Origin of the sequence: Streptomyces sp. NBC_01525 (genome assembly GCF_045040405.1) — a bacterium.
Classification (GTDB): Bacteria; Actinomycetota; Actinomycetes; order Streptomycetales; family Streptomycetaceae; genus Streptomyces; species Streptomyces benahoarensis.
Genome location: NZ_CP109397.1, coordinates 3,847,462 through 3,961,250, shown reverse-complemented (window position 1 = coordinate 3,961,250; position 113,789 = coordinate 3,847,462). Strand labels below are relative to the sequence as shown.

Annotated in this window: 107 protein-coding genes and 1 pseudogene (1 of these 108 running past the window's edge); 33 read left to right on the top strand and 75 right to left on the bottom strand. The window is 72.3% G+C overall.

Annotation, left to right across the window (positions count from 1 at the left end):
- Positions 1-1,209 carry the 3' portion of a protein kinase domain-containing protein gene (locus OG422_RS17840; protein ID WP_405743679.1) on the top strand. The gene continues 1,224 nt to the left of window position 1, outside the view, so only the last 1,209 of its 2,433 coding nucleotides appear in the window; the start codon falls outside the window, past its left edge; the stop codon is at positions 1,207-1,209.
- 24 nt (positions 1,210-1,233) lie between these two features.
- Here the strand turns inward: OG422_RS17840 and OG422_RS17835 are convergent, their stop codons facing one another.
- The 8 genes from OG422_RS17835 to OG422_RS17800 all read right to left on the bottom strand — a co-directional run bounded on the left by OG422_RS17835 (position 1,234) and on the right by OG422_RS17800 (position 8,610).
- Entirely contained in the window at positions 1,234-1,419 is a 186-nt protein-coding gene (locus OG422_RS17835) for a DUF397 domain-containing protein (RefSeq protein WP_143943321.1), read from the bottom strand.
- 779 nt (positions 1,420-2,198) lie between these two features.
- Entirely contained in the window at positions 2,199-3,026 is an 828-nt protein-coding gene (locus OG422_RS17830) for a hypothetical protein (protein WP_405743678.1), read from the bottom strand.
- A 66-nt stretch (positions 3,027-3,092) separates the two neighbouring features.
- Positions 3,093-3,599, bottom strand: coding sequence for a SigE family RNA polymerase sigma factor (locus tag OG422_RS17825; protein WP_405743677.1), 507 nt, complete (start codon positions 3,597-3,599; stop codon positions 3,093-3,095).
- Between the two features lie 306 nt (positions 3,600-3,905).
- Positions 3,906-5,207 carry a two-component system sensor histidine kinase CseC gene (gene cseC / locus OG422_RS17820; RefSeq protein ID WP_405743676.1) on the bottom strand — a complete coding sequence of 434 codons (1,302 nt, stop codon included), beginning with the start codon at positions 5,205-5,207 and terminating at the stop codon, positions 3,906-3,908.
- A gap of 8 nt (positions 5,208-5,215) precedes the next feature.
- Positions 5,216-5,929: a two-component system response regulator CseB gene (gene cseB / locus OG422_RS17815; RefSeq protein WP_143943326.1), complete on the bottom strand. Its 714-nt coding sequence runs from the start codon at positions 5,927-5,929 to the stop codon at positions 5,216-5,218.
- 9 nt (positions 5,930-5,938) lie between these two features.
- Positions 5,939-6,610, bottom strand: coding sequence for a hypothetical protein (locus OG422_RS17810; RefSeq protein WP_405743675.1), 672 nt, complete (start codon positions 6,608-6,610; stop codon positions 5,939-5,941).
- A gap of 55 nt (positions 6,611-6,665) precedes the next feature.
- Entirely contained in the window at positions 6,666-7,223 is a 558-nt protein-coding gene (locus OG422_RS17805; protein WP_143943328.1) for a SigE family RNA polymerase sigma factor, read from the bottom strand.
- A gap of 424 nt (positions 7,224-7,647) precedes the next feature.
- Complete coding sequence (locus tag OG422_RS17800; protein WP_405743674.1) at positions 7,648-8,610, bottom strand: A/G-specific adenine glycosylase; 963 nt, start codon at positions 8,608-8,610, stop codon at positions 7,648-7,650.
- A 282-nt stretch (positions 8,611-8,892) separates the two neighbouring features.
- Between OG422_RS17800 and OG422_RS17795 the strand changes: the two genes are divergently transcribed.
- Entirely contained in the window at positions 8,893-9,525 is a 633-nt protein-coding gene (locus OG422_RS17795; RefSeq protein WP_405743673.1) for a pyridoxamine 5'-phosphate oxidase, read from the top strand.
- 23 nt (positions 9,526-9,548) lie between these two features.
- Here OG422_RS17795 and OG422_RS17790 read toward each other — a convergent pair whose 3' ends face one another.
- Positions 9,549-10,157: a phosphatase PAP2 family protein gene (locus OG422_RS17790; protein WP_405743672.1), complete on the bottom strand. Its 609-nt coding sequence runs from the start codon at positions 10,155-10,157 to the stop codon at positions 9,549-9,551.
- A 245-nt stretch (positions 10,158-10,402) separates the two neighbouring features.
- On the opposite strand from OG422_RS17790, the gene OG422_RS17785 reads away from it, so the two are divergent.
- Positions 10,403-11,203 carry a hypothetical protein gene (locus tag OG422_RS17785; protein ID WP_405743671.1) on the top strand — a complete coding sequence of 267 codons (801 nt, stop codon included), beginning with the start codon at positions 10,403-10,405 and terminating at the stop codon, positions 11,201-11,203.
- A 167-nt stretch (positions 11,204-11,370) separates the two neighbouring features.
- Complete coding sequence (locus OG422_RS17780; protein WP_405743670.1) at positions 11,371-12,360, top strand: NAD-dependent epimerase/dehydratase family protein; 990 nt, start codon at positions 11,371-11,373, stop codon at positions 12,358-12,360.
- A gap of 72 nt (positions 12,361-12,432) precedes the next feature.
- Here the strand turns inward: OG422_RS17780 and OG422_RS17775 are convergent, their stop codons facing one another.
- Entirely contained in the window at positions 12,433-12,669 is a 237-nt protein-coding gene (locus OG422_RS17775; protein ID WP_143940606.1) for a hypothetical protein, read from the bottom strand.
- Entirely contained in the window at positions 12,666-12,872 is a 207-nt protein-coding gene (locus OG422_RS17770) for a hypothetical protein (protein ID WP_143940607.1), read from the bottom strand. Before OG422_RS17770 ends, OG422_RS17775 begins: the two co-directional genes overlap by 4 nt.
- A 168-nt stretch (positions 12,873-13,040) precedes the next feature.
- Here OG422_RS17770 and OG422_RS17765 point away from each other — a divergent pair, with 168 nt between their 5' ends.
- From OG422_RS17765 to OG422_RS17755, 3 genes are read left to right on the top strand one after another with little or no spacing between them, the layout of a single operon-like run.
- Positions 13,041-13,895 carry a helix-turn-helix domain-containing protein gene (locus tag OG422_RS17765; RefSeq protein ID WP_405743669.1) on the top strand — a complete coding sequence of 285 codons (855 nt, stop codon included), beginning with the start codon at positions 13,041-13,043 and terminating at the stop codon, positions 13,893-13,895.
- Positions 13,871-14,167: a DUF397 domain-containing protein gene (locus OG422_RS17760; RefSeq protein ID WP_405743668.1), complete on the top strand. Its 297-nt coding sequence runs from the start codon at positions 13,871-13,873 to the stop codon at positions 14,165-14,167. Before OG422_RS17765 ends, OG422_RS17760 begins: the two co-directional genes overlap by 25 nt.
- A complete protein-coding gene (locus OG422_RS17755) occupies positions 14,164-14,697 on the top strand; it encodes a hypothetical protein (protein ID WP_405743667.1) in 534 nt (177 codons plus the stop codon). The genes OG422_RS17760 and OG422_RS17755 overlap by 4 nt, the downstream gene beginning before the upstream one ends.
- Before the next feature lie 215 nt (positions 14,698-14,912).
- Here the strand turns inward: OG422_RS17755 and OG422_RS17750 are convergent, their stop codons facing one another.
- On the bottom strand, positions 14,913-15,137 hold the full coding sequence (locus tag OG422_RS17750; protein ID WP_251076482.1) for a hypothetical protein: 225 nt from the start codon (positions 15,135-15,137) through the stop codon (positions 14,913-14,915).
- Between OG422_RS17750 and OG422_RS17745 the strand changes: the two genes are divergently transcribed.
- On the top strand, positions 15,039-15,485 hold the full coding sequence (locus OG422_RS17745; RefSeq protein ID WP_405747853.1) for a GNAT family N-acetyltransferase: 447 nt from the start codon (positions 15,039-15,041) through the stop codon (positions 15,483-15,485). The two genes, OG422_RS17750 and OG422_RS17745, sit on opposite strands and share 99 nt — an antisense overlap.
- A 272-nt stretch (positions 15,486-15,757) precedes the next feature.
- The gene (locus OG422_RS17740; RefSeq protein ID WP_405743666.1) at positions 15,758-16,495 is read left to right on the top strand and encodes a VOC family protein; all 738 of its coding nucleotides are present in this window, start codon (positions 15,758-15,760) and stop codon (positions 16,493-16,495) included.
- A 114-nt stretch (positions 16,496-16,609) separates the two neighbouring features.
- On the opposite strand, the gene ilvD is transcribed toward OG422_RS17740, so the two are convergent.
- The 3 genes from ilvD to OG422_RS17725 form a co-directional block, all read right to left on the bottom strand.
- Entirely contained in the window at positions 16,610-18,448 is a 1,839-nt protein-coding gene (gene ilvD, locus OG422_RS17735) for a dihydroxy-acid dehydratase (RefSeq protein ID WP_405743665.1), read from the bottom strand.
- 239 nt (positions 18,449-18,687) lie between these two features.
- On the bottom strand, positions 18,688-19,488 hold the full coding sequence (locus OG422_RS17730; protein WP_405747851.1) for a sugar phosphate isomerase/epimerase family protein: 801 nt from the start codon (positions 19,486-19,488) through the stop codon (positions 18,688-18,690).
- Between the two features lie 38 nt (positions 19,489-19,526).
- Positions 19,527-20,459: a Ppx/GppA family phosphatase gene (locus OG422_RS17725; RefSeq protein WP_405743664.1), complete on the bottom strand. Its 933-nt coding sequence runs from the start codon at positions 20,457-20,459 to the stop codon at positions 19,527-19,529.
- Between the two features lie 137 nt (positions 20,460-20,596).
- Between OG422_RS17725 and OG422_RS17720 the strand changes: the two genes are divergently transcribed.
- Positions 20,597-21,487, top strand: coding sequence for a hypothetical protein (locus tag OG422_RS17720; RefSeq protein ID WP_405743663.1), 891 nt, complete (start codon positions 20,597-20,599; stop codon positions 21,485-21,487).
- Between the two features lie 97 nt (positions 21,488-21,584).
- Here the strand turns inward: OG422_RS17720 and OG422_RS17715 are convergent, their stop codons facing one another.
- Complete coding sequence (locus OG422_RS17715) at positions 21,585-22,541, bottom strand: SDR family NAD(P)-dependent oxidoreductase (protein WP_405743662.1); 957 nt, start codon at positions 22,539-22,541, stop codon at positions 21,585-21,587.
- Positions 22,542-23,038: 497 nt separating this feature from the next.
- Positions 23,039-24,865: a sigma-70 family RNA polymerase sigma factor gene (locus OG422_RS17710; RefSeq protein WP_405743661.1), complete on the bottom strand. Its 1,827-nt coding sequence runs from the start codon at positions 24,863-24,865 to the stop codon at positions 23,039-23,041.
- Positions 24,866-25,176: 311 nt separating this feature from the next.
- On the opposite strand from OG422_RS17710, the gene radA reads away from it, so the two are divergent.
- Both radA and disA read left to right on the top strand, forming a co-directional pair.
- Positions 25,177-26,589, top strand: a complete 1,413-nt coding sequence (radA, locus tag OG422_RS17705) for a DNA repair protein RadA (RefSeq protein WP_143940617.1) — start codon at positions 25,177-25,179, stop codon at positions 26,587-26,589.
- 131 nt (positions 26,590-26,720) lie between these two features.
- A complete protein-coding gene (disA, locus tag OG422_RS17700; protein ID WP_030288727.1) occupies positions 26,721-27,845 on the top strand; it encodes a DNA integrity scanning diadenylate cyclase DisA in 1,125 nt (374 codons plus the stop codon).
- A gap of 169 nt (positions 27,846-28,014) precedes the next feature.
- Here disA and OG422_RS17695 read toward each other — a convergent pair whose 3' ends face one another.
- Positions 28,015-28,698, bottom strand: a complete 684-nt coding sequence (locus tag OG422_RS17695) for a DUF4232 domain-containing protein (protein ID WP_143940618.1) — start codon at positions 28,696-28,698, stop codon at positions 28,015-28,017.
- 208 nt (positions 28,699-28,906) lie between these two features.
- Between OG422_RS17695 and OG422_RS17690 the strand changes: the two genes are divergently transcribed.
- Positions 28,907-30,538, top strand: coding sequence for a helix-turn-helix domain-containing protein (locus OG422_RS17690; protein WP_405743660.1), 1,632 nt, complete (start codon positions 28,907-28,909; stop codon positions 30,536-30,538).
- Between the two features lie 169 nt (positions 30,539-30,707).
- Here OG422_RS17690 and OG422_RS17685 read toward each other — a convergent pair whose 3' ends face one another.
- Positions 30,708-32,309 (bottom strand): MDR family MFS transporter, encoded by a 1,602-nt coding sequence (locus tag OG422_RS17685; protein ID WP_405743659.1) that lies wholly within the window; start codon positions 32,307-32,309, stop codon positions 30,708-30,710.
- A 178-nt stretch (positions 32,310-32,487) separates the two neighbouring features.
- Here OG422_RS17685 and OG422_RS17680 point away from each other — a divergent pair, with 178 nt between their 5' ends.
- Positions 32,488-33,102: a TetR/AcrR family transcriptional regulator gene (locus tag OG422_RS17680; protein WP_405743658.1), complete on the top strand. Its 615-nt coding sequence runs from the start codon at positions 32,488-32,490 to the stop codon at positions 33,100-33,102.
- Here the strand turns inward: OG422_RS17680 and OG422_RS17675 are convergent.
- The gene (locus tag OG422_RS17675) at positions 33,084-33,722 is read right to left on the bottom strand and encodes a M23 family metallopeptidase (RefSeq protein WP_143940621.1); all 639 of its coding nucleotides are present in this window, start codon (positions 33,720-33,722) and stop codon (positions 33,084-33,086) included. The two genes, OG422_RS17680 and OG422_RS17675, sit on opposite strands and share 19 nt — an antisense overlap.
- 849 nt (positions 33,723-34,571) lie before the next feature.
- Between OG422_RS17675 and OG422_RS17670 the strand changes: the two genes are divergently transcribed.
- Positions 34,572-37,814, top strand: a complete 3,243-nt coding sequence (locus OG422_RS17670) for an NACHT domain-containing protein (protein WP_405743657.1) — start codon at positions 34,572-34,574, stop codon at positions 37,812-37,814.
- A gap of 116 nt (positions 37,815-37,930) precedes the next feature.
- On the opposite strand, the gene OG422_RS17665 is transcribed toward OG422_RS17670, so the two are convergent.
- Positions 37,931-40,459, bottom strand: coding sequence for an ATP-dependent Clp protease ATP-binding subunit (locus tag OG422_RS17665; RefSeq protein WP_143940623.1), 2,529 nt, complete (start codon positions 40,457-40,459; stop codon positions 37,931-37,933).
- Between the two features lie 503 nt (positions 40,460-40,962).
- Between OG422_RS17665 and OG422_RS17660 the strand changes: the two are divergent.
- A pseudogene (locus tag OG422_RS17660) lies at positions 40,963-41,704 on the top strand (SCO3374 family protein).
- Here OG422_RS17660 and OG422_RS17655 read toward each other — a convergent pair.
- The 10 genes from OG422_RS17655 to OG422_RS17610 all read right to left on the bottom strand — a co-directional run bounded on the left by OG422_RS17655 (position 41,635) and on the right by OG422_RS17610 (position 50,543).
- Positions 41,635-41,970 carry an Lsr2 family protein gene (locus tag OG422_RS17655; RefSeq protein ID WP_030289381.1) on the bottom strand — a complete coding sequence of 112 codons (336 nt, stop codon included), beginning with the start codon at positions 41,968-41,970 and terminating at the stop codon, positions 41,635-41,637. The pseudogene OG422_RS17660 and the gene OG422_RS17655 overlap by 70 nt on opposite strands.
- Positions 41,971-42,127: 157 nt before the next feature.
- Positions 42,128-42,646 (bottom strand): amino-acid N-acetyltransferase, encoded by a 519-nt coding sequence (locus tag OG422_RS17650; RefSeq protein ID WP_143940625.1) that lies wholly within the window; start codon positions 42,644-42,646, stop codon positions 42,128-42,130.
- Positions 42,647-42,676: 30 nt separating this feature from the next.
- A complete protein-coding gene (locus tag OG422_RS17645) occupies positions 42,677-43,270 on the bottom strand; it encodes a BlaI/MecI/CopY family transcriptional regulator (RefSeq protein WP_405743656.1) in 594 nt (197 codons plus the stop codon).
- A gap of 136 nt (positions 43,271-43,406) precedes the next feature.
- Positions 43,407-43,586, bottom strand: a complete 180-nt coding sequence (locus tag OG422_RS17640; protein WP_143940627.1) for a hypothetical protein — start codon at positions 43,584-43,586, stop codon at positions 43,407-43,409.
- A 45-nt stretch (positions 43,587-43,631) separates the two neighbouring features.
- Entirely contained in the window at positions 43,632-44,282 is a 651-nt protein-coding gene (locus tag OG422_RS17635; protein WP_405743655.1) for a hypothetical protein, read from the bottom strand.
- A 192-nt stretch (positions 44,283-44,474) separates the two neighbouring features.
- Positions 44,475-45,272, bottom strand: coding sequence for a type III pantothenate kinase (locus OG422_RS17630; protein ID WP_143944771.1), 798 nt, complete (start codon positions 45,270-45,272; stop codon positions 44,475-44,477).
- Between the two features lie 5 nt (positions 45,273-45,277).
- Complete coding sequence (gene nadC, locus OG422_RS17625) at positions 45,278-46,345, bottom strand: carboxylating nicotinate-nucleotide diphosphorylase (protein ID WP_405743654.1); 1,068 nt, start codon at positions 46,343-46,345, stop codon at positions 45,278-45,280.
- Positions 46,346-46,399: 54 nt separating this feature from the next.
- Entirely contained in the window at positions 46,400-48,262 is a 1,863-nt protein-coding gene (locus OG422_RS17620; protein WP_405743653.1) for an L-aspartate oxidase, read from the bottom strand.
- A complete protein-coding gene (panC, locus tag OG422_RS17615) occupies positions 48,262-49,449 on the bottom strand; it encodes a pantoate--beta-alanine ligase (protein ID WP_405743652.1) in 1,188 nt (395 codons plus the stop codon). The genes OG422_RS17620 and panC overlap by 1 nt, the downstream gene beginning before the upstream one ends.
- On the bottom strand, positions 49,446-50,543 hold the full coding sequence (locus tag OG422_RS17610) for a Rossmann-like and DUF2520 domain-containing protein (RefSeq protein WP_405743651.1): 1,098 nt from the start codon (positions 50,541-50,543) through the stop codon (positions 49,446-49,448). Before OG422_RS17610 ends, panC begins: the two co-directional genes overlap by 4 nt.
- Positions 50,544-50,911: 368 nt before the next feature.
- Here OG422_RS17610 and OG422_RS17605 point away from each other — a divergent pair, with 368 nt between their 5' ends.
- Together OG422_RS17605 and OG422_RS17600 are read left to right on the top strand one after the other, a co-directional pair.
- Positions 50,912-52,138, top strand: coding sequence for a threonine aldolase family protein (locus OG422_RS17605; RefSeq protein WP_405743650.1), 1,227 nt, complete (start codon positions 50,912-50,914; stop codon positions 52,136-52,138).
- Between the two features lie 265 nt (positions 52,139-52,403).
- Positions 52,404-52,703 (top strand): hypothetical protein, encoded by a 300-nt coding sequence (locus tag OG422_RS17600; RefSeq protein ID WP_405743649.1) that lies wholly within the window; start codon positions 52,404-52,406, stop codon positions 52,701-52,703.
- A gap of 123 nt (positions 52,704-52,826) precedes the next feature.
- Here OG422_RS17600 and OG422_RS17595 read toward each other — a convergent pair whose 3' ends face one another.
- On the bottom strand, positions 52,827-53,165 hold the full coding sequence (locus OG422_RS17595; protein ID WP_405743648.1) for a hypothetical protein: 339 nt from the start codon (positions 53,163-53,165) through the stop codon (positions 52,827-52,829).
- A gap of 99 nt (positions 53,166-53,264) precedes the next feature.
- Between OG422_RS17595 and OG422_RS17590 the strand changes: the two genes are divergently transcribed.
- Entirely contained in the window at positions 53,265-54,368 is a 1,104-nt protein-coding gene (locus OG422_RS17590; protein ID WP_143944497.1) for a DUF5937 family protein, read from the top strand.
- A 90-nt stretch (positions 54,369-54,458) separates the two neighbouring features.
- Here the strand turns inward: OG422_RS17590 and OG422_RS17585 are convergent, their stop codons facing one another.
- From OG422_RS17585 to OG422_RS17575, 3 genes are all read right to left on the bottom strand, one after another.
- The gene (locus OG422_RS17585; protein WP_405743647.1) at positions 54,459-55,166 is read right to left on the bottom strand and encodes a glycoside hydrolase family 75 protein; all 708 of its coding nucleotides are present in this window, start codon (positions 55,164-55,166) and stop codon (positions 54,459-54,461) included.
- A gap of 327 nt (positions 55,167-55,493) precedes the next feature.
- A complete protein-coding gene (locus tag OG422_RS17580) occupies positions 55,494-56,183 on the bottom strand; it encodes a response regulator transcription factor (protein ID WP_143945294.1) in 690 nt (229 codons plus the stop codon).
- A gap of 330 nt (positions 56,184-56,513) precedes the next feature.
- Positions 56,514-57,713, bottom strand: coding sequence for a sensor histidine kinase (locus OG422_RS17575; protein WP_405743646.1), 1,200 nt, complete (start codon positions 57,711-57,713; stop codon positions 56,514-56,516).
- A 263-nt stretch (positions 57,714-57,976) separates the two neighbouring features.
- On the opposite strand from OG422_RS17575, the gene OG422_RS17570 reads away from it, so the two are divergent.
- Both OG422_RS17570 and OG422_RS17565 read left to right on the top strand, forming a co-directional pair.
- Complete coding sequence (locus tag OG422_RS17570; RefSeq protein ID WP_405743645.1) at positions 57,977-59,023, top strand: SAM-dependent methyltransferase; 1,047 nt, start codon at positions 57,977-57,979, stop codon at positions 59,021-59,023.
- 85 nt (positions 59,024-59,108) lie between these two features.
- Entirely contained in the window at positions 59,109-60,251 is a 1,143-nt protein-coding gene (locus tag OG422_RS17565) for an NADH-quinone oxidoreductase subunit D (protein WP_143941035.1), read from the top strand.
- A 90-nt stretch (positions 60,252-60,341) separates the two neighbouring features.
- Here the strand turns inward: OG422_RS17565 and OG422_RS17560 are convergent, their stop codons facing one another.
- From OG422_RS17560 to OG422_RS17545, 4 genes are all read right to left on the bottom strand, one after another.
- A complete protein-coding gene (locus tag OG422_RS17560) occupies positions 60,342-61,742 on the bottom strand; it encodes a hypothetical protein (protein ID WP_405743644.1) in 1,401 nt (466 codons plus the stop codon).
- A 64-nt stretch (positions 61,743-61,806) separates the two neighbouring features.
- Entirely contained in the window at positions 61,807-62,775 is a 969-nt protein-coding gene (locus tag OG422_RS17555) for an ABC transporter substrate-binding protein (protein WP_405743643.1), read from the bottom strand.
- Positions 62,776-62,868: 93 nt separating this feature from the next.
- Positions 62,869-63,618 (bottom strand): ABC transporter permease, encoded by a 750-nt coding sequence (locus tag OG422_RS17550; RefSeq protein ID WP_405743642.1) that lies wholly within the window; start codon positions 63,616-63,618, stop codon positions 62,869-62,871.
- Between the two features lie 2 nt (positions 63,619-63,620).
- Positions 63,621-64,433, bottom strand: a complete 813-nt coding sequence (locus OG422_RS17545) for an ABC transporter permease (protein WP_405743641.1) — start codon at positions 64,431-64,433, stop codon at positions 63,621-63,623.
- A gap of 155 nt (positions 64,434-64,588) precedes the next feature.
- Here OG422_RS17545 and OG422_RS17540 point away from each other — a divergent pair, with 155 nt between their 5' ends.
- Positions 64,589-65,752, top strand: coding sequence for an ABC transporter ATP-binding protein (locus OG422_RS17540; RefSeq protein ID WP_143941030.1), 1,164 nt, complete (start codon positions 64,589-64,591; stop codon positions 65,750-65,752).
- Positions 65,753-65,855: 103 nt separating this feature from the next.
- Here OG422_RS17540 and OG422_RS17535 read toward each other — a convergent pair whose 3' ends face one another.
- From OG422_RS17535 to OG422_RS17510, 6 genes are all read right to left on the bottom strand, one after another.
- The gene (locus OG422_RS17535; RefSeq protein WP_143941029.1) at positions 65,856-66,344 is read right to left on the bottom strand and encodes a DUF3180 domain-containing protein; all 489 of its coding nucleotides are present in this window, start codon (positions 66,342-66,344) and stop codon (positions 65,856-65,858) included.
- Between the two features lie 186 nt (positions 66,345-66,530).
- Positions 66,531-67,127 (bottom strand): 2-amino-4-hydroxy-6-hydroxymethyldihydropteridine diphosphokinase, encoded by a 597-nt coding sequence (gene folK / locus OG422_RS17530; protein WP_143941028.1) that lies wholly within the window; start codon positions 67,125-67,127, stop codon positions 66,531-66,533.
- The gene (gene folB / locus OG422_RS17525) at positions 67,124-67,483 is read right to left on the bottom strand and encodes a dihydroneopterin aldolase (protein WP_143941027.1); all 360 of its coding nucleotides are present in this window, start codon (positions 67,481-67,483) and stop codon (positions 67,124-67,126) included. The genes folK and folB overlap by 4 nt, the downstream gene beginning before the upstream one ends.
- A 375-nt stretch (positions 67,484-67,858) precedes the next feature.
- On the bottom strand, positions 67,859-68,335 hold the full coding sequence (locus tag OG422_RS17520) for a nuclear transport factor 2 family protein (protein ID WP_143941040.1): 477 nt from the start codon (positions 68,333-68,335) through the stop codon (positions 67,859-67,861).
- 5 nt (positions 68,336-68,340) lie between these two features.
- A complete protein-coding gene (folP, locus tag OG422_RS17515) occupies positions 68,341-69,231 on the bottom strand; it encodes a dihydropteroate synthase (RefSeq protein WP_143941026.1) in 891 nt (296 codons plus the stop codon).
- A 98-nt stretch (positions 69,232-69,329) separates the two neighbouring features.
- On the bottom strand, positions 69,330-71,177 hold the full coding sequence (locus OG422_RS17510; RefSeq protein ID WP_405743640.1) for a phosphatidylglycerol lysyltransferase domain-containing protein: 1,848 nt from the start codon (positions 71,175-71,177) through the stop codon (positions 69,330-69,332).
- Positions 71,178-71,316: 139 nt separating this feature from the next.
- Between OG422_RS17510 and OG422_RS17505 the strand changes: the two genes are divergently transcribed.
- Positions 71,317-72,432 carry an alpha/beta hydrolase gene (locus tag OG422_RS17505; protein WP_405743639.1) on the top strand — a complete coding sequence of 372 codons (1,116 nt, stop codon included), beginning with the start codon at positions 71,317-71,319 and terminating at the stop codon, positions 72,430-72,432.
- A 78-nt stretch (positions 72,433-72,510) separates the two neighbouring features.
- Here OG422_RS17505 and folE read toward each other — a convergent pair whose 3' ends face one another.
- The 6 genes from folE to dacB form a co-directional block, all read right to left on the bottom strand.
- The gene (gene folE, locus OG422_RS17500; protein ID WP_143941023.1) at positions 72,511-73,116 is read right to left on the bottom strand and encodes a GTP cyclohydrolase I FolE; all 606 of its coding nucleotides are present in this window, start codon (positions 73,114-73,116) and stop codon (positions 72,511-72,513) included.
- A gap of 107 nt (positions 73,117-73,223) precedes the next feature.
- Positions 73,224-75,233, bottom strand: coding sequence for an ATP-dependent zinc metalloprotease FtsH (ftsH, locus tag OG422_RS17495; RefSeq protein WP_143941022.1), 2,010 nt, complete (start codon positions 75,231-75,233; stop codon positions 73,224-73,226).
- A 289-nt stretch (positions 75,234-75,522) separates the two neighbouring features.
- Positions 75,523-76,062, bottom strand: a complete 540-nt coding sequence (hpt, locus tag OG422_RS17490; protein ID WP_143941039.1) for a hypoxanthine phosphoribosyltransferase — start codon at positions 76,060-76,062, stop codon at positions 75,523-75,525.
- 87 nt (positions 76,063-76,149) lie between these two features.
- On the bottom strand, positions 76,150-77,157 hold the full coding sequence (gene tilS, locus OG422_RS17485; RefSeq protein WP_143941021.1) for a tRNA lysidine(34) synthetase TilS: 1,008 nt from the start codon (positions 77,155-77,157) through the stop codon (positions 76,150-76,152).
- A gap of 192 nt (positions 77,158-77,349) precedes the next feature.
- Positions 77,350-78,501 (bottom strand): zinc-dependent metalloprotease, encoded by a 1,152-nt coding sequence (locus OG422_RS17480; protein WP_143941020.1) that lies wholly within the window; start codon positions 78,499-78,501, stop codon positions 77,350-77,352.
- 65 nt (positions 78,502-78,566) lie between these two features.
- Complete coding sequence (gene dacB, locus OG422_RS17475) at positions 78,567-80,309, bottom strand: D-alanyl-D-alanine carboxypeptidase/D-alanyl-D-alanine-endopeptidase (protein ID WP_405743638.1); 1,743 nt, start codon at positions 80,307-80,309, stop codon at positions 78,567-78,569.
- An 86-nt stretch (positions 80,310-80,395) separates the two neighbouring features.
- On the opposite strand from dacB, the gene OG422_RS17470 reads away from it, so the two are divergent.
- Positions 80,396-80,890 carry an inorganic diphosphatase gene (locus OG422_RS17470; protein ID WP_003968257.1) on the top strand — a complete coding sequence of 165 codons (495 nt, stop codon included), beginning with the start codon at positions 80,396-80,398 and terminating at the stop codon, positions 80,888-80,890.
- A gap of 127 nt (positions 80,891-81,017) precedes the next feature.
- On the opposite strand, the gene OG422_RS17465 is transcribed toward OG422_RS17470, so the two are convergent.
- Positions 81,018-82,772, bottom strand: coding sequence for a threonine/serine exporter ThrE family protein (locus tag OG422_RS17465; protein WP_143941018.1), 1,755 nt, complete (start codon positions 82,770-82,772; stop codon positions 81,018-81,020).
- 365 nt (positions 82,773-83,137) lie between these two features.
- The gene (locus OG422_RS17460; protein WP_405743637.1) at positions 83,138-83,842 is read right to left on the bottom strand and encodes a DedA family protein; all 705 of its coding nucleotides are present in this window, start codon (positions 83,840-83,842) and stop codon (positions 83,138-83,140) included.
- 313 nt (positions 83,843-84,155) lie between these two features.
- Between OG422_RS17460 and OG422_RS17455 the strand changes: the two genes are divergently transcribed.
- The 3 genes from OG422_RS17455 (at position 84,156) to OG422_RS17445 (ending at position 87,045) form a co-directional block, all read left to right on the top strand.
- Positions 84,156-84,524, top strand: a complete 369-nt coding sequence (locus OG422_RS17455) for a YbjQ family protein (protein ID WP_030288486.1) — start codon at positions 84,156-84,158, stop codon at positions 84,522-84,524.
- Between the two features lie 204 nt (positions 84,525-84,728).
- Positions 84,729-85,463, top strand: coding sequence for a leucine efflux protein LeuE (gene leuE / locus OG422_RS17450; protein WP_405743636.1), 735 nt, complete (start codon positions 84,729-84,731; stop codon positions 85,461-85,463).
- A 187-nt stretch (positions 85,464-85,650) separates the two neighbouring features.
- Positions 85,651-87,045 carry a glutamate decarboxylase gene (locus tag OG422_RS17445; RefSeq protein WP_405743635.1) on the top strand — a complete coding sequence of 465 codons (1,395 nt, stop codon included), beginning with the start codon at positions 85,651-85,653 and terminating at the stop codon, positions 87,043-87,045.
- Positions 87,046-87,112: 67 nt separating this feature from the next.
- On the opposite strand, the gene OG422_RS17440 is transcribed toward OG422_RS17445, so the two are convergent.
- The 3 genes from OG422_RS17440 to OG422_RS17430 all read right to left on the bottom strand — a co-directional run bounded on the left by OG422_RS17440 (position 87,113) and on the right by OG422_RS17430 (position 90,301).
- Complete coding sequence (locus OG422_RS17440; RefSeq protein ID WP_405743634.1) at positions 87,113-87,754, bottom strand: PadR family transcriptional regulator; 642 nt, start codon at positions 87,752-87,754, stop codon at positions 87,113-87,115.
- Between the two features lie 141 nt (positions 87,755-87,895).
- Positions 87,896-89,353, bottom strand: coding sequence for an aldehyde dehydrogenase family protein (locus tag OG422_RS17435; protein ID WP_143944081.1), 1,458 nt, complete (start codon positions 89,351-89,353; stop codon positions 87,896-87,898).
- An 84-nt stretch (positions 89,354-89,437) separates the two neighbouring features.
- Positions 89,438-90,301 carry a helix-turn-helix domain-containing protein gene (locus tag OG422_RS17430; protein ID WP_405743633.1) on the bottom strand — a complete coding sequence of 288 codons (864 nt, stop codon included), beginning with the start codon at positions 90,299-90,301 and terminating at the stop codon, positions 89,438-89,440.
- Between the two features lie 313 nt (positions 90,302-90,614).
- Here OG422_RS17430 and OG422_RS17425 point away from each other — a divergent pair, with 313 nt between their 5' ends.
- Positions 90,615-91,097, top strand: coding sequence for an ATP-binding protein (locus OG422_RS17425; protein ID WP_405743632.1), 483 nt, complete (start codon positions 90,615-90,617; stop codon positions 91,095-91,097).
- Positions 91,098-91,355: 258 nt separating this feature from the next.
- Here the strand turns inward: OG422_RS17425 and OG422_RS17420 are convergent, their stop codons facing one another.
- Entirely contained in the window at positions 91,356-91,595 is a 240-nt protein-coding gene (locus OG422_RS17420) for a DUF397 domain-containing protein (protein WP_143944084.1), read from the bottom strand.
- A 329-nt stretch (positions 91,596-91,924) separates the two neighbouring features.
- On the opposite strand from OG422_RS17420, the gene OG422_RS17415 reads away from it, so the two are divergent.
- Both OG422_RS17415 and tatA read left to right on the top strand, forming a co-directional pair.
- The gene (locus OG422_RS17415) at positions 91,925-92,068 is read left to right on the top strand and encodes a hypothetical protein (RefSeq protein WP_185994194.1); all 144 of its coding nucleotides are present in this window, start codon (positions 91,925-91,927) and stop codon (positions 92,066-92,068) included.
- Positions 92,069-92,177: 109 nt separating this feature from the next.
- Positions 92,178-92,399: a Sec-independent protein translocase subunit TatA gene (gene tatA / locus OG422_RS17410; RefSeq protein WP_143944902.1), complete on the top strand. Its 222-nt coding sequence runs from the start codon at positions 92,178-92,180 to the stop codon at positions 92,397-92,399.
- Between the two features lie 77 nt (positions 92,400-92,476).
- Here tatA and OG422_RS17405 read toward each other — a convergent pair whose 3' ends face one another.
- From OG422_RS17405 to OG422_RS17375, 7 genes are all read right to left on the bottom strand, one after another.
- Positions 92,477-93,322 (bottom strand): nitrilase-related carbon-nitrogen hydrolase, encoded by an 846-nt coding sequence (locus tag OG422_RS17405; RefSeq protein WP_143944901.1) that lies wholly within the window; start codon positions 93,320-93,322, stop codon positions 92,477-92,479.
- A gap of 611 nt (positions 93,323-93,933) precedes the next feature.
- Positions 93,934-94,341 carry a rodlin gene (locus OG422_RS17400; protein WP_405743631.1) on the bottom strand — a complete coding sequence of 136 codons (408 nt, stop codon included), beginning with the start codon at positions 94,339-94,341 and terminating at the stop codon, positions 93,934-93,936.
- Between the two features lie 649 nt (positions 94,342-94,990).
- Positions 94,991-95,401: a rodlin gene (locus tag OG422_RS17395; RefSeq protein ID WP_405743630.1), complete on the bottom strand. Its 411-nt coding sequence runs from the start codon at positions 95,399-95,401 to the stop codon at positions 94,991-94,993.
- A gap of 229 nt (positions 95,402-95,630) precedes the next feature.
- Entirely contained in the window at positions 95,631-95,822 is a 192-nt protein-coding gene (locus OG422_RS17390) for a hypothetical protein (RefSeq protein WP_405743629.1), read from the bottom strand.
- Positions 95,823-96,193: 371 nt separating this feature from the next.
- Positions 96,194-96,427, bottom strand: a complete 234-nt coding sequence (locus OG422_RS17385) for a chaplin (RefSeq protein WP_405743628.1) — start codon at positions 96,425-96,427, stop codon at positions 96,194-96,196.
- Between the two features lie 367 nt (positions 96,428-96,794).
- On the bottom strand, positions 96,795-97,205 hold the full coding sequence (locus OG422_RS17380; RefSeq protein ID WP_405743627.1) for a rodlin: 411 nt from the start codon (positions 97,203-97,205) through the stop codon (positions 96,795-96,797).
- Positions 97,206-97,453: 248 nt separating this feature from the next.
- Positions 97,454-97,702 (bottom strand): chaplin, encoded by a 249-nt coding sequence (locus tag OG422_RS17375; protein ID WP_143944192.1) that lies wholly within the window; start codon positions 97,700-97,702, stop codon positions 97,454-97,456.
- Positions 97,703-98,015: 313 nt separating this feature from the next.
- Here OG422_RS17375 and OG422_RS17370 point away from each other — a divergent pair, with 313 nt between their 5' ends.
- Positions 98,016-99,704 carry a bifunctional 3'-5' exonuclease/DNA polymerase gene (locus tag OG422_RS17370; protein ID WP_405743626.1) on the top strand — a complete coding sequence of 563 codons (1,689 nt, stop codon included), beginning with the start codon at positions 98,016-98,018 and terminating at the stop codon, positions 99,702-99,704.
- A gap of 264 nt (positions 99,705-99,968) precedes the next feature.
- Positions 99,969-101,117, top strand: coding sequence for a DeoR/GlpR family DNA-binding transcription regulator (locus OG422_RS17365; protein WP_405743625.1), 1,149 nt, complete (start codon positions 99,969-99,971; stop codon positions 101,115-101,117).
- Positions 101,118-101,183: 66 nt separating this feature from the next.
- On the opposite strand, the gene OG422_RS17360 is transcribed toward OG422_RS17365, so the two are convergent.
- The 11 genes from OG422_RS17360 to OG422_RS17310 all read right to left on the bottom strand — a co-directional run bounded on the left by OG422_RS17360 (position 101,184) and on the right by OG422_RS17310 (position 112,685).
- Positions 101,184-102,365: an acyltransferase family protein gene (locus OG422_RS17360; RefSeq protein ID WP_405743624.1), complete on the bottom strand. Its 1,182-nt coding sequence runs from the start codon at positions 102,363-102,365 to the stop codon at positions 101,184-101,186.
- Between the two features lie 212 nt (positions 102,366-102,577).
- Positions 102,578-103,498: a glycerophosphodiester phosphodiesterase gene (locus tag OG422_RS17355; protein ID WP_405743623.1), complete on the bottom strand. Its 921-nt coding sequence runs from the start codon at positions 103,496-103,498 to the stop codon at positions 102,578-102,580.
- A gap of 316 nt (positions 103,499-103,814) precedes the next feature.
- The gene (locus OG422_RS17350; RefSeq protein WP_405743622.1) at positions 103,815-105,104 is read right to left on the bottom strand and encodes a carboxylesterase family protein; all 1,290 of its coding nucleotides are present in this window, start codon (positions 105,102-105,104) and stop codon (positions 103,815-103,817) included.
- A 248-nt stretch (positions 105,105-105,352) separates the two neighbouring features.
- On the bottom strand, positions 105,353-106,348 hold the full coding sequence (locus tag OG422_RS17345; RefSeq protein WP_405747848.1) for an amidohydrolase family protein: 996 nt from the start codon (positions 106,346-106,348) through the stop codon (positions 105,353-105,355).
- A 71-nt stretch (positions 106,349-106,419) separates the two neighbouring features.
- Positions 106,420-106,953 carry a 3-hydroxyanthranilate 3,4-dioxygenase gene (locus OG422_RS17340; RefSeq protein ID WP_405743621.1) on the bottom strand — a complete coding sequence of 178 codons (534 nt, stop codon included), beginning with the start codon at positions 106,951-106,953 and terminating at the stop codon, positions 106,420-106,422.
- A 68-nt stretch (positions 106,954-107,021) separates the two neighbouring features.
- Positions 107,022-107,447, bottom strand: coding sequence for a RidA family protein (locus OG422_RS17335; RefSeq protein ID WP_405743620.1), 426 nt, complete (start codon positions 107,445-107,447; stop codon positions 107,022-107,024).
- Entirely contained in the window at positions 107,440-108,261 is an 822-nt protein-coding gene (locus OG422_RS17330) for a 2-keto-4-pentenoate hydratase (RefSeq protein ID WP_405743619.1), read from the bottom strand. Before OG422_RS17330 ends, OG422_RS17335 begins: the two co-directional genes overlap by 8 nt.
- Positions 108,258-109,304 (bottom strand): 4-hydroxy-2-oxovalerate aldolase, encoded by a 1,047-nt coding sequence (gene dmpG / locus OG422_RS17325; RefSeq protein ID WP_405743618.1) that lies wholly within the window; start codon positions 109,302-109,304, stop codon positions 108,258-108,260. The genes OG422_RS17330 and dmpG overlap by 4 nt, the downstream gene beginning before the upstream one ends.
- A complete protein-coding gene (locus OG422_RS17320) occupies positions 109,301-110,260 on the bottom strand; it encodes an acetaldehyde dehydrogenase (acetylating) (RefSeq protein WP_405743617.1) in 960 nt (319 codons plus the stop codon). The genes dmpG and OG422_RS17320 overlap by 4 nt, the downstream gene beginning before the upstream one ends.
- Positions 110,257-111,168 (bottom strand): 2-keto-4-pentenoate hydratase, encoded by a 912-nt coding sequence (locus OG422_RS17315; RefSeq protein WP_405747846.1) that lies wholly within the window; start codon positions 111,166-111,168, stop codon positions 110,257-110,259. The genes OG422_RS17320 and OG422_RS17315 overlap by 4 nt, the downstream gene beginning before the upstream one ends.
- 38 nt (positions 111,169-111,206) lie before the next feature.
- A complete protein-coding gene (locus OG422_RS17310) occupies positions 111,207-112,685 on the bottom strand; it encodes a 2-hydroxymuconic semialdehyde dehydrogenase (protein ID WP_143944680.1) in 1,479 nt (492 codons plus the stop codon).
- Between the two features lie 85 nt (positions 112,686-112,770).
- Between OG422_RS17310 and OG422_RS17305 the strand changes: the two genes are divergently transcribed.
- Complete coding sequence (locus tag OG422_RS17305) at positions 112,771-113,703, top strand: LysR substrate-binding domain-containing protein (RefSeq protein WP_405743616.1); 933 nt, start codon at positions 112,771-112,773, stop codon at positions 113,701-113,703.
- Positions 113,704-113,789: the final 86 nt, after the last annotated feature.

Sequence of the window (113,789 nt, the reverse complement as noted above, 5' to 3'; positions counted from 1 at the left end):
CTCCTCCTCTGGACCGCCGCCGCCCTCGTCACCGTGCTGACCGGCGGTTTCGTCATCACCCAGGCCGTCCCCAGCAACGAAGCGCCGCGCCGTCCCGCCCCCGTCCCCACCGCCGCGTTCCACCCCTGGCGCACCACGCTCCTCCCCCGGCCCGCCGGGCACGAGGCCGAGATGCCTGCCTGTACGGCGGGGAGCGGTGGCGCCCGGGGCGGTGCCGTCTTCTGCGCGCAGCGTGGGGTGGCCGCCGCCCGTCTCGACCCGGCGACCGGCGAGGTGGTGTGGCGCCGCGCCGTGCCGCCGCCCGGGAAGACCGACACCGCGCCGCCCGCGCCGCAGCTCTCCGGCGGTCTCCTCTACGTCACCTCCGCCGACCGCACCCGGCTGAGCGCCCTCGACCCGTCCGCCGACGGCCGGGGCCGCACCCGTTGGTCCACCGGCCTCACCGCGTACCAGGGCGGCGCGGCCGTCACCGGGAACACGGTCCTGCTGACCGCCGCCGACGGCACGGTCACCGCCCTCGACAGCGCCACCCACCGCACCCGCTGGCACCACGCGTTCCCCGGGCACGCGCTCCCGGCGTTCCGGACGTACGGGGCCGACGCCCGCACCGCGTACGCCGCCGAGGCCACCCCCGACGGCACCGCCACCCAGCTCACCGCGATCGACCCGGCGAGCGGCGACGTCCGCTGGCACACCCGGCTCCCCGGCACGCTGACGGTCGCCGGCGCGGGCGCCTCCGGCGCGCTCTATCTCACCGCCACCGAGCCGAAGTCCGCGTTCCGCACCACCGCCGTCGTCCGGTACGACCCGCACACCCGGCGCAGCCACCGCCTGCCGCTCGCCGCCCCGCTGGATGGCGTCCTCGCGACGGTGCGCGGTGAGACGGCGTATCTGCTGGCCGAGGGCGGCGCCCTCCAAGCCGTCGGGGAGCGGAAATGGGACGTGGAGACCTCCGTCGCACGCGGCTCCGTGCCCATCGTGACGGGCGACGACCGCCTGTACTTCTCCTCCGCCGACGGCCGTCTCCTCGCCCTCGACGCCCGCACCGGCGACCTGACCGGCCAGACCCCGCCCCGCCTGAAGGCCACCCGGCACAACGGTTTCCTGGAGACCCTGCCCGCCCCCGTCCCGTCCCGCGACCGGATCTACGGGGCGTCCCCGGACGGCACGGTCTTCGCGGCGACGACGAAGGACCCGGCCACCTGGTGACCGGGTCCTTCGGAAGCACGTGCCTTACAGCGCAGCGCCCTTGACCGCCGAGACGAACGCGGACCACCCGGCGGCCGGAAACACGAGCGCGGGCCCGTGCAGGTCCTTGCTGTCGCGAACGGGGACGTTGCCGGGGAGGTCGGTGGCGGCCTCGACACGGTTGCCTCGGAGGAATGGGTCTCTACAGGTAGCGCAAGGGAAGTTGCGCAATGGGCGGGACCGCGGAGAACCGAAAAAAGCGGCAAGGAACGAGCAAAAGTGACTGCTATTGTCGCGAGTTCGCCGCTTTAGGATCGATACGAGGAATGCGCATGCGTGTGCCCACTTCACCAGGAGACCAGCAGCCCGACGGCAGACCCGACGGGGCCGAGCCCGGCCCCCGGGCCGAGCGCGACCCCTGGGCCGCGCCGCCGCCCGGGTCGGAGCCGGTCGAGCGGGTGCCGTACCCGGTGGCGACTCCGTGGGGCGCGCCCCACCCGCGTAACGGCATGGGCGTCAGCGCGCTGGCTCAAGGTCACCCTCAGCGGTGCCCCGGCGAGCGCTTCCAGCACCGGTGTGGCGCTCCCCGGCGGCCCGGTGTACCTCGATGACACCGTCGCCAACAGCTACTGGGTGAACAACCCGCGGATCGTCTACACCTGGTAACCGCGCCCGGGCCTTTCGGATACTGGACGGCGACGGCAGGAGAGACCATGGCATCCACTGTCCCGAGTCCCTACTCCAGCGCCGTCCACTGGCCCGTAGGGGAAGCGACCCTGACGGCCCTCAGTGACGGGTTCTTCGCCGCCGATCTGACGACCGTCCTCCCCCGCTTCGACACCAGGGAGGCGGCGCGCCTCCAGAGGGCGGCGCACCGGCCGGAGTGCGCCGCCCTCACCCACACCATGTATCTGCTCCGGGGACCGGGACACGGTCCCGCCCTGGTCGACGCGGGCATGGGGCACGGCTGGGGCCCCACCGTGGGGCATCTGCCGCACGCGCTGGCCGGGTCAGCCGACGGCACCGAGGATCGGCGCCCAGGTGGGACCGGTGAGTGCGGCCACCGCCTGCTTCTGGGAGAGCGGGGGAGCGTCGCGGGTCGGCTTCGGCCTGTTTCCGCTGCCGAAGTCGCCGGCGGTGTTCCACTGCACCATCTGAAGCTGGGCGCCGGTCGACTTCAGGGTCACCGTCGTCGTCCAGCGGTGAGCGAGGGCGGAGCCGGGGACGGGGTCGGCACCGATCGGCTGCCTTTCCGCGATCTTCTCCGACATCACCAGGGCTCCGCCGGGAAGCGTGGCGCTGCTCGGCAGCTCGCTCAGCTCGCAGGTGTCGCCGGCCTCAGCACGCCCGGCCGTATTGTCGCAGTTCAGCCCCTCGCCGTCCCTGAGCGGCAGCTTGAGCCGCAGGGCCGAGACACCGACGTTGGCGGTGCCGTGCCCGTCGTTGACGTCCACTCCGCCCTTGGCGACCCACCCCTTGGACGGATTCGAGGGGTCGTTGCTCTGTCCGTCCTCCCGGCCGAACCTGCTCCCGGGGAACGTCTTCTTCACGGCGTCGATCATCTGGGTGCCGCTGATCGCGGAACGGGGCATCGCCAGCGCCACCGCTTCCATGTCGGATCCTGCGGAGCGAGCCCCGGCGAGCACACCGGGGAGCACCAGGCCGGCTGCGGCGATCGCGGCGCAGGCGCCGACCCCGGCGAGGGCGCCGGCGCTGCGCCGACGCCGACTGCGGCTCCGCCCGCGCTCGACGGCTCCGCTCGTGAGCGTGGTGAGATCGGGTTCGAGGGAGTCGGTCGTACGGTCCAGGGCGTGTGCGAGGTCTGCTTCGAACGGCATGCCGGCGTCACCTTTTCTGTCGCTGATCAGGGTTTTGCGGTGGGTTCGCTCTGTGTGCACCGGTGTTCAGTGCGGAACCAGGTCGGACAGGCTGTCGCCGAGCAACGCGCGCACCCTGTTGAGTGCCCGGGTGCCCTGGGAGCGGACCGCGCTGCTGCTCAGCTTGAGCATCTGGGCGGTCTCCTCGATGCTGCGGTCCTCCCAGTAGCGCAGCAGCAGCACCGCCCGGTCTCGGGGCGGCAGTTGGCCGAGCGCGTCCAGCAGGGTGAGCCGCAGTGCGGCGTCCGGGCCGGCCGCCGCACTGTCGGGCAGGTTGCCGATGGGGCGCTCGCCGGTGCTGCGCCGACGCCGCAGGGTGAGGGAGGTGCGGACCAGAACCGTCTGGGCGTAGGCCGCCGGGCTGTCCGCTCTGGCCACCCGCTTCCAGTGCACGTACACCCGGCTGAGGGTTTCCTGAACCAGGTCCTCGGCAAGATGTGTGTCGCCGGCCGCGAGGACGTACGCCGAGCGGTACAGCGCCTTCGCCCTCGCGGCCACGAACTCCAGGTACTGATCCTCCTGTGCTGATTTCACTCGGCCCCCGCCTGTTCTCTTGTTCCGTGATCCCCTCGCATACCCCTCTTGACTACGTGAGACGGGAGGATGTCGCGCGGCAGGAGCACCTTCTTTTCCACCGCTGCCGCGTCAGCAGTGTTCGCGGGGGCGGGGTCTCCCCGTAAGGGACGCCAGGCGCGTAAGGGACGCCAGGCCCGTAGGGGACGCCAGACCCGTAGGGGACGCCAGACCCGTAAGGGCGCCAGACCCGTAGGGGACAGCGCCCCCGTAGAAAGAACGCACCCCGTAAGGGACGGACTCCGGACGCTCAGCGCCCCCGCCCGCTCACCGCTCCGGCAGATGAATGACCGGGAAGCTGCCGGTGGCCGTGGGGGCGTTCTCCGGGAGCCAGAGGATGGCGACGGCGCCGGTCGAGCCGTCGCCGAGTTCGTCGGCGTTGCGGAAGGTGAGGCGGGCACCGAGGACCCGGGCCTGACCTGCGGCGATGGTCAGGCCCAGGCCGTGGCCGCGACCGGCGCGGTCGCTGCTGCCGGTGCGGAAACGGCTCGGGCCCTCCTTCAGCAGCGCCTCCGGGAAGCCCTTGCCGTGGTCGCGGACGCGCAGGATACGGCCCTCGACGGTGACGTCGATGGGCGGTGTGCCGTGCCGGACGGCGTTGGCGATGAGGTTGCCGAGGATCCGTTCCAGGCGGCGCGGATCGGTGGTGGCCTCCGCGTCCCGGACGATCTCGACCCGTACGTCCGCGTTGAGGGCCCGCACGCGGCGGCCGACGAACTCGCCGAGCGCCACGTCCTGAAGCTCGGCGCGCTCCGCGTAGCCGTCGAGGCGCGCCACCTCCAGCACGTCCTCGACAAGGGTGCGCAGCACCTGCGCCCGGTCGCGTACCAGCTCCGAGGGGCGGCCCGGGGGCAGCAGTTCGGCGGCGGTGAGCAGGCCGGTGACGGGGGTGCGCAGTTCGTGGGCGATGTCGGCGGTGACCCGGCGTTCCGCCTCGATGCGCTGCTGGAGCGCGTCGTTCATCGCGTCGACCGCCCAGGCCAGATCGTCCGTCTCGTCCCGGATGCGGCCGCCGACCGCGTCGCGGATCCGGACGGAGGTGTCGCCGTCGGCGAGCTTCCCGGCGGCGGCCGCGGCCTTCCGCAGCCGCCGCGAGAGGCGGCCGCCGACCAGGACGCCCAGCGCGCAGCCGCCGACGACGACGGCGGTCGAGCCGAGGACCAGCGCCTGGTCGAGGTCGTCGAGGACCTTGAAGCGGTCGTAGTAGCGGTTGTGCATCGACAGGACCCGGCCGTCGCCGAGCGGGGAGGCGGCCCACACCTCGGGGGCGGCCTCGCCGTGGTCCTGGAGGTAGGTGGCGCGGGTGTTGGTGAGGACTTCCTTGCGCAGCTCCGCGGGGAGCGCCGGGTCGTCGACCTTGGCGCTGAACAGCAGCCGGCCGGTCGACTCGTAGATCCGCTGGGTGGAGTTCAGCCGCTCGATCTGGACGTCACGGCTGTTGTCGAGCATCGAGGCGCGCGCCGCGTTGTGCACGACGAGGCTCAGCGCCACCGCCACCAGCGCGCCGACCAGCGCGATGGCGGCGCTGAGCTTCCATCGCAGCCCCGTCCGCAGGGGGAGCCTCAACACCTGGCGCGTCAGCCTCTCAGCTTGTAGCCGAAGCCGCGGACCGTCTCGATGCGGTCCTGTCCGATCTTGCCGCGCAGCCGCTGGACGTGGACGTCGACGACGCGGGTGTCGCCGCCCCAGCCGTAGTCCCACACCCGCTCCAGCAGGCGGTCGCGGGTCAGGACGGTGCCAGGGGCGTCGGAGAACTCCAGCAGCAGGCGCATCTCGGTCGGCGTCAGCGCGACCGGCGCGCCGCCCTTGCGGACCTCCATGCCCTCGGTGTCGACCTCCAGGTCCCCGAAGCGGAGTATCGCCTCGGCGGGCGCGGCGTCGCCGGACGCGTGGGCTCCGTTGCGGGCGTCCGGGCCGCTGGCGTGGCCGAAGCGGCGCAGCACGGCGCGGATCCGGGCGACGAGGACGGCGCCGTCGAACGGCTTGGTGACGTAGTCGTCGGCGCCCGCCTCCAGGCCGAGGACCACGTCGATGGAGTCGGCGCGCGCCGACAGCATGATCACGGGGACGGTGGACTCGTCCCGGATGCGGCGGCAGAGGCTGACGCCGTCCAGGCCCGGCACCATCACGTCGAGGAGCGCGATGTCGGGCCGGTCGGCGCGGAACGCCTCAAGACCGGCGAGCCCGTCGGGCATCGCGGTGACCACGAACCCGTCGCGTTCCAGGGCAAGTTGGGTGGCCTCGCGGATGACGTCGTCGTCCTCGACGAAGAGCACATGGGTGTCGGCCATGCCGTTGTCTCAACCCTCCGATGTGTCGTCGTCATCGGGCCCGGGGCCGTCGACGGTGGTCTTGCTGTAGTCCGTGTGGTACCGGTCCAGCTCCGCGAAGCGGTTGTGGGACCAGCGGTAGGTGGTCACGTCCTCACCGGACGGGCAGCACACCTTGTCGCCGGTGCCGTAGGTCTGCTTGGAGACCTCCAGGTCCCCCTTGTCGACCCCGGCGGAGACGGACGGCTGCTCATCGCTGAACACGTTGTCATACCCGCTGCCGCCCGCGGCGCTCCTGCGGTAGACGTAGGCGCCGATCCCGATGGAATCCGCGCAGGTCATGACGTTGACGATGACGTCGGGGGCCTTGTTGCCGGTAAGTGAGGCGTACGTCACCTCGATCGGGTACGCGTCCGCGACGCAGGGCTTGGCGAGGGTCCGCTTCACCTCGCCGCTGACCTTCGGGTCGCCCTTCAGCAGCGCCACCGCGTCGATCTTCCTCAGGGACGCGCCGGTGGTGGGCGAGGGGTCGTCGGAGGGGGCGTGCCCGGGGGCCGGGGCGGTGGTGGTCGGCGTGCCCTCGCTGCGGACGCCCTCGCTGCCGGGGTGGCAGCCGGCGAGCAGCAGACCGAGCGCGGCCACCCCCGCCGTGGCCGCGCCGCCTGTGGTCAACCCGCCCGTGGTCAACCTGTTCCTGGTCAATCCGCTCCTGCTCACCGCGCTGTTCGCACAGTCGCCGTTCCTGATGCCGTACCGCTCAGGCCGCGCACCGCTCCCGCTCCCGCTCCGCCTCGCCGCGCTCCAGCATGCGCGCGTCGATGTCACGGTCGGCCAGCTCCTGGCGGAGGCGGGCCAGTGCCCGGTGCAGCGTGCTCTTGACGGTACCCGTCGACATGCCGAGCGCGGCAGCCGTCTCCTCGGTGCTCATCTGCTCCCAGTGTCGCAGCACGACGACGCTGCGCTGCTTGGGCGCCAGAACCCCGAGGATGTCCATCAGGAGGGCGCGGTCGGCGCGCTGCTCGGTGCCGTCGTCGACGCTCGCGTCGGGCAGCTGCTCGGTCGGCACCTCTTCCAGCTTCCGCGCCCGCCACCACTCGGTACGGGTGTTGATCATGACGCGGCGGAGGTAGGCGTCGGCCAGCGACTTGTCGGCGATGCCGTCCCAGCGGCCGTACGTGCGCACCAGCGCCGTCTGGAGGAGGTCCTGGGCGTCCACGGGGTCCGGCACCAGCCGCCGGGCGCTCCTCAGCAGCGCGTCCTGCCGCGTCCGTACGTACTCCTCGAAGTCCAGTACCTTGCCGCCGCTGGTCGCCATTCCGACGCCTCCGCTCCGCTTTTGCGAGTCCCCACGTTGAACGTGCCGGTGGTCATCTCCGGCACGAGGAGGACGCTACGGAGGGGGTGTTGCGGCGCAATGCGCGTCGGCCCCACAGGCAGTGCACGGAAATCCGTCGGTTGTGTAACAGCGGCCCGGGGGTCCTCCCAGGGACGGACGACGGGTCCGAAATGCGTCATCCTCCGGACGGACGGGGGCCACCAAAGGTACGGGCGCCCGGATACGGGGCGGTCGGATACGGGGTGGGCGGCCCGGGGTGCGTGGGGCGCGGGCTCAGGGGCGGTGCCTCCGGGGGCGGTGTGCGGCGAGCCGTCCCGGGTACGGCAGCGGGCCGCCCCCGGGTACGCCGGAGGGACGCGCCCCGAGGACGCGTCCCTCCATGAGTGGCCGGTTCAGGTGGCCGTCAGGTGCGCGGCAGGCGGTAGCGGCCGCCGGGCAGCGGTTCGACCAGGCCGTCGGAGACCAGGCCGTCCAGCGCGCGGGCCCGCTGCACCGGCTCGTTCCACACCGTGTCCAGCGCCGCCTGCGGCACCGGCGCCAGCGCCTCGCGCAGCACGGCGAGGAGCTTGCCGCGGACCTGCCGGTCGGTGCCCGCGTACGTCTGGGTGCGGCGGGCCGGGCCTTCGTGGGGCGGGGATCCGGCCAGCTTCCAGGCGCACCGGGCGGCGATCGGGCAGCGCCCGCACTCCGGGCCGCGCGCCGTGCACACCAGCGCGCCCAGCTCCATCGTGGCCGCCGCCCACTTCGCGGCGATCCGCTCATCGTCCGGCAGCAGCGCCCGCGCCAGCTTCCGCTCGGCGGCGGTGGTGGCGTTCGGCGGGAACTGGCGGCCGGTCACCGCGCGGGCGAAGACCCGCCGCACGTTCGTGTCCAGCACCGCGTGCCGCTGCCCGTACGCGAAGGAGGCGACGGCGGCGGCGGTGTACTCGCCGACACCGGGCAGCGCCAGCAGCTGGCCGTGCTCGCGCGGGACGTCCCCTCCGTGGCGTTCCTGTATGGCCAGCGCCGCGGCGTGCAGGCGCAGGGCCCGGCGCGGGTAGCCGAGGCGGCCCCAGGCGCGGACCGCCTCGCCCGGCGCCTCGGCGGCCAGGTCGGCGGGGCGCGGCCAGCGGGCCAGCCACTGTTCGTAGACCGGCAGCACGCGGCTGACCGGCGTCTGCTGAAGCATGAACTCGCTGACCATCACGCCCCAGGCGCCCGCCTCGGGGCGGCGCCAGGGCAGGTCGCGGGCGTGTGCGTCGAACCAGTCGGTGACGGGACCGTGGAGCTGGGACCCGTCGGACCCCTCCGCGGCCGGTACGGCGGCGGAGGGCAGAGAGGCGGCGGAGGGCGGGACCGTGGGGGTGGTGGCGGGGATGGAAGTCATGGCCCGACGATCCTGGCACGGGCGCACCCGCCCAGGAGACGCGCCGGGCCCGCACCACCGCACGCCCACCCGCAAGCGGGAGGCTCGGTACGTACGGGTGGCGGCTTACCGGGGGTAGGGGGTGCCGTCCGGCCGGGGGCCCGGGGGCCTTGGGCGGGCACGGGTGCGGCTCCCCCGGGGCGCCCCGCCCGCGTAGGCCCCGCCCGGGGCGGCAGAGTGGAGGGAGGCGCGGGCGGCGAGCCACCGCCCGGCCGTGCGGCACCAGGACAGGAGACGGCGACGATGACCACGTACGAGGCGGACAGGCCCGAGAACGAGGCACCCGGCGCGCCCGGCGCACCCAGGGACGAGGCACCCGGCGCCCCCAGGGACAGCAGCCCCGGCGCCCCCGGGGACAGCACCCCCGGCGGCGCGGGTCCCGGGCCGGGCGGGGACTGTCCAGCCGGGATCCGGCAGGCGCTGGCCGCCCATACGACGCTGACCCTGGCGTACACGGACGACGACGGGCCGCAGGCGTGCGCGGTGCTCTACGCGCCGGGCGGCGACGCGTCCGCGCCCCTGCTGTACTTCGTCACCGCGCATTCCACCCGGCACGGGCGGGCGCTGGCCCGGCCCGGTGCCCGGGTGGCGTTCACGGCGCAGCGCGACGGTCAGGAGTGGAGCGGGCTCACCGGGCTCCAGGGGCGCGGCGGGTGCCGGGAGCTGACCGGCGCCGCGCGGGCGGGGGGCTGGGCCGCGTACACCGGCCGGTTCCCGTTCGTCGCCGGGGACGAACGGCTGCGCGCGGCCCTGGAGCGGACCGCACTGTGGGAGCTGCGCCCGGACTGGCTGCGGCTGATCGACAACGGCCGGGGCTTCGGCCACAAACAGGAGTGGCGGCCCCAGGACCTCTGGCCCTGCGCCGCCACTCGGTGATCCCCCGTTCCCCGTTCCGCCGGTCAGCCGGCCGCGTGCGACCCCCGTCGCGCCTCGACCAGCGGCTTCAGCGGCCCCGTACGCAGCTTGATCACCAACGTGGTCATCGGACCGGCCAGCACCCGGAAGCAGATCGCCGCGACCACGGCGCCGACGAGCAGCCCGACGGCGACGTCGTGCGGGTAGTGCACGCCGACGAAGACCCGGGAGAAGCCGGTCAGCAGCGCCACCGGCACCGCGAGCCAGGCCGCCGCGCGCCAGGCGATGAAGATCCCGACGGCGAGGGAGGCGGCGATCACCGAGTGGTTGCTCGGGAAGGACCAGTCCCCCTGGGGCGGACAGGTGGCGATCGACGCGGCGGCGTGCGCCACCGCCCGGCACGGCCGCTGCTCCTGGACGAAGCTCTTGAGGATCTCGCTCAGGAGGTAGGCGACGGCCGTGCCCACCGGCACCAGCACGGCCAGGGCGACCGCGCGCGGTGCGAGGCGCCGCGCCCGCCACCAGCCGAGGACGGCCACCGCCATCAGAAGCAGAATCCCGCCTTCGGTACCGGCGTCGGCGAAGGAATGGACCCACCCAGGGGTGCCGTGCGCGAAGTCGGTGACATCGCGGTAGAGGTCGGTGCTGTTCATGAGGGCAGACGGTACGTAATGCCGGGGCCTCGGCGCACCTGGCGTACGGATCCGGGGCCGCCCGGGGCCCTGCGGAGGTACGGGCGGGCCGCCCCCGGCCCCCCTCCCGCCCCCTCCGAACCGATCACGGGAAGAGTTCCCGAACCGATCACGGGAAAAGCCGCCGTACCGATCATGGGAAAAGTTGCCGTTTCGTGCGGCGGGTAAGGGGCGGTGCCGGTGGTGATCTCTCGTAGAGTTTCCGCGTGGGATCTCTGCGCAATCCGATCGGGCCGCTCCCCTCCTCCATCTACTGGCGGCGGAGAGCCGTTGCGCTGGGCATTTTCGCGCTGCTCGCCCTCCTCGTGCTGTGGGTCCTCAACTGGGGCGACGGCAGCAGCCGCACCAACACCGAGGGCAAGGGCGCCGCGGGCCACGGCCCGGCCGACGCCATCACCCCGGGACCGTCCTCCACCGGCCCCGCCATCAGCCAAAAGCCGGGCGGCCGGGACGAGTCGGGCGGCGGCGGCTCAGGGTCGGGCTCCGAGGGATCCAAGGGCTCCGGCGACGCGGACTCCAAGGGATCCGGGGGCTCCGAGGGCTCCGGCAAGGGCCCGATCGGTACGGGCACCGGCGGCGCGCCCGTCGCGGCCGGTTCCGACCTGCCGAACTGCACCGGCGACGGCGCGGAGTTGACGCTGCGCAGCGTCAAGGACTCCTACCGCCCCGGTACGAAGCCCGAGTTCGAACTGACCGTCAAGAACACCGGCGGCGCCGACTGCAAGGTCGACCTCGGCGCGAAGGCCGCGGTGCTGACCATCACCGATCCCTCCGCCGACGACCCGGTCTGGGCCTCCGACGACTGCCCCAACGGCTCCGCCGCCGCCCTCATGAAGATCCCCGCGCACTCCACCGTCACCCGCACCGTCACCTGGGACCGCCGGGCGGGCGGCCCCGGGTGCGCCACCCCGAGCGCCGCCTCCGTACCCCCCGGCACGTACCGCGTCGAGGCCGCCGTCCCGGGCCTGTCCGCGGTCCACACGGAGTTCACGCTCGCCAAGGACTGAGGCCGGGACGAGGACGGAGGCCGGGCCACGGCCCGACGCCCTCCCGGCCGGACACCCTCCCGGCCGGACCGCCTCGGACCAGCATCTTCCGCTTGTTCCGCCCACAGAGGATCTGCTCAGAGCATGCGGCCCTGGCGGGGCGGGGCCGTGCGGGGCACAGTCTCCGCATGAAGCTGCTGATGCTGGGCGGAACGGAGTTCGTCGGCCGGTCGGTCGTCGAAGAGGCGCTGGCCCGGGGCTGGCAGGTGACGGTCTTTCATCGCGGGAACTCCGCGCCGCCTCCGGGTGTGGAGGTGCGGATCGGCGACCGGAGCGCCCCGGGCGGGCTCGCCGCCCTGGAGGACGGCACCTGGGACGCCGTCGTCGACACCTGGAAGGGCGCACCGGCCGCCGCCCGGGACGCCGCGCGGCTGCTGTCCGGCCGCGTCGGGCGCCATGTCTACGTCTCCTCCCGGTCGGTGCACCCGGTCCCGTCCGCCGCCGGACTCGACGAGAACGGCCCGGTGGTCGACGCCTCCCCCGACGACACCACCGCCGACGACTACGCACGGGCCAAGCGCGGCGCCGAGCTGGCGATCCAGGAAGCGTTCGGTGACCGCGCGGTACTGGCCCGCGCCGGGCTGGTCCTCGGCCCGTACGAGAACGTCGGGCGGCTGCCGTGGTGGCTGGGCCGCCTCGCCCGGGGCGGGCCGGTCCTCGCCCCCGGGCCGCGCGACCTGCCGCTCCAGTACATCGACGCCCGCGACCTCGCCCGCTGGTCGCTGGACGCGCTGCACGACGGGATACCCGGCGGCGCGTACAACCTGGTCAGCCCGACCGGCCACGCCACCATGGGCGAACTCCTCGACGCCTGTATACGGGTGACCGGCGCGGACGCCGAGTTGCGCTGGGCCGACCCGGAGGCGGTGACCGCCGCCGGGATCGAGCCGTGGACGGAGCTGCCGGTCTGGCTGCCGCCGGGCGAACTGCACGACACGCTGCACCGCGGCGACGTGACAAAGGCGCTGGCCACCGGCTTGCGGTGCCGTCCGGTGGCGGAGACGGTCGCCGACACCTGGGAGTGGCTGCGGTCGATCGGCGGCGCCGTCCCGGCGTACCCGGGGCGGCCCGCGCCGGGCCTGTCACCGGAGAAGGAGGCGGCCTTCTGGGCGGCGTGACGAGCAGCCACACCTGAGCACGGCGGGCCCGGGGCCTGGGCCCGTACGCCAAAGCCCCGGACCCACCCGCCTTCAGTGCCCCGCCCCGTCGTGGCAGGCGCAGGCACACACCTCGCGCCGCACCCCGGGCACGTCGCCCGGCTCCACCCGCTCCTTGTCGCACCACGGATGCCGTCCGACATGGCAGGCGGGCGAGAGATACGGCTTCGGGACGTACGGCCGTACGGTGCCCGCGCCGCCGCGCCGGACGACGCTCACGAGGTACGGCCGGACGGTGCTCATCACGTAGAGGTCGCGTTGCCCGCTCATCCGGCCGCCCCGCGCAGGACGGCGGTCAGCCGCCGTGCGGTGTCGAGGTTGCAGCGCCCCAACTCGATCAGGACGAGCGGGAGCGCGCTGCCGTACGACAACGGGTCGACGCCCAGCGACGGCAGGCCCACGCCCGCCGCCCTGAGCGCCCCGTCCAGCGCGCCGCACACGGCTTCGGCATCCTCGATCTGTTCCGTCCCCATGGATCACTCCTGTGATTTCGGTGTTCGAATGCCGGGACGCGCCACATCAACTACCGTGCGTATTCCGGGTGTTAAGAGAATGCACCCGCGTTGGAGCCCCCTTTCCGCATGTCGGAGTCCCTTCGGTCGCTCCAGAACAAATTTCCACATCTTCTTCGGGAGGTCGTTATGCCGCCCAGGCGCGCGGTCACAGGTCGAAGTCAGGAGCCACGTCAACGTTTTGCGGAAGAGCTGCGATTGCTGCGGCAGCAGAAAGGGGTGAGTCTTCGGGAACTGGGTGAAGCTCTGGGCTGGGATCCGTCCCTCTTCGGAAAAATGGAAGGGGGACAGACAATCGGCAGCCCCGAAGTTGTGGAAGCACTGGAGGTCTACTACGGAACGCCACCGGGCCTGCTGATCGCCATGTGGGAGATGGCGCTCGGCTCCTCGACGCAGTTCCGCGAGCAGTACCGGCGGTACATGACGGTGGAGGCCGAGGCCACGGGGATTCAGTGGTACTCGCCCAGCGTGATCCCGGGGCTTCTTCAGACGCGGGCGTACGCGCGGCGACTGCTGATGCTGGGCAGTCTGGCTCAAGGCGGCGCAGTGGAGCAGCAGGCCGATGCTCGGATGGACCGTCGCGAGGTGCTGTCCGGCAGTTTGGCGCCCCACTTCCGCGCGGTCATCGACGAGGCCGTGCTGCGGCGCCGCCTGCTGGACGACACGGAGTGGCGGGAGCAGCTGGCCCACCTCCTGGACATGGCTGAGCAGGACAACGTCGCCATTCAGGTGCTGCCGTTCGCCGCCGGTCCGTGCGAGTTGATAAACACGGACACCGCGCTCCTCCGGCTGCCGGAGGGCCGCACGGTGGCCTGGGTCGAGACCGGATTCGACGGGCAACTGGTGACCGACAACGGAGGAGTTGAGCGTCTGCAGTTCAGTTACGATCGGCTGCGCGACCACGCTCTTTCCCCGCGCGAGTCCGTCGAGTTCATTCAGCGTCTTCTGGAGGAAATCCCATGTCCGTCCACCGAGTCGAACTGAGCGCACTCCAGTGGCGTAAGTCCAGCTACAGCAACCAGGAGGGCGGGAACTGCATCGAGGTGTCGGACGACCTCCTCACCACCGTCAGCTGGCGTAAGTCGAGCTACAGCAACCAGGAGGGCGGCGCCTGCATCGAGGTCTCCGACGACCTCGCCGCGCTCGTCCCCGTCCGGGACAGCAAGGCTCCCGCTGGTCCGGCGCTCGTCTTCGGGGCGCCGGTGTGGGCCTCGTTCGTCGGGGCCGTGAAGAGCGGGACGCTGTCCGGGCGTTGAGGATCGGGCACGGAAGCGGGCGGCGGCGCGGCGGGCCGATCGCGGCCACGGCGGTGATCGTCGTGGCCGCCGTCTGGTGGCTGGCGTGGTCGTCCGCCGGGGCGGCGCCGCCCCGGGAGAGCCGGACGGCGGCGCTCGCCACCGCGGAACAGCAGGTCCGGACGGTGGCCGCCGACGCCCGTATCGGTATCAGCGGGCGGTACAACCCGGGCGCGTCCTACGAGCGGTGCGACCGGCGCGGCGTCCGGGCGCCCGCCGACAGCCCGTACACCCTGACGTACACCGCGTACGCGGACCTGCCCGACCGGTTCCACATCGCCGCACTGCGACGGCTGCGGGCGGCGCTGGAACGGCGCCACGACGTCGAGGTCACCGCGTACGAGGAACGGCCGCAGGTCCAGGAGGCCCAACTCGACGCCGTCGACCGGCCGCACCGCACCCACCTCGCCGTCGCCTCCGCCAAACCGCCGCACACGGTCCGGCTGGCCGTCGCCACGGAATGCTTCCGGCCACCGGAGGACGGGCGGTAACGGGACCGTGCCCCGGCCGTCCTCAGCCCTCGCCCGCCAGATGGGCGACCACGCGCGGCCTCGCCCACTCCATCACCCCGCACCACAAGTGAGTTGGTGGTGGCCGGGGCGGAATCTCCCGGGCCTCGCGCGACGACCGTGGCTACGGTGGCCCGATGACGGAATTCCACATACTGGACGAACACGCCGCCTGACAGCAGGACTTCGAGCGGCGGCTACGGGACGCGTACCTCGCCGCCGGTCTCGACCCGGAAGCGGCGGCGGCCCGGATCGGCAGCATCCGGGAGCGGGAGAAGGCCGCGGAGTGGACCGCCGCGGAGGTCATCCACGACGGGGCGCGGATCGGGTACGTCGCGAGGGGCATCACCGACGACCACGGCGCGCCCGCGGGCCGCATCGGCGACCTCTGGATCGACGCGGACCACGCCGATCAGGGGCATGAACAAGCCACCCTCGCCTGGGCCGAGGCATGGTGCGCCGCACGCGGCGTCACCTACGGCTTCAGCCTCCACGTCGACCCCGAGCACCGCGGCAAGAGGTACGGCCACGGCGCGATGGCGGCGGGCGAACGGGCCACGCGCGCCGCCGGGGACACGGCCCTGATGTTCACGGTGTGGGGCGGCAATGAGGTGGCGATGAATCTCTACGACAGCGCGGGATACCGGATTCTGGAAACCAACCGGTCGCGGCCTGGCGCCGACCGACTTCCCGGCCGAGCCCCCTCGGGAATCCCGTTGAACCTCCGCCGAATTTCCCGAAGTTGCGCCGCATTTACGGAGGGAACGTGACACCGTGGAGGGGTCGGTGCACCCCTTCCGAATTTCCGGAACGGATTCCCCGCCCCATTCGATCGAAATACTCAACGCCTTTCAAGATCACGTCGCTTGCGGGCCACCCGGGCGGCGGGCCGCCGATGCGGTGTGAACACTCCGTGGTGCAGCTCGACTTCAGCCGGCTGCGGCACGGCCATTCCCGCGGAGCAGGTCCCGATCAACACGAGCGGGAATCGAACATCGAGAATCCGTGCCCGATCCGCAGCTCAAGACCTAGGGTGTGCCGCATGACGCTGCAACTTGTTCAGTTGAACTTCAAGGCCCGGGACGACTCGGCGCTCGGCCAGTTCTGGGCGGAGGCGCTCGGCTGGGGTGTTTCCAGCGAAGGGCCCGGCGTCACCAACCTGGAACCCGTGGGCTTCGACTGGCCGGACCCGTCCGCCCTCTGCATCGACCTCGTCCGTGTCCCGGACCCGGAGACGGTGAAGTACCGCGTGCACTTGGAGCTCGCCACCACCTCCGACGCCCATCAGGCGGAGTGGGTCGCACGTCTGAAGGAGCTCGGGGCGACGCCCGCCGATGGGGGCCGGGGCGACGCGCCGTGGACGGTGCTGGCCGACCCGGAAGGCAACGTGTTCCGCGTCCTGGAACCCCGGGAGCTCTACCGGGACACCGGGCCGGTAGCCGCCGTGGTCGTCGACTGCGCCGACCCGTGGGCCATGGTCCGGTTCTGGGGCGAGGCGATCGACTGGACCGTCCACGAGCTGACCGACGAACGCGCCCTGCTGCGCTCCGTCAAGGGCGTCGGACCGTACCTGGAGTTCCGCCGCACGCCCGACGACGAGATCGTAGGGAACCGCGTCCATCTCGACGTGATGTCCGACCCCGTCGGGGATCAGGCGAGGGAGGTCGCCCGGCTCGAAGCCCTCGGCGCGACACGGGCCGACGTGGGCCAGGGTGACGTCTCCTGGGTCGTCCTGGCCGACCCGGCGGGCAACGAGTTCTGCGTCCTCGGCCGGGGCTGACGCGGAACTCCGTCCGCTCCCTCATGGCGGTGCACGTGTGGGGCCCCCGCCACCCGGCGAGGGCCCCACACCTACGGGATCCGCGTACGGGATCCCGTACGCGGATCCGCTACCTCACCCCAGCTTGCTCACATCGCGCACCGCACCCTTGTCCGCGCTGGTGGCCATCGCGGCGTACGCGCGCAGCGCCTGGGAGACCTTGCGGTCGCGCTGCTTCGGGGCGTAGACGCCGTCGAGCGCCAAGCGGCGGGACTCCAGCTCCGTGTCGGGGACGAGGAGTTCGATGGAGCGGTTCGGGATGTCGATGCGGATGCAGTCGCCGTTCTCGACAAGGGCGATGGTGCCGCCGGACGCCGCCTCCGGTGAGGCGTGGCCGATGGAGAGGCCCGAGGTGCCGCCGGAGAACCGGCCGTCGGTGATGAGGGCGCACGCCTTGCCCAGACCGCGGCCCTTGAGGAACGACGTCGGGTACAGCATCTCCTGCATACCGGGGCCACCCTTGGGGCCCTCGTAGCGGATGACGACGACGTCACCCTCCTTGACCTGCTTCTTCAGGATCGCGTCGACCGCCGCTTCCTGCGATTCGCAGACGACGGCGGGGCCCTCGAACGTCCAGATCGACTCGTCGACACCGGCGGTCTTCACGACGCAGCCGTCCACGGCGAGGTTGCCGTAGAGGATCGCGAGGCCGCCCTCGGTGGAGTAGGCGTGCTCGATGTCGCGGATGCAGCCGCCCGCCGCGTCGGTGTCCAGCGACTCCCACCGCTCCGACTGCGAGAACGCCTTCGCCGAGCGGACGCAGCCGGGCGCCGCATGGAACAGCTCCGTCGCCTCCGCGGACGGGGAGCCGCCGCGGATGTCCCAGTTCTTCAACCAGTCGGCGAGCGAGGGGGAGTGGACGGTGTGGACGTCCTCGTTGAGCAGCCCGGCGCGGTACAGCTCGCCGAGGATGGCGGGGATGCCGCCCGCGCGGTGCACGTCCTCCATGTAGTACGCGCCGTTCGGGGCGACCTTCGACAGGCACGGCAGCTGCCGCGACAGCTCGTCGATCTTCTTCATGTCGAAGTCGAGCTCGGCCTCCTGCGCGGCGGCCAGCAGATGCAGGATCGTGTTGGTCGAGCCACCCATGGCGATGTCGAGGGCGACGGCGTTCTCGAACGCGGCGCGGGAGCCGACCGACCGCGGCAGGACGGTGGTGTCGTCCTGCTCGTAGTGGCGCTTGGTGATCTCGACGACGGTGCGTCCGGCGTTCTCGTACAGCGCCCTGCGGGCGGTGTGGGTGGCGAGGACGGAGCCGTTGCCGGGGAGCGCCAGGCCGATCGCCTCGGCCAGGCAGTTCATGGAGTTGGCGGTGAACATGCCGGAACAGGAACCGCAGGTCGGGCAGGCGTTCTGCTCGATGCGGAGGATGTCCTCGTCGGAAACGTTCTCGTTGACCGCCTCGGAGATGGCGTTGACGAGGTCGAGCTTGCGGACCGTGCCGTCGACCAGCGTCGCCTGACCGGCCTCCATCGGGCCGCCGGAGACGAAGACGGTGGGGATGTTGAGGCGCATCGCGGCCATCAGCATGCCCGGGGTGATCTTGTCGCAGTTGGAGATGCAGATCAGCGCGTCCGCGCAGTGCGCCTCGACCATGTACTCGACGGAGTCGGCGATCAGATCGCGGGACGGCAGGCTGTAGAGCATGCCGCCGTGGCCCATGGCGATGCCGTCATCGACGGCGATGGTGTTGAACTCCCGGGCGATGCCGCCCGCCGCGTGGATCGCCTCGGAGACGATGCGGCCCACCGGCTGGAGGTGGGTGTGGCCCGGTACGAACTCCGTGAAGCTGTTGGCGACGGCGATGATCGGCTTGCCGAAGTCCTCGCGCGCCACGCCGCTGGCCTGCATAAGGGCTCGGGCGCCGGCCATGTTGCGGCCATGGGTAACGGTGCGGGACCTCAGCTCGGGCACGATGGTCACTCCCTCGGGATTCGTCTCGGACGACCGCCGCTGCGGCACCGGAAGGGGACAGGCACCCCGCCGCGTACCGGCGGCGTCCTACATCAGCCGTCCTGTATCAGCTCATCCCGAGACTACGCTGCCGATCCGCGATCCGGACAAGTCCTCCGCATGGTGAGACGGGTGACCGGAGTGCGGACGGGGCCGGGGGGGGCGTCCCTACCGCTTCGGCACCCCGGGAAGTGCCGCCCCTATCGCTTCGGCGACGCCAGATGGAGGCGGGTGAAGGCCAGCGCCTCCGCGAGATCCGCCTCGCGCTCCGCCGCGGACATCGCGCGGCGGGTGTTGACCTCGACGACGACATGGCCGTCGAAACCGGTCACCGCCAGCTGTTCCAGCAGCTCCCCGCACGGCTGGGAGCCGCGCCCCGGCACCAGATGTTCGTCCTTGTTGGAGCCGTTGCCGTCGGCGAGATGGAGGTGCGCCAGCCGGTCGCCCATCCGCCCCACCATCTCCAGCGCCTCGCTGCGCGACGTCGCGGTGTGCGAGAGGTCGATCGTGAAGTGGCGGTAGTCGTCGTTGGTCGGGTCCCAGTCCGGCGCGTACGCCAGCATCTCGCGGTCGCGGTAGCGCCACGGATACATGTTCTCGACCGCGAACCGGACGTCCGTCTCGTGCTCCATCCGCCACACGCCGCGCACGAACTCCCGCGCGTACGACCGCTGCCAGCGAAACGGCGGATGGACGACGACGGTGGAGGCGCCCAGCTTCTCCGCGGCGTTCTTCGCCCGCTGGAGCTTGACCCACGGGTCGGTCGACCACACCCGCTGCGTGATCAGCAGGCATGGCGCGTGCACCGCCAGGACCGGCACGCCGTGGTAGTCCGACAGCCGCCGCAGCGCCTCGATGTCCTGGCTGACCGGGTCGGTCCACACCATGACCTCGACGCCGTCGTACCCCAGGCGCGCGGCGATCTCGAACGCCGTCGCCGTCGACTCCGGGTAGACCGAGGCCGTGGACAGCGCGACCTTCGCATCGGGGATGCGCACCACTGGCTCTGTCACGAGGAACAGCGTACGGGCCGCACCGCTCAGGGCGCGGGCAGGTGATCGAGCCGCCGCAGGATCACGCCCTCACGCAGCGCCCACGGGCCGATCTCCAGCGCATCCACCCCGAACAGGTCCATCGCCGCCTCCGCCACCAGCGCCCCCGCCAGCAGCTGCCGCGAACGTCCCTCGGAGACACCGGGCAGCGCGGCCCGCTGCTGCGCCGTCATCCCGGCCAGCTTCGGCACCCACTCCTCCACCTTCTTGCGCTCCAGCTCCCGCTGGACGTACAGCCCGTCGGAGGAGCGGGCGGCGCCGGTGATCCGGGCCAGCTGCCGGAAGGTCTTCGACGTCCCGACGACGTGATCGGGGGCGCCGAAGCGGGTGAAGTCGCTCACCACCTTCGCGATATCGGCCCGCACCCGGCGGCGCAGCGCCCGTACGTCGTCCGTGCCGGGCGGATCGCCGGGCAGTGCGCCGCTGGTCAGACGGCCCGCGCCGAGCGGCAGCGACGCCGCCGCGTCCGGCTCCTCGTCCAGCCCGTACGCGATCTCCAGGGAGCCGCCGCCGATGTCCAGGAGCAGCAGCCGCCCGGCCGACCAGCCGAACCAGCGGCGGGCGGCGAGGAAGGTCAGGCGCGCCTCGTCCTCACCGGACAGCACCTGAAGCGCGACGCCGGTCTCCTCGGCGACGCGGCGCAGCACCTCCTCGCTGTTGGTGGCCTCGCGGATCGCGGAGGTCGCGAACGGCAGCACGTCCTCGACACCCTTGTCCTCGGCCACCTCCCCGGCCTCCCGGACCGTCGTGATCAGCCGCGCCACGCCCGCGTCGCTTATCGCGCCGTCCGCGTCGAGCAGTTCGGCGAGCCGCAGCTCCGCCTTGTGCGAGTAGGCGGGCAGCGGGCGTGCGCCCGGGTGCGCGTCGACCACCAGGAGATGGACCGTATTCGAACCCACATCGAGGACACCGAGTCTCATACGGGGAAACCTACTGCCCGCGCCCGGGCCCGGAGGGGACCGGGCGCGGGTGTGGGGGCGCTCGGCGGTGGTGCGCGCGCCCCTGGGGTCCGGTCCGGCGGCGACTCGCGAGGCCGGCGGGCCCGTACGCTGGAGTCGTGGCTAAGACGAACAAGGCGAAGCGTGGGAAAACCGTAGAGAAGGGCGCAAAGCGCCAGGCCGGCGCGGCGGGCGCCACGGCCGACGAGGTCGGCCTCGACTTCGCCCGCGCCTGGGTCACCTTCCCGGACCCGGCCGACGACGAGCAGCTCTTCCGCTGCGACCTGACCTGGCTGACCTCCCGCTGGACGTGCATCTTCGGCAGCGGCTGCCAGGGCATCCAGGCGGGCCGCGCCGACGACGGCTGCTGCACGCTCGGCGCGCACTTCTCCGACGAGGAGGACGAAGAGCGGGTCGCCAGGCACGTGGCACGGCTCACCCCCGAGCTGTGGCAGTTCCACGACGTCGGCACGGAGAGCGGCTGGACCGAGGAGGACGAGGACGGCGACCGGCAGACCCGCCGCTGGCAGGGTTCCTGCATTTTCCAGAACCGCCCCGGCTTCGCGGCGGGCGCCGGGTGCTCCCTGCACCTGCTGGCGCTGCGCGAGGGCCGCGAGCCCCTGGAGACCAAGCCGGACGTCTGCTGGCAGCTCCCGGTGCGCCGCACCTACGACTGGATCGATCGGCCCGACGACACCCAGATCCTCCAGGTGACGATCGGCGAGTACGACCGCCGCGGCTGGGGCCCCGGCGGCCACGACCTGCACTGGTGGTGCACCTCCGCCACCTCCGCCCACGGCGCCGGCGACCCGGTCTACGTCTCGTACGAACCGGAACTCACCGAACTGATGGGCAAGGAGGGCTACGCCAAGCTCGCCGAACTCTGCGAGGAACGCCTGGCCGCCACCCTCCCGCTGGCCCCGCACCCGGCGGACCCGGCGAGCCCCCCGAAGTCCGCCCGCTCCGGGAAGGCCGTGAAGCTGGAGGTGCCGGAGGGGGGCGGGGCCTAGAGAGTGCGCAAAGTCCCGTCGTCCGCCCGGAGGACGTCGCGAGCCAGGGCGGGACTTCGGGCGCGCCTTCGGGCGCGTTCCTCGCGCGTGCCTGGGGCTATCCGGGGAGGGTGCCGAGGTCGGCGCCGGTCACGTCACCACTTGCGTCCCACAACCGCGTCGCGGTCACGGTGTCGGCCAAGTGGCTCCACACCGGTTCCCGCCGGGGCTTGCCGCGCAGGCCGAAGACGCGCGGGCCCCATAGTTGTCCTCCGCGCACATTCGGGTCGAGCACCGCCCGGACCGCGGGCCATGCGCCGGCGTGTTTGCCCTGGACGAGGAGGGCGGCTGGTGCCCCGCAGAGCCGCGCACCCGCGGTCCGCGCATGGACCGCCGGCCGTGACGGGGTGAGAGAGTCCAGTGCGCCGCCGGGATGGACCACCACGCTCGCCACCGTGCTGCGGGCGGCGCGCAGACGGCGGTCGAGTTCGAGGCCGAAGTACATCTGCGCCAGCTTGGAGCGTCCGTAGGTGCGCTGGGGCCGGTAGTCCTTCCGGGACTGCAGGTCGTCCAGGTCGAGTCGCTCGGACTTCGCTGCGAAGCTGCCCATGGTCACGACGCGGGCCGCCGGTGCGGCCGCCAGCAACGGCATCAGCCAGTACGTCAGCGCGAAGTGCCCGAGGTGGTTCGTGCCGAACATGAGCTCGTGACCGTCCGCGGTCTCCTTGCGCGGCAGGTCGTCGAGCGCGACGCCGGCGTTGTGGACCACCGCGTCGAGGTATTCCACCCCCAGTGATTCCACTGCTGTTCTGAGCGACGCGAGGTCGGCGAGGTCCAGCCGTACGGCCCGCACCCGCGCACCAGGCACACGCGAGCGGATCGAGGCCGTGGCGGCTTCGGCTCTCGCGGGATTCCGGCTGCCCAGCACGACAGCGGCCCCGGTTCCGGACAACTGCTCCGCGACGAAGTAGCCGATACCCGCGTTGCCGCCGGTGACCAGGAAAATGCTGTCCTCGGCACGCGGTAGCCGTTGAACATCCCAGGGCAGGGCGGACGTGGAGGGCTTGGACGACATGGCGGCGGTGCTCCCTTGCAGTGGAAGGCGGCTGTGGCTGCTCCGCGGGGCAACTCGACCTCCACGGTTCCAGCGGCCACCGACACATCGCCTACAGATCAACGACAGCCCTGCCTGCCGACAGCCCTGCCGTCGCGATGCCGACCCATCGGTTGCCGCTGAGCGTCGCAGTGGCCAACTGGAGCCCTCAAAGACCAACTGAGACGCTCAGCCACACCAGCCCTCTCGTGATCTCAGCTCGGAACGCGCCCAGGGCGGGCCGGGTTCGGCGAAGTCGCTGGAAGGCTGAGGGAGTTCGAGGGCCGGGGGGGGGCTTCCCACCCGTTGACCGTGGGTTCCGCCCGGCCGCCGCAGTGTTCCGCCTGCTCGCTGCGACGTTCCGCCCGCCGCTGCGGCGTTCCGCCGGGCCCGTTCCGGCCTCCCACCTGCCCGTTCCGGCGTTCCACCCGCCCGCTGCGGCGTCCCGCCCGTCCCGTTCCGGCGTCCCGCGTCGCCCCTCAGCGCACCGTGGCCACCGGCGTCGACGAATCCGTAGGCGTCGGCCCCGTAGGTGTGGGATCCGGCGACGACGGGGCGGGGGGCAACGGGCCGGTCGGCCGGGGCGACGGTGTGGCCGGGCGGGTCGGCATGGGTGCCGGGCCCGCGGGGTGCCGCCCGCCCGTGCCCGGGGAACCGGCGCCCCGGCCCTCCAACAGGACCGCGGTGGCGCCCGGCCCGATGACGATGCGGGCCCGCCAGGGCCCGTCCGGCTCCCGGTCGTGGTCGACGTGGACGGTCACCGCCGTGGTCTGTCCCGGCCGCAGCTCCCCGGCCGTCCGGCTGAGCTGGAGCCACGGGGCGCCGGGCGCCGCCGTCCAGCGCACCGGGGTGCCGCCGGACGCGCTGAGCGTGATGACGGTCGTCGCGCCGCGCGGCTGCGCCGTCACCGTCAGCCGCCCGGGACCGGTGGACAGGCGCGACCATGCGCTGTCCGCGGCGGTCACCCGCGCCGCCACGTCCCCCGGCCCCTCGGACGCCGACGGCGAGGAGCGCGGCGTCGTCCCGGCGTTGCCCGCATTCTCGTACGGGCGGCCGTCCAGCCGCCCGCTGTCCGATTCGATGGCCGTCACCGGGGGCGCGCTCTCCGCCGCACCCGGTGCGGGCGCCCCGTGGTACGCCGCCCACAGGGCCAGCACCGGGGCAGCCAGCACGGTGGCGACGATCGTCGTCGTCATCGCGCGGCTGCGCAGCCGCATCCGGCGGGCCACCAGATCCGTCGGGCGGACCGGGAAGCCCCGGCGGTCGTAGCGTGGAGAACCGTTTGCCCCACCGCTGCGGCCCGCCCGGCGCACCCTGCTCGGCACGCCCGAACCGGCCACCCCCTCGGCCCGCCCGGACCGCGCCCGCCGGGCCGCCGCCAGCGCCCCGAACACCGCCTCCCGGGGCGCCGCGACCAGCGGCAGCGTCCCCCGGGCCGCCGGTGCGGTGCCCGGCCAGGGACCGGCGGCCGTCGCGCACTCCGCGGTGCCGCGGCACTCGGCGCAGTCGTCGACGTGCCGCACCAGCTCCCGCCGCAGCACCGCGCCCAGCAGCATCGGGGCGCCCCCGGCCAGCCGCGCCACATCCGGGCAGTGGCCGCGCTCGACGACGGCCAGCGCGGCACGGGTCCGCTCGACCTCGCAGGACGCGGTGGCCAGCAGTGCCCGGGTGGCGACCGGGTCGGTGCCGAGCACCGCGGCCACCTCCGCCGCGGGCAGCCGGTGGCGGACCGACAGCTCCAGGGCCTCGCGCTGCTCCGGCGTCATCCCGGCCGCCTCGGGCCACGCCAGCCTGGCCAGCTCGCGCCGCCCGGCCTCCGGGTCCGCCGCCGGATCCGGCGCGCCGGGATCGGCCAGCCGCCGCAGGCACGCCCAGCGGGCGAGGGCGTAGAGCCAGGGGCGGTACAGGCCCGGATCGCCGGGGCGTCTGCCGTGCTGCCGCTCGGCGAGCGCCAGCGTCTCGCCGAGCACCGCGGCCGCCGCATCGTGCGCGCACAGCACGGACAGGCAGTACGTGAACAACCCGTCCAGATACGGCTCGTAGCCCGCGGCCCGGACGGCGTGCCCCGGACGGCCGGGGATACCGGGGCGCGCGGCATGCGGCTGCGTGCCTGCGGCGCCCGGAGGGCCCGAAGGAGGGGCCAGGACGGGCCAGGCGACACGGACCGACCGCTCGGGGCGGACGGCCTGCTCGGGACGGTCGGACGGCACCGGTCGGCCGGGGTGCTGCGGCCTGCTCCGATGCGAAGCGCCGCTGCGCGACCGGTGTGCGCCGGTGGTGTGCGTGGGGTGCTCGGGCCTGCTCATCACCCCGGCGACGGTAGGGCGATGATCCAGCGGCACTCGCCGTCTGGCCGCTCATTCAACCCTAACGAGTGAGCGTCTCACTCAAAAGGGGACATGAACCACCCGTTCCGCCCAAGCCTCCCGAACGCGACGGGGTGGGGCGCACGGCCCCGGGCCCTACGGCGGGGCGGGCGGCGCGATGGCAGGCCCGGCGCCGCAGCGGTCCGGCGAGCGGTGCGACGGCGGCCCGACCCGGCGTCCGTGGCGCCTCGGTGGATGCGCCGCCGCCCTCCGTCGGCCCCGCTGTCACACCCCGCCGTTACGGTGACGTCATGGCAACCCGTAAAACGTCGGCCAAGGAGCGCCCCTCCTACCGTTGCACCGAGTGCGGCTGGACCACCGTGAAGTGGCTCGGGCGCTGTCCCGAATGTCAGGCGTGGGGCACGGTCGAGGAGACCGGCGGCGCCGGGGCGGTCCGCACCACCGCGCCCGGCCGGGTCACCACCGCCGCCGTCCCCATCGGCCAGGTCGACGGCCGCCGGGCCACCGCCCGCTCCAGCGGCGTGCCCGAGCTGGACCGCGTGCTCGGCGGCGGCCTCGTCCCGGGTGCCGTCGTGCTGCTCGCCGGGGAGCCCGGCGTCGGCAAGTCCACCCTCCTGCTCGACGTCGCCGCCAAGGCCGCGTCCGACGCGCACCGCACCCTCTACGTCACCGGCGAGGAGTCCGCGAGCCAGGTACGGCTGCGCGCCGACCGCATCGGCGCGCTCAGCGAAGACCTCTATCTGGCCGCCGAGACCGACCTCTCCGCCGTCCTCGGCCACCTCGACGACGTCAAGCCGTCGCTGCTGGTCCTCGACTCCGTGCAGACCGTCGCCTCCCCGGAGATCGACGGCGCCCCCGGCGGCATGGCGCAGGTCCGCGAGGTCGCCGGGGCCCTCATCCGCGCGTCCAAGGAGCGCGGGATGGCCACGCTCCTCGTCGGCCATGTCACCAAGGACGGCGCCATCGCGGGCCCCCGCCTGCTGGAGCATCTCGTCGATGTGGTCCTGCAGTTCGAGGGCGACCGGCACGCCCGGCTGCGGCTGGTCCGCGGCGTCAAGAACCGCTACGGCACCACCGACGAGGTCGGCTGCTTCGAGCTGCACGACGAAGGCATCACCGGCCTCGCCGACCCCTCGGGCCTCTTCCTGACCCGCCGCGCCGAGCCGGTACCCGGCACCTGTCTGACCGTCACCCTGGAGGGCCGCCGCCCGCTCGTCGCCGAAGTCCAGGCGCTCACCGTCGACTCGCAGATCCCCTCGCCGCGCCGGACCACCTCCGGCCTGGAGACCTCCCGCGTCTCGATGATGCTCGCCGTCCTGGAACAGCGCGGCCGGATCAGCGCCCTGGGCAAGCGCGACATCTACAGCGCCACCGTCGGCGGCGTGAAGCTCACCGAGCCCGCCGCCGACCTCGCGGTGGCGCTCGCCCTGGCCAGCGCCGCGAGCGATACCCCGCTGCCCAAGAACCTCGTCGCCATCGGCGAGGTCGGGCTCGCCGGGGAGGTCCGGCGCGTCACCGGCGTCCAACGGCGGCTCGCCGAGGCCGCGCGGCTCGGCTTCACCCACGCGCTGGTGCCGTCCGATCCGGGCAAGATCCCCGACGGTATGCGGGTGCTGGAGGTCGCCGACATCGGCGAGGCGCTGCGGGTGCTGCCCAAGCGACCCCGGCGAGCGGCCCCGCAGGAGGAAGAGGTCCGCCGGTAGACTCTGCCCCGGTCCCGCCCGCCCCACCGCGGTCCTGCCGCCGGGACACGTACGCTCCCTGGTACGCCGCAGGACACCACGGCAGGGGCCGGGCGGCTGCGGACCGACAGACCTTGCGACGGAGGAGTGCAGTGGCAGCCAACGACCGGGCATCGTCTCCCGGAAGGTCCGGCGGGGGTTCCGGCACCGACGCCCTGATGCGCGCCTCGCTGAGCGCGGTCGCCCCCGGTACGGCCCTGCGTGACGGACTCGAACGCATCCTGCGCGGCAACACCGGCGGACTGATCGTCCTCGGCTTCGACAAGACCGTCGAGTCGATGTGCACCGGCGGGTTCGTGCTGGACGTCGAGTTCACCGCCACCCGCCTGCGCGAACTGTGCAAGCTGGACGGCGCGCTCGTGCTCGACAAGGACATCAGCAAGATCCTGCGCGCCGGGGTGCAGCTGGTGCCGGACGCCTCCATCCCCACCGAGGAGACCGGCACCCGCCACCGCACCGCGCAGCGCGTCTCCATCCAGGCGGGATTCCCGGTCGTCTCGGTGAGCCAGTCGATGCGGCTGATCGCCCTGTATGTCGACGGGGAGCGGCGCGTCCTGGAGGAGTCGGCGGCGATCCTCTCCCGCGCCAACCAGGCGCTGGCGACGCTGGAGCGGTACAAGCTCCGCCTCGACGAGGTCGCCGGTACTCTCTCCGCCCTGGAGATCGAGGACCTGGTGACGGTCCGGGACGTCTCCGCCGTCGCGCAGCGCCTGGAGATGGTCCGTCGCATCGCCACCGAGATCGCCGAGTACGTCGTCGAACTCGGCACCGACGGCCGCCTGCTGACGCTCCAGCTGGACGAGCTGATCGCCGGTGTCGAGCCCGAGCGCGAGCTGGTCGCCCGCGACTACGTCCCCGAGCCGACCGCCAAGCGCTCCCGCACCGTCCCCGAGGCGCTGGCGGAGCTGGACGCGCTCACCCACACCGAACTGCTGGAACTGCCGACCGTCGCCCGCGCGTTGGGCTACAGCGGCTCGCCGGAGACGCTGGACTCCGCCGTCTCGCCGCGCGGCTTCCGGCTGCTGGCGAAGGTGCCGCGGCTTCCCGGCGCGGTCATCGACCGTCTCGTCGACCACTTCGGCGGCCTCCAGAAGCTGCTGGCCGCCAGCGTCGACGACCTCCAGGCGGTGGACGGCGTCGGCGAGGCCCGCGCCCGCTCGGTCCGCGAGGGCCTGTCCCGCCTCGCCGAGTCGTCCATCCTCGAACGGTACGTCTGACGGAGGCAGGACCGGGGGCGTTGACGTACGGGCGTGCCGTACGGGCCCCGGGCTTCCGCGGGCACGGCCCGGCGCGGGGTGCGCCGGGCCGTTTCCGTGTACGGGCTCCGCGCCCGCCGGGCCAGGGGAAGGACGTCGCCGGGCGCGGAGGCCTGGGGAGCGCATCGGCTCAGAAGGAGAGGGCGACGCTGGGGTCGGTCTGCCAGTAGGTGACGAACGCGTTGTCGTCAACCTTGGTGCCGTCCGGCAGGGCGAGGCTGACGCTGTGACCGGCGTCGGGCTCGTTCTCGTCCCTGCCCTGGAAGTGAATCTCCAGGTTCCGGGCGTCGCGCAGGTGGGTGTCGTCGCCCGGCTCACCCGTCAGACCGACACCGGCGTACGCCGACTCACCGGGCTCGACGCTGACGACGGCCTGCGGCTTGGAGTCGTCCAGCACGCGGGTGGCGGCCTGGTCCTCGTCGAAGCGGAGCATGGGGGCGACGAACGCCTCGCAGCGCTTGCTGCCGGTGTTGGTGATCTTGATAAGCAGGTGGTTGATCGGGCGGGGCGCCTGCGAGACCTCGGCCTTCACGGTGGCGCCGGTGCAGGGGGCGGTCGCCTGGGCGTCGTCGCCGTCGGCGTGGTTCTTACCGGCGTCGTCGCCGCGCTCGGTGGAGGCGCGTGCCTCACCCTTACCGCCGCTCTGACCGCCCTTGACGTCGGCGGTGCTCTTCCCCTGCTCCTCCGACGCGGAGGGCACGGACTTGAGGGCGTCGTCCTTACCGTCCGCAGGTCCGCAGGCGGTCAGGGAGAGGGCAGCAAGGGCGGTGACGGCGAAGAGGGCGGGCTTGCGGACACGGCGAAGAGCAGACATGACGAACCTCAGGTACGTGGTGGAAGTGGATGACCGCGGTGGCTGAGAACCTCAACGCCGCGGCGTGGTCACTACATTCACCGTTCCCCTCCCCACCCCGCAAGGATGTGGGGCTCCTTCGGGACGCCGGAATGATTCCACCCCGTCTGGCCTGCGGAGTTGTCCACAGCCTGGAACGCTTGCCTGGAACGCGTGGAATAGTTGAGGCATGACGAAGGACGAGGGGGAGGGCTCCTTCGCGGCCATGCTGCGGGAGTTGAAGGGACGCACGGGACAGAGCTACGGCACGCTGGCGAAGCGTCTGCACGTGAGCACGTCAACGCTGCACCGCTACTGCAACGGCGACGCGGTACCCGCCGAGTTCGCATCCGTCGAACGCCTCGGGCGGCTCTGCGGCGCGGACTCGGACGAACTGGTCGAGCTGCACCGGCGATGGATCCTGGCGTCGGCCACCCGGGGCGGGAAGAAACGCCCGGCGGGGGCAGCCCGGGAGGAGGCACCGGAGCCGGAGACGGATGCGGTGCCCGCACCGGGTTCGGCCTCCGCACCGGGTTCGGCCTCCGCACCGGAGCCAAGCGGTCCGAAGCCGGATGCCGAGCCGGGGCCGACGCCTGATCCGGAGCCGACGCCGGAGTTGACGTCCGAGCCGGCGCCGGGTGGCGCGGCGGGGCGGATGCCGGAGTGGGCGCGGGGCGCGGGGATGGCGGCCGTGGGCGGGGAGCGGCCCGGACCGGCTCCGGTCGATACGGCTCCGGGCCCGGGGGTGCGCCCGGACGGAAGGGCGGCCCGGAACGCGGCCCATCCCGTTCCGGCGGAGCCTCCGCGCTCGGCCGACCGCGCGGACGAGGAGGCGGCCGAGAACGCGGCCTTCACCGTTCCGCCGAAGGCATCCCGGAAGCGGCGCTCGCTGCTGATCACCTCCGCGGTGGCCGTCGTCGCCGCGCTCGCGGTCACCGTCGCGTACGGCGTCTCGGGGGACGACGCCGCCCACCGCGTCACCACCGCCCACGACGGGGACGCGCAGAACGGCGAGCGCGACGCGCCGGCCGACGGCACCCCGTCGGCGACCGCGAAGGAGAAGGGGAAGCCGGAGAAGGGGGACGGGAAGGAGAAGGACGGGAAGAAGGACGCGTCCGCCCCACCCGGCAAGGGCGGCCAGGGCCCGTCCGGCGCCCCCTCCGCCTCCACCGGATCCGGCAGTGGTCACTCCGGGGGCAGTGTGCCGCTGTCGGCGAACGTCCGCCCGTACGTCTGGGGGGACGACCTGCCCTGCTTCCAGACCTTTCTCATCAACCGGCCCCCGGAGAACATGCCCGGCACCCCGCAGACCGGGGACACCGTCGGCTGGGCCCGCAGCCTCGGCGGCGTCGACGCGGAGCATTCGCGCATCGGCGTGGTGGTCCGTGGCACGGAGAAGGAACCGGTGGTGCTGGAGGCGCTGCGCGTCCAGGTCGTGGGCCGGGGCCCGGCGTTGGGCTGGCAGCACTACAACCCGTCGGGCGGCTGCGGCGGCGGGCTGACCCCGTCGTCGTACTCCATCGCCCTCGACAACACCAGCCCCGTCGTCAAGGCGGTACCCGGTGAGCAGGCGGGGAAGACGATCCCCGCCAAGCCGTTCCCGCGCACCGTCAGCGCCACCGAGCCGGAGGCGCTGGCCATCCGGGCGGACGCTGTCTCCTGCGACTGCAGTTGGTACCTGGAGCTGGACTGGAGCAGCGGCAAACGCAGCGGCACCCTCCCCATCGACGACGGCGGCCGCCCGTTCCGCACCAGCGGCGCCGCCAGCCGCACGACCTACACATACGGCGGCGACCCCGCCAAGTGGTGGGGCGACGGCTGACCCGCCACCCGCCGGGCGGCGCGCCCTGGAACGTTGGCCATGGAACGCAGGAATCGGGCCGGACCGTTGGCCATGGAACGGCCGTAGGCCCTGGAACATTGGCCACGGAATGCACGAAGCGGCCCCCGCCGGAGCGGGGGCCGCTGGTCGTATGTGCGGGTCAGGCCGGTCAGACCGGTTCGGCGACGGGCGCCGGGGCGATCTCGTCCTTCTCGGCGGCGGGGCTGACCGGACCGCCGCGCAGCGGGATCTCCTTGAGGAACCACGCCGCGACGAAACCGATGATGCTGACCATCGCGCCCCACAGGAACACATGGTGCGTACCGGTCGAGACCGCGTGCAGATACGCGTCCTTCACCATCGGCGGCAGCTGCGCCAGGCCCTTCGGGTCCAGCTGCGCGGCACCGCCGGACGGCAGCTTGCCGCCCGCCGCGCCGAGCCGCTCGCTCATCGTGTCCTTCACCTGCTGGGTGAAGACCGCACCGAAGATCGCGACACCGAAGGAACCACCGATCGTCCGGAAGAGCGTGGCGGACGACGAGCCGACGCCCATGTCCTTCATCTCCACGCTGTTCTGCGCGATCAGCATCGTCGTCTGCATCAGAAAGCCCATACCGGCGCCGAGCACCGCCATGTAGAGACCCGAGGTGAAGCGGGTGGTGCCGACGTCCATCAGGGACAGCAGCGCCAGACCGACGGTGATCAGCCCGCCGCCGATCACCACGAAGACCTTGTACTTACCGGTCGTGGTGGTGACCCGGCCCGCGAACAGCGACACCGCCATCATCGCCAGCAGCATCGGCAGGAGCAGCAGCCCGGAGTTGGTGGCCGAGGCGCCCTGCACCGTCTGCTGGAACAGCGGCAGGAAGGTCATCGACCCGAACATCACGAAGCCGACGAGGAAACCGATCAGCGTGACCAGCGAGAAGTTGCCGTTCCGGAAGATGTGCAGCGGCAGCACCGGCTCCGCGACCTTCCGCTCCACCAGCACGAACAGCACGAGCGCGACGACCGCGCCCGCGCCCAGCCCGATGATCTGCGGCGACGCCCAGTCGTACTCGGTCCCGCCCCACGTCGTCATCAGCACCAGCGCGGTGATGCCGACGGTGAGCAGCACGGCACCGATGTAGTCGATCCGCGTCTGCGCCCGCTTCTTCGGCAGATGCAGCACCGCGGTGACCATGGCGAGGGCCACGGCGCCGAGCGGCAGGTTGATGTAGAAGCTCCAGCGCCAGCCGAGGTGGTCGGTGATGGTGCCGCCGACCAGCGGCCCGCCGATCATGGCGATGGCCATGACACCGGCCATCATGCCCTGGTACTTACCGCGCTCCCGCGGCGGAATCAGATCACCGATGATCGCCATGACGCCGACCATCAGACCGCCGGCACCCAGCCCCTGCACGGCACGGAAGCCGATGAGCTGACCCATGTCCTGGGCCGCGCCGGAGAGCGCCGAGCCGATCAGGAAGAGCACGATGGACGACAGGAACACGCCCTTGCGTCCGTACATGTCGCCGAGCTTGCCCCAGATCGGGGTGGACGCGGCGGTGGCGAGCGTATAGGCGGTGACCACCCAGGACAGGTGCTCAAGACCGCCCAGTTCGCCGACGATCGTGGGCATCGCGGTGCCGACGATCATGTTGTCGAGCATCGCGAGCAGCATCGCGATCATCAGCGCGAAGAGCACCACGCGCACGCTGGCGGGCTGCTTGCCCGCCGTCTGCTCCTGCTGGTCCCCCTGCGCCGGTTCTGCCTTGTCGGCCGTTGCCATGCCGTCCCCCGTCGGGGTCGCTCTCCGCGACATCCCCATCACTCTCACTTACTCCCACTTACTTGCCGCCCGGCTAGTTCAGTACAGTGAGGAAAGGTAAGACGTCACTAGCCGGTCGTCAAGTAAGTTTCTTTCTTGGCCCGCCCGGAGCACCACACCGAGGACGCAGGAGAGCACCATGGGCACAGGTCAGGCGCGCAGGGGCAACACTCGCCGACGCATCCAGGACGCCGCACTGGAACTGTTCTCCGCGCACGGCTACGAGAAGACCTCACTCCGCGAGATCGCCGAGCGGCTGGACGTCACCAAGGCGGCGCTCTACTACCACTTCAAGACCAAGGAAGACATCGTCATCGGGCTCTTCGAGGACGCGGCGCAGCCGATCGACGAGCTCCTCGCCTGGGGGCGGGCGCAGCCGCGCACCACGGAGACCAGGACCGAGCTGGTCCGCCGCTACGCCGAGGCGCTGCGCAACGCCGAATCGCTGTTCCGCTTCGTCCACGAGAACCAGGCGACGGTGCGGGATCTCAGCATCGGCGAGATCTTCAAGCGGCGGGTGAGGGAGCTGTTCGACCTGCTCAAGGACCCGGACGCCGAGCTGGTCGACCAGATGCGGTGCCTGACCGCGGTCCACGCACTGCACGCGGGTCAGTTCACGGTGCAGCACGTCGAAGGCGACCCCGAGGAGAAGCGCGAAGCCATCCTCAGGGTCGCCACGGAACTGGTCACGGCGGCCAACCCGCCGCACCGCCGGCCAGCCCGGCCGGACTCAGCTCAGACGGAGTCGCCGTGAGCCCGCAGGAATCCGGTCGGCTCGATGCCCGACCCGTAGTTGGGGCCGGTGCGGACCTCGAAGTGCAGGTGCGGGCCGGTGGAGTTACCGGTGGAGCCTGACAGGCCGATCTGCTGACCGGTCTTGACCGCCTGGCCCACGCTCACCTGGATGTTCGACAGGTGGGCGTACTGGGTGTACATGCCGTTCGGGTGCTTGACCACGATGGCGTTGCCGTACGCGGGACCGTCGCCGCCGCCGTTCGGACCGGCCTTGACCACGACGCCCTGGTGCACGGTCTTGACGGCAGTACCGGTCGGCACGACGAAGTCCTGACCGCTGTGGTTGTGCGACCAGTGGCTACCGGCGAGGCCGAAGGTGGAGCCGAGGGTGTAGCTGTCGACCGGCTTGACCCAGGCGTCGGCGGCCTTCTTGGCGCTCTGCACGGCCTTGGTCTGCGCGTCGGCCTGCTTGGCGACAGTGGAGCTCACATTCGAGGTGAGGCTCGTCAGCCCGGAATCCGCGGCGTTCGCAATTCCCGCACCCAGGGCGACGGAGGCGCCGAGACCGACGGTGACAGCCACCGCACGGGTACGGAGAGCGGACTTCTTGGAATTGCGGAGCTTGGCGAACTTCGACATGCGGGTTGCACCTCCGGAAAGGAACGAAAAGGGATCTGCGACCCGGCTGCGGACCGGCATCGCCATTCCTTGGTAACCCGCCATCGCCGTGCTGCCAAGGGCCCTTTCTACTAGCCCGGACCGTAAGCGCGGCGAGGCGCGGATGCTGGCCGGGCACCACGCATGACCGGTGGATCAATCCCCCAAATCACCCCATCTCGCCCACGTGCGACCGATCGCTATACCATGCCTGAACTGGACATATAGACTCACATCACCCAGGTGGTCGCCCCAGCTCCCCGCACCCGGAAAGCGCGACCTACGACACCCGTCCCACACCCCCTCGCACTCCCGGAGAACTCCCCCTAATCCCTCTAGTAGGCGCGAATTCGGCTGTGCGACAAGTCACCAGGGAGCGGACTCCCATCCCTTTTTGCGGGACTTTCGATGTCCGTTTCGGGACCAACGACCTTCTGTGACCGGGGTTACCTCCACCCCTTCCCCGCGGCCTTTCCTTCATCGTTTTCGGGATTTATGTGACCGCGGTTACTCGGAATGGGGGGTGAATGTGACGGGGGTTATGTGACGGCGGTTACTTGCCTTTGCGGGACCCTCCGACCGGGGAGAGACAGCGGCTGCCGACGGGGCCCGTCGCCGGGTGCCGTGGCCGGGGCCCGGCGTCGCCGCGGAAGCGTCCGAAACCGCTCCCGGCCGCCCCGTACGCCCCTAGCCTTGATCGCGCCCGTAGCCGTAGCCGCGCAGGGACGGCGGACGGCCGGGTGCCCGGCCGCGTACGCCAGGGGATCAGAGCCGCGTACACCAGCCGTCAGAGACCTCAAGGCAACAAGGGAACTCGGGGGGCCACCACTCATGGATCCATCCGCCGCCGGCGTACGCCTCGCCTCCGCCGTGGTCGGGCCGCTGGTCCGGAAGCTCTTCGTCCGGGAGGGGCCGGGCGCCGCGCTGACCGGCGCCCCGGTCCGGCTCTCCGCACTGGTGTCCTTCCGCGGCGAGAAACGCACCCTCACCGCGAAGGACCTGCACCAACTCGCCGCCGAGCTGGTGCGCCGCGCCGTCGACGCCGCGGGCCCGGGCGAGCGCCCCGTACCCGCCGACGAGGACACCGCCGTCGCCGACGCCCTGGCCGCCTCCCTGGGCGCCCTCGGCGACCTCGACATGGACGATGTCCAGGCCGTCCAGCTCGGCGCCACCGCACTCGCCGCCCGCCTCACGGCCGCCGCCCCGCACGCCACGCGCGACCTCAGCCAGGGCGCCGAGGAGCTGCACCGCACCCTCCTCACCACGTCCTGCCTGCACATCGTCCACTTCTTCACCCAGCGGTCGACGTTCGTGGCCCGCACCCTCGTCCAGCAGAGCCGCGGCCTGGACACCCTGATCGACCGCGTCGACACCCTCATCGCCCGCCAGCCGTCCGCCCACGCCGCCGACGCCGCCTTCGCACGCGACTACCTCCGCTACATCGCCCGCAAGCACAGCCGCCTGACCATCTACGGCATCGACCTCACCAACTCCCCCGACCGCTGGCCGCTCGACGCCGCCTACCTGAGCCTCCGCGCCGCCCCGCGTCACCACACCGACCCCGGCGGCCTCACCCACCTCGACGGCCTCGGCGCGGAACCCGCGCCGCCGCCCCTCGAACCGGCTGACCGCGCCCTCGCCCACCTCGACCGCGTCCTGCTGCGCGGCGTCGCCGGCTCCGGCAAGAGCACCCTCGTCCAGTGGCTCGCCGTCGGCTGCACACGCGAACCCGCCGAGACCCCGCTCCCCCACCTCTACGGCCGCATCCCCTTCGTTCTCCCGCTCCGCACCCTGCACCGCGCCGACGCGCTGCCCGCCCCGGACCGCTTCCTCTCCACCGTCGGCTGCCCCCTCGCCGGGTCCCAGCCCCCGGGGTGGGCCGAACGCGTCCTGACCGCCGGCCGCGGCCTCCTCCTCGTCGACGGCCTGGACGAGATCCCCGAGGCCGACCGGCGACGCACCCTCGACTGGCTCCGCGACCTCCTCGACGCCTTCCCCGATTCCCCCAACCTGTGGATGGTCACCACCCGCCCCTCCGCCGTCCGCGAGGACTGGCTCGCCGCCGAGAACTTCACGGAACAGACCCTCGCCCCGATGGGCCGCGAGGAGGTGGCCGCCTTCATCGCCCGCTGGCACGCCGCCGCCCGCCCCGACGCCCCCGACCCGGACGTCCTCGACGCATACGAAACGTCCCTGCTCACCGCCGTCCGCACCAAGCAGGACCTCGCCCGGCTCGCCACCAACCCCCTCATGTGCGGCCTGCTCTGCGCCCTCCACCGCGACCGCCGCGGCTACCTCCCCACCGGCCGCAAGGAGCTGTACGACGCGGCGCTGACGATGCTGCTCGCCCGCCGCGACCGGGAACGCGACATGCGCGGCCCCGACGGCATCGAGCTGAGCGACGAACCACAGATCCAGCTCCTGCAACGCCTCGCCTACTGGCTGATCCGCAACGGCCGCACCGAACTCGACCGCACCCACGCCGAACACCTCATCGCCCAGGCCCTGCCCGCGGTCCCCGTAGCCGCCGCCCAAGGCGACGCCCCACAGATCTTCCGCCACCTCCTCCTCCGCAGCGGCCTCCTCCGCGAACCCACGCCCGGCTCCGTCGACTTCATCCACCGCACCTTCCAGGACTACCTGGGCGCGAAGGCGGCCATTGAGGAGGGCGACTTCGGCCTACTGGTGCGGCACGCCGATGACTCCCAGTGGGAGGACGTGATCCGGATGGCGGTGGCGCATGCGCGGCCGCGGGAACGGGGGGCACTTCTTACGGAGCTGGTCGCCTATGGCGACAGCACCGAGGACAAGACCACCCGCATCCGCGTCCATCTCCTGGCCCTGGCCTGCCTGGAACATGCGACGGAGCTGCGGCCCGAGGTGCGGGAGGCGGTGGAGGAGAGGGCGGGGGCGATTCTGCCGCCGCGCACCTCAGAAGAATCCCTCCTACTGGCCGGGGTTGGCCCCTTCGTCGTGGAGCTGCTACCCGGGCCGGAGGACGGGCTGACGGAAGACGAGGCCCGGCAGGTGGTGACCACGGCGGCCAAGATCGGCACCGAGGGCGCGCTGGAGGTGCTGAGGCGGTTCCGCAACCATCCCGGCGTGCACAACCAACTCGCGAGTTCCTGGCCCTCCTTCGCAACCGACCGGTACGCCGAGGAGATCATCCGGCACCTCGATCCGGGCGGCCTCTACTGGGCCGGGTCCACCGCCGAACTTCAAGCTCTCAAGGCACTCGGCGGTCGTACCCGTATGTGGGTGACCGGGGCCCTCACTGAAGAAGAACTCATCGGCGCTCTGGATCTGGAACGCCTCGAATTGCTGTGCCTCATGAATGCCCCAGCCCTCGACGGCCTTGGCTTCCTCCGCGCATCACAGCGGCTGACGGTACTGACATTGAGCGCCTGCCCAAAGGTCACCGACCTCGCCCCGCTGAGCGGGCTCACGGCCCTTCGTGCGTTCAATCTTCGCTATGGCGGCGACGGCTCCACCCGCTTCCCCCGGGGCCTCTCCACCCTTCGTCACCTCGTTAGTTTGATCTTTGATGCCCCTCTCCCCCCGGAGGGCTTGGACGCCTGCCCGACGGAATCCCCACTGACCCAGCTGTCCCTAGGCGCCCCGCTCGGTACCGAGTTCCGTGAAACCTCGGCCTGGCCAAACCTCGCCACGCTCCAGCTTCGCCGCCTCACCGCTGACTTCGGCGAGGAGCAATGGCGGGCCGTCGCCCAGCACAAGAAGCTGACAGACTTCACCTTTGGGGTCCACGACGGCGGACCCCTCCATATCCCCGCCGGGCTTCAGCTCCCCCAGGTGACGACGCTCGCCCTCGTCAACGACGCAAAGGCCCCGGAAACGACCCTCACCGCATTGCTGCGCACAGCCCTCCCTCATTTTCCCGGCGTCCGCACCCTGACGGTGGCGGGCATGCGCTCCCCCGACGCTGTCTTCGAGGTCCCACCGCTCACCGACCTACCCCACCTCGAAGAGCTCTCCCTCTCCCGCCTGCGCCCCGTCCCAGGCACCACCATTCCCCCCGGCGTAAAACTCACCCTCTACCCCGAACCCCGCACCTGACGCACCAAGGGCGCGGCACCCGGCACAGCAAACCCCGCCCCACACAAAACAACACCGCCCCGAACCCATAACCAGGTTCGGGGCGGTGCCACAGGCACTACGCGAAGCGCGAGCCGCTACGCATCCTTGCTCAGATCAGTCGGACCAGACCCACCAGCCGTCGACTCGATCGGCGGCGCATCCGGCAGGGCCGACTTCTCCTCGCCGCGGAAGGTGAAGGCGGCGGAGTCGCCCTCGCCCTCCACGTCGACGACCACGATGTGACCGGGGCGCAGCTCGTTGAAGAGGATCTTCTCCGAGAGGGCGTCCTCGATCTCGCGCTGGATCGTGCGGCGCAGCGGACGGGCGCCGAGCACCGGGTCGTACCCGCGCTTGGCGAGCAGCGACTTGGCCTCGCCGCTCAGCTCGATGCCCATGTCGCGGTCCTTCAGCCGCTCGTCCACCTTGGCGATCATGAGGTCGACGATCTGGATGATGTCGTCCTCGGTGAGCTGGTGGAAGACGACGGTGTCGTCGACACGGTTGAGGAACTCGGGGCGGAAGTGCTGCTTCAGCTCCTCGTTGACCTTGTTCTTCATCCGCTCGTAGCCGGTCTTGGCGTCGCCCTGGGCGGCGAAGCCCAGGTTGAAGCCCTTGGAGATGTCCCGGGTGCCGAGGTTCGTCGTCATGATGATGACGGTGTTCTTGAAGTCCACGACCCGGCCCTGGGAGTCGGTCAGGCGACCGTCCTCCAGGATCTGCAGCAGCGAGTTGAAGATGTCCGGGTGGGCCTTCTCGACCTCGTCGAAGAGCACGACGGAGAACGGCTTGCGGCGCACCTTCTCGGTGAGCTGGCCGCCCTCTTCGTAGCCGACGTAGCCGGGAGGCGAACCGAACAGCCGCGAGACGGTGTGCTTCTCGCTGAACTCCGACATGTCGAGGGAGATCAGCGCGTCCTCGTCGCCGAAGAGGAACTCGGCGAGCGTCTTGGACAGCTCCGTCTTACCGACACCGGACGGACCGGCGAAGATGAACGATCCGCCGGGACGCTTCGGGTCCTTCAGACCGGCACGGGTACGGCGGATGGCCTGCGAGAGCGCCTTGATGGCGTCCTTCTGGCCGATGACGCGCTTGTGCAGCTCGTCTTCCATCCGCAGCAGCCGGGAGGACTCCTCCTCGGTGAGCTTGAAGACCGGGATGCCGGTGGCCGTCGCCAGGACCTCGGCGATCAGCTCCTCGTCCACCTCGGCGACGACGTCCATGTCGCCGGCCTTCCACTCCTTCTCCCGCTTCGCCTTCGCGGCCAGGAGCTGCTTCTCCTTGTCGCGGAGACCGGCGGCCATCTCGAAGTCCTGCGAGTCGATCGCGGACTCCTTCTCGCGGCGCACGTCGGCGATCTTCTCGTCGAACTCGCGGAGGTCCGGCGGCGCGGTCATCCGGCGGATGCGCATCCGGGAGCCGGCCTCGTCGATGAGGTCGATGGCCTTGTCCGGCAGGAAGCGGTCCGAGATGTAGCGGTCGGCGAGGGTGGCCGCGGCGACCAGTGCGGAGTCCGTGATGGACACCCGGTGGTGCGCCTCGTAGCGGTCCCGCAGGCCCTTGAGGATCTCGATGGTGTGCGGCAGCGACGGCTCCGCGACCTGGATGGGCTGGAAGCGGCGCTCCAGCGCCGCGTCCTTCTCCAGGTGCTTGCGGTACTCGTCGAGCGTGGTGGCGCCGATGGTCTGCAGCTCACCGCGGGCCAGCATCGGCTTGAGGATGGAGGCGGCGTCGATCGCGCCCTCGGCGGCGCCCGCACCGACCAGCGTGTGCAGCTCGTCGATGAACAGGATGATGTCGCCGCGGGTGCGGATCTCCTTGAGGACCTTCTTCAGGCGCTCCTCGAAGTCACCGCGGTAGCGGGAGCCGGCGACCAGCGCGCCGAGGTCGAGGGTGTAGAGGTGCTTGTCCTTGAGGGTCTCGGGCACCTCGCCCTTGACGATGGCCTGCGCCAGGCCCTCGACGACGGCGGTCTTGCCGACGCCGGGCTCGCCGATGAGGACCGGGTTGTTCTTGGTGCGGCGGGACAGCACCTGCATGACCCGCTCGATTTCCTTCTCGCGCCCGATGACCGGGTCGAGCTTGGTCTCCCGGGCGGCCTGCGTGAGGTTGCGGCCGAACTGGTCCAGGACGAGGGAGGTCGAGGGCGTGCCCTCGGCGGGGCCGCCGGCGGTGGCGGCTTCCTTGCCCTGGTAGCCGGAGAGCAGCTGGATGACCTGCTGCCGCACCCGGTTGAGATCGGCGCCCAGCTTCACGAGGACCTGGGCGGCGACGCCCTCGCCCTCGCGGATCAGGCCGAGCAGGATGTGCTCGGTGCCGATGTAGTTGTGGCCGAGCTGAAGGGCCTCGCGGAGCGACAGCTCCAGGACCTTCTTGGCACGGGGGGTGAAGGGGATGTGGCCGGACGGAGCCTGCTGGCCCTGCCCGATGATCTCCTCCACCTGCTGGCGGACCGCCTCGAGCGAAATCCCGAGGCTCTCCAGGGCCTTAGCGGCGACACCCTCACCCTCGTGGATCAGGCCCAGGAGAATGTGCTCGGTGCCGATGTAGTTGTGGTTGAGCATCCGGGCTTCTTCCTGAGCCAGGACGACAACCCGCCGCGCGCGGTCGGTGAACCTCTCGAACATCGTAAATCGCTCCTCAGAGCGGTCGGGCAGTGAAGGGGGCGGTCCCCTCCCTGTCCTTCCGCATGCTAGTCCCGCAGGGCGGGACAGCTCATTCCAACTGCCGACACCCGTACGCGGCTCACCCCACTCTCGTAGGGACGTCACCTGCCCCGAACAGCCGACAACTGCTCCAACCCGATGGTGCGAGACGATGTTCCCGCAGGCCAGGCATATACGCCCACCACCACTACGCCCGTGGCGAACGCTGCCCGTTCCGGCGCGGCGTCCCGGAAACCGGCCGTGATGCCGATATCGGGGCGCCGAACGCCGTCACACCGTCTTTTCCCATGATGAATGTCTTACCCGTCGCCACTGACACTCCATGCGGCACGGGCCCCTTCCCTCCGCTACGGGCGAACACCTTCGGACCGATCCGGACCGCCGTCCGCCACCCGGCCGGGCACGGAACGTGCTGCCGCGTCAACCCAACGTAACCTTCCGGGTTCCCGGAAGTTGCACCGGGCATGGCCCGCGCGCTCCCGCATCCCCGTACGCCCCTCGCCGCCGTACGTCGCTGGTACGAGCGGGAACTCGGCTGGCCGACGACCGGCGGGGAGCCGGTGGAGCTGCTGACGGGGGTGCGGTTCGACGTCCTGGAGATGCCTGCGGACGCGGGCCAAGCGGTGCTGCGGCGGCTGCCGCGCACCGGGCCGGTCGCGCTCCTGGGCGGTCATCTCCGTCCGCCGTCCGGCCCCGGGGCGGCGGGGTGCCGCGCCGGGGGTGTTCCGTCCGGGGGCGACGGGATTTCCCGCGTCGATCGGCCGAAAATGCTCATGCTCATCGCGGCGGGCGGCTCCGAGGAACTGCCCGGAATCCTGGAATGGCTGGAGTGGGGCTCACTCGCGGCGGATCTCACGGCGCGGGGCGCCGGAGGGAGTATGACCGCTCCGTCATTCCCCACTTCCGGACCGTCATCATGCGCAATCGGCTCACGGGAGGCCGCGGTATGGATGCGGCCTCCCGAACCGGGATACGAGGCCGAGAATTCCCTGCCCGTCACGGGGATCGGGGCAGGTTTCGGGGAGCGCGGTTGCGTCCCCGACCTCGTACGGCTCGTGAGCGCGGCGGCGACGGAATGCCACCGGGCCCGGTTGCTGCGTGCTCGTAAATGACCAAACGGATCGCGCCGAAGGCGATCAGCCGTTGGCCTTCTCGTATGCCTCGCGAATGTCGGCCGGGACACGGCCGCGGTCATTGACGTTGTAGCCGTTCTCCTTGGCCCACGCGCGCACCTTCGCGGTGTCCTGGCTGCCGCCCGAAGCCGCACGCGCCTTGCCGCGGCCGGAAGCGGAACGGCCTCCGGTACGACGGCCGGCCTTCACGAAGTCGGCAAGAGACTCACGCAGCTTGTCCGCGTTGGCGGTGGTGAGGTCGATCTCGTAGGACTTGCCGTCGAGAGAGAACGTCACGGTCTCGTCGGCCTCGCCGCCGTCGAGGTCGTCGACAAGAAGAACCTGAACCTTCTGTGCCACCGGGTTTCCCTTTCATCGAATGCGGATTACGACGGAAAGCAAACCGCTTTTCCCGGGAAAACACAAACCCCTGGGTAGGGTTCACTTGCCCGCGCACCGGGGAACGCGTCGTGTCCTGGCCATGGGATAGGGGCGCGATTCGGACATAGAACGCCGGTCAGAGGTGCAGAAGCATGCGACTGTTGCCCAGGGTGTTGGGCTTCACTCGTTCGAGACCGAGGAACTCCGCCACGCCCTCGTCATAGGAACGCAGCAGCTCGCTGTAGACATCACCGTCCACCGGAGTCTCGCCGATCTCGACGAAGCCGTGCTTGGCGAAGAAGTCGACTTCGAAGGTGAGACAGAAAATGCGCCGCACGCCGAGCCAGCTCGCGGTCCGCAGCAGCTTGTCCAGGACCTGATGGCCGACGCCGGAGCCCTTGAGCTGCGGGTCCACGGCGAGGGTGCGAACCTCGGCGAGGTCTTCCCACATCACATGGAGCGCGCCGCAGCCGACGACCTCGGCGTCCTCATCGCGCTCGGCGACCCAGAACTCCTGGATGTCCTCGTAAAGCGTGACGGTGGCTTTGTCGAGCAGGATGCCGTCACGGGAGTACGAGTCGATGAGGTGGCGTACGGCGGGCACATCGGCGGTCCTGGCGCGGCGGACGGTGAGCCCTTTTGAATGCGGAGGCATGCGGCTTGAATGCGGAGGCATGCGGCGACGCTATCGCTCCGCGGCGCTCGCGTCCGCTCCGGGTTCCTCGCCTTCCGCCGGGGCGGTGCGGCGGGGCTCTTCCGTGACTTCTTCCGGTGCCGCATCGGGCGCCTGAGCGGTGTTCCGGCGGGCGTCCTCCCGCGGGGCGCCTTCCGCTTCTCCGGCGGGTCCGCCGCCGGATGCCTGCTCGGGGGTGGCGGGGGCTTCCGTGGCATCGGTGAGTTCTGCGGGCGGGGCCGGTTCGTCGACCTGAACCATACGGACCGCATCGCGCAGAGCGTTGCGTTGCTCGGGCGACATCATGCCGAAGAACGCGACAAGAGCGGCTGCCGGGTTGTCGCTCGCGGACCACGCTTCGTTCATGAGTGCGGCCGAGTATGCGGCGCGGGTGGAGACCGCCTCATATCGATAGGCGCGGCCTTCCGCTTCGCGCCGGACCCAGCCCTTCTGGTGAAGGTTGTCCAATACCGTCATGACGGTCGTGTACGCGATCGACCGTTCCTTCTGCAGGTCTTCCAGAACTTCCCGGACGGTGACCGGGCGGTTCCACTCCCAGACCCGCGTCATGACGGCGTCTTCCAGCTCACCCAATGGTCTCGGCACACTTGAAGAATAGTGGGAGATGTCGCGATTGCCGGTTCATCAGGTGCGTTTGCACGGGAAAAACGAGGTACGGCCCGGGAGGGAATCCCGGGCCGTACGAAGTGCGGGTGGCGATGCCGCCGGATTGGGCGGAAGGTCAGGCGCCGCGCGTGGTGGGCTCCTGGCCGGAAGCGGCCGATTCGGCGAACGCGGCGTCCACCGCGGCGTCTTCCTTGGCCTTGTTCTGACCGCCCTGACTCTTGACCATGACCACAATCAGCGCGGTGAACGCCACGGCCATTAGTGCGGGCGGGAAGAGCGCGGCGACGTAATCCATGGCGGGGGCCTCCTCGGGGCGTGAGGATTCCAGGGTACGCAGCGCTCAGGCCGTACGGGCCGCGGGGGGCGGCGCGGGGCGACGGCGGCGCGGGAAGACCTCCCCCGGGGTGGGTACCGGGCGCTCGGGCCGCGGTTCCTTGGGGGCGGGCCGCGGGGCGGGCCGGGACGCGGGGTCGGGCGCGGGGCGGTGGGGCGCGGGGCGGGGCTCGTCGGCACTGCGGGCGCCCGGCAGGGCCCTCAGGCGGGCGTCCGCCGGGTGGGCGGGGGCGGCCCGCCCGGTGGACGCCTCGCAGCGGCGCGGCAGTCCGGCACGGCGGACGCCCTCGGCGGCCCCGGCGGCCCTCGGCGCGAGGGCGTGCAGGGCGGCTAGGTCGTCGGCTCCGGGGACGCAGCCGACGGCGAGCGCCTCGTCCAGGCGGGCGAGGTAGCCGGGGGCCGCGCCGGGGAGGGCGGCGCGGTAGCGGGCGAGGTCGGCGAGGAGGAAGGCGCGCAGCCGGGCGCCTTCGCGCTCCGCCTCGTCGACGGCCTCGGCCAGCCGGAGGTACTCCTGAGGCTCCACGGTGTGCTCGGGCCCGGCGGGGCCGGGCGGGGTGGCGGGCGTCGACCGGCGGGCGTGGGCGAGGGCGCGGCGGAGCACGCGCAGTTCGTCGGCGCTGAACACCATGCCGCCGCGGGTTCCGTATGGCATAGGCATGCAGCGGACTTTACGTGCAACTAGGACAAAAGCCGCTTAACGGGATTTCGATGGCGTGGGGTGGGGCCCCGGGGAGAGCGGAAAAGGGCGCGGCCCCGGGGCGCGCGCCTGGGTGGCGCGTCCCGGGGCCGTGCGGGCCGTTCGAGCGGGCGGCGGGGTACGGGCGCGGGGGCCGTGTCCGTACCGGCCGGGTCAGGAGCGGGCGACGTTGCGTTCGTGGACGAGGCGGAGGCCGATGAGGGTGAGCCACGGTTCGTGTTCGTCGATCTCGGCGGCCTCGCCCAGGACCATGGGGGCGAGTCCGCCGGTGGCGATGACGGTCACGTCGTCCGGGTCGTCGGCGAGTTCGCGGACCATCCGGCGGACGACGCCGTCGACCTGGCCGGCGAAGCCGTAGAGGATGCCGGACTGCATCGCCTCGACGGTGTTCTTGCCGATGACGCTGCGCGGCCGGGCCAGTTCGATCTTGCGGAGCTGAGCGCCCCGGACGCCGAGGGCGTCCACGGAGATCTCGATGCCGGGCGCGATGACGCCGCCGACGTACTCACCGCGGGCGCTGACCGCGTCGAAGGTGGTGGCGGTGCCGAAGTCGACGACGACGGCGGGGCCCCCGTACAGCTCGACGGCGGCCAGCGAGTTGATGATCCGGTCGGCGCCGACCTCCTTGGGGTTGTCCATGAGGATCGGCACGCCCGTCTTGACGCCGGGCTCCACCAGGACGGCCGGTACGTCGCCGTAGTAGCGGCGGGTGACCTCGCGCAGTTCGTGCAGGACGGAGGGGACGGTGGAGCAGATGGCGATGCCGTCGATGCCGTCGCCGAGGTCGTCGCCCAGGAGCGGGTGCATGCCCATCAGGCCGTGCAGCAGGACGGCGAGTTCGTCGGCGGTGCGGCGGGCATCGGTGGAGATCCGCCAGTGCTCGACGATGTCCTCGCCGTCGAAGAGCCCGAGGACGGTGTGGGTGTTGCCCACGTCAATGGTCAGCAGCATGGCGGTCAGCGGTCCTCGTGCTCGTCGTCGGCCGGGGCGGTGGCGGGGGCCTCTTCGCGCAGGTCGAGGCCGATGTCGAGGACCGGTGCGGAGTGGGTGAGGGCGCCGACGGCGAGGAAGTCGACGCCGGTGCGGCCGTACCGGGCGGCGTTGTCGAGGGTGAGGCGCCCGGAGGACTCCAGGATCGCGCGGCCCGCCACCAGGACGACGGCCTCCTCGGTCTGCTCCGGGGTGAAGTTGTCCAGGAGGATCAGGTCGGCGCCCTCCGCGAGGATCGGCGGGATCTGGTCGAGGCGGTCGACCTCGACCTCGATCGGCACGCCGGGGAACTCGTCGCGTACGGCGGTGAACGCCGCGGCGACGCCGCCCGCCGCGATGACGTGGTTGTCCTTGATCAGCGCGGCGTCCGACAGCGACATGCGGTGGTTGACGCCGCCGCCGCAGCGCACCGCGAACTTCTCCAGGGCGCGCAGCCCCGGGGTGGTCTTACGGGTGTCGCGGACCTTGGCCCCGGTGCCCTCCAGGGCGTCGGCCCAGGCGCGGGTGGCGGTGGCGATGCCGGAGAGGCGGCCCAGGAGGTTGAGGGCGCTGCGCTCGGCGGTGAGGAGGTCGCGGGTGCGGGTGGTGACGCTGAGGAGCGTCGTGCCGGCCTCGACGCGGTCGCCGTCCTCGACATGCCGCTCGACCTCGAACTCCTCGGTGCACACCAGGGAGAGCACCGCTTCGGCGACCCGCAGCCCGGCGACCGTGCCGGCCTGGCGGGCGGTGAAGTCGCCGGTGGACACGGACTCCTCGGGGACGGTCGCGACGGTGGTGACGTCCACGCCCTCGTCGAGGTCCTCCTCCAGGGCGAGGTGGGCGATGCCCTCCACCTGGACGGGGTCGAGCCCGGCGGCCACCAGGAGGGCGGCGAGGTCCGGGTCGAGGCCGCAGGTCAGCGGGTCGAGGTCGTAGCCCTCGTCGGGCCCGCCGCAGCCGCAGGCGTCGCCGCAGCCGCCACCGGCGGGCGTCTCGGCCGACGGCCGGCCGATGCCGATCTGGAGGAGGGGGAGGTCGTCGGGGGTGCTGCTCACGGGTGGGCTCCGTATCGGGAAGAGGCGGGTGGTGCGGCGGTCGGTGGGGGCGCGTCAGGCGGTCGGCGCGCCGGGGGCGCGTACGGGGTCCGGTGCGCCGGGGGCGGGTGCGCCCTGGGCGGGTGCGCCCTGGGCGGGTGCCGTCGGCGGGAAGGCGGCGGTCTCCGTGGTGTGGACGGCCAGGGTGCGGCCGGCGCCGAGGGCGATGCGGAAGTGGCGGCGCCAGACGGCGTCGTCGCGTCCGGGGTGGTCCTCGCGCCAGTGGCAGCCGCGGGTCTCCTCCCGGCGCTGCGCCGCGGCGACGAGGACCCGGGCGACGCACAGCAGGTTGGTGGCCTCCCACGCCTCGACACCGGGCTCGGGCACCTTGACGTCGGGGGCGCCGTCGCCGTCGGCCGCGGCCGCCTCTTGGCGGAGCCGGTCGAGCGCGGCGGCGGCCCGCGCGAGGCTGTCGGCGCTGCGCAGCACCCCGGCGCCCTCCGTCATGACGCGCTGCACCCGCACCCGCGCCTCGGGGGCGAGCAGGGGGAGGGTGGTGCCCGGGGGGGACGCGTCGGGGGTGGGTGCGCCCTTGGGGGCGGCGGTGTCCCCCGGAGCAGCCGGACCCGGCTCGCCCGGGGCGGTGCCCGCGTCCGGCTCGCCCGGGGCGAGGTCCCTCGCGATGCGTTCCGCGAAGACCAGGCCCTCCAGCAGGGAGTTGGAGGCGAGGCGGTTCGCCCCGTGGACGCCGGTGCAGGCGACCTCGCCGCAGGCGTAGAGCCCGGGGACGGTCGTGCGGCCCCAGAGGTCGGTGCGGACGCCCCCGGAGGCGTAGTGGGCGGCCGGGGCCACCGGGATGGGCTGGGTGACGGGGTCGATGCCGTGGCTGCGGCAGGCCGCGAGGATGGTGGGGAAGCGGGTCTCCCACATGGCGGCGCCGAAGTGCCGGGCGTCGAGGAACATGTGGTCGGTACCGGCTTCGTGGGCGCGGCGCATGATCGCCTTGGCGACGATGTCGCGCGGGGCGAGTTCGGCGAGTTCGTGCTGGCCCACCATGAAGCGGTGGCCGTCCGCGTCGACCAGGTGGGCGCCCTCACCGCGGACCGCCTCGGAGATGAGCGGTTGCTGCCCTTCCGCTTCCGCGCCCAGGTAGAGGACCGTGGGGTGGAACTGCACGAACTCCAGGTCGGAGATCTCCGCCCCGGCCCGTAGGGCGAGAGCGACGCCGTCACCGGTGGAGACTGCCGGGTTGGTGGTGGCGGAGAAGACCTGCCCCATGCCGCCGGTGGCGAGGACCACGGCGGGGGCGTGTACGGCGCCCACGCCGTCGTGACGGCCCTCGCCCATCACGTGCAGGGTGACGCCCGCGGTACGGCCCCGGTCGTCGGTCAGCAGGTCGAGGACGAGCGCGTTCTCGATGGTGCGCAGCCCGGCGGCGCGGACCGCGGCGACCAGCGCGCGGGAGATCTCCACGCCGGTCGCGTCGCCACCGGCGTGCGCGATACGGCGGCGGTGGTGGCCGCCCTCCCGGGTGAGCGCGATGCCCTCGCCCCCCGGGGTGGTGTCGAACCGGGCGCCCGCCCCGATGAGGCGGCGTACGGCGGCCGGTCCTTCGGTGACCAGGGTGCGGACGGCTTCCTCGTCGCAGAGCCCGGCTCCGGCGACGAGGGTGTCCGCCAGGTGCTGTTCGGGGGTGTCGCCCTCCCCCAGGGCGGCGGCGATGCCGCCCTGTGCCCACCGGGTGGAGCCGTCGTCCAGGCACGCCTTGGTGACGACGACGGTGCGGCGTCCCGCGGCGGCGCAGCGCAGCGCGGCGGTCAGGCCCGCGACGCCGGAGCCCACGACGACGACATCGGCGTCGATGGCCCAGCCCGGGGCGGGCGCGGTCAGCCGTATGCCGGTGGAGCCGGGGACGGTGCCTGTTCCGGTGGCGGTCATCAGGACGCTCCGAGGGGGCCTTGGGATTCGTCGGACGCGGCCCCTCCGGGGGCCTGCGGTGAGATTACGGCCGCCCCGCCCCGGGTGCGCGGGGCCCCCTGGGATGCGCCCGGGGCGGGGTCGTCTCCTTGGGCAGTACGGGACCCGAAGCGGAGGCGGATGTTGTCGATGAGGCGGGTGGTGCCGACCCGGGCGGCGAGCGCCAGGACCGCTTCGCCTTCGTAGCCGTCGGGGACCTCGGCGAAGTCCGACGGGTCGACGAGCGCGAGGTAGTCCAGCTCCAGCGGCGGGTCGAGGCGGGCGGCGTCGGCGAGGACGGCGTGCGCGGCGGCGCGCGCCACGGCGGGCCCCGGCCGCCCCGCGGCGGCCTGGGCGACGGCGTGGGCGTCCGCGGCGGCCCGTTCCTCGCCGAGGGCGGCCAGCGCCTCGGAGCGGCGCTGTGAGCGGGGCCCGTCGGCTCCGGCGCGGGCGCGCAGCGCCTCCTCGGCGGTGAGCCGGTCCCGGGCGGCGAACAGCGCCGTGGACAGCGCCAGGGCGGTGCGGCGCTCGTCGGCGGAGAGGTAGCGGTTGCGGCTGGAGCGCGCCAGCCCGTCGTCCTCCCGGACGGTGGGGACGCCCACGATCTCCACCGGGAAGTTCAGGTCGGCGGCCATCCTGGTGATGACGGCGAGCTGCTGCGCGTCCTTCTCGCCGAACAGCGCCACGTCCGGGCCGGTCAGGTGCAGCAGCTTGGCGACGACGGTGAGGACGCCGTCGAAGTGCCCGGGGCGGCTGGCGCCCTCCAGGAGCGTGCCCATCGGCCCGGCGGCGACCCTGACCTGCGGTTCGCCGCCCGGGTAGACCTCGTCGGCGGAGGGCGCGAAGACGACGTCGGCGCCCGCCGCGGCGGCGACGCGGACATCGGCGTCCAGGGTGCGGGGGTAGCGGTCGAGGTCTTCGCCCGCGCCGAACTGCAGCGGATTGACGAAGACCGTCACGACCACCTGGCCACGCGGACCCACCCGTTCCCGGGCGGCGCGCACCAAGGTGGCGTGCCCCTCGTGGAGCGCGCCCATGGTCATGACGACGGCGCGCGGACCGTCGCCGCGCGCCGTGGAGCGGAGTTCGGCGGCGGTGTGGAGGAGTTGGGGGGTGGGGGCCTGGTCAGGGGCGGGAGTCGGATGCGGGCCGGGGGTGGCGGTGGTCATCGGGGGTCGTCTCCCTTGGGGCCCTCGTCTCCCTTGGGGGACTGGTCCGGGCTGTGGTCCCTGGGGGAGCCGGGGTCCGGGGCGTCCTCGGGGCCGTCTTCCGGGGCGCTCGCCGGGGCGTCGGGCCCGGGGCGGGTGCCTTCGGCCCGGGTGTCTCCGGGAGCGGTGGTTGCCCCCGGGCGCCCCGGGGGCGCGGTGTCGGCGAGGACGCCGAGCAGGTCCTCGGCCAGTTCCGGCTTGAGCAGGCCGTGGGCGAGCGCCCGGTCGGCCGTCGTACGGGCCATCGCCAGGTAACCGGCGACGCTCTGCGGCGCGTGCCTGCGCAGTTCGGCGACGTGCGCCGCCACGGTGCCCGCGTCGCCGCGCGCCACCGGGCCGGTCAGGGCCGCGTCACCGGAGCGGAGGGCGTTGTCGAGGGCCGCGCCGAGCAGCGGGCCGAGCATCCGGGCCGGCGCCCCGACACCGGCGGTGCGGAGCAGCTCCATCGCCTGGGCGACCAGCGTGACCAGGTGGTTCGCGCCGATCGTCAGGGCCGCGTGGTAGAGCGGACGGGCCTCCTCCGCGATCCATTCGGGTTCCCCGCCCATCTCGATGACCAGGGCTTCGGCGGCCATCCGCAGCGCCTCGGGCGAGGTGACCCCGAAGGAGCAACCGGCCAGCCGCTGGACGTCGACGGGCGTACCGGTGAACGTCATCGCCGGGTGGAGGGCGAGCGGCAGCGCGCCCGCCCTGGTGGCGGGGTCCAGCACGGCCGTCCCGTACCGGCCCGACGTGTGCACCAGCAGCTGTCCCGGGCGTACCGCACCGGTCTCGGCGAGCCCCGCCACGAGGCCGGCCAGCGCGTCGTCGGGGACGGTCAGCAGGACGAGGTCGGCGCGGGCCAGCACCTCGGCGGGCGGCACCAGCGGCACCTCGGGCAGCAGGGCCGCCGCGCGCCGTACGGAGGCGTCGGACACCCCGGAGACGGCGACCGGACGGTGTCCGGCGAGCTGGAGCGAAGCGGCGAGAGCGGGGCCGACGCGACCGGCGCCGACAACGCCGACGGTCAGTCGGGCCGGGCGGTCCTGGGCCTCGATGGGCGGGATTGCGTTCACGTGGCGATGGCCTTCCGTTCCAGTCCTCAGGGGGTACCGGACGATTCATCGCCATGCTACGCGAGTGTTTCCGGCCGCCTCCGGGCCCGGCGACGGGCACCATCCGACCGCCGTCCGCGTCATCGTCGGGCCGCCGCCCACGTCACCGTCCGGCCCGCCCCGCCGCCGCCCGACCGCCGCGCCACGGCCCGTCCCACCATTCCTTCCAAAAAAGCCTTGCCTCGCCATTTCCGCAGGTCAGGGATGCATTGTCGGGAGGTCACAGAAAGTTGTCCACAGGCCGAGCGGCGGTGGCATCGCGTACGCCATCATCGAGGCAACGCCGCGGAGCACCGGCTCGGCGGAGACCGGCACGGACGGGGGAGACCATGCACGGAAACACCCGGCACGACCACCACCAGCCCACCCGACAGCCCGACCGACACACACCGCCACGACAAGAGGCCGACCCTGGCGCGGAGCCCGGCGTCGGCGACCGGCACCGGCGACTCGCGGCGGCGCGCGGCGCGAAGCGGACCCTGGCCGCCCGACCGCAGACCCTCCGCGAACGGCTCGACGGCCTCCTCTCCGACTCCCCGGGCGCCTACGACCTCGACGCCTGGCCCGACATGTACGGCAACGACGACGGCATCGTCGGCGAGCTGGAGCGCCGCACCGCCGACGCGCTGGGCGCCGAGGCCGCCGCGTTCTTCCCCACCGGGACGATGGCGCAGCAGGTGGCCCTGCGCTGCTGGGCCGGGCGCACGGGCAACGCCACCGTCGCCGGTCACCCGCTCTCCCATATGGAGGTCCACGAGCGCGACGCGTACGCCACGCTCAGCGGCCTGCGGATGGTCCACCCGACCGGTGAGCCACGCACACCGACGGCCGACGAGGTCCATGCCCTGCAGGAGCCGTTCGGCACCCTGGCGCTGGAACTGCCACTGCGGGACGCCGGGTTCGTCCTGCCCGGGTGGGACGAGCTGACGGCGTCCGTCGAGGCGGCCCGGGAGCGGGACGCGGTGGTCCACTTCGACGGGGCCCGCCTCTGGGAGTGCACGCCCCACTTCGGGCGCGGGCTCCCGGAGATCGCCGCCCTCGCCGACAGCGTGTACGTCTCGTTCTACAAGTCGCTCGGCGGCATCGGCGGCGCCGCCCTGGTGGGCAGCGAGAGCTTCATCGAGGAGACCCGCGCCTGGCGGCACCGCTACGGCGGGCAGATCTTCCAGCAGTGGCCGACGGCGCTGACCGCACTCGCCGGGCTGGACGCCGAACTGCCGCGCCTGCCCGCGTACGTCGCCCAGGCGAAGGATGTCGCGCGGGCCCTGACGGAGGGGCTGGCCGAGTCGTCCGTGCCGTGGTTCCGCGTCCATCCGCGGGAACCGCACACCCATCAGTTCCGGCTGTGGCTGCCGTATCCGGCGCAGGCGCTGAACGACGCCGGTCTGCGGCAGGCGCGGGAGACGGGAACGAGCATGTTCCAGACCTGGTTCGAGGACGCCACCCCGGGCCTCGCGACCACGGAGGTGACGGTGCAGGCACCCGCACTGGAGTGGACGGCGGCCGACATACGGGCGGCACTTGCGGACTTCGTCGCGCGGGTCACCGCTGCCTGAGCGGCCGGGCCGACCGGCCCAGCGACCGCGGGCGTACGGCGCCGTCCTGGTCGGCGGCGGTCTGGCCTAGGTGGTTTCGTTTGGATCAGTTCGTCATTGATGCGGATGTGCCGTTGGTCAGCAGGAATGTGCACGGCGTCCCGTTGTCCAAAAGACGATCACTCGTTTGAAGGGCTTCGGCATACCGGGGCGATCTCGTGACAAGTCTTCCGTCGGCCGTCGAGGACGGCCAAGCAATCTAGAGCAAAGACGGAGGAAGTCGACGATGAGCTTTGTTCAGACCGGAAAGATCGATCTGAAGTCCGACAACGCGATCGAGACGAGCGGCGGTAACACCTCGACCTTCACGCGCGTCACTTTCCCCAGCCCGTTCCCGCCTGGCTCCAGCGTCGTTGTCCTCCCACTGACCCAGACCTTCAACGGGCCGGAGACGCCAGGCATCCGAATCCATGACGTCACCAACACGGGCTTCCTCATTCGCATGAACGAGGTGTACGCCGGCGCCACCAAGAGCGACGGCAAGCACACCACCGAAACCATCGGCTGGCTGGCCGCAACCGTCTAATGCACCTGCTCCGGCCGGGCTCTGGCCACTCCCTCATTTGAAGAGCGCCCGGCCAGAGCACCACTGCGCGCTGGTGCCGATAGCGAGGCTCTGAGAACCGCTCAATGATCCAAACGACAGACCCTAGCCGCACGGGGAGGCCGCGCGGCGTCGGGCGGCGGCCTCGGTACGTCGCCCGGAGCGGACCGGGTGCCCGGCGGCGGGCCGAACGGCGGTGTCGGAGGCGGACGGGTCGCGGTGGAGCGGACGGGGGTGCAGAAGGGACGCCCCCAGGCTCCGGACGGCGCGCAGGACGCGGGCCGAGAAGCGATCGGCGGGAGCCGTGACGACGGAGGTGAACCGTCTCCACAGGAGAACCTCGCGGACGGTGCGGACGGTGTCGGTGCCCGGCTGGACGGGCGGGGCCTCGCCCCGCTGTGCGGCACGGTAGGCGTCGAGAAGGTGCTGCTGGTTGGCGTTCATGGCCTCACTGTGGGGCGGCCCCAGGCGTCGGCGCGCGTCGATTGACGGAAGCGGTCAAACGACGTTCCCGCAGGTCCCGGGCGGACGCATGATGAGGGCATGGCCAACGTCATCGACATCACCGGGCTCCCGCCCGAGCGCATCGTCTTCTCGCCGTCGCCGCTCGCGGAGCTGGGCGCCGCGCTGCACGCGCTGTCCGAACCGGGCCACCACCCGGGGCTGCACGGCTGGGTCACGGCGACCTCGTCCGGGCTGAAGACCGACCTCGCCGACCGGCTGTGCGAGGCGGACTTCCTGTGGCGGTCCGCCCGTTCGGACCTGCTGCTGCCGGCCCGCCCGGGAGCGACGCTGGCCGACGACCTCGATGCGATGGACACGATCGACGACGAACGGTTCGTGGCCGCCGCCTTCGAGATCACATGCTCCTCCACGTACGCCCGCTGCACACCGTCGCCCCTCGTGGACGCGGAGGAACGCGCCCGCGTACGGGAGATGGCAGCGGCCCGCGGCCCGCGGCAGGCCGCGTTCACCGACCGCATGCTCACCGACCCGGACGGGCTGCGGATATGGCTCAGGAGACTGTTCGAAGACTGTGAGGAGGCGTTCTTCGGAGACATCTGGCGACGCGTAGGTATCCCACTCGCCGCCGACGCCCGGCACAAGACGGAGCTGCTACGGCGCAAGGGCCTCGCCGAGACCCTGCCCGCCACCTCGACCGCGCTCGCCCTGGAGAGCGTGCCGGGCGGCAGCGAACGCATCCTCGTCGACAAGCTCGCCGGGGGCCGCACCACGGCGTTCGAGGACGCCGACGACCCGGGGCTGACGCTCATCCCGACATCGTTCGGCTGGCCCCACCTGCTGCTCGGCCATGCGCCGGGCTGGCGGCCGGTGCTCCAGTACCCGGTGGCGAGCCCCGAGTTGCCCGCACCGGCCACGCTGGAACTCGTCCAACAACGTCTCGACGCGCTGGCGCACCCGATGCGGATGAAGCTGTGCCGGTCACTGTCGCGCGGGCCGCACACGACCGGGGAGCTGGCGAACGCGTTCGGCATCACAGCGCCCGAGGTGTCCCGGCACATCGCGGCGCTCAAAAAGGCCGGGCTCATCCAGACCCGGCGCCGCGGCCGCTACGTGCTGCACCAACTGGACCTCCAGGTGGTCGCACGCCTCGGCAGCGACTTCCTGGAGGGGGTCCTGCGGTAGGGGGTGGGGAGGAGGGAGGGGTGGGGGGAGGGGGAGGGGGAGGGGGAGGGGGAGCCCCCCCCCGGGCCCTCGCCCGCCCCGAGCCACCCCTCAGTTCTCCTGCAGGAACTTCTTGGCCAGTTCGTCCCCCCGGCTGACCGCGTCACCATGGCTCTCGATGGGCGATGCCTGGGAGTTCTTGAAGAGGATGTAGGTGACGCCGGAGTCGGCTCCGCCGGTCTCCGGGTCGGGGTCTATGCCCAGGCTCTTGGCGGTCGCGTAGGACGCCTCGCCGATGATCTTGTCGGGGCCGGTGTCCCCGACGACGGCGTATTCGACCTGGTTGTTGTAGATGACGGCGACGACGCCGCCGCCCTTGATGCCGTCCTTGGTGTAGTCCCAGATGCTGCTGGAGCTGGGCACGACGACGAACGGCAGCTCGGCGGCGTTGAGCGGTTTGTCGTCCGACTGGTGGAACCGGGTGTCGCCCTGGAACCAGGGGTCGGTCTTTTCGTTGCACTGGTCGGTGATCTGGCCGTCGCAGTCGATGTCCATGTCGGCCTTCCAGAAGACCGCGCCGTTCTTGCCGCAGACGGGGACCGTGGCGGAGGTCTCCTCATCGGTGCGGTACTTGCCGTTGGAGATCTGACCGCAGTCCTTGAGTTTGGCCAGCAGGTCGGCGGCGCTGACGCTGCCTTCCTGTACGGGGTGGACCGTGGCGACGGCGGGCGCGGTGGCCTGGGCGGAGGCCGGCAGGGCGGCCGCGGTGAGCAGCGCGGCGCCGGCGACGGTGGCGAGAGCAAGGTTTCTTGTCCGCACTGGGGAACCCTTCGATGAGGAAAGTTTCCTTATCGAGCGGGCCCAATCTGCTCTCGTTTACGTGTCCCCGTCAAGGCATCGCGCGGGGCGCCGTCGCCCGGGCCGCCAAGATCACCCGCCCGGAGCACGACCGGAAACCCGCCCGGCGCACGGGCCGAAATCCGCCCGGAACAGGCCATCCGGCACGCCGCCCGGAAGCGAGGGCCCCACCACGGCCCGAAGACAAGAGCAACGGTCCGCACCACCACGGCCCGAGGGCGAGGGCAACGGCCCACCCCGCCACGGCCCGAGGACAACGGCGACGGCCCGCCCCGCCCGGCGGACAACTCACCCCACCGGCCCCCCGCCCCCCGCCCGCACCAGCCCCGACTCGTACGCGAGGACCACCGCCTGGACGCGGTCGCGGAGGCTCAGCTTGGTGAGGATGCGGCCGACATGGGTCTTGACGGTGGCCTCGGAGAGCACCAGCCGCGCCGCGATCTCACCGTTCGACAGGCCCTGGGCGACCAACAGCAGGACCTCCCGCTCGCGCTCCGTCAGACGGCCCAGTTCGGGGCGGGTCGGCTCGGCGTTGGTGGCGGGCAGCATCGGCGTGAACCGGTCCAGCAGCCGACGGGTGGTCGAGGGCGCGACGACCGCGTCGCCGCTGTGCACGGCGCGGATCGCGGTGAGCAGTTCGCCCGGCGGCACGTCCTTGAGCATGAAGCCGCTGGCCCCGGCCTTGAGCGCGGAGAACGCGTACTCGTCGAGGTCGAAGGTGGTCAGGATCAGCACCTTCGGCGCGTTCTCGGCGCGGCCGTCACCGCAGATCCGCCGCGTCGCCTCGACGCCGTCCAGATGCGGCATCCGGACGTCCATGAGGATCACGTCGACCTTCGTGGCGCGCAGCACCTCCAGCGCCTCCACACCGTTCCCCGCCTCGGCGACGACCTCCATATCGGGCTGCGCCGCCAGCACCATCCGGAATCCGGTGCGCAGCAGCGCCTGATCGTCGACGAGCATCACGCGGATGGTCATGGCAGGGGGTTCCCTTCGGATGCGGAACGGCAGCCCCCGGGGCGCGGGAGACAGTCGGGACGGACGAGACGAATGGAACCACGCCGCGGGCGGAGACGGGCCCGACGGACCCCACTCGCGGAACGCACGAAACCCACGGAACCCACGGAACGCAGGGAACGCAGGGAACACGAGGAACACGAGGAACACGGGGGACACGGGGGACACGGGGGACACGCAAGGAGAACCACCGACGGACCCCACCCACAGAACGCACTGGGAGAACCCACCGAAGGACCCCACCGACGGACCTCACCGCCGGACCTCACCGCCGGAATCCGCCCACGGCCCTCACCGTTCGGGCCGCAGCGGCAGCACCGCGTCGATGCGGAACCCGCCGCCGTCGCGCGGGCCCGCCTCCAGGCTGCCGCCGACCATGCCGACCCGTTCGCGCATGCCGATGAGGCCGTGGCCGAGGCCGTCGGCGCCGCCCTCCTCGTACAGTTCGCGCTGCGCGCCGCGGCCGTCGTCCTCGATGAGGAGTTCCAGTTCGGCGTCCCCGTAGGTGAGGCGGACCGTGGCGCCCACGTCCGGGCCGCCGTGCTTGCGGGTGTTGGTGAGGGCTTCCTGCACGATGCGGTACGCGGTGAGTGCGACGCCGCTGGGCAGCGTCCGCGGCGTGCCGTCGACCCGGAAGTCGACCGGCAGTCCCGCGCCGCGCACCTGGTCGATGAGGTCGGTGAGCTGCTCCACACCGGGCTGCGGGACGTACTCGCCGCCCTCGGGCTGTTCGCCGGTGCGCAGCACGCCGAGCAGCCGCCGCATCTCGGCCAGGGCCTGCCGTCCGGTGCCGGAGATGGTCTCCAGCGCCTGCCGGGTCTGGTCGGGCGCGCTGTCGAGGACATAGGCGGCGCCGTCGGCCTGGACGACCATGACGGAGACGTTGTGGGCGACGACGTCGTGGAGTTCGCGGGCGATGCGGGCGCGTTCGGCGGCGACGGCGATCCGGGCCTGCGCCTCGCGTTCCTTCTCCAGCCGGTCCGCCTTCTCCTGGAGCTGCGCCCAGTAGGCGCGCCGGGTGCGGACGGAGTCGCCGAGCACCCAGGCCAGGACGAAGGGGACGGTGAGCAGCACGGTGACGAACGCCGTCGCCCAGAGGGACCGCTGGGGAGTGGGTTCGCCGAAGCGCATCAGGAAGAGGCTGGGTGCGAGGCAGGCGCCGGTCAGCGCGAGCCGGGACGCCCAGCGGGTGGTGCCGGAGGCGACGGTGTAGACGATCACGAGCATCGCGAAATCGCCCGGGTTGAAACCCACGTGGAAGATCAGCTGGAAGAGACCGATGAGGACGGTCAGCAGCAGCATCCGCTCGGGCCATTTGCGGCGCAGCGCGATGACGGCGCAGAAGCCGAAGGTGACGAGGGCGGCGGTGAGGTCCGACGTGCCCTCGTGCGGCGACACGACCCACAGACCGTTGAACGCCAGGAGGAGGACCGCCCAGAAGGTGTCCACCCCCGTGGGGTGTCGGCGGAAGAAGTCGTAGAGACGCTGCACGTCACCCAGCGTAGGCAGGGCGTGCGGGCGGAGGGGTCAACCGGAGGAGCGATCCTGCCGGACGGCCCTACTCCGGAAGGTGGAGACGGCGCGTGGACGGGGAGGAGGGCGAACCGGCCCCGGGTCGCGCGGCCCCCGGCGCACGCGCCGCCCCGACGCCGCTTCCCCTCGGCCTCACGCCCGGCCCCCGGCCCCGTCCGCACCGTGCCCCGTGCCGCCCCGGCCCCGTCCGCGCACCGTGCGGCGCCCCGTACCGTGGCCCCGTGACGAGCGAGTGGTGTGGCTGGCGGGACGCGGCGGAGGCGGCCCTGTACGGGCCCGACGGTTTCTACACCCGGCCCGGCGGCCCCGGCCCCGCGGGTCATTTCCGTACATCGGTGCATGCCTCGCCGCTGTTCGCCGGGGCGGTCGCGCGGCTGCTGCGGGACGTGGACGCCGCGCTCGGGCACCCGGACGAGCTGGCGCTCATCGATGTGGGCGCCGGGCGCGGCGAGCTGCTGACCGGGGTGCTCGCCGCATCGGACGCGGACCCCGATCTGCTGGCGCGGCTCCGCCCGTACGCCGTGGAGCGGGCCGCCCGCCCGGCCGGTCTCGACGCGCGGATCCGCTGGTCGGCGCGGTTGCCGGAGCCGGGCTCGGCCGTCGGGCTGCTCTTCGCGAACGAGTGGCTGGACAACATCCCCGTCGATGTCGTGGCGGCGGACGGGGACGGTGTGGTGCGCCGGGTGCTGGTCCGGGCGGACGGTACGGAGCGGCCGGGTGAGCCGGTCGACGGGCCGGACGCCGACTGGCTCGCCCGGTGGTGGCCGACGCTCGCCCCGGAGACGCGGCGTCCGCCGGAGGTGCCGCCGCCCGCCCCCGGGACGCGCGGCGAGATCGGGCGGCCCCGGGACGCGGCGTGGACGCGGGCGGTCCGTTCGCTGCGCGCCGGGCTGGCGGTCGCCGCCGACTACGCGCACACGCGGGCGGACCGCCCGCCGTTCGGCACGCTCACCGGTTTCCGGGCGGGCCGCGAGGTCCCGCCGGTCGCGGACGGCACGGCCGATGTGACCGCCCATGTGGCGCTCGACGCGTGCGCCGGGCCGACGGGCCGCCTGCTGTCCCAGCGGGCCGCCCTGCGCTCCCTGGGCGTGACGGGCCGCCGCCCGCCGCTCGCGCTCGCGTCCACCGATCCCGCCGGGTACGTACGGGCCCTGTCGGCCGCGGGTGCCGCCGCGGAGCTGACCGACCCGGCGGGTCTCGGCGGCTTCGGCTGGCTGGTCGAGCCGGTCGGCCCGGACTGCGCGGAACTGCTGCGTCCGGGGGCGTGAGCGGTACGGGAAGGGGGCGCCCCGGGGGCCCGGCCCGCGCGGAGGGGGTTTCCGGCCGCCCCGTGGCGTGCGCGAGACTGTTCCCATGACGGAGACGACGGTCGGCATCGGCGGCGCGGCGGAGAGCACCGACATGGTGCTGAACATCGGCCCGCAACACCCCTCCACGCACGGCGTGCTGCGGTTGCGTCTGGTGCTGGACGGCGAGCGGATCCGGCACGCGGAGCCGGTGATCGGCTATATGCACCGGGGCGCGGAGAAGCTGTTCGAGGCGCGCGACTACCGCCAGATCATCATGCTCGCCAACCGCCACGACTGGCTGTCCGCGTTCTCCAACGAGCTGGGCGTCGTCCTCGGTGTCGAGCGGATGCTCGGCATGGAGGTCCCCGAGCGGGCCGTGTGGACGCGGACGCTGCTGGCGGAGCTGAACCGCGTCCTCAACCACCTGATGTTCCTCGGCTCGTACCCGCTGGAGCTCGGCGGCATCACGCCGGTCTTCTACGCCTTCCGGGAGCGGGAAGAATTGCAGACGGTCATGGAGGAGGTCTCCGGCGGCCGGATGCACTACATGTTCAACCGCGTCGGCGGCCTGAAGGAGGACCTGCCCGCGGGCTGGCTGGGCCGCGCCCGGCACACCGTCGCACAGGTCCGTTCGCGGATGGGCGTCTTCGACGATCTGGTGCTGGGCAACGAGATCTTCCGCGGCCGCACCCGCGGCATCGGTGTCCTGTCGCAGGAGGCGGTGCACGCGTACGGGGTGTCCGGGCCGATCGCGCGGGCGTCCGGCGTCGACTTCGACCTGCGGCGCGACGAGCCGTACCTCGCCTACGGGGAGCTGCGGGACACGCTGCGGGTCGTCACGCGGGAGGAGGGCGACTGCCTGGCCCGCTTCGAATGCCTGCTGGACCAGAGCCACAACTCCCTCGACCTCGCCGACGCCTGCCTGGACCGCCTCGCGGAGCTGCCGCCCGGCCCGATCAACCAGCGGCTGCCGAAGGTGCTGAAGGCCCCCGAGGGCGCGACGTACGCGTGGACGGAGAACCCGCTCGGCATCAACGGTTACTACCTCGTCTCCAAGGGCGAGAAGACCCCGTACCGCCTGAAGCTGCGCTCCGCGTCGTACAACAACATCCAGGCCCTGACGGAACTCCTCCCGGGCACGCTGGTCGCGGACATGGTGGCGATCCTGGGCTCGCTGTTCTTCGTGGTCGGGGACATCGACAAGTAGGCCGGCGAGCGGATCGGCGCGTACGGCATCGGCCCCTCCCCGGGGATTCGGGGAGGGGCCGATGCGGTGGTTTACGGGCTCGGGCTCGGGCTACGAGATGACGGTGCGGAGACCGGCCAGGTCGAGCTGTTCCGTGTCGTCGTGGGCGGTGAGGTCGATGACCTCGCCTACGCCGTCCTTCTCGGGACCGTCCTGACCTGCGGCGCCCGTCTCGGCTGCGCCTTCGGGAGCCGTGCCGTCGGGGGCCGTGCCTTCCGGGGCAGTGGCTTCCGACGCCGTGGCTTCCGGGGCCGCGCCGTCGGTGGCCGTGCCCTCGGGGTCCGCGCCCTGAGCGTCGTCGGGGGCGGAGGCCGGAGCCGGGACCTCGGCCTCGGCCTCGGAAGCGGCGGCTCCCGCGTCGGCCTCGGCCTCAGCGGCGGCAGCCTGCGGAGCGGCCTCGGCCGCCCCTGCCTGTGCCCCGTTCTCCGGCTCCGCCGGCCGCAGCCGGGCGGTGGCGCGGACGGTCTGCTCGGCTATGGCCTCGTCGCCGACGACGTCGGCCAGGTCCTCCTCCATGGGCGCGGGCAGCGCCGGAGGCGCCGCGTTGCCGAAGAAGTCGAAGCCGCCGATCTCGCGGGAGGCCGTGGGGCGGGGCGCGGCGGGCGGGGCGACGGCCGCTGCGGCCGCCGGGACGGGCCGCAGCGGCGGCCCGGCGGGCGGAGTTGCCTCGGGTCCGGCGGCGGGGGCCGCGTGCCTGCCGCGCGGGCGGTCGCCACCTGGGTTCTCCGGACGGGCACCACGCGGGCGGTCACCGCCGGCGTTCTCCGGACGGGCACCACGCTGCCGGGCGGCGTTCCGGGCCAGCTGCCGGAGCGCCTCGTCGGCCTGCGCGAACGTGGCCGGGGCGGGGCGCTGCTGCGCGGCCGGGCCACCGGATCCGGGGCGCGCCGCCGCGTCCTGACGGGGCACCCCGCCCGGGGCTGCCGGGGCGGCGTCCGCCTCGGTGCGCTCCGGTGCCGGGGCTCCGGCGGGCGCGGGCAGCGCCGCGGCGGGTGCCGTCGCCTCTATGGCGAGCTGCCGGCGGTGCTCCAGGGCACCGGCCCGCTCGGTCTCGGAGGTGGCGTAGCGGCGCAGCAGATCCGCGTGTTCGGTGCGCAGTCGGGCCAGCTCGGCGCGCTTGGCGCGGAGCTTGGTGTCCAGGGCGGCGCGGATCTCGCGGGACTCCTCGGCGTCCGACTCGAGTTCGGCGATCCGCTCCTCGGTGCGCCACTCATCGCGGACGCGGGCGCGGCCCAGCTCGGCGACGCGCTTGCCGGCCTTGCGGTCCCAGGCGCGCAGCAGCACCGCGCCGGTGACCGCGGCACCCGCGGCCCCGGCGGCGAGCACCCGCTGCACCAGGTCGTCGCCGACGAACCATGTTCCGGCGGCGCAGACGATCGACGCTCCGGCGACCGAGGAGGGAGGAAGCAGCCGGTGGAGGGGTGGTGAATGGCGGTGGCGTCCTCGTGGCATGGCCAGAAACTTACCGTGCGCCCGGGGCCGATGGGGCCCCGCCCACCAATCCGTTTCCCGGTGGTTACTTCTTCAGCAGACCCTTGGCCTCCAGGTAAGTCTGCGCGACCTCCTCGGGCTTGAGCCGCTCGGCGTCGACCTTACGGTTCAAGTTGATCAGATCTTTGGTGGTGAGGACCTGTGTGAGCTTGTCGAGCGCCGCCTCGATTCCCTTGTCACCTGCGCTTTTGGCATTCACGACGGGCAGCACATTGTCGGCGTTCTGCAGCTTCTTGTCGTCGGTGAGGAGGACCAGCCCGAAGTTGTCGAGGGTGGCGTCCGTCGTCGTGGTCAGAACCACCTGATCGGTACCTTCCTTGACGGCCTGTTTGGACGACGGGGAGCCCACGCCCTTCGGATCGATACCGGCGACGGATATGTCGTACGTCTTCTCCAGCCCCGGCTTGCAGAACGGCCTGGTCTCGCACTCCTCACCGGCGGCGAGCGTGACCTTCTGCCCGGACGCGCCGAGGTCGGAGAGGGTCTTCAGCTTGTGCTTCGCGGCAAATTCGGCGGTGACCGCGAAACCGTTCTGATCTGCGGCGGCGCCCGCCGGGAGCACCTTGAGCCCGCGCGGGGCGGCGAGCTTCTTCAGCGCCGTGACGGTCGTGCCGATGTCACCGGAGGCGACGGGCTTCGCCTTAGCGCCGTTCGTCTTCGCGTTGAGGAATTCGGCGAGCGTGGAGGCATATTCGGGGACGACGTCGATCTGGCCCTTCTCCAGGGCCGGTTCATACAGTTCGCGATTGTCGAGCGTCTGGATGCGGGCGTCGTATCCGGCGGCTCCCAGGAGCTTGGAATACATCTGCGCGAGCACCTTCGACTCGGTGAAAGCGGCCGAGCCGACGACGATTTCGCCCTTGCCGCCGCCCTTTCCGTGCGCCGCTCCCTTGTCCTCCAGGCTCTGGCCACCGCAGGCGGCCAGAGCCGCCGCCAGCGCTACCACCGTGCCCGCGGCGAGCGCGGTCCGCGCCCCACGCGATGTGCTGCTCATGGACCCATCCTTCACTTCGTCTGGTTCGGATCTGCCGGTTCGGATCTGCCGGTTCGGATCTGCCGGTTCGGATCTGCCCTGCGGGTGGGCGCGTCAGGCCGCGCCGCCGACCGCCATCGCGTGGTCATCCCGCTCGCCGCGCCGGGCTCGTGACCCGCGGCCGGACCGGGCGGCCCGGCGGCGTCCGCGCATCGGGTCGCAGAGCCGGTCGACGGCGACCATGACGCCCTCGACAGCCAGCGCCAGCGCGGCCACCAGGACGGCCCCGGCGACGACCTGCGCGGTGTCGTAGTTGCCGAAGCCCGCGGTGATGATGCGGCCGAGCCCGCCACCGCCTGCCATCGCGGCCAGCGTGGCCGTCGCGACGATCTGGACGGCCGCGGACCGCAGCCCGGTCATCAGCAGCGGGTAGGCGAGGGGGAGTTCGACGTGCAGCAGGAGTTGCGGGCCGGACATGCCCATGCCGCGGGCCGCCTCGACGGCGTCCCGGTCGGCCTCGCGTATCCCGAGGTAGGCGTTGGTCAGCAGCGGCGGTATCGCGAACAGCACCAGCGCGAGGACCGTGGGCCACTCCCCCTGACTGCCGAGCGGACCGAGCGTCAGCAGCACCAGCACCGCGAACGTCGGCACCGCCCGCCCGACGTTGGAGAGGTTGACCGCCAGCGCCCCGCCCTTGCCGATATGGCCCAGCCAGAGCGCCACCGGCAGCGCCACCAGGCAGGAGAGCGCCAGGCACACCGCGCTGATCTGCACATGCTCGGCCAGCCGGTGCCAGACGCCCTTCCCGCCCGCCCAGTTGGCGGCCGTCGTCAGCCACTGCCAGGCACCCGTGAGCACGTCCATCGTCAGGCCACCGCCTTCGTCGCCGGGGCACGCCGACCGCCCGGCCGGGCCCCGGCCCGCGGCCGGGTCCACGGCGTCAGCAGCCGTTGCACCGTCATCAGCAGCAGGTCCGCCGCGACGGCCAGCAGGACGCAGAGCACCGAGGCGGTCAGCACCTCGGCCTTGAAGAAGCCCTCCAGACCGCTGGCGATGAGGTTCCCCAGGCCGCCGAAGCCGACGACGGAACCGATCGTCGTCATCGCGACCGTCGAGACCGTCGCGATCCGTATCCCGGCGACCAGTGCCGGGAGTGCCAGCGGGAGTTCCACTCCGAACAACATCCGGACCGGGCCGTATCCCATCCCGCGGGCCGCCTCGCGGACCTCGGCGGGCACCGCGTCGAGCCCGGTGAGGATGTTGCGGACCAGGATCGTCAGGGAGTACAGGACCAGGCCCGTGACGACGACCGCGACGGAGACCCCGAAGACCGGGGTCAGCAGCGCGAACATCGCCAGTGACGGGATGGTGTAGAGCACCGTCGTCAGCCCCAGCACCGCGCCCGCGACCGCGCGGCGCCGCCGGGCGAGCAGCGCCAGCGGAAAGGCGATCAGCAGCCCGAGGACCACGGAGGCCACCGTGATGCCGATGTGCTGCACGGTGGCGTCCAGCAACTCATGGCTGCGGGTGCGCAGATAGGCGCCGCAGATCCAGTCGTTGGCCACCAGGCAGTCGGAGCCGCCCGGCCCCGCGGCCTGCGGTACCCAGGAACCGCCCGGATCCGCCGGCACCTGCCCGGACGGCCAGGCGGCCGCCGTCACGCTCCACGGCACGCTCATCCGTCGCCACCTCCCCCGCCCTGTCGCTCACATTTTCGGTGACTGTCTGCGACCCTATCCCCCACCACTGACATCCGGCCCGGCCCGCCATGCGTCCGCCACACGGCGTTCACGCGCTTCTGCCCACAATGGGACCGTCCACAACGAGGGAAAGCATGATCCGCTTCGAGCACGTCACCAAGCGCTACCCGGACGGGACGACCGCCGTCGACGACCTCTCCTTCGAGGTCGCGGAGGGCGAACTCGTCACCCTCGTCGGCCCGTCGGGCTGCGGCAAGACCACCACGATGAAGATGGTCAACCGGCTCATCGACCCGACCGCGGGGACCATCCGCGTCGACGGCGAGGACATCGCGGACACCGACCCCGTGGAGCTACGACGCCGCATCGGCTACGTCATCCAGCAGACCGGGCTCTTCCCGCACAAGACCGTCCTGGACAACACCGCGACCGTTCCCCACCTGTTGGGCACCCCGCGGAAGAAGGCCCGGGCGCGGGCGGCGGAACTCCTCGACCTCGTCGGCCTCGACCCCACCGTCTACGGACACCGCTACCCCGACCAGCTCTCCGGAGGCCAACGCCAACGCGTCGGCGTCGCCCGCGCCCTCGCCGCCGACCCACCCGTCCTCCTCATGGACGAACCCTTCGGCGCCGTCGACCCCGTCATCCGCGAACACCTCCAAACCGAATTCCGCCACCTCCAGCGCACCCTCCGCAAAACCGTCCTCTTCGTCACCCACGACATCGAGGAAGCGATCCGCCTCGGCGACCGCATCGCCGTCTACGGGCACGGCCGCATCGAGCAGTTCGACACCCCCGCGGCCGTCCTCGGCGCGCCCGCGACCCCGTACGTCGCCGAGTTCGTCGGCGCGGACCGCGGTATCAAGCGGCTCTCGGTCACGCCCGTCGAACCCGGTGATCTGGAGGAGCGGCCGGTCGTCCGTCTCGACGACCCGGCCGGCCGCGCCGCCGCCGCGCTGGCCGCCGACGGCGCCTCCTGGGCGGTCGTCCTGGACGGCGACGCGACACCGTACGGCTGGGTGCCCGCCGCCGCGCTCACCGACGGCGGCCCGGACGGCACCGTCGGCGACCACGCCCGCCCCATGGACGCCACGCTGCCGGTGGGCGCGCCGCTGCGGGAGGCGTTCGGGGCGCTGCTGGGCCACGACGCCGGGTGGATAGCCGTCCTCGACGAGGGGCGCTACGCGGGCGTCCTCACCCCCGGCGGGCTGCACGCCGCGCTGCGCCGCGCGACCACCGCCGACACGGTCCGGACCACCCGCGAGGCGGTCGTCCTGGACACCGTTCCGGGCGCCTGATCACCCGCACCCGGCCACGCGGAAGGCCCGCGCACCGGGTAGCGCGGGCCGGGGGGACGGGAGGGGGCGATACGGGACGCCGCGAGGCGACCGGCCCCGGCACTCACACCGACGTGGGCCCCGGCCCGTCCATGTCCTCGTCCTCCGGCAGCTTGCAGACGCGTTCCAGGAAGAGGGCCGCGGCGACCACGGCGGCGCCCGCCAGGACCGACAGTCCGGCGTAGATCGTCTGGTCGCGGCGGGGGCCGGAGTCGAGGCCGGCGGTCAGCAGGAAGACACCGACGCCGCCGTAGAGCCCGGCGACCAGCGCCGCGACGAGGGCGCTGGCCTGCCCGAAGATCAGTACGCGGGCGGCGAGCAACGGCTCCACGCCCTTGGCGCCGGGGCGCCGCTCACGCTGGGCGCGCAGCCGCGCGCGGAACGAGAAGGCGGCCGAGCCCAGCAGTGCGGCGATCAGCGCCAGCACGATCGGCGCGGCCACCGGGACACTCGGCAGGCTCCCGAGGCTGTCCCACAGCCGGGCACCGGCCCACGCCAGCACCCCGGCCACCACGAACAGCCCGACCAGCACCTTGATACGTAGCTGCTTCACCGGGCATTCGCTCCTCGCGCCGTCATGGCCGTCCCGTTCGATCCGTCCCGCCGCACCGCGACGCTCACGTCCTACGCAACCACGCCGACGGCGGACCCGCCGCACGGCCTCCCACCGCCCACCGGCGCGCAGGAAGGCCGGACCGTCACCGTCCGCGCGGTCCGCGCGGACCCGCAAGCCTATCGATTACTCGGGCAGCCGCAGTTCCAGGTCGGCGCGGAGCGCGACGCCCTCGCTGCCGACCCCGGCCAGCAGCTCGGCGACCGGACCGCGCCCGGGGACCTCCGCGGACGGGTCGACGTCGTGCCACGGCACCAGCACGAAGGCCCGCTCATGGGCGCGCGGATGCGGCAGCGTCAGCCGCGGGTCGTCGGAGACGACGTCCTGGTAGGCGAGGATGTCGACGTCGATGGTGCGCGGGCCCCACCGCTCGTCCCGCACCCGCTCGAAGGCTTCCTCGATGGCGTGGCCGCGCTCCAGCAGGGACGACGGGGGCAGCGTCGTCTTGATCAGCACGACGGCGTTGAAGTACGCGGGCTGCGAGTCCGGGTCGACGCCCCACGGCTCGGTCTCGTACACCGGCGAGACGGCCTTGACCCGCAGGCCGGGGGTGTCCTCCAGCGCGTCGATCGCGCCCTGGAGGGTCTCCAGGCGGTTGCCGAGATTGCTGCCGAGGGAGATGACGGCGCGTTTGGGGTTGGAGAGCGTCACATCGGCCGCGTCCACCTGCTCGACGACGGAGGCGGGCACCGGCTGGACGGTCGGGTCGCTGCTGGTCTTCATACTCGGCTCCGGGTGATGGTAATGGTCACGTCGTCGAAGGGGACGGTGATCGGGGCGTCCGGCTTGTGCACCACGACCTCCACCTCCTGCACCCCCTCGTGCTTCAGGCACTGGGTGGCGATCCGCTCCGCGAGGGTCTCGATGAGGTCGACCGGATCGCCCTCGACGATCGCCACCACCTCCTCGGCCACCACGCCGTAATGGACGGTCTTGGCGAGGTCGTCGGTCGCCGCCGCCGGGCGGGTGTCCAGGCCCATCACCAGGTCGACGAGGAAGGTCTGGCCCTCCTCGCGTTCGCGGGGGAACACCCCGTGGTGCCCACGGGCCTTCAGCCCACGCAGCGCGACACGATCCACGCGAATCACTCCCACCGGTCTGGCACCTGCGGCGCCCCTGCTCGTCGGATTCCGGACCCGCACCGAACGCCTCCGGCACATCGCCTGTTGTCGAATCTACCTGCGAGCACCGACAACGCTTGCCCATGGGGGCTATGGACAAGGCCCGTCGCTGCTGCTAGGAACCGGCCCTGCGAACCGGGCCCGGGACGGTTGTGCGACCGCCCGCGCGGCCTCTTACCCCTGACCGCACACCCCACCCCTACCCGCACCGCACTTGGCTCGAACGGGTGCCCGCCGTCTGCCCCGCTGACCCCGGCCGCTGACGCCGTCCCCCGAACGCCGTACGCCCCGGACCGCACCGGCCGCCGGGCGTGGCGACCGGAAAAGCGCACGTCAGACGCCGCCCGCGACCTCGCCGGGACCAGCCGGGCCGTCGTCGTCCCCGTCATCCTCGCCGTCCGTCAGCACCGGCGAACCGTGGTGCGACCACACCCGCCAGCCCTCCTCCGTACGCCGGAAAACATTGGTCGCCACGACCAGCTGGCCGATGAGCGGCCCCACCGAACCGTCGTCCTCGGCCGGACCGCCGCTGAGGATGTTCTCGGTGCAGGTGACCAGCGCGGTGTCTCCCATCACATCGATCTCGACGTCGGTGAGGAAGAACTGGATGTACTCGGTGTTCGCCATGATCAGCGCGTACGAACGGAGCACCTCGCCGCGGCCGCGCAGCACCGGCCACCCCGGGTGCACCACGCTGACCTGTCCGTCCAGCCAGAGCGCGGACAGCGCCTCGTGGTCACCGCGCTCCACGGCCTCGTACAGCTCCGTGTTCGCCTGCTCGACCAGCTCGATGTCGGTCCGTGGGCCCAACCCGCTCACGCCGCTCCCGTCGCGTCGTCCTGTGTGTCATCCGCCGCGGTCTCCAGCGCGCGGGCGACCCGTACCGCGTCCGCGCTCGCCCGTACCTCGTGCACCCGCACGGCCCAGGCGCCCTCCCGCGCCACCAGCGCCGATACCGCCGCCGTCGCCGCGTCCCGCTCCCGCGCGGGCGGCGGGGCCGCGCCCTCGCCGCCCGCCAGCACCCTGCCCAGGAACCGTTTCCGTGAAGCGGCCACCAGCAGCGGACGGCCCAGCGCCCGCAGCCGGGGCAGGTGCGCGACCAGCGCCAGGTCGTGCGCCGCCTCCTTGGCGAATCCCAGGCCCGGGTCGATGACGATGCGCTCCGGGGCGATGCCGCCGGCCACCGCCCGCTCCATGCCGCGGGCCAGCTCGTCGACGACCTCGCCGACGACGTCCGCGTAGACCGCGCGGTTGTTCATGTCGATGGACTGGCCACGCCAGTGCATCACCACGAACGGCGTCCCCGCCGCGGCCACCGCGGGGATCATCGCCGGGTCCGCGGCGCCCGCGCTGACGTCGTTGACCAGCCGCGCACCGGCCGCCACCGCCTGCTCCGCGACACTGGCGCGCATGGTGTCGACGGAGACCACCGCGCCCGCCGCGGCCAGCTCCCGGACGACGGGTATGACGCGGCGCAGCTCCTCGGCCTCGTCGACCCGCGCGGCACCCGGCCGGGTCGACTCGCCGCCGACGTCGATCAGGTCGGCCCCCTGCGCCACCAGGTCCAGGCCGTGTTTGACGGCCAGCTCGGGGTCGAACCACGCGCCGCCGTCGGAGAACGAATCGGGCGTGACGTTGACCACGCCCATCACCGCACAGCGATCCCACTCCGGCAGTCCGGCCACCCGGTCACGCAAGGTATTCATGCCCCCAGCGTAGGCGGTGTTCCGGCCACCCGAACGAGGGCCGCCGACGACCGGAACGGGGCTGTCCGGACCGCGCTCGGTCCCGGCCCGCGCCGTACTCAGGCGGCCCGCTCGACCGCACCCGGAACGGACCGCGGCGTCGGCACATGCGCGCAGGGCAGAGGCTCGGCGGGTGTCCGGCGGCGCAGCGCGCGCGGCAGCCGCAGCTCCAGGTAGCCCTCGGCCTGTAGCGCGGCCAGCCCGATGCGCGGGATGTCGCGGCTGTTGCGGAAGACCACGAAGCGAGGCTCCCAATGCGGCTGGAACTTGTCGTTGAACTTGTACAGCGACTCGATCTGGTACCACCGCGACAGGAAGATCAACATCCCGCGCCAGACCCGGATGACCGGCCCGGCGCCCAGCTTCTCGCCGCGCTCCAGGGACGAGCGGAAGACCGCGAAGTTCAGCGACACCCGCGCGATCTTCAGCTCCGGCGCGGCCTGGAGCGCGGCGACGATCAGCAGCTCGTTCATCCCCGGGTCGGCCGAGCGGTCGCGGCGCATCAGCTCCAGCGAGATGCCGTCCCGGCCCCACGGCACGTAGTGCTGCATCGCCTTGAGGTCGCCGAACGGGCCGGGCTCCGCGCCCTCCTCCGGTGCCTGGTGGGCGGTGGCGATGACCGCGTCGCCGTCGGCGTCCGCGTCGATCCGGCCCAGCGCCATGGAGAAGCCGCGCTCGGTGTCGGTGTCCCGCCAGGCGTCGGCCGCCCGCTGGATGCGCGCCAGCTCCTCCGGCTCCAGATCCCGCACCCGCCGCACCCGGGTCTCGTAGCCGTTGCGCTCGATGCGCTTGACCATCTGGCGGACGTTACGCATCGACCGGCCGCTGAGCGTGAAGCCGGCGACGTCGACGATCGCCTCGTCGCCCAGCTCCAGGGCGTCCATACCGGTCTCGCGGGTCCACACCTGGCCGCCGGTCTCGCTGCAGCCGGTCACCGCGGGCGTCCAGGAGTGCGCCCGCGCCACCTCCATGAACCGCTCGATGGCGCCGGGCCACGCCTCGACGTCACCGATCGGGTCGCCGCTGGCGAGCATCACCCCGGAGATCACCCGGTAGCAGACGGCCGCCTTGCCGGTCGGCGAGAAGACGGCGCCCTTGTCGCGGCGGAGCGCGAAGTAGCCGAGCGAGTCCCGGCCGCCGTGCCGCTCCAGCAACTCCCGCAGCCGCCGCTCGTCGTCCTCGGTGAGCCGCGCCGCCGGATGCTCGGGCCGGAACGCCAGGTAGGCGGTGGTGGCGGCGGTCAGCAGGCCGAGCGCGCCGAGCGAGTAGCCGACGGTGTAGTCGACGCCGTGGGTGTACGCGATGGGGCCCTCGAAGCCGCACAGCCCCCACAGGACGTGCTGGACGCGCTCCCACAGGGTCGGCGAGCCGACGATGCGGTCCGGGTGCGAGCTGACGATCACCAGGCCGATGCCGAAGCTCGCGCCGCCCAGCACCACCGCGTTGGCCAGCGCCTTCCAGCGGCTGCGTGGATCGGGCAGCGCCGCGAACTCCTTGCGGTGCGACACCAGGAAGCCCAGCAGGAGCAGCGAGAGCACGGCGCCGAACGCCGAGTGGCGGTACACCAGCTGGGCGACGGCGCCGACCGGCAGCAGCGCCACCGCCGCTGTCCACGCCCGGCGCTTGCGCCGTTTGAGGCCGTGCGCCAGGAGGAGCAGCAGGATGCCGACGACGAGGGAGGCGGCGGCCGCGAGCGGGCTGACCGCGCCCGGCAGCACCTCGGCCAGGGCGTGCATCCGGCTGTGGCGGAAACGCGGGAAGACGCCGGAGACGATGTCGAGCAGACCGACCAGGACACCGGCGCTGCCGATGAGCGGCGGTACCGATGCGGGCCGAGGCCCTCGGAGCCAGCGTGGCCCACGCCACGCAACCGTCTCCGACTTTTCGCCATCTAGCCTGTCAGACATCACTTTCCCGTCGCCCCGGTCGAGAGAACGTGCGAACCTGGTCGCAGCTTCCGGACTTTTGCGCCCTGTATGACGGCGTTTCAGGGCTCGGGGTTCCATCAGCGGACGGGTGGACCGGCCGCCCGGGAGAAAGCACCACATGGGTCTCACCAGCAAAAAGCTGCTGATACTGGCCGTCGTCCTCGCCGTGGCATTCTTCGTGCTCACGGTCTGGCTCTGGCCGCGACTGTCGGGACGCAGCTGGCGCCCGGTCCTCGGCCGGGTCGGCGTCCTGCTCCTCACGCAGATATCGCTGTTCGCGGCCGTCGGGCTCGCCGCCAACAACTCGTTCGGCTTCTACGCTTCCTGGGCCGACCTCCTCGGTCAGGAGCAGGAGCCCGGCGTCGTGACGAACTACACATCCGGCCCGGACGGCACCCGGCTGCAGAGGCTCGGCGCCGAGCGGTTCAACGTCGACGGCAGCTCCCGGCCACAGGTCGCCGGGCGGATCGAGAAGGTGCTGCTCCACGGCGAGAAGTCCGGCATCAGCAGCCCCGCCTTCGTCTATCTGCCGCCCCAGTACTTCCAGCGCGCCCACGCCCACAAGAACTTCCCGGCCGCGCTGGTCCTCACCGGCTACCCCGGCACCGCCGAGGCGCTCTACAAGAAGCTGCACTTCCCGCAGACCCAGCACGCGCTGCACGGCAAGGGCAAGATGCAGCCGATGGTCCTGGTGATGATGCGGCCGACCGTCGCGCCGCCCCGCGACACCGAGTGCGTGGACGTGCCCGGGGGCCCGCAGACCGAGACGTTCTTCACCCAGGACCTGCGCCACGACATCGCCGGCCACTTCCGCGTCGGCAAGGACGCGAAGAGCTGGGGCGTCATCGGCGACTCCACCGGCGGCTACTGCGCGCTGAAGATGACGATGCGCCACCCCGAGTCGTACTCCACCGCCGTCGCCCTCTCCGGCAGCTACAAGGCGCCGCTGGACGCCACCACCGGCGACCTCTTCGGGGGCGACCCGCAGCTGGAGCGGGAGAACAACCTGCTCTGGCGCCAGCGTCACCTCCCGGCGCCGCCGGTGAACCTGCTGGTCACCAGCAGCAAGCAGGGCGAGGGCAACTTCCACGAGACGCTGAAGTTCATCCAGCAGACGAAGTCGCCGTCCCGGGTCTCGTCGATCATCCTCGACAGCGGCGGCCACAACTTCAACACCTGGCGCCGCGAGATCCCCGCCGCCATGGAGTGGCTGGGCAGCCGCCTGAAGGTGTGACCCGGCGGAACACCGTACGGATACGGAGAAGGGGCGGGCGCCCGTGAGCGCCCGCCCCTTCTCCGTATCCGTACCGCCTTATCGGGCGAGTATCAGGCTCATCGCCTCGGCGCGGGTCGCCGGGTCGCGGAGCTGACCGCGGACCGCGGAGGTGGTGGTCTTCGCACCGGGCTTACGGACCCCGCGCATCGTCATGCACATGTGCTCGCACTCGATGACGACGATGACGCCGCGCGGCTCCAGGATCTCCATCAGCGAGTCGGCGATCTGCGTCGTCAGCCGCTCCTGGACCTGCGGACGGCGGGCGAAGACGTCCACCAGCCGGGCCAGCTTCGACAGCCCGGTGATCTTCCCGTCGGCGGACGGTATGTACCCGACGTGCGCCACCCCGACGAACGGCACCAGGTGGTGCTCGCAGTTCGAAGTCACCTCGATGTCCTTGACCAGCACCATCTCATCGTGGCCGAGGTCGAACGTCGTGGTCAGGACGTCCTCGGGCTTCTGCCGCAGCCCGGCGAAGATCTCCTTGTACGCCCGCGCCACCCGCGCCGGGGTCTCCAGCAGGCCCTCGCGGTCCGGGTCCTCACCGACCGCGATCAGCAGCTCCCGCACGGCGTTCTCGGCACGCTTCTCGTCGAAATCGCCGATCGTGGCGTCGCCGTCCAGCGTCACAGGGTCGGTCATGTGGTGCCTCGTTCCTTCTGCGCCCGCTCCGGATGCGGAAATGCCGCGCCTCCCAGGCTAGAACCTGGGAGGCGCGGCGGACATTCCGGGGCGGTGTGATCCCCGCGTCAGCTCTCGCGGGTGTCCTCCGTGGACTCCGTCTTGTCCATCGAAACGGTGCCGTTGCCCGGGACCGTGCCGTTGGCCGGGGACAGCTCCCGCGGGGAGAGCACCGGCGGCCGGGACGACGGGGTACGCCGCGAGGAGCCGGTCCACGCCGGGCGGGCCGGGCGCTTCACGATGTGCTTGAAGACCTCGGCGATCTCCTCCTTGCCCAGGGTCTCCTTCTCCAGGAGCTCCAGGACGAGGTTGTCGAGGACGTCGCGGTTCTCGACCAGGATCTCCCACGCCTCGTTGTGCGCGGTCTCGATGAGCTTCTTGACCTCCTCGTCGACCAGCGCCGCGACCTCCTCGGAGTAGTCGCGCTGATGGCCCATCTCGCGGCCCAGGAAGGGCTCGGAGTTGTCGGTGCCGAACTTGATGGCACCGAGACGCTCGGTCATGCCGTACTGCGTGACCATGGCGCGGGCCGTGGCGGTGGCCTTCTCGATGTCGTTGGCCGCGCCGGTCGTCGGGTCGTGGAAGACCAGCTCCTCCGCCGCGCGCCCGCCCAGCATGTACGCCAGCTGGTCGAGCATTTCGTTGCGGGTGGTGGAGTACTTGTCCTCGTCGGGCAGGACCATGGTGTAGCCCAGGGCCCGGCCGCGGGACAGGATCGTGATCTTGTGGACCGGGTCGGAGTTCGGGGAAGCCGCCGCGACCAGGGCGTGTCCGCCCTCGTGGTACGCGGTGATCTTCTTCTCCTTGTCCGACATGATCCGGGTCCGCTTCTGCGGACCGGCCACGACGCGGTCGATCGCCTCGTCCAGGAAGTGGTTGTCGATCAGCTTCGCGTCACTACGGGCCGTCAGCAGCGCGGCCTCGTTGAGGACGTTGGAGAGATCGGCACCGGTGAAGCCGGGGGTCCGCTTGGCGACGGCCGTGAGGTCGACGTCCGACGCGACCGGCTTGCCCTTCTGGTGAACCTTCAGGATCTCCAGCCGGCCCTGCATGTCCGGACGGTCGACGGCGATCTGCCGGTCGAAACGGCCGGGACGCAGCAGCGCCGGGTCGAGGATGTCCGGGCGGTTGGTGGCGGCGATCAGGATGACGCCGCCCTTGACGTCGAAGCCGTCCATCTCGACGAGCAGCTGATTCAGCGTCTGCTCGCGCTCGTCGTGACCGCCGCCGAGGCCGGCGCCACGGTGGCGGCCGACCGCGTCGATCTCGTCGACGAAGACGATCGCCGGGGCGTTCGCCTTGGCCTGCTCGAAGAGGTCACGCACCCGGGAGGCACCGACACCGACGAACATCTCGACGAAGTCGGAGCCGGAGATCGAGTAGAACGGCACGCCGGCCTCGCCCGCGACGGCGCGCGCCAGCAGCGTCTTACCCGTACCGGGCGGGCCGTACAGCAGGACACCCTTGGGGATCTTGGCGCCGACGGCCTGGAACTTCGCCGGCTCCTGGAGGAACTCCTTGATCTCGTGGAGCTCCTCGACCGCCTCGTCGGCCCCGGCGACGTCCGAGAAGGTCGTCTTGGGCGTGTCCTTGGTGATCAGCTTCGCCTTGGACTTCCCGAAGTTCATCACCCGGGAGCCACCGCCCTGCGCCTGGTTCATCAGGAACAGGAAGATGATCGGGATGAGGAGGAAGGGAAGCAGCGTGATCAGCAGCCCGACGAACGGGTTCTGCTTCGACGGGGCGACCGTGTAGCCGTCCTTGATCTCGCCGGTCTGGTACTTGGCCTGCAGGTTCTTGGCAATGTCGACGCCCTGGTCGCCGATGTAGCTCGCCTGCAGCTTGTTGGAACCCTCGATCTTGTTGTCGCCCGACAACTCGATCTTGATCTTGTTCTCGTCGCCGGTCGTCAGCTCGGCGGATTTCACCTTGTTGTCAGTGATCGCCTTGACGACCTGACCGGTGTCCACCGTCTTGTAGCCGCCGGATTCACCGACGACCTGCATCAACACGACCACGGCGAGGACGGCCAGCACGATCCACATGACCGGCCCACGGAAGTATCGCTTCACGTCCATCCATACGGAGCCGTCACGGCCCCGTCCCTCCTGCCACAGTGAGGCACAACAGCCCTGCGGAGGGCTGGTCGTGCGTACGGTGTATTACTGGCCCGAAAATGAGTGCCTTCGGACGGTACCCCAGCATTGTCACCCGTCGGCGACGCCGACAGCGAACAATGCGAGCTCGGATTCCGTTCTCTGCTTCAACGGTGGGCGGCCCCGACAGGTTCCCGCCGCCACGCGGCGGCCACGCCGTGGCCGTTCCGGGCCCTCGCCGACCCGTACGGCCGGCGAGCGGATGCCGTCCTCAGCCGCCGTACACGTGCGGTGCGAGAGTGCCGACGAACGGCAGGTTGCGGTATTTCTCGGCGAAGTCGAGGCCGTAGCCGACGACGAATTCGTTGGGGATGTCGAAGCCGATCCACTTCACGTCGATATCGACCTTGGCGGCGTCGGGCTTGCGCAGCAGCGTGCAGACCTCCAGCGAGGCGGGCTCGCGCGAACCGAGGTTGGACAGCAGCCACGACAGCGTGAGGCCGGAGTCGATGATGTCCTCGACGATCAGGACGTCCCGGCCCTTGATGTCGGTGTCGAGGTCCTTGAGGATGCGCACCACGCCGGAGGACTGGGTGCCCGCGCCGTACGAGGACACGGCCATCCAGTCCATCGTGACGGGGGTGGACAGCGCCCGCGCCAGGTCCGCCATCACCATCACGGCGCCCTTCAGGACGCCGACGATGAGCAGGTCCTTGCCCGCGTACTCCGCGTCGATCTTCGCGGCCAGCTCGGCCAGCTTCGCGTCGATCTCTTCTTTGCTGATGAGTACCGACTCAAGGTCGGAGCCCATGTCCTTGTCGTCCACCCGTGCCACTCTCGCTCGGTTCGGTGTCGTGTCCGTCGCCGGACTGATCAGGCGGGGCAGCAGTCCTGCGGCTCAGCCCTGCCGAATGACAAGTCTGCCACCCTGCCGTCGAACACCGACGCGCCCGGGGAGGTTGAGGGCGCCCTGACCACGCCAGGCCGTGATCAGCCGGTCCACTTCCTCGATGTGCCGGGCGAAGAGCGAACCGGCCGGTGCGCCCGCGTCGATGACGGCCCGGCGCAGCACCCGGCGGCGCACCGCGGGCGGCAGCGCGAACAGCCCGGCGACGTCGAGCGTGCCCTCCGCGCCGCGGATCGTGCGTTCGGCGTCGGCGGCCCAGGAGTCGAGGGCGTCGGCGTCGTCCCGGGAGAGCTGGGCCGTACGGGCGAGGGCTTCAACGACGCCCTTGCCGAGCGCCTTCTCCAGGGCGGGCAGCCCTTCGTGGCGCAGCCGGGAGCGGGTGTAGGCGGGGTCGGTGTTGTGCGGGTCGTCCCAGACCGGGAGGGACTGGATGAGGCAGGCGGTGCGGGCGGTCTGGCGGTCGACGCCGAGGAACGGGCGGCGGTAGCGGCCCAGGTGGCCGGTGGTGGCGGCCATGCCGGAGAGGGAGCGGGTGCCGGAGCCGCGGGCGAGGCCGAGGAGGACGGTCTCGGCCTGGTCGTCGCGGGTGTGGCCGAGGAGGACGGCGGCGGCGCCGTGGCGTTCGGCGGCGGCGTCGAGGGCGGCGTACCGGGCGTCGCGGGCGGCGGCTTCGGGTCCGCCTTCCTTGCCGACGCGCACGGCGACCGCCTCGGCGGGGTCGAGGTGGAGGGAGCGCAGCCGCAGGACGACCTCGGCGGCACGGAGGTCGGAGCCGGCCTGGAGGCCGTGGTCGACGGTGACGCCGCCCGCGCGGACGCCGAGCCGGGGGGCTTCGAAGGCGAGGGCGGAGGCGAGCGCCATGGAGTCGGCACCGCCGGAGCAGGCGACGAGGACGAGCGGGGGCTCGGTCCTGGCCTGCGCGCAGTGCCGGTTGAGCACGTCGTGGAGTACGCGGCGGACCGCCAGGCGTATCGCGGCGACCGCTGGATGGGGACCCATGTCCGTTTCCAATCGTTCAGCTGGGGAGCCTTGATCCGTGGACGACACATTCGTCACACAGAGTGCCTAGATGGTGACAGAGGCGAGCAGTTCCCCGAGCATTGCACGCCCATCCCCTGGTAACGGTCCCTCAGAAGGGTGATTACGGGGGCGCACATCTGCCGTCCGGCGCGCGCGTGGCGCATCTCTGCCTTACGGTGCCCCGTCCGCCGCACCCTTCACGCGCGCGATCCAGTCCGCGGGCGAGGCGATCTCCTGTTTGGTGGGGAGCGTGTTGGGCGATGTCCAGACGCGGTTGAAGCCGTCCATGCCGAGGTCGTCGACGACCGCGCGGACGAAGCGTTCGCCGTCGCGGTACTGGCGCAGCTTGGCGTCGAGGCCGAGAAGTTTGCGCAGCGCGAGGTCGAGGCGGCCCGCGCCGCTGGCCCGGCGCTGCTGGAACTTCTCCCGGATCTCGGCGACGGAGGGCACCACCTCGGGCCCGACGCCGTCCATGACGAAGTCGGCGTGGCCCTCCAGGAGGGACATCACGGCGGTCAGGCGGCCCAGGATCTCGCGCTGCGCGGGGGTCTGGACGAGGTCGACGAGGGAGCGGGCGTCGTCCTCGCCGGACTCGCCCTCGGGCCGGGCGCCGGTGAGTGCCTGCGCGGCCTCGCGGAGGCGTTCCACGAGGGTGCCCGGATCGATGTCGGTTTCGGCCAGGAACGACTGGATCTCGCCCTCGATGTGATCGCGCAGCCAGGGCACGGCGGTGAACTGGGTGCGGTGGGTCTCCTCGTGCAGGCAGACCCAGAGGCGGAAGTCGTGCGGGTCGACCTCCAGCTCCCGTTCGACGTGGACGATGTTGGGTGCGACGAGCAGCAGCCGGCCGCCCCGGGCCGCGGCGGGCAGATCGCGCGAGGCCGGTGCGAACGTCTCGTACTGGCCGAGCACCCGGGAGGCGAGGAACGACAGGAGCATGCCCAGCTCGACGCCGGTGACCTTGCCGCCGACGGCGCCGAGCACCGCGCCCCCGGGGCCGCCGGGGCGGCGCTCGGCCATCTTGTCCAGCAGAGGTTTGAGCACCGCGCGGAACCCGGCGACGTTGGCCTTGATCCAGCCGGGGCGGTCCACGACGAGGACGGGTGTGTCGTGCGGCGCCTCGGCGCCCACCGCCTCTCCGGGCTGCGCCATACGGGTGAAGGCGCGGACGTGTTCCTCGGAGGACCGGGCGTGGGCGCGCAGCTCCGCCACGATCGCCCGGGCCTCGTCGCGGCTGACCTCCGGACCGGGCCGCACGAAGCGCGTCGCCGTCGCCGCCGCGAGGTTCCAGTCGACCATCTCGACACCACCGATGCTCGTCATGCGTTTCACGGTACGTGGGCACCCGGCTCGGGGGTAGCCGACCGGTGGTCTCAGGGGCCGACGGGTCAGCGGCAGCCGCAGTTGGCGACGGCCGAGGCGAGCGTGTCGAGGGCCTTCTGCGCGCCCTGGGCGTCGCTGGTGCCGTTGGTCATGAACGCGAAGACCAGCAGCCGTCCGTCGGCGTCGACGACAGTCCCGGCGAGGGTGTTCACACCGGTGAGGGTGCCGGTCTTGGCGCGTACGGCCCCGGCGCCCGCGGTGTCGGCGTAGCGGCCGTCGAGGGTGCCGGTGAAGGCGGCGACGGGCAGACCGGTGACGATCGGGCGGAGTTCGGGGCGCTCGGGGGCCGAGGCGTGCAGCAGAAGGCGGGCGAGGAGTTCGGCGCTGACCTTGTCGTCGCGGTCGAGCCCACTGCCGTCGTCGAAGCGGGAGCCGGACAGCGGCAGGTGCTGGGCGGCAAGTGTCTGCCGGACGGCGGTACCGGCGCCGGAGAAGCTGGCGGGGCGGCGGGCGCCGAGGGCGGTCTGCCGGGCCAGGGCCTCGGCGATGTCGTTGTCGCTGTTGGTCAGCATCCGTTCGACGAGGGCGCCGAGCGGCTGGGAGCGGACGGTGGCCAGGCGGGTGGCGTCCTTCGGCGCGTGCGCGGCGGACGGGGCGCCGTCGACATCGATGCCGCGCTCCTTCAGACGGGCGGCGAAGGCACGGGCGGCGTCGGCGGACGGGTCGGCGGCGCGGGGCGCCGGGCCGCTGTCGCTGTCGTCGAGGCGGCCCTCGTCGGCCATCAGCGGGGTGACGCGGGCGAGGTTCTCGTTGGGGCCGATGGGGTGCACGGCGGGGCCGGAGTAGAGCGAGGTGTCATAGCCGAGAGAAACCTTCTTGCGGCCGCGCTCGGCGAGGGCGCGGGCGGTGTCGTCGGCGAGGGCGCGCAGGCTGGCGGACCCGTCGGCGCCGCCCTTGGGCGCCCGGGCGGTGAGCGTCGGGTCGCCGCCCCCGACCAGCACGATCCGCTGGGACGCGGACTTGCCGCCCTTGCCGTCGTCCTTGGCGTCCTCGCCCCCCTTGGAGTCCTTGGCGTCCTTGCCGCCCTTGGGGCGCTCGTCGTCCTTGCCGCCCTTGGGGTGCTTTCCTTCCCCGGCTCCCTTGCCGTCGTCCGCCGCGTCCGCGGCGGTCACCACCGTCGTCTCGATGCGATGGTCGGCGCCCAGGGTGGTGAGGGCCGCGACGGCGGTGGCGAGCTTGACGGTGGAGGCGGGCACCACCGCCGCGGTGGGCTTGGCGGCGAACACCTGGCGGCCGGTGGCGACATCGATGACCGACGCGGTCCGCAGCGCGCCCAGCGCCTTGTCCTTGAGCAGCGGCGACAGCGCGTCGGCGAGCCCGGCACCGGTGGGCTGCGGCGCCGCGCCGCGCCCGGAGGCGTCGGCCGCCGGGATGCCGAGCGCCGGGAGGACCTGCGGGAGCCCGGGCCCGCCGTCCGCGCCCCCCGGCGCGCCACCGCGGCCGCGCGCCCCGCCGTGATGTGCGCCACCCGTACCGGCCGCGGCCCCCGCGCGGGCCCGCTCGGCCGTACGCTGACCCGAGTCCCAGGGCCCGGCCACCGCCACCGCGGCCGTCGCGGCCGCCAGGCCCGCGGCGGTGGCCACCGCCGTCAGGCGCCAGGCGCTCCGTGTGCGCGGCGGTGCGGCGCGCCAGGTCCGCCGGACCTCGTGGCCGGCCCGCTGTGCCGTACGGGCCGCGGTACGGGCGTACGCCCGGGCCGACCGTCGCGCCGTCTCCCATCCGACCTGCCACGATCCCGTCTCCGGCACCTTGGACCAGCCCCTTTCGCCAGCACCCACCTGCGTGGGGGACACTTAATCACCAGACCTATGTGTTGATCATGGAGGAGCCACCCGTGGAGTTCGACGTCACCATCGAGATCCCGAAGGGTTCGCGGAACAAGTACGAGGTGGACCACGAGACCGGTCGGATCCGCCTGGACCGTCGACTCTTCACCTCGACCAGCTACCCGGCGGACTACGGCTTCGTCGAGAACACCCTCGGCGAGGACGGCGACCCGCTGGACGCGCTGGTCATCCTGGACGAGCCGACCTTCCCCGGTTGCCTCATCAAGTGCCGCGCCATCGGCATGTTCCGGATGACCGACGAGGCCGGCGGCGACGACAAGCTGCTGTGCGTCCCGGCGTCCGACCCGCGCGTCGAGCACCTGCGGGACATCCACCACGTCTCGGAGTTCGACCGCCTGGAGATCCAGCACTTCTTCGAGGTCTACAAGGACCTGGAGCCCGGCAAGTCCGTCGAGGGCGCCGACTGGGTCGGCCGCGCCGAGGCCGAGGCCGAGATCGAGGCGTCCTACAAGCGCCTGGAGGCGCAGGGCGGCGCCCACTGACACTGGCGCTCCCCGGGGCCGCCACGGCCCCCGGGACCCGGCGCACGGCGCGCTGATTTTCGTACGCGAACGGGCGGCACCCACTCGGGGTGCCGCCCGTTCGTGGCGCGGGGTGGTCGGCCGGTGGTCAGAAGCCGCGGGTGCGCTTGGCGGCGCGGCGGCCGGCGCCGGGCATCTCGGGCCCGGGGGCGCGCAGGAAGAGCCGCGCGACCTCGCTGCCGAGGTTCACGCCGACGGCGATGGCGAGCGCCAGCGACGCCGCCTTGATCAGCGAGGCGATGCCGTCGAGGAGGTTGCCCTGCGCGAAGTTGAGCAGCCCGAAGTACGTGGCGCTACCCGGCAGCAGCGGGCCGATGGCCGCGGTGACGTACGGCAGCGCCGAGGCGTAGCGGTAACGGGACAGCAGCTGGCCGAAGAGGCCGACGAGACCGGCGGAGATGGCCGTCGACGGCACCGCGTTGAGCCCGGCGACGTTGGCGAGGGCGCCGTAGACGACCCAGGCCACCCCGCCGTTGAGGGTCGCGAACGCCACCGTGTGCCGCTCCTGCTGGAGCAGCACGCAGAAGGCCAGCACCAGCAGCATGGACGCGCCGGTCTGCACCAGCGGCTCGTTGTAGACGTGCAGCGCCTGCTCGGGGTTGAGCCGCTTGAGCCCAGGGTCGAGCTGGAGCCCGATGTAGAGGATGCCGAGCACGCCGACGACGATGCCGACGATGAGGTAGACGACCTCCAGGAGGCGGGCGGCGGCGGTGATGTAATAACCCGTCAGGCCGTCCTGGACGCCCGCGACCAGGGCCCGTCCCGGAATCAGCGCGAAGAGTCCACCGGTGATGACCGCGGACGCCTGGACGTTGGCGTGCGCCAGGCCGAAGGCGACGCCTATCGCCGCGGGCGGCATCGCGGCCACCACGAACTGGTAGAACTCCGGCAGCCCGCGGCCGGACGCCAGCCACGCCAGCCGGTCGCCGAGCATCGAGCCGATCGCGGCGGCCACAAAGACCAGCAGGCCACCGCCGACCAGGATGGACGCGCCGCCGGACAGCAGCCCGGAGGCGAGCGTCAGCGCCCAGGTGGGGAACGGGTGGCGGTTACGGCGGATCTCGGCGAGCCCGCGGTACGCCTCCTCCAGGGTGATGCCCTCGGAGGTGATGTCGTCGACCAGCCGGAAGACCGCCGACAGCCGGGTGTAGTCGACGCCGCGACGTCGCACGGTGCGGCTGGCGGTGACCGGGTCGTCGACCAGCGACGGCTGGTACGAGATGGACAGCAGGGTGAAGGTGACGGTCGGCTCGACGCGCTCCAGCCCGTAGGCGTGTGCGACGCCGAACATCGCCGCCTCGACGTCCTCGGCGCCCTCACCACCGGCGAGCAGGATCTCGCCGATACGCAACGTGAGGTCGAGGACGCGGGGCACCGCGGGCCCGGTCTCGTCGTCGGGGCGCTCCGTCCGCTCCGGGGTGGGGCGCTCGTGGATCGGCATCCGCAGCATGGTCCGCATGCGGTCCTGCCACGGCGCCTCCTTGGTGAGGCTGAGCACCGGAATGCCGTGCGGCGGGGTGAACGCCGGGAAGCCGCCGGTGGGCGCGCCGCCGGGCGGGGCGAAGGCTGAACCTTCCTGCTCCGCGGGGACCTCCGGCCTCAGCCCCTCGGGCAGCGCGAATTCGGAGGTGGTGCTGGACTCGTCCTCGGGCAGCGGGGGCTGCGGGACGCCCAGCGGCGGTGTGAAGGCGCTGCGCACCTCGTCCGGCGTCGGCTTTCTGTCCTCGTCGGGCGGCTCCGCCGGACCGCTGCCGCCGTTGCTGTTCCGCTCTCGGTGGTGACCGTTCTGGGCATGCGGTGTGCCGTTGGTGGAGCGCTGGCCGCGCTGTGGATCCGACGCCACGTTTCTTCGCTCCTCGTACGCCTCCTGCGACCGTCAAGGACACGATGCCTGATGACGCTTCCGGGCGCGCGGGGCGGGGGTTGACCGGTTCCGACAAAGGAGTCGGACAGGATGAACTGCACATTCCCGACGGCGCCGGGGGTCATGCCACGAAGTGCGTGACCGAGGGGAGAGTACGGGAGTGCGGCGGGATGGTGTGGAGGCGCATCCCGTACCAGGAGTACGCCCGCGCGCCCCACCACGAACCGCCCGCCCCGGGGCGCGGGGACGGGCGGTTCGTGGGAGTGCGGAGGGGCGGGAGGGCGAGGGGCAGGGGCGGAGTTCTGCGCCTGGTCAGCAGCCGGGCCCCGGCCCCCTCAGGCGGCTCAGCGCTTGGCGTGGCGAGCGCGGCGGCCGTCGCCCGGCGCGCCTTCGGCCACGGCCTGCTCGACCACCGCGGCCTCGGCCTTCTTGGCCTTGCCGCGGGCCCGCAGGTACTCGACGCCGATCGGCACGACGGAGATCAGCACGATCAGGACCAGCATGGCCTCGATGTTCTTGTGCACGAACTCGATGTTGCCCAGCGCGGCGCCGAGCAGGGTGACCCCGGCGCCCCACAGGGAGCCGCCGATGACGTTGAAGGTGAGGAACGAGCGGTAGTTCATCCGGCTCACGCCCGCGATGATCGGCGTGAACGTCCGCACGATCGGCACGAAGCGGGCCAGGATCAGCGACTTCGGCCCGTACTTCTCGAAGAATTCGTGGGCCTTCTCGACGTTCTCCTGCTTGAAGAGCCTGGAGTCGGGCCGCTTGAAGAGCGACGGGCCCACCTTGCGGCCGAAGAGGTATCCGGCCTGGTCACCGAGGACTGCGGCCAGCACCACCAGCGCGCACACCAGCCACAGCGGCTTGTCCATCTTGTGGGTGGTCACCAGCAGACCGGTGGTGAACAGCAGCGAGTCGCCCGGCAGGAAGAAGCCGATCAGCAGGCCGGACTCCGCGAAGACGATGACCAGGACACCGATCAGGCCGAAGGTGCCGATCAGGAAATCCGGGTCCAGCCACTGGGGGCCGAGCGCGAGATTGTTCACGGGGTGGAGGCTCCTGTGTCGAGGGCGCCGGATCTGCGGTGCGACGGGGGAAGCGGCGGGGATCGGGCGCGGTGTGCGGCCCCAAGCTATCAACGCCGCCCGGCCGGTCACGGTTCCCTCCGCCCGCCCACCCCGGGGGCGGGCGGGGCGCCGCACCCGGGGCACACCGCCGCGGCCGCCGGTACGAGACGCCCTCCACCCCTGGTCGGAGCGGACGCCGGACGATGCTCGTCCCGGTGGAGGATGCCCGGCCGCGGGAAACCGGGCGATGCTTGCGTCACAGGCATCACACAGTGAAGGAAGTGCGTGACAGATGGGCATCGAGGAATTCGGCGGCGGACAGCAGGCCCAGTCCGACGTCCTGGTGGTGACGACGAACGACGTCCCCGGTTTCACCGTGCAGCAGGTCATCGGTGAGGTCTTCGGGCTGACCGTCCGCTCGCGCCACCTGGGCAGCCAGATCGGCGCCGGGCTGAAGTCGATGATCGGCGGGGAGCTGAAGGGCCTGACCAAGACCCTGGTCGAGACCCGCAACCAGGCCATGGAGCGCCTGATCGAGCAGGCCCGCTCGCGCGGCGCCAACGCGGTGCTGATGTTCCGCTTCGACGTCACCGAGGCGGCCGACGTCGGCACCGAGGTCTGCGCCTACGGCACCGCCGTGGTCCTCGCCCCGAAGAGCTGACCCCTGCGGGCCGGGGCGCCCCCGTACGAGGGGCGCGCGCCGCACCGCCGGACGCCCCCCGGTTCGGCGCACGCCCCCTGCCGCGCGCCCCGCGCCCGTCCACCCCGCCGCCGGGCTCCCGCCCCGGACACCGCGCCGTGCCCGGGGCGTCCGCATGGTGAAAAGACTTGTGGAAGGCCGGGCTCCGGGTGAGATTCTGCGCCCATGTTCGGGATAACTGACCTCTCCACCTATTTGGCGGGCCTCGCCCTGATCATCCTGCTGCCGGGGCCGAATTCGCTCTACGTCGTCTCGGTCGCGGCGCGGCTCGGCCCCCGTGTCGCGTACCGCGCGGCGGCCGGGGTGGTCTGCGGGGACACGGTGCTGATGGCCCTGTCGGCGGGCGGCGTGGCGTCGCTCCTCAAGGCGAGCCCGGTGCTGTTCGCGGTCGTGAAGTTCGCCGGCGCGGGCTATCTGACCTGGCTGGCCATCGGGATGCTGCGCGGCGCGGTGGCCCTGTGGCGCGGCCGGTCGGCCCGTACGTCCGCCGAGGCACCGGCCGGGACGGGGCCGACGGCCACGACGGCGGTGGCCGAGGCCGCGACCGCCGGGGCCGTGACCTCCGGGGCACCGGCCGGAGCGGCGAAGGAGCCGGTGGAGCGCCCGTACCGCCGGGCCCTGGTGGTGAGCCTGCTCAACCCGAAGGCGATCCTGTTCTTCATCTCCTTCTTCGTGCAGTTCGTCGACCCGTCCTACGCGCACCCGGTGCTGTCGTTCCTGGCCCTGGGCGCCTGGGCGCAGCTGTTCAGCCTCACGTACCTGTCGATCCTGATCTTCAGCGGTACGTATCTGGCCGCGACGTTCCGGCGCCGCCGGAAGCTGACCGCGGGCCTGTCCGCGGGCGCCGGCGCCGCCTTCCTGGGCTTCGCCGCGAAGCTGTCCATGGCCGGGACGAGCTGACCCCGACCACCCCAGGGCGCCCGGGCCACTCCGCCCGGGCGCCCCGGCCGGACTCCGGCCCCGAGGCGCCCCCGGGCCCGTACCCACGGCGCACCCGGCCCGGCCCCGAATCCCGGCCACACGCCCGGCCCCTCCCCACGCGCCGCCGTCCGCCCACCGCCCTAGGGTCGGCCGAGGAGGTGCGGCCATGACCCTGCACAAAGGCGCGCCCGCGCGGCCCGGCCACCCGGTCAACCCCTTCTACGGCGAGGCCGACCCGATCGGCGGCATGACCGAATCGCCGCCCCGGCACACGCTCCCGGACGGCCCGCTCGCCCCGCACACCGCCTATCAGTACGTGCACGACGAGCTGATGCTCGACGGCAACGCCCGGCTCAACCTCGCGACCTTCGTCACCACCTGGATGGAGCCGCAGGCCAGCGCGCTGATGGCCGAGTGCCGGGACAAGAACATGATCGACAAGGACGAGTATCCCCGCACCGCCGAGCTGGAGCGGCGCTGTGTGGCGATGCTCGCCGATCTGTGGCACGCGCCCGACGCGGCGGCCGCCGTCGGCTGCTCGACCACCGGCTCCAGCGAGGCGTGCATGCTCGCCGGGATGGCCTTCAAGCGGCGCTGGAGCCGCGCCGCCGACCGCACCGGCGCCCGCCCCAACCTCGTCATGGGCGCCAATGTGCAGGTCTGCTGGGATAAGTTCTGCACCTTCTGGGAGGTCGAGGCACGCCAGGTCCCCATGGAGGGCGACCGCTACCACCTCGACCCGCAGGCCGCCGCGGACCTCTGCGACGAGAACACCATCGGCGTCGTCGCCATCCTCGGCTCCACCTTCGACGGCTCCTACGAACCGGTCGCCGAGGTGTGCGCGGCGCTCGACGCCCTCCAGGAACGCACCGGCCTCGACATCCCCGTCCACATCGACGGCGCCTCCGGCGGCATGGTCGCGCCCTTCCTCGACCCGGACCTGACCTGGGACTTCCGGATCCCCCGCGTCTCCTCGATCAACACCTCGGGCCACAAGTACGGCCTGGTCTACCCCGGTGTCGGCTGGGCGCTGTGGCGCGATGCCACGATGCTCCCCGAGGAGCTGGTCTTCCGCGTCAACTACCTCGGCGGCGACCTGCCGACCTTCGCGCTGAACTTCTCCCGGCCCGGCGCCCAGGTCGTGGCGCAGTACTACACGTTCCTGCGGCTGGGCCGGGAGGGCTACCGCGCCGTCCAGCAGGTCACCCGGGACGTGGCGACGTCACTGGCATCCCGCATCGGCGCGCTGGGCGACTTCACCCTGCTCACCCACGGCGACGAACTGCCGGTCTTCGCCTTCACCACCGCCCCCGACACCACCGTCTTCGACGTGTTCGACGTCTCCCGGCGGCTGAAGGAACGCGGCTGGCTGGTGCCCGCGTACACCTTCCCGCCGCACCGCGAGGACCTGTCCGTCCTCCGGGTGGTCTGCCGCAACGGCTTCTCCCATGACCTCGCCGACCTCTTCCTGGACGACCTGGAGCAGCTGCTGCCGGAACTCCGCGCCCAGCCCTGCCCTTTGCAACGTCCCGCCCGCAAAGCCACCGCGTTCCACCACTGACCGCAGGCGCGTGTCCGCGGAACCCCGTCGTCCGCCCGGCGCCCGGGCACGCCCGAACCGGACCCCCCTACGCGTCGTCCCCGGGGTGGGCCTCACCCGTCGCGTACGGGTTCTCCTCGCCGTCGGCCAGGACGCCCACGAACGGCTCGCCCTCCCCGGCGAAGACATACGCGCCGCCCTCGATCCGCACGATCAGCCCGCGCGTCCAGGCCGCGCCATGATCGGCGGCGTCCACCCACATGTGCATGATCTCGCCGATGTGCCCGAGCGAACCGGGCCCCTCCGCGGGCACGTACTCCTCGGTCGCCGTGGCCCGCCACTCCTCCAGGGCCCGCACCCGCTCCCGCAACAGCGCCACCGCCTCCGCGCGCTCCAGCTCCACGAGGAAGCCGAGACCGGCGCTGAGCACATCGTTGCGCTGACCGGGCCGCGACAGCGCGTCCCGCAGCAGCGCGAAGAACTCCGCCTCACCGGCGTCCGTCAGCTCGTACTCGGTACGCGGCGGTCCGCCGTCCGGGCTCGGCGCGGTGGCGTGGGCGCGCAGCAGTCCCTGCTTCGCCATCTGCTTGAGCGCGTGGTAGAGCGAACCGGGCTTGGCCTGCGCCCACTCGTGCGCGCCCCAGTACTCCAGATCGCCCCGCACCTGGTAGCCGTGCGCCCGCCCGTGCTGCCGGACGGCGCCCAGGACCAGCAACCGCATCGCCGACATCGCCCCTCCGTCCGCCGCACCCGGATCGCGCAGACCGGCGCGCCCGGTGGCACCAGCCTAGGACGTGCCCCGAGGCGGCGGCCGGGCCGTACCCGCGCCCGGGGCGTGCGGCCCGCGCCGCCGTCAGAACGGGAAGCGCCGTCAGAACGGGAAGCGGGAGCGGCCGTGCTGGATGGAGATCCACTTGGTGGTGGTGAACGCCTCCACCATCGCGTCACCGTTGAGGCGGCCCACGCCGGAGCTCTTCTCGCCGCCGAACGGCACGATCGGCTCGTCGTGCACCGTGCCGTCGTTGATGTGGATCATGCCGGTCTCGATGCGCTTGGCGAACCGCACACCCCGCTCGATGTCCGCGGTGTGCACCGCGCCGCTCAGGCCGTACGGCGACGCGTTGGTGATCCGCACCGCGTCGTCGTCACCGTCGAACGGCACCAGCACCACCACCGGCCCGAAGATCTCCTGGTGGAGCAGCCACGAGTCCTCCGCCACCCCGCCGAGCACGCTGGGCCCGACGAGCGTGCCGTCGCTCTTGCCGTGCAGCAGCGCGGTGGCGCCCTCGCCGACCGCCCGCCTGACCAGCGAGGTGATCGCCTCGGCCTGCCCCTCGTTGATCAGCGGCCCGATATGGGTGGCCGGATCGGCCGGGTCGCCCACCTTGAGGGAGGCGACCTTCGCCACGAACTTCTCGGTGAACTCCTGCTCCAGCGACCGGTCGATCAGCACCCGGTTGGCCGCCATGCAGACCTGGCCCTGATGGATGAAGCGGCTGAAGACCGCGGCGTCGACGGCGTAGTCGACGTCCGCGTCGTCGAGGACGACCAGCGCGCTGTTGCCGCCCAGCTCCAGCACGGCGTGCTTGAAGTGCCCGGCGGCGACCGTCGCGACGTGCCGCCCGACCTTCTCGGAGCCGGTGAACGAGATGACCTTGGGGACCGGGTGCGCGATCAGCGCGTCACCGATCTCGGCGATGTCGGTGACCACGACATTCAGCAGCCCGGGCGGCAACCCGGCCTCCTCGAAGATCCGGGCGACCAGACCGCCACCGCAGATCGGCGTGTTCTGGTGCGGCTTGAGGACCACGGCGTTGCCGAGCGCCAGCGCCGGGGCCACCGACTTCATGGACAGCAGCAGCGGGAAGTTGAACGGGCTGATCACCCCGACGACGCCGACCGGCACCCGGTAGAGACGGTTCTCCTTGCCGTCGACCGGCGACGGCAGGATGCGGCCCTCGGCGCGCAGCGCCAGCTGCATCGCCTCGCGCAGGAACTCCCGGACCAGATGCAGCTCGAAGCCGACCTTGACGTGGGTGCCGCCGACCTCCGCGGCGATCGCCTCGGCCAGCTCCGCCTCGCGGTCGTCGACGATCCGCAGCGCCCGCTCGAAGACCAGCCGCCGGGTGTACGGGTTGGTGTCGGCCCATGCCTGCTGCGCGCGCTCCGCGGAGCGGTACGCCTCGTCGATCTCCGCCGCCGTGGCTACCGGTATGGAGGCCAGCTTCTCCCCGTTGTAGGGATTGAAATCGACGATGTCCCACGAGCCGCTGCCGGAGCGCCACTCGCCGTCGATGAACTGGTACGCCAAGTCGTCGAAGTAGGACATGCCATCCCGATCTGGAGAACAGGGCGCGCACGGCGCCCAGTTGTGGGGTATTGCCTCCTGATGGCTGGTCATCCTACCCACGCGTCACATCAATTGGAGTAGACCACGCAAAAGGTCCCGGCTCTCCGCGGGGCTCGGCCCCTCCGCCTGCAGCCGCCCCATCACCCGTGCGTACTGGGCGACTTCCTCGGGCTTGTCCACGTAGAGCGCACTGGTGAGCTGCTCCAGGTAGACGATGTCCGGCAGCCCGTCCTCCTGGAATCCCAGCATCGTGAAGGCGCCGCTCTCCCCGGAGTGGCCGCCCATCCGGAAGGGCATCACCTGAAGGCGCACATTCGGCCGTTGAGACACCTCTATGAGATGTCTCAACTGCTCGCGCATCACCTGTCTTTCGCCGTACGGGCGGCGCAGCGCGGCCTCGTCGAGCACACAGTGGAACTCCGTCGGGCGCTCGGCGACCAGGAGCTTCTGCCGCTCCAGGCGGAGCGCGACCCGACGCTCGATCTCCTCCGGTGCGGCGTCCGGCATCCCGCGCCGTACCACGGCGTCGGCGTACTCCTCCGTCTGCAACAGGCCATGAATGAACTGCACTTCATAGGTGCGCAGCAGCGAGGTGGCGCCCTCCAGGCCGATATACGTCTGGAACCAGCCGGGGAGCACATCGGAGTAACTGTGCCACCAGCCCGCGACGTTGGCCTCGCGCACCAGGGACTGCAACGCGGCGCGCTCCTGTTCGTCGCTCACCCCGTACAGCGCCAACAGGTCTTCCACATCGCGGGACTTGAAGCTGACCCGCCCCAGTTCCATCCGGCTGATCTTGGACTCGGAGGCGCGGATCGAGTACCCCGCCGCCTCCCGGGTAATGCCGCGCGACTCCCGCAGCCGGCGCAGCTGCGATCCCAGCAGGATCCTCCGCACCACCGACCCGTTCGACTCACTTGCGGACACCGTTTCGCCCCTCCCATGGCCCCGACCCGCCCAACAGTGCCCGGCAGTCTGCCACGTCCCTGCGGCGTTGAGTGCTCGGCCGGTTACTGATATGTGAGGTCCGCCCACGCCCTCCACACCCTGCACAGGAGAAGAATTAACCGCGAACCGGAAGATATCCCCGCAACCCCGGCACGTGCACGTGCATCTGCCCTTGCATCTGGCGTACGCATTCGGAACCATGGGCGTCGCACGCATGCACGCTCGTGAAAGATCCGCCAGACCCCGCTGACCGGCCGGGTCATGACGTCCGCGAACGCCAGGAGTGCCTCGCATGGGGACCAAGGTTTTGACCAGGCTCGATCCATTAGGGCAAAGCGTCTTTCCCGTCGACCCCTGGACAGTCTCCGGCTCCGCCTCCTGCTCGCTGCCACCGCGCTACGAATCGGTGGGCGGCGCACGGAAGTTCACCCGCGACACGCTCCGCGACTGGGGCCTTGAGGGCCTCTTCGACGGCGTCGAACTGGTCGTCTCCGAGCTGGTCACCAACGCGCTGCGCCATGCGGTCCTCGCCGCCCCGCAGCTCGCCGACGAGACCCCGCCGGCCCGGCTGCACCTGATGCACTGGTCCTCGCGACTGGTGTGCGCGGTCCGTGACCCCAGCGACGATTCACCGGTCGCCGGCGAGGCGGACTTCGGGGCGGAGGGCGGCCGCGGGCTGTACCTCGTCGAGTCGTTCAGCGACAGCTGGGGCTGGCAGCCGCTCTCCGGCGCCCCCCACGGCAAGATCGTCTGGGCCCTCTTCCGGGTTCCGTAACCCGCTCCGCCGGGGGCGCACACCACTCCCGGGACGGACCGGCGTGGACGCAGCACACGCCGGGGCCACCACCACGGAGGCCCTGCACACCTGTGACCGGACGCGGCGGCGGGCAACCCCAAGAGCGCACGTATACGACGACGGACGGTACGAGCGGGGCGACACCCCGCCCCCCAGAGCACGGGCCCCACCCTGGTCGGCGCATGCGCAAAAAACCACTGACCTGCGGCGATACGCCTCAGCGGCTGCCCCGGACGGTCAGTCGCGGACCAGGTGGTCGAACTCCCCGTCCTTGACGCCGAGCAGCATCGCCTCGACCTCGGCGGGCGTGTAGATCAGCGCGGGCCCCTCGGGGAAACGCGAGTTCCGTACCGCCACCTCCCCGCCGGGGAGCTTCGCGAACTCCACGCAGGATCCCTGCGAGTTGCTGTGGCGGCTCTTCTGCCAGGCGGCGTCGGGGAGATCGGTCGCGGCCATCCCGTTGTATGCGTGCGGCACAGGGCTCTCCCGGGTCATGACTGTCATTCAACTACGTGGCAGCATAACCAGGTTCACATGCAGATGCATGTACAGATGCACGTGCACGACGGGGGGTACCGACACCGTCACTGCACGTCAAACACGGAAACCCCACCTGAGCCCCGCCACCCCCGCGCACCCCACCCGTCCCACCGGTCGCCGCTGGGACGCACGCCGACGCCAACAGGTTCCTTCCCACTCCGCCGCGCGCCCTATCATGCCCGCACCCGCCCCCGATCGGCGTGAATCCATCCCCCCGCCACACCCGCCGCCGGGCCCACTCGGCGACACCGGACTACCATCGCCACATGATTACCGTTTTCAATAAGCTGCCGGGTGTCGCCACAGCCGCCCGCTACGCCGTCCGCCGTGCGGCACTCAAGGCCGTCACCCTCTCCGCTCACGCCCCGCGCGGGGAACGCCGCCCCGACGACCGCGCGACCCCTTGGTGAACGCCGCGGGGCGACGTCCCCCGGGTGCCCCCCTCCACCGGACGCCCGGCCCGTTCCGGTCATACTGGGCAGAACGTCCGCAGGCACCCCCGACGAAAGCGAGCGCACCATGCTCCGGAACGCCTTCGAACCCTGGCACCTGGTCCTGATCATCGTCGCCTGCGTCCTGCTCTTCGGCTCGAAGAAGCTGCCGGACATGGCCCGCGGCCTGGGCCGCTCGATGCGCATCCTCAAGTCGGAGACCAAGGCGCTCAAGGACGACCACACCCCCGAGCAGCCCGCCGCCGCGTCCGCCGCGCCCCGTACGGAGGCGACGACCGCCGGGCACTGACCCGTCCCGGCCCCGGGCCGCGAAACCGCCGCACCGCGGCCCGGCAGCCCCGGCCCGTCGGCCCGCACCCCCGTCGCTCAGTGGTCCCCGCCCTCGTCGATCAGCCGCCGCACCTCGCGGTCGACCAGCCCCAGCCGCGCCTCGGCCACCAGCGGCACGGCGCGGCGCTGCCGACGCGCCTCGGACGGGTCGACGTCGACGGTGACGAGCGCGGGCTCCCACTTCGGCTCCTGCGCCACCACCGCGCCCCGGGGATCCACCACCCGTGAGCCGCCCCAGAAGGTCGCGCCGTGCTCGCTGCCGACCCGGTTGACGAAGACCACCCAGCACTGCAGCATCCGCGCCGTGTACGAGAGCAGGGTGTCCCAGTAGAGCCCGGTGTCCATCGCCTCCGGGTCCAGGCTCGCTGCGCTGTTCGTCGGCACGATCAGCACCTCCGCCCCGTCCTGCACCGCCAGCCACGGCAGCACCGGCTGCCACGCGTCATTGCACACCAGCGTCGCCGCCCGCCCGCCGCCCGGCGCCTTCCCGAGGTCGTACGCGCGCATCGACTGCCCGGGGCTGACGTGCTTGCGCTCCTCCCAGGCCAGATAGTTCGGCAGATAGAGCTTGCGGTGCGCATGCACCAGCTCCCCGGACGCGTAATACGCCGAGGTGTTGTACGCCCGCAGGCTGGTGTGCTCGTGGAACCCGATCACGATGTCCGGGCCGAGCGCGCTCAGCTCCAGCAGCCGCGGATCGCGCACCTCCACCGAGGCGTCCCGCTCCAGGGCCCCCAAGTGGTAACCGTGCAGGCTCAGTTCGGGGAACACCACCAGATCCGAGCCCTCCGCCGCGGCCCGCTCGATCTGCTCGCGGGCGAGGACGAGGTTCCCCTCCACGTCCCCCAAGAGACAGTCGGTCTGCGCCAGTGCTATTCGCATGCCAGACTCCCCCTTTCATCGCTTTTGCGCGTTTCGTCCTGCCATTTTCGCAGAGGCCGCCCCCTTCGGCTCCGGCGCGCACCCCGCCCGTGCCCGCCCCCGGCGCACGCGGCGGACACCGGCGCACCCACCCGCTCCGTTCGAGCCGCTTCAAACCCCCGGGAAGCCCGGTCCCACCAATGAGGGAAAGAACGATCCTTCCCGTACCGGAGAAGGCCCCTGGCGCGTTGATCCGCACAGTCCGTCGCCCGGGCCGGGTGGCTTCCAGCCGCAGCGCCACCAGGCCCGCAGGTACGACGGCGCTACGGTCGAGCCGTCCGGCGATGCCGACGGCCGTCTCGACCGGGCGGCCCAGGCCGAGCGGCCCGCCGGATCCGCTCGGCCGGCCGCCGAGCATGCCCCCCACCGCGGGCCCGCCGGTCACGGCCGGGCCCCGTCCCCTCCTCTCCCCCGGGCCCCGGAACGCGGCGACCTCACCACGCCACGCCCCGGGCCCGCGGCGAACGACGGACCCGGCCCCGCATCCGTACGCCCCGGTGGCCGGACCCGCGCCGTGGAGGTCACGGGACCGGCCACCCGGAGGCGTATGCGGCAGTCGGGCCGCGGGGCCGTCAGCTGTTGTGCTCGCCGTTCGCGGACAGCGCGGAGATGTCGTCCAGGATGTGCGACAGCGGCTCGTCGCCCTTGGCCTGCGTGGAGTTCTCGGTGCACTGCTGGTTCTGCGGCGAGGACAGCACATTGACGTCCTGAACGGCGATCGGGATGAAGCCGAAGAGGTGGCCGACGTTCGTCTTGAGCGGCATGCCGATGCAGGGCTTGTTCAGGCTGCCCTGGATCAGCTCCAGCTGCGGGCTCATCTCGCCCTTGGTGGTGGAGTTGCCGAATGCGGTCTTGGCACCGTTGCCGTTGACGGTGGACGTGCCGTGGTCGTTGCCGATCGCCATCGCCTGCGGGACCGCCGCGGCCGAGAACCCGAGCATCGACACCGCGACAGCGGCGCCCGCCATGATCTTCTTCATTGTGCAAACCCTTCGGTATGCGGACTTCCGGTACAGAAGCCCTGTTTCAACAACCCGCCACACCGCGCCTGGTTCCGGTCCCTCACCCGAACAGATGGCGATACCGCGGGCGCCCGGCCGTCACCCTTCGCTCACACACGCCCCGCGCCGCACCCGCACCGCCGGGCGCGCACCCGGCCTGCCCGGTCTGCCGAGCCTGCCCAAGGGCTGACGGGCCCGGACACACACGAGGCCCGCGCCGCCGATTTTCCGGCGACGCGGGCCCGGTGCCGCTTCCGGCGGCATGCCCACGCGTCCGCAACCCCATCAATCCCGCGAACGCATGGGCATGCGTCCCTCCACACACCATGACCAACGAGTGACCCGGGCCTGTAATGGTCACGTGCGGATAACGATGCCGGAAATTCCGTCCGGCATTTCCCGGCACCGTTATCCGATCGCCCGAATTTCCCCGCCCGCATTCCTCGCGTACGCATTCCATAACTCGTACGCGCACACCTTCCGATATCCGTACGCATCACCACACCGGAAACCATCCGGAAGGAATACGGACGCGGGCAATGGGAAACCCGGGCCGCCCGGAAGAAGGAGGGCCGGGCGGCCCGGGTCAGCGGGTGCCGGTCAGTGGTTGCCGGTCAGTGGTTGCCGGTCAGTGGTTGCCGGCGCCGTTGCCCGAGAGCAGCGGAATGTTGTCCAGAATGTGCGACAGCGCCTCGTCGCCCTTGGCCTGGGTGGAGTTCTCGGTGCACTGCTGGTTCTGCGGCGAGGACAGCACGTTGACGTCCTGGACCGAGATCGGCACGCCGCCGAGCAGCGAGCCGATGTTCGCCTTGGAGGGCAGACCGATGCAGGGCTTGTTGAGCGAGCCCTGGATGAGACCGATCTGCGGGCTCATGTAGCCGTACGTCGAGGAGTTGCCGTACGCCTGCATGGCGCCGTTGCCGTTGACGGAGCTCGTGCCGTGTTCGTTGCCGATCGCCATCGCCTGCGGGGCGGCAGCGGCGGCGATACCAACGATGGACGCAGCCGCGGCTGCGGTCGCCAGAGCCTTCTTGATCATTGATTGTCCTTCGTTTTCCGGGTTGCCCGGGGCCGGGCAACGTGCCCAACTTCGGCCGTCCGGCCGAGTTGCGCTGATTCACTCAAATGAACTGGCGTCCCCGACCCGCACTGCTTGATCGGAATCGCCTGGGAAGTGACCGCAGGAACACGGGGCATCCGGCGCCGCGCACCGGGAATTCTCCGGTGTTGAGCTTTCCCGCACCCGTCGCCGCACCCCGCGTACGGGATTACTTCCCGAGCGGCAGGCCGCCGAGCAGCTTTCCGTCCCGGGTCGCCCCCGTGGCGCCACCCAGGATCTTCTTCGGACCGGATTTCGCCGTCTTCGCCACGCCCGTGACGGTGTCGACCAGCGGCCGGATCTGGTGACCGTCGAGCTGCTCGCTGTGGAGCGCGTCATTGAGACCACCGTTGAGGCTCATGCTCGGAGCCGCCGGCTGCCCTTCCGCGAAAGCGGGAACAGCCGCGCCGAGAGCCATGACGGAACCGGCCAGAACGGCGGCGGACTTCGCGTACTTCACTGTGAACTGTCCCTTCTCGGGCGGTGTTCGACGGGGCGCGACATCCCGGCCACGTGAGCATTCACTTCGCTGCTCGGATCACCGCATTCGCTCTGCCCAACGATTCCCTGCGCGCAGGGAAACCCCCGGACATGCATCTTTCCCGGAACGTGCGCCGAAAAGGCGCGCGGCCTTCCGCGGACGCGGTGAATTCGGGGCGGGAACCGGTCGGCCCCGGCGCACGGAATGTGCACCGGGGCCGACCGGGACCACGCAATCCGAAAAGCTTCGGATCAGCCGTTGACGCAGGTGTTGCCGAATGCCGGGTTGAGCAGGCCGACGATGTCGATGGTGTTGCCGCACAGGTTGATCGGCATGTGGATCGGCACCTGGATGGCGTTGCCGGAGAGGATGCCGGGCGAGTTCGAGGCGACAGCCGAGGCACCCGCGTCGGCGAACGCCGGGGTGGCGGCGCCGATGGCCATCAGCGTGCCGGCGGCAACAGCGGCGATCTTGGTGTACTTCACTTTGAGCCCTTTCCTGCAGCGGGTCGGTAGCGCACACGTCCTTCGTGCCGCACGGGCGCAAACCGCTTGCCCGTCGCTCCGCTGCCGATATTGATAACGATGTCCCCTCGCCGACGGAACTCCCGCGGAGGAGTTTTCGGAAAAATCGTCCGAACGCCCTGGATCCGCCCGGCGATTGTCGCCGCGTTTTCGCGCAGCCCTGTCGTCAAAAGCCACCGCGGGCCACACATACGAGGGATTCGCCGCATACGAATTCCTACCGAGAGGGGTCGTGCTGCCCCGCCCCACGTGTGCGACGGGGCGCCGCCGGTCCGGCCCGCCCGGGAGGAGAGAACCGGGAGAAACCGGCCGGCGGCCGACGGCGGGGTCAGTGGTTGGCGACGCCGTTCCCGGACAGCACCGGGATGCCGTCCAGGATGTGCGACATCGGCTCGTCGCCCTTGGCCTGCGTGGAGTTCTCGGTGCACTGCTGGTTCTGCGGCGAGGACAGCACGTTGACGTCCTGAACGGCGATCGGGATGAAGCCGAAGAGGTGGCCGACGTTCGTCTTGAGCGGCATGCCGATGCAGGGCTTGTTCAGGCTGCCCTGGATCAGCTCCAGCTGCGGGCTCATCTCGCCCTTGGTGGTGGAGTTGCCGAACGCGGTCTTGGCACCGTTGCCGTTGACCGTGGAGGTGCCGTTGTCGTTGCCGATCGCCATCGCCTGGGGGGCGACGGTCGCCGAAATGCCGACGAGTGACGCGGCTACGGCCGTCGTGGCCAGGACCTTCTTGATCACGATTTACCCTTTCGAAGCGGAGTGCCCGTATCCGGAGCGTCCTGGACAACTCACTTCACAGGGTGCGGTTTCGCCGTTTCACCCGAATGAAGCGAAACCATAGGCAGATATCACCGCATCCGGGTGGCGTGACGCGGCGGGCCGTGTCCCGCGGCCGGGAACGCCGAAGGCCGGCCCGGGAACCATGCGGTCCCGGGCCGGCCTTCGGGGCGGGCGTCCGTGGCGTACGGGCGTCGGCCGGGGAGGCTTCAGCCGTTGACGCAGGTGTTGCCGAACGCGGGGTTGAGCAGCCCGACGACGTTGATGGTGTTGCCGCAGACGTTGATCGGGACGTCGACCGGGACCTGGATGACGTTGCCGGAGACGACGCCGGGCGAACCGACGGCGACACCCTCGGCACCGGCGCCGTGGCCCGAGGCGGAGGCGACACCGGCACCGCCCATGACGGCGATACCCGCGGCGACGGACAGAACGGCGGCCTTGGAGACAAACTTCACGGCGAACCTCTTCACTGAAGCAGCTTTCGGGAACATGCGCGTGCGCGTGAGCGACGCACAGCCGCGTGGAGCGACAAGCTGTTCAACGCACGAACCGTCGCCGGGTAGCGCCACTTTCGGGTGAATCCGGGGCAGGAGTGTTCGTAGGGCCCCCGGCGGGTGGCCTGCGCGGGCGTGCGGGGCGTGTGTGCCCGGCGGTGGGCCGGGCGAACGCGGCGCACCTCGTACGGCGGTGCGCCCCGCGGGCAGCGGCCGGATACGGCAGAACCGCTGGTCAGGGCGATTGTCAGACCCTGGTGCGAGACTTCGTGGCATGAGATGGGCAGTGGCGGAGACGGACGACGGGGGTGTGCGTCTCTGCCCGCTCACTCCGGAGGGCAGACCCGCGGGGCCGGTGGTGCGGGAGCCGTCGCTCGCTGCGGCGGTGCGGGCCCGGCCCGGGGTGGAACGGTGGGTGTGGCGCTCGACGCCCGAGCTGTACCGCGGGCTGCTGGCGGCGGGGTTGCGGGTGGAGCGGTGTTACGACGTCGAGGCGGCGGAGGCGCTGCTGATCGGGCACGAGGAGGGGCAGCGGGGGCAGCCGCGGTCGTTGGCGGCGGCGTGGGCGCGGCTGCGGGGGCTGCCGGTGCCGCCGGACGCGCCGGTGCGGGCGGCCGACACCCAGCCGTCGCTGTTCGAGCCGGGTCCGGTGCCGCTGCCGCCGGGGACGGACGAGCTGACGGCGCTGCTGGAGGTCTACGCGGGCCAGGTGACGCGCACGGAGCGGACGGAGATACCGGAGCGGCTGCGGTTGCTGCTGGCGTCGGAGTCGGCGGGGATGCTGGTCGCGGCGGAGATGACGTGGGCCGGGGTGCCGTGGCGGGCCGATGTGCACCGGGCGCTGCTGGACGAGCTGTTGGGCGAGCGGTTCCCCGGCGGGCTGGAGCCGCGGCGGATGGCGGAGCTGGCCGAGGAGGTGTCGCGGGCGTTCGGCGGGGCGCGGGTCCGGCCCGATCTGCCGCAGGACATCGTCCGGGCGTTCGCGGGCGCGGGCATCACGCTGAGCTCGACGCGTAAGTGGGAGCTACAGCGGATCGACCATCCGGCGGTGGCGCCGCTGCTGGAGTACAAGGCGCTGTACCGGCTGCACACGGCGCACGGCTGGGCGTGGTTGCAGCAGTGGGTGCACGACGGGCGGTTTCGGCCCGTGTACCTCCCGGGCGGGACGGTATCCGGCCGCTGGACGACGAACGGCGGGGGTGCGCTCCAGGTGCCGAAGGTGGTGCGGCGGGCGGTGCGGGCCGATCCGGGGTGGCGGCTGGTGGTGGCCGACGCCGATCAGATGGAGCCGCGGGTGCTGGCGGCCGTCTCGCGCGACCGCGGGCTGATGGAGGTGGCGGGCACCGGCCGTGACCTGTACGCGGACCTCGCCGCACGGGCCTTCGGGGGCGACCGGGACCGCGCCAAGCTGGCGCTGCTGGGCGCGATCTACGGGCAGACGTCCGGGGATGGGCTGAAGCATCTGGCCGATCTGCGGCGGCGCTATCCGGCGGCGGTGGCGTACGTCGACGATGCGGCGCGGGCGGGCGAGGAGGGGCGGCTGGTGCGGACGTGGCTGGGCCGTACGTGCCCGCCCGCGTCGGTGGCACCGCCGGAGGAGGCCGGGCTGCCGCAGGAGGAGGCGGGGGCGGAGCAGGACGGGGGCGGGTACGGCGGCGGGGCGGCGGCGCGGGCGCGCGGCCGGTTCACCCGTAATTTCGTGGTCCAGGGCAGCGCCGCCGACTGGGCGCTGCTGGTCCTGGCGGGTCTGCGGCGCACGCTGCGCGAGGCGGGTCTGCGGGCGGAGTTGGTGTTCTTCCAGCACGACGAGGTGATCGTGCACTGCCCCGCCGAGGAGGCGGAGACGGTCGCGGCGGCCATCGCGTCGGCGGCGGACGCGGCGGGCCGCCTGACGTTCGGCCCGACACCGGTGCGGTTCCCGTTCACGACGGCGGTGGTGGATTGCTACGGGGAGGCGAAGTGAGGGGGCGAGGCGGGCCCGGCGGGTGGCGTGGGGCCGTGGGGGCCGTGGCCTGACCAAGCGACGTATACGTACCCGCGCGACTCGACAGACAGGGCCCGGCCTCGGGAGCAGCTGCGGACGTGGGAAGGGCCACGGCGGCCGGGTGGTCGTTCGGCCGTCGGTCCACAGCCCGCACGCCGATTCGAGGGCACGTCCTAAAATCCCCGGGTAGGGGGCCAGCCGTGCTGAGGGCGGCCGACATCCGATCCGCGAAGGGACGACGCGTTGACCGACAGCGAAGGCAATCGGACCTCGGTCACGGACAAGGGCCCGCTGGGCCGGGCCCCGGAGACCGAGCGGCCGGGCCCGGCGGGAGGTCGGCGGGGCCCGGAGACGGACCGGCCGGATCCCGAGGACGGCCGAGCGAACCCGGAGGCGAACCCGCAGGCCCCCGAGCCGAAGGGCGACCGCCCGCAGGGCGACGCAGGTCGGGCGGGCGCAGCAGGTACGGCGGGCGCAGCCGATCAGCCAGGTACACCCGGTCAGCCGGACGCAACCGGTCAGCCAGGCACGCCCCGTCGGCCGGACGCGGCCGACCGAACAACCCCCGCCAACCCCGTCCCGGAAGCCGCTGCCGACGCCCCCGCCGCCAAGCTCACGCCCCGGGAGCGCCGTAAGCGCATCGCGGACCGGGTGCTGGCCGAGGGGCAGGTGACGATCGAGGAGTTGGTGCAGGAGTTGGGCGTCAGCCAGATGACCGTGCACCGGGATCTGGACACGTTGGAGCATCAGGGGTGGCTGCGGAAGGTGCGGGGCGGGGCGACGGCCGCGCCGAACGCGCTCTTCGAGTCCAATGCGCGGTGGCGGGGGAATGAGCAGGTCGCGGCGAAGGAGGCGATCTGTGCGGCGGCGCTGGCCATCGCGGAGCCGGGGCAGGCCGTGATCATCGACGACTCCAGTACGGCGCTGCCGCTGGCCCGGGCGCTGTCCTCGCGCGGCGCGTACACCGTCATCACCAACTCCCTTCAGGTGATCAACGAGCTGGCGGAGGAGCCCGATATCCGGGTGATCGCGCTGGGCGGCGAGTACCACGCGGCGTTCAACGCCTTCCTCGGCATGTCCACCGCCGACAGCGCCCGCAGCTTCCGCGCCGATGTCGCGTTCCTGTCCACCTCGGCCGTCGACAACGGCCACTGCTACCACCAGGCGCAGGAAAACGTCCTGGTCAAGCGGGCATTGATGGCGGCGGCGCGGCGGAAGGTGCTGCTCGTCGACCATTCGAAGTTCGGCCGTCAGGCGCTCTACGAGCTGGCGCCGCTCGCCGATTTCGACCTCGTCATCTCCGACACACAGCTGCCGCAGGAGGAGCAGGACGCGCTGCAGTCGCTGGGCGTGCGCTACGAGTTGGTGTCCGAGGAGCCGCACCGCGCGTGACGGACAGCAGGGCGCCCGCCGCCGGAAGAATCCGGGGGCGGGCGCCCTGATGCGTACGGGTGGCGGTCAGTGGCGGTGGCGGGCGGCGCCCACCGGGTCCTTCTTGAACGCCCAGTTCATCTTGGGTTCCATCGCGAAGCGGAAGACGCGTTGCACGGGTGGGGTGCACAGCAGCGTGATGACGGTGCCCGCGATGAGGGTCAGCAGGATCGCGCCCCACGGGGTGTGCAGCCAGGCGGCGTCGTACCAGTTCCAGAAGCGGGAGCCCTTGGCGAGGAAACCGTGCAGCAGATAGCCGTAGAGGGTGCCGGCGCCGAGGGCGGTGCACCACATCGTGCGGCCCGGGATCCAGGCGAAGAAGCAGGCGACGAGGACCAGCGAGCAGCCGAACAGGGCGAGCGTCATGATGGCGCCGCTCCACCAAGGGGCGTGCAGTTCCTGCGCGGCGTCGCGGTGGTAGAACCACACGGCGTTCATCCGCGGCGCGGCCCAGTACGCGAAGAGCAGCGCCCCGGCCATGATCGGCACGGCGGCGATGCGGGCCCGGCGGTTGCGGACGAGCTTGAAGTGCTCGGCCTTCAGGTTCAGTCCGAGGACGAAGAACGGCAGGAACTGCAGGACGCGCTGGAGGTCGAGGTCGTCACCGATCTCCGGCGAGAGGGAGGCCGCGACGGCGATGGTGAGCGCCAGCGGGACCGGCCAGCGGACGATCTTCCACAGCGGGGTGGTCAGCCGCCAGATGAAGAGCGCGATCAGGAACCAGGTGAGGTACCAGGGGTCCAGGAGGCTGATGGGGTAGCCGGGGTCGTCGTCCGCCCACCGCTTGAAGAAGGTGTAGGCGACCTCGAAGAGGATGTACGGGACGGCGACGCCGGTGATCAGCCGCTGGAGCCGGTCCTTGCGCATATCGAAACTGCGCGAGAAGTAGCCGGAGATGATGATGAACGCCGGCATGTGGAAGGAATAGACGGTGATGTAGAGGGCGGCGGCGGAGCGGCTGCCGTCCCGCAGCGGCTCCCAGGCGTGCCCCATGGCCACCAGCACGATGGCGAGGTACTTCGCGTTGTCGAAGAACGCGTCCCGCTGCTTCTTCGGTGCGGGCGCCGCGTCCTGACGGGGTGCGGGGGACTGCCGCGGTACGGCTGCCGCGGCGGGCGGGGCGAGGGCCGTGGCGGTGGCGCCGCTGACGCGGGCGGTGGGGGGCATCGGCACGCGACGGTCGCCGGGGTCGGGTATCTCGTTCGTCAAGGGCCCTCCCGGTACGAACCCAGAGGAGGGGCGGGACGGGGAATCGCGCCGGGTGCCGCGGGGGAACCCATGGGCCTGATCCTGCGTCTCCATACGTATGCGGGGGGCATGGCGGCGTCGAACATCTCAGGCACCTTAGCTCTGCCGCGCGAATCCCGTAAATCCCCGCCCTGACCGGGCCGGACAAGGGCCGGATCCCGTCCCCGGGCACGTTATGCGACAACTCCGTCGATTCCTCGCGCCGCGGCGGCGGGGGCGCCGGGGGCCGCCTCCGGTCCCCATCCGTAGATCCGCAGCGGGTCGCCGTGCGGGCCGCGCAGGCGGTGGACGGCGGCGGTCCAGCGCGGGGTGAGGTGGTCCAGCGGCGGGTTGATGCCGTCGGTGAAGCGGGCGTAGCGGGTGGCATCGCGGAGGGCGGGCGTGCCGAGGACGGCGGTGCGCACCTGTGGTGCGAGCCGGTGGACGGTGCGAACGCAGCGGGCGCAGAAGCTCTGGACGACGAGCCGTCCGAGGTGGGCGCGGTCGAGCCAGCCGTCGGCGTGCAGCAGGCGGAGGGTCTGGGCCTCGATGCCGGGGTAGCGGGTGGGGGTCTTCAACTCCAGCAGCAGCGACTGGTGGTTGTCCTCCAGGCGCCGCAGATAGCGGTCGAGGGTCGGCACCCGCTCCCCCGCGAACCGCGCGGCGAACCAGCCGCCCGCATCGAGCCGGGCGATCTCGGCGGCGGTGAGGTCCGCCACGCGCCAGGGGGCGCGGCCGGGCAGGGCGCGCGCCGCGTCGGTGGTGCGGCGCAGCGTCGGGTCGTGGACGACGACGAGTTGGCCGTCCTTGGTGCGCTGGACGTCGTTCTCGACCCAGGTCAGCCCGGCGCGGTGGGCCGCGTCGACGGCGGCGAGCGTGTTCTCGGGCGCCTGGCGGGCCGCGCCGCGGTGCGCGATGACGAGCGGGGACGCCACGGCGGGTGCGGCCGGTGGGTCGAGGTCGCCGATGCGGGGGTGCGCCGCCGGGGCGGCCGCGAGCCGGGGGGCCACGGTCCGGGTGCCGGGCCGGGCGGCCGGGGCGGCGAGGGTGGTGCCGGTGGCGACGGCGGCGAGCAGGGTGAGGGCGGCGGCGCGCCGTATCGGTGCGTGCGGCACGGTGCCTCCAGGTCGCTCGCCCGGCGGACGGCACCGCGACGGCCCGCCCGCGCCGCCGCCGGGAGCCCGCACGGTTCCCGGCGGACGGCACTCCTCCGAAGATCGCCCGGGGGCGGGTGGGGGGCGAGTGGGGGGCGGCTGTCCGGGGGCGTGGGGCCTCGGACAGGGGAACGGAGGGCGCCCGGCGGCCCGGTATGGCACGGCCCCGCACGGTCGGGGGGCCGTGCGGGGCCGCGAGGCGTACGGCGTGGCCGTACGGGTCCGCCAGGCGAGGCGGGCGGTGGAGGACTTACGGGGTCGGGCCGTCCGGCGGCGGTTACGCCAAGGGCTCGCCGCTCGGCGTCGCCGACGACCCCGGCCCCGGCCCCGGCCCCCAGCTCACCGGATGCCCCTCCGTCACGCCCGGGTCCACCGCCCCCGTACGCACGAAGGCTGCCCAGGCGGTCCGCAATGTGCGCCCGAAGGCGTCGACGTCGGCCCAAGGGACATCGCCGAGCATCGGCGCATCCCCCCACGCCGCCTCGTCCCCGAGCAGCAGCGGCAGCTCCAGGCAGTGGACGGCCCCGAACGGCGAGCCCTCCGGCGTCCAGTCCAGCCGGTAGGTGGTGACCCGGGCGCCCGCGGACGTGGCCCAGGCGTGGAATTCCGCGATCGGGCGGGCGAAGGCGGGGCCCTCGGCGGCGCGGGCGTCGGGGCGGGAGAGGCCGAAGGCGGTCAGCTCCTCGCGGGTCCAGCCGACGAGGAGGTCGATGCCGTCGAGGCCGGTGGCGGGCGGGGTGGCGGGGACCGGGTCGGCGCCGACGACGGGGGCGAACGGCGGTGAGACGCGGCTGCCGGTGCGTTCCGCGACGCGTTCGGCGGCGGCCGCGCGGGCCGTGAGCAGGGCGTCGTGTCCGGCGGTGAACGGGTCGCCGTCCAGCGCCTCCAGGAAGGCGGCGCCCTCCGCGTCGGCCTCGGCGGGGTCGGTCTGGACGGGGCCGAGCACCGGGCTCTGGAGGATGGCGCGGCGCAGCAGGCCCGGGGTGTCGGGGTGGCGCAGCAGCAGGGCCAGGGAGATCGCTCCGGCGGACTGTCCGGCGACGGTGACCTGCGCCGGGTCGCCGCCGTGCCGGGCGACGTTCTCGGCCACCCAGCGCAGCGCGGCCAGTTGGTCGAGGAGGCCGAGGTTGCCGGGGGCGACGTCCGGGTGGCGGAGGAAGCCGAGGGGGCCGATGCGGTAGTTGACGGAGACGACGACGAGGTCGCCCTCGGCGCTGAGCCGGGCCCCGTCGTACCAGTCGAGGAGGCCGGAGCCGCTGGTGAAGCCGCCGCCGTGGAGGAAGACGAGGACGGGCCGGGGGGCTGCGGGCGCGGCCGGGGCGGTGATGCTCAGGTGCAGGCAGTCCTCGTCCTGCGGCAGGTTCCGGGAGGGGCCCATCACGGCTTCGAGCCGGGACGGCGGCTGCGGGCACATCGCGCCGGGCACCGGCACGTCGGTGCCCGCGGGGGTGCGGACCGGCGGCCGGAAGCGGGCAGCGGTGGCGTAGCGGAGGGGCCCGGTGCGGCGGACCGGCACGCTTCCCCGGTCGGTGGGGACGTCGACGACGCGTCCCGGTGCGCTGTTCACTGGCGTGTCTCCTTCGGTACGAGGGCGGTACGGGCGGCCACGACCGCGGTACGGGGGCGGTCCCGGTGGCCGCCACCGCGGTACGGACGCGGGGCCCGGTGGCCGCCGCCTCGGTACAACGTACGGATCCCGGCGGCCGGTTCGTCCGGGGGAGGCGGGACGGGCACCGGCCGCCGGGGGCATTTCGGGGCAACGGGCGGGCGGCACAGGCCGGTTGCGCGAGGCGAGCCTCCGGTCCGCCTCCTCGTTCAGACCGGCGGCAGCCCCAGAAAGCGCCGGGCGTTGCCGCCGAGAATCGCCGCGCGCCCGGCTTCGTCCAGGAAGTCCGAGCGGTGGACGACCTCGCCGACGGGCCGTTCCCCGAGCGGATAGGGGTAGTCGCTGCCGACCATCACCTGGCTCGCGCCGAGGGTGTCGACGAGGGTGCGCAGCGCGGTGGGCTCGAAGACGACGGAGTCGACGGAGAAGCGGTCGGTGTAGTGCGACGGCGGGTGCGCGGAGGTGGCGATGACGTCGGCGCGGCGGTGCCAGGCGTTCTCCAGGCGGCCCAGCCAGAACGCGAACGAGCCGCCGCCGTGCGCGAAGCAGATCCGCAGGGTGTCGGGGACCCGGTCGAAGACGCCGCCGAGGATGAGGGCGAGCACCGACAGATGGGTTTCGGCGGGCATGCCGGTCAGCCACTGGGCCATCCAGCGGTCCAGGCGCGGGGAGGCCGGCATGTCCCAGGGGTGGACGAAGACGGGGGCGCCGCGGTCCGCGCAGTGCTGGAGGAAGGTGACGATGCCCTCGTCGTCGAGGTCGCGGTCGCCGACGTGGTTGCCGATCTCCACGCCGTGGTGGCCGTTGGCGAGGCAGCGGTCGAGTTCGCGGCAGGCGGCGTCCGGATCCTGCAAAGGAACCTGCGCGAAAGGCAGCAGCCGTCCGGGGGCGGGGGCGCAGATCTCCAGGGCGAGGTCGTTGAAGATCTTCGCGACCTTGATCGCCTGGTCGGCGGGGCGGTCGTAGTGGAAGAAGACCGGTGTCGGGGAGATGACCTGGGCGTCGATGCCGTCGGCGGCCATGTCGGCGAGGCGGGTGTCGGCGTCCCAGCAGTCGGCGCCGATACGGCGGAACTCCCGGGAGCCGACCATGATCATGGCGTCGCGTTCGGAGGTGACGCGCAGCCAGGGCCAGTCGGGCGCGGGCCCGGCGGCGGTCGCCAGATCGGGCCAGCCGAGGGGCACGTAGTGGGTGTGGATGTCGATGCGGGCAGCCTCAGTGGGGGGCGCGAGGGGGCCGGGGCCGAGGGTGTCGAGGGTGCCGGGGGTGGGTCTGTTCACGGTGCGGTTCCGCTCTTGCCGGGGTGCAGGGTGCCGCAGGCGCGGCAGGTTCGGGCCCGGGTGTCGCCGTGGAAGGCGGCGAAGACCGGGGGGAGGTCGCGGACGATGTCGCGGACCTGGAGTTCGACGTCGTGGACGAGGGCGTGGCAGTCGGGGCAGTACCACTGGAAGCGCTCCAGGGTGCCCTCGTCCCGGACGCGTTCGACGACGAGGCCGACGGAGCCCGCCTCGGGGCGCTGCGGGGAGTGCGGGACGCCGCCGGGCAGCAGGAACATCTCGCCCTCGCGGACATCGATGCGCCGGGGCCGTCCGTCGGCCATGACATTGATGTGCATGGCGCCCTTGACCTGGTAGAACCACTCCTCGTACGGCTCCAGGTGGTAGTCGGTGCGGGCGTTGGGCCCGCCGACGACCTGGACGATGAAGTCGCTGTTGCCGTCCCAGATCTGCCGGTTGTTCACCGGTGGCTTGAGGTCGTCGGCGTGGTCGCGTACCCATTGGGCGAAGTTGATGACCGGAGGCAGGTCCATCGTGCTCCTCGGGTTGGCGGGACGGGGGCGTTACGGCCGGGCGGAGGCGTTACGGCTGTAACGGGGCGTTACAGCCGTGCGGGGGCGGGGCGGTGGGCGATGCCCTGGATCTCGATGAGCAGGTGCGGGTGGGGCAGTTGGTGCACGGCGACGGTGGTGCGGGTGGGCCCGCGTTCGTCGAAGTGCTCGGCCCAGACCGCGTTGTAGCCCGCGAAGTCGTTCATGTTCACCAGATACGCGGTGACCTGCACGAGGTCGTCAAGGGTGGCCCCGGCGGCGGCCAGCACCTCGCGGACGTTCGCCAGGACGGCGCGGGTCTGTTCCCGGATGTCGAGAGTGGTGGCGCCCATCTCGTCGGCGGTGGCACCGGCGATGGTGTTGTCCGGCCTGCGGCTGCTGGTACCGGAGAAGAACACCAGGTCACCGGCGGTTTTCACATGCGGGAACCGGCCGCGCGGGGTGGCCTTGCCGGGGACGACGATGCCGTCACTCATGGGGTGTCCCTTCCGTGGGAGCGTCCTCGACGGTGAAGGCGGCGCGGCCGAGTCCGGTGACGGTCACCTCGACGTGGCTGCCCGGGGTGAGGGCGACGGCGGGCGTGGCGGCGCCCGCCAGCAGGACGTCCCCGGCGCGCAGCGGGTGGCCCAGGGCGCGGGCGCGGCGCAGTGCGGCGTGGACGGCGCGCAGCGGGTGGCCGAGGATCGCGGCGGTGGAGCCGGTCTCGGCGGTGCGGCCGTCGATCTCCAGGCGGACGCCGCGGTTGGCGAGGTCCCCGGCGTCGGCGAGCGCGGTCCAGGGGCCGAGGACGTATCCGGCGGCGGAGGTGTTGTCGGCGACGACGTCCTCAAGGGTGAAGCGGAAGTCGCGGTACCGGCTGTCGATGATCTCCAGGGCGGGGGCGACGGCGTCGACGGCCGCCTCGGGGTCGATCGTGTCCTCGGGCCGGACGTCGACCGCGAGCCGGAAGGCGACCTCGGGTTCGACGCGCGGGTGGACGTAGCGGTCAAGGGGGACGCGGGCGCCGTCGGGCAGGCGCATGGCGTCGGTGAGACGGCCGAAGATGACGTCGAAGACGCCCATCTGCGCGGCCTTGGTGCGGCTGGTGAAGCCGAGCTTGACGCCACTGGGGCGCTCGCCGCGGGCGGTGCGGCGCTCGATCAGCAGCCGCTGGACGTCGTACGCCGCATCGAGGGTGAGCGGTGCGGCGGCGGTGAGCTGGGCGACCGGGGCGGCGCCGGTGGCCGCGGCGTCCAGCACCGCGGCGGCCTCGGCGAGGTCCCCACCGGCTTCGGTGGCAACGGGGTTCATACGGCGGCTTCCTTCCGCGCGGCGGCCAGGTCCAGCGCCACGTCGACGATCATGTCTTCCTGTCCGCCGACCATCCCGCGGCGCCCGACCTCCAGCAGCAACTCCCGTACGTCGAGGCCGTGGCGGGCGGCGGCGCGTTCGGCGTGCAGCAGGAAGCTGGAGTAGACGCCCGCGTAGCCGAGGGTGAGGGTCTCCCGGTCGACGCGGACCGGGCGCTTCTGGAGGGGGCGGATCAGGTCCTCGGCGGCGTCCTGGAGGGCGAAGAGGTCGCAGCCGTGACGCCAGCCCTGGAGGGTGGCGACGGCGACGAACGCCTCGATCGGGCAGTTCCCGGCGCCCGCGCCCTGCCCGGCGAGGGAGGCGTCGACACGGCGGACACCGTTCTCCACGGCGACGACGCTGTTGGCGACGGAGAGCGAAAGGTTCTCGTGGGCGTGGATGCCGATCTCGGTGGCCGGGTCGAGGACGTCACGGTAGGCGCGGACGCGGGCGGCGACGCCGTCCATGGTGAGGCGGCCGCCGGAGTCGGTGACGTAGACGCAGTGGGCGCCGTAGCTCTCCATCAGGGCGGCCTGTCGCGCCAGGCCCGCCGGGTCGTTGAGGTGGCTCATCATCAGGAACCCTGCGACATCCATGCCGTGTTCGCGGGCCCAGGCGATGTGCTGGGCGGCGACGTCCGCCTCGGTGCAGTGGGTGGCGATCCGGACGCTGCGGACCCCGGCGGCGTGCGCCCGGCGCAGGTCGGCGAGGGTGCCGATGCCGGGCAGCAGCAGGGTGGTGAGGCGGGCGCGGGTGATGACGGAAGCGGCGGCCTCGATCCACTCCAGGTCGGTGTGGGCGCCGTGCCCGTAGGTGACGCCGGAGCCGGCGAGGCCGTCGCCGTGCGCCACCTCGATGGCGTCGGCACCGGCCGCGTCGAGGGCGGCGGCGACGGCGGTGACCTGCGCGGTGGTGTAGCGGTGGCCGACGGCGTGCATACCGTCCCGCAGGGTGACGTCCTGGATGTAGAGGGCGGGCGGGGTGTCCGCCGGGGTCGGGTTCATCGGGCGGTGGCTCCTTCCCGGCGCCGGGCGACCAGGGATTCGGCGGTGCGCAGGGCGGCGGAGGTCATGATGTCGAGGTTCCCGGCGTACGCGGGCAGATGGTGTCCGGCGCCGGTGACCTCCAGGAACACCGACACCTGGGTGCCCTTGAACGGCCCGCCGGTGCCCGGTACGAACGGCTCGTCGACCGGCGTGAACTGCACCTCCTGCTTGAGTCGGTAGCCGGGGACGTACGCGCGGACCGCGGCGGTCATCGCGACGACGGACCGCCGGACCTCCTCCTGGGCCGCCGCGTCGAGCGGGTCGGTGAGGCAGTGGACGGTGTCCCGCATGACGAGGGGCGGTTCGGCCGGGTTGAGGACGATGATCGCCTTGCCGCGGGCGGCCCCGCCGACCTGTTCGAGGGCGGCGGCGGTGGTCTCGGTGAACTCGTCGATGTTGGCGCGGGTACCGGGCCCGGCGGAGCGGGAGGCGATCGACGCGACGATCTCCGCGTACCGGACGGGCACCACCCGGGAGACGGCGGCGACGACCGGGACGGTGGCCTGTCCGCCGCAGGTGACCATGTTGACGTCGGGCGCGTCGAGATGGTCGCCGAGGTTGACGGGCGGCACGACGTACGGGCCGAGGGCGGCCGGGGTGAGGTCGACCATCGCCTTGCCGGTGGCCCGGACCGCCTCGGCGTGCCGGGCGTGGGCGGCGGCGGAGGTGGCGTCGAAGACCACTTCGACGTCGGCGAATTCGGGCATGCGCAGCAGCCCGTCGATGCCCTCGGCGGTGGTGGCGATGCCCATCCGCCGGGCGCGGGCGAGCCCGTCGGACGCCGGGTCGACCCCGGCGACCGCCGCGACGTGCAGGGCGTCGGAGAGCCGGTCGATCTTGATCAGCAGGTCGGTGCCGATGTTGCCGGAGCCGATGATCGCGGCGGGGGCGGTTCCGGTGGCCGTGGCGGTCATGCCGTGCTCCTTTCGGGGGTGCGGGGCGCCGCGGAGGCACCCGGGCGGTCGGCGGGCGAGGTCGCGGCGGCGGGCCCGGCGCCCGGCCCCCCACCCGTACCGGCCCCCTCCCGTACGAAGTCCGCGTGGACCTCTCCCCACCCGTCCAGGCGGGCGCGGAAGACGCCCGGCCCGGTGACCGGCACCATCGGGCCGAGCGCCCCGGAGAGGACGAGGTCCCCGGCGCGCAGCGGGTCGCCGCGGCGGGCGGTTTCGCGGGCGAGCCAGACGACGGCGGCCAGCGGGGTGCCCAGGCAGGCGGCGCCGGAGCCGGTGGAGACGGTCTCACCGCGGTGGTCGAGGGCCATGCCGAGGCCCGGCAGGTCGACGGCGGCGAGCGGGCGCGGCGTGGTGCCGAGGACGACGGCGCCGCTGGAGGCGTTGTCGGCGACGGTGTCGGTGATACGGATGTCCCAGCCCGCCACCCGCGAGTCGACGATCTCCAGCGCGGGCAGCAGGAAATCGGTCGCCGCGATCACCTCCGCCGCCGTCACCGACGGCCCGTCCAGATCCTTGCCGAGGACGAACGCGACCTCCGCCTCGATCCGCGGCTGGAGGAAACGCCCCAGGTCCAACGGCTCCCGGTCGGTGTGCACCATGGTGTCGAGGAGCACCCCGTAGTCCGGCGCGTAGACCCCGAACTGCCGCTGCACGGCCGGGGAGGTCAGCCCGATCTTGTGGCCGGCCCGCCGCGCACCGTCCGCGAGCCGCCCGTCGAGCACCGCCCGCTGCACCGCGTACGCCGCGTCCTGATCCCACCCGCCGATCAGCTCCCGTACGGGCGCACAGGGCACACCGGTGGCGGCGGCGCGGCGCAGCCGCTCGACGGCCTCCGCGATCTCGGCATCGGAGGCCCGATCGGCTATCAACTCACCGCAGTACGCGCCCTGTTGGGACTCTTCACTGTTCACAACTGCACGCACACATTCGTCGGCTCGGTGTAGAAGTGGAGGGAGTGCGTCCCGCCCTCGCGGCCGATGCCGGAGAGGCCGGTGCCGCCGAAGGGCGACCGCAGATCGCGCAGATACCAGGTGTTGACCCAGGCCATCCCGGTCCGCATCCGCTGTGCGACGCGGTGGCCGCGCTCCAGGTCCCGGGTCCAGACGCAGGACGCCAGCCCGTACGGCGTGTCGTTCGCCAGCCGCACGGCCTCCTCCTCGGTGTCGAACGGGATGAGCCCCGCGACCGGCCCGAAGATCTCCTCCCGCATGGTGCGGGCGGTGTGCTCCAGGCCCGTCCACAGCGTCGGCTCGATCCACGCGCCGCCGTCCAGGTCCGCGCCCATCTCGGGCACGCCGCCCCCGGCCAGCACCTGCGCGCCCTCGCTGCGGGCGAGTTCGAGGTAGCCGAGGACCTTCTTGCGGTGGGCCTGGGAGATCAGCGGTCCGGTGGTGGTCGCCGGGTCCTCGGGGCGGCCCGGCCGCAGCGCGCGGGCGCGTTCCGCGAGCCCCGCGGCGATCTCGTCGAAGAGCGGCCGCTGGACGTAGACCCGCTCGGTGCACAGGCAGACCTGCCCGGTGTTGGTGAACACCGACCGGGCCAGCCCGTCCACCGTCCGCGCCACATCCGCGTCGTCGAAGACCAGCGCGGCGTTCTTGCCGCCCAGTTCGAACGAGACGGGCCGCACCCCCGGCGCCACCGCCCGCATGATCGCCGTACCGGTGGCGGACTCGCCGGTGAAGGTCACGCCGTCCACGTCCGGGTGCCCGGCGAGGAAGGCGCCCGCGGAGTCCGGGCCGAAGCCGTGCACGACATTGCAGACGCCGTCCGGCAGCCCGGCTTCCTTCAGGATCTCCGCCAGCAGCGTCGCGGAGGCGGGCGTCAGCTCTGACGGTTTGACGACCACGGCGTTCCCGCAGGCCAGGGCCGGTGCGAGCTTCCAGGTGAGGAGGAGCAGCGGCAGGTTCCACGGCACGATGACGGCGACGACGCCGAGCGGCCGGCGCACCGCGTAGTTCAGGGCCGTGCGCCCGCCGGGCAGTTCGGTGAGGAAGGAGTCGAGGCCCGCGGCGGAGATGGTGTCGGCGAAGGCCCGGAAGTTCGCGGCGGCGCGGGCCACGTCCAGGTCCCGGGCCATCGCCACGGGCTTGCCGGTGTCGCCGACCTCGGCGGCAACCAGTTCGTCGGCGCGCCGGTCGATGACGTCGGCGATCCGGCGCATCAGCTCGGCGCGCTCGGGGACGGTGGTGTCGCCCCAGGGGCCGGACAGGGAGCGGCGGGCGGCCCGGACGGCGGCGTCGACGAGAACCTCGTCCGCCTCGTGCACCTGGCCCACGAGGGTGCCGTCCACCGGGCTGAACCTGTCGAAGGAGCGCACGCCGTCCACGAAGGCGCCGTCCACGAAATTGCGGATCTCCCGCACGGGGAGCGAAGTGCTGCGGCTCATGACGCCGAGGCTAGAGAGCCAGGGCATGCCTGAATAATGCTCTTTGCGTTCCCCGCGATGCTCCTACGGGCATACCGTGACCCCTATGGAGAGCGAGAGGCTGCTCGACGGCCGCCTGAAACTGCGCCACCTCACCCTCGTCACCGCCATCGCCGACCAGGGCAGCGTCATCCGCGCCGCCCAGGAACTGCACATCACCCAACCCGTCGTCACCCGTGCCCTGCACGAGCTGGAGACGATCCTCGGCGTCCCGCTGTTCGAACGGCATCACCGCGGGGTGACGCCGACGCTGTACGGGGAGTCGTTCGTCGGCCACGCCCGCGCGGTCCTGGCCCAGCTGCGGCAGGCCGGGGCGGAGCTGGGGCACCTCGCGGCCGGTCACCTCGGCTCGGTCACCGTCGGCGTCCACCTCGCCGGGTCCAACCTGCTGCTGCCGCGCGCCATGGCGGCGCTGAAGCGGGCGCATCCGGCGGTCACCGTCGTCGTCCGCGAGGCCACACCGGACACGCTGCGCGCCGGGGTCCTCTCCGGGGAGATCGACCTGATCGTCGGCCGCCTCTCGGGGCAGCCGCCGCGCCGCCTCACCCAGGAGCAGCTGTACCGCGAACCGGTCCGCCTCGCCGCCCGCACCGACCACCCCGTGCACCGCCTGCGCCACCCGTCCCTCGCCGAACTGCGCCGCTACCCGTGGGTGCTCCCCGTCGACCGCACCTCGCTCCGCGCCGAGTTGGAGGAACTGTTCACCCACGCCGACGTGGAACTCCCCGCCGACCGCGTCGAGTGCACCTCCATGCCCACCCTGCGCCACTTCCTCCTCGCCACCGACGCCCTCGCCGCCCTCCCCCTCCTCATCGCCACCCAGGACCCGGACCTGCGCCTCATCGACACCCCCCTGAAATCCATCAGCCAGGCCGTCGGCCTCACCAGACCCGCCGACCGCCCGCTCTCCCCTGCGGCGGACACCCTGCGGACGCATCTGCGGCAGGAGGCGCGGGGGCTGGCTCGGTTGGTGGAGTAGCCGGCGGCGAGGGGCTGTCCGTTGCGGCGAGTCCCGTACGGGCCCGCCCGGCCGCGCCCGTACGCCCGCCCGGCCCCGCGGCCTCA

Bases quoted from the DNA above. Each gene is read 5' to 3' on its own strand.
- OG422_RS17830 (WP_405743678.1), bottom strand. From the start codon at position 3,026: ATGCCGTTCGAAGCAGACCTCGCACACGCCCTGGACCGTACGACCGAC.
- cseB (WP_143943326.1), bottom strand. From the start codon at position 5,929: ATGGCCGACACCCATGTGCTCTTCGTCGAGGACGACGACGTCATCCGC.
- OG422_RS17805 (WP_143943328.1), bottom strand. From the start codon at position 7,223: ATGGCGACCAGCGGCGGCAAGGTACTGGACTTCGAGGAGTACGTACGG.
- OG422_RS17800 (WP_405743674.1), bottom strand. From the start codon at position 8,610: ATGACTTCCATCCCCGCCACCACCCCCACGGTCCCGCCCTCCGCCGCC.
- OG422_RS17795 (WP_405743673.1), top strand. From the start codon at position 8,893: ATGACCACGTACGAGGCGGACAGGCCCGAGAACGAGGCACCCGGCGCG.
- OG422_RS17790 (WP_405743672.1), bottom strand. From the start codon at position 10,157: ATGAACAGCACCGACCTCTACCGCGATGTCACCGACTTCGCGCACGGC.
- OG422_RS17780 (WP_405743670.1), top strand. From the start codon at position 11,371: ATGAAGCTGCTGATGCTGGGCGGAACGGAGTTCGTCGGCCGGTCGGTC.
- OG422_RS17775 (WP_143940606.1), bottom strand. From the start codon at position 12,669: ATGAGCGGGCAACGCGACCTCTACGTGATGAGCACCGTCCGGCCGTAC.
- OG422_RS17770 (WP_143940607.1), bottom strand. From the start codon at position 12,872: ATGGGGACGGAACAGATCGAGGATGCCGAAGCCGTGTGCGGCGCGCTG.
- OG422_RS17765 (WP_405743669.1), top strand. From the start codon at position 13,041: ATGCCGCCCAGGCGCGCGGTCACAGGTCGAAGTCAGGAGCCACGTCAA.
- OG422_RS17760 (WP_405743668.1), top strand. From the start codon at position 13,871: ATGTCCGTCCACCGAGTCGAACTGAGCGCACTCCAGTGGCGTAAGTCC.
- OG422_RS17750 (WP_251076482.1), bottom strand. From the start codon at position 15,137: ATGCCCCTGATCGGCGTGGTCCGCGTCGATCCAGAGGTCGCCGATGCG.
- OG422_RS17740 (WP_405743666.1), top strand. From the start codon at position 15,758: ATGACGCTGCAACTTGTTCAGTTGAACTTCAAGGCCCGGGACGACTCG.
- OG422_RS17725 (WP_405743664.1), bottom strand. From the start codon at position 20,459: ATGAGACTCGGTGTCCTCGATGTGGGTTCGAATACGGTCCATCTCCTG.
- OG422_RS17715 (WP_405743662.1), bottom strand. From the start codon at position 22,541: ATGTCGTCCAAGCCCTCCACGTCCGCCCTGCCCTGGGATGTTCAACGG.
- OG422_RS17710 (WP_405743661.1), bottom strand. From the start codon at position 24,865: ATGAGCAGGCCCGAGCACCCCACGCACACCACCGGCGCACACCGGTCG.
- radA (WP_143940617.1), top strand. From the start codon at position 25,177: ATGGCAACCCGTAAAACGTCGGCCAAGGAGCGCCCCTCCTACCGTTGC.
- OG422_RS17695 (WP_143940618.1), bottom strand. From the start codon at position 28,698: ATGTCTGCTCTTCGCCGTGTCCGCAAGCCCGCCCTCTTCGCCGTCACC.
- OG422_RS17690 (WP_405743660.1), top strand. From the start codon at position 28,907: ATGACGAAGGACGAGGGGGAGGGCTCCTTCGCGGCCATGCTGCGGGAG.
- OG422_RS17685 (WP_405743659.1), bottom strand. From the start codon at position 32,309: ATGGCAACGGCCGACAAGGCAGAACCGGCGCAGGGGGACCAGCAGGAG.
- OG422_RS17680 (WP_405743658.1), top strand. From the start codon at position 32,488: ATGGGCACAGGTCAGGCGCGCAGGGGCAACACTCGCCGACGCATCCAG.
- OG422_RS17675 (WP_143940621.1), bottom strand. From the start codon at position 33,722: ATGTCGAAGTTCGCCAAGCTCCGCAATTCCAAGAAGTCCGCTCTCCGT.
- OG422_RS17670 (WP_405743657.1), top strand. From the start codon at position 34,572: ATGGATCCATCCGCCGCCGGCGTACGCCTCGCCTCCGCCGTGGTCGGG.
- OG422_RS17665 (WP_143940623.1), bottom strand. From the start codon at position 40,459: ATGTTCGAGAGGTTCACCGACCGCGCGCGGCGGGTTGTCGTCCTGGCT.
- OG422_RS17650 (WP_143940625.1), bottom strand. From the start codon at position 42,646: ATGCCTCCGCATTCAAAAGGGCTCACCGTCCGCCGCGCCAGGACCGCC.
- OG422_RS17640 (WP_143940627.1), bottom strand. From the start codon at position 43,586: ATGGATTACGTCGCCGCGCTCTTCCCGCCCGCACTAATGGCCGTGGCG.
- OG422_RS17635 (WP_405743655.1), bottom strand. From the start codon at position 44,282: ATGCCTATGCCATACGGAACCCGCGGCGGCATGGTGTTCAGCGCCGAC.
- OG422_RS17630 (WP_143944771.1), bottom strand. From the start codon at position 45,272: ATGCTGCTGACCATTGACGTGGGCAACACCCACACCGTCCTCGGGCTC.
- OG422_RS17620 (WP_405743653.1), bottom strand. From the start codon at position 48,262: ATGACCGCCACCGGAACAGGCACCGTCCCCGGCTCCACCGGCATACGG.
- panC (WP_405743652.1), bottom strand. From the start codon at position 49,449: ATGACCACCGCCACCCCCGGCCCGCATCCGACTCCCGCCCCTGACCAG.
- OG422_RS17605 (WP_405743650.1), top strand. From the start codon at position 50,912: ATGCACGGAAACACCCGGCACGACCACCACCAGCCCACCCGACAGCCC.
- OG422_RS17600 (WP_405743649.1), top strand. From the start codon at position 52,404: ATGAGCTTTGTTCAGACCGGAAAGATCGATCTGAAGTCCGACAACGCG.
- OG422_RS17595 (WP_405743648.1), bottom strand. From the start codon at position 53,165: ATGAACGCCAACCAGCAGCACCTTCTCGACGCCTACCGTGCCGCACAG.
- OG422_RS17590 (WP_143944497.1), top strand. From the start codon at position 53,265: ATGGCCAACGTCATCGACATCACCGGGCTCCCGCCCGAGCGCATCGTC.
- OG422_RS17580 (WP_143945294.1), bottom strand. From the start codon at position 56,183: ATGACCATCCGCGTGATGCTCGTCGACGATCAGGCGCTGCTGCGCACC.
- OG422_RS17565 (WP_143941035.1), top strand. From the start codon at position 59,109: ATGACGGAGACGACGGTCGGCATCGGCGGCGCGGCGGAGAGCACCGAC.
- OG422_RS17560 (WP_405743644.1), bottom strand. From the start codon at position 61,742: ATGCCACGAGGACGCCACCGCCATTCACCACCCCTCCACCGGCTGCTT.
- OG422_RS17555 (WP_405743643.1), bottom strand. From the start codon at position 62,775: ATGAGCAGCACATCGCGTGGGGCGCGGACCGCGCTCGCCGCGGGCACG.
- OG422_RS17550 (WP_405743642.1), bottom strand. From the start codon at position 63,618: ATGGACGTGCTCACGGGTGCCTGGCAGTGGCTGACGACGGCCGCCAAC.
- OG422_RS17545 (WP_405743641.1), bottom strand. From the start codon at position 64,433: ATGAGCGTGCCGTGGAGCGTGACGGCGGCCGCCTGGCCGTCCGGGCAG.
- OG422_RS17540 (WP_143941030.1), top strand. From the start codon at position 64,589: ATGATCCGCTTCGAGCACGTCACCAAGCGCTACCCGGACGGGACGACC.
- folK (WP_143941028.1), bottom strand. From the start codon at position 67,127: ATGAAGACCAGCAGCGACCCGACCGTCCAGCCGGTGCCCGCCTCCGTC.
- folP (WP_143941026.1), bottom strand. From the start codon at position 69,231: ATGAATACCTTGCGTGACCGGGTGGCCGGACTGCCGGAGTGGGATCGC.
- OG422_RS17510 (WP_405743640.1), bottom strand. From the start codon at position 71,177: ATGTCTGACAGGCTAGATGGCGAAAAGTCGGAGACGGTTGCGTGGCGT.
- OG422_RS17505 (WP_405743639.1), top strand. From the start codon at position 71,317: ATGGGTCTCACCAGCAAAAAGCTGCTGATACTGGCCGTCGTCCTCGCC.
- folE (WP_143941023.1), bottom strand. From the start codon at position 73,116: ATGACCGACCCTGTGACGCTGGACGGCGACGCCACGATCGGCGATTTC.
- ftsH (WP_143941022.1), bottom strand. From the start codon at position 75,233: ATGGACGTGAAGCGATACTTCCGTGGGCCGGTCATGTGGATCGTGCTG.
- hpt (WP_143941039.1), bottom strand. From the start codon at position 76,062: ATGGGCTCCGACCTTGAGTCGGTACTCATCAGCAAAGAAGAGATCGAC.
- tilS (WP_143941021.1), bottom strand. From the start codon at position 77,157: ATGGGTCCCCATCCAGCGGTCGCCGCGATACGCCTGGCGGTCCGCCGC.
- OG422_RS17480 (WP_143941020.1), bottom strand. From the start codon at position 78,501: ATGACGAGCATCGGTGGTGTCGAGATGGTCGACTGGAACCTCGCGGCG.
- OG422_RS17455 (WP_030288486.1), top strand. From the start codon at position 84,156: ATGGGCATCGAGGAATTCGGCGGCGGACAGCAGGCCCAGTCCGACGTC.
- leuE (WP_405743636.1), top strand. From the start codon at position 84,729: ATGTTCGGGATAACTGACCTCTCCACCTATTTGGCGGGCCTCGCCCTG.
- OG422_RS17445 (WP_405743635.1), top strand. From the start codon at position 85,651: ATGACCCTGCACAAAGGCGCGCCCGCGCGGCCCGGCCACCCGGTCAAC.
- OG422_RS17440 (WP_405743634.1), bottom strand. From the start codon at position 87,754: ATGTCGGCGATGCGGTTGCTGGTCCTGGGCGCCGTCCGGCAGCACGGG.
- OG422_RS17435 (WP_143944081.1), bottom strand. From the start codon at position 89,353: ATGTCCTACTTCGACGACTTGGCGTACCAGTTCATCGACGGCGAGTGG.
- OG422_RS17425 (WP_405743632.1), top strand. From the start codon at position 90,615: ATGGGGACCAAGGTTTTGACCAGGCTCGATCCATTAGGGCAAAGCGTC.
- OG422_RS17415 (WP_185994194.1), top strand. From the start codon at position 91,925: ATGATTACCGTTTTCAATAAGCTGCCGGGTGTCGCCACAGCCGCCCGC.
- tatA (WP_143944902.1), top strand. From the start codon at position 92,178: ATGCTCCGGAACGCCTTCGAACCCTGGCACCTGGTCCTGATCATCGTC.
- OG422_RS17405 (WP_143944901.1), bottom strand. From the start codon at position 93,322: ATGCGAATAGCACTGGCGCAGACCGACTGTCTCTTGGGGGACGTGGAG.
- OG422_RS17400 (WP_405743631.1), bottom strand. From the start codon at position 94,341: ATGAAGAAGATCATGGCGGGCGCCGCTGTCGCGGTGTCGATGCTCGGG.
- OG422_RS17395 (WP_405743630.1), bottom strand. From the start codon at position 95,401: ATGATCAAGAAGGCTCTGGCGACCGCAGCCGCGGCTGCGTCCATCGTT.
- OG422_RS17390 (WP_405743629.1), bottom strand. From the start codon at position 95,822: ATGAGCCTCAACGGTGGTCTCAATGACGCGCTCCACAGCGAGCAGCTC.
- OG422_RS17370 (WP_405743626.1), top strand. From the start codon at position 98,016: ATGAGATGGGCAGTGGCGGAGACGGACGACGGGGGTGTGCGTCTCTGC.
- OG422_RS17340 (WP_405743621.1), bottom strand. From the start codon at position 106,953: ATGGACCTGCCTCCGGTCATCAACTTCGCCCAATGGGTACGCGACCAC.
- OG422_RS17335 (WP_405743620.1), bottom strand. From the start codon at position 107,447: ATGAGTGACGGCATCGTCGTCCCCGGCAAGGCCACCCCGCGCGGCCGG.
- OG422_RS17330 (WP_405743619.1), bottom strand. From the start codon at position 108,261: ATGAACCCCGTTGCCACCGAAGCCGGTGGGGACCTCGCCGAGGCCGCC.
- dmpG (WP_405743618.1), bottom strand. From the start codon at position 109,304: ATGAACCCGACCCCGGCGGACACCCCGCCCGCCCTCTACATCCAGGAC.
- OG422_RS17320 (WP_405743617.1), bottom strand. From the start codon at position 110,260: ATGACCGCCACGGCCACCGGAACCGCCCCCGCCGCGATCATCGGCTCC.
- OG422_RS17310 (WP_143944680.1), bottom strand. From the start codon at position 112,685: ATGAGCCGCAGCACTTCGCTCCCCGTGCGGGAGATCCGCAATTTCGTG.
- OG422_RS17305 (WP_405743616.1), top strand. From the start codon at position 112,771: ATGGAGAGCGAGAGGCTGCTCGACGGCCGCCTGAAACTGCGCCACCTC.